Below are 114,227 nucleotides of genomic sequence, written 5' to 3' on the forward strand. Positions count from 1 at the left end.
CGCGGGGCGGCATCCCCGTTGCCGGCCAGGGCGCGCGGCCGCGGATCGCCGTGTGAAAGCCCTGCATCGCGCCATTCAGCCCGGCGACCGAACATACCGCCAGCATGTCCGGCGTGTCGTAGCGCTCGCCCGGTGCGAGCCGGCATTCCCCCGGTGCCGGCGCCTCGCCCATCTGGAGCAGCCATACGCCATCGTCGTCGCGCTCGATCGACAGCCGGTGGTTGCCCGACCAGGCCAGTTGGGCCGCATGCACGCGGCCGCCGTGCCATCCCGCATCCGGTCCCATGACGAACAGGCCCGGTGGCCCGGCGTGCCCGGTCAGCCCGCGCCGGTTCTCGCGCAACCAGCCGTGCGACGGCATCGGTTCGACCTGCGGGACGAACTCGGCGTTGTGACGGCCCTGGAAGCTGCGGATACCGGTGCAGTCGGCCGGCAGCGGCAGGGTTCCCGCGGCGAGCCATTCGACGTCGAGCACACCGTCGCCATCGTTGATCACGCTCGCCGAAAGCGTGATGCCGTCACCGCGGACGGAAATCCGCTGAACCACGGTGACACGCGCGGTCTCATCGACCAGCGTGACGACGATCCCGTCGTCCGTCGCCACGATCGACCGGGTCTCGAACCAGTGCGCGAAGGCCCGTCCCGCCCGATGCGCGCGCAGCGCCGGCGATCCGAACCAGCCGGAGCCGAACGCCGGCGTCACGGTCAGCGGCTGATCCACGTCGAGCGAGAAGGACGTCAGCGGACGGACGTCGGCAAGCGGCGGCAAGGCCGCGGCATCGACCTTTGGTCCCCACCACCGCCATACCGGAGGCCGATCGCCACGCGCTTCCAGCACCAGACTGGTGGTGGGTCCGTTGTGTACGATCATCGGGCGCTGGCTCCGACGGGGAGTCCCTGAGCATTGCGCTCGCGCACGCTCCAGACCGCTGCGGCTGCCGCGAACATGAGCACACCGCACAAGGTCAGGACGTTCCGCGGGTCACTGCCGAGCAATCGGTCGTAGAACAGCCACATCGTACCCGAGAAGATCAGCATCGGGATCACGATCATCATGTTGAAGATGCCCATATAGACGCCGGTTCGTTCCGTCGGGATCGCCCCGGCCAGGATGACGTACGGATTGCCCATGATGCTTGCCCAGCCGATGCCGATGCCGATCGCGGGCAGAAACAGCATGGCTTTGTCCGTGACGTGCGGCAGCCACAACATGCCGGCCCCCGCCAGGATCAGGCAGGCGGCATGCAGGCTCGCCGCGCCCACTCGCTTCGCCAGCGGCACCATCGCGAATGCCGCGACGAAGGCGACGCCGTTATACCACGCCGCCATCTCACCGTTGGTCAGCACCGCGGAATGGAAGCCGGAGGATGTCGGTACGTCGGTGCGGTACACCGATCGCCCGACCGAATAGATGACATAGGCCCAGTATGCGGCCATCGCGTACCATTGGAACAAGCTCATCAGCGCCAGCTTGCGCATGGCAACGGGCATGTCGTGGATCGCCGATGCGATCTCTCCCAGCATAGCGCCGAACCCCTTGGGCTCGGCGGCGATCCGAAGCTTCTCCTCCGCCGACAACGGCAGTTCGGGAACCCGTCGGATCGACCAAAGGATCGTCGTGAAGCTCAACGCCGCGCCGACCATGAAGGCGATCCGCGCCGTATAGGGGATGTTGTGCGCATCGACCCAGTCCTGGTTCATCCCCGCCCAGACCAGCACCGACGGGGTAAGGAACGCCAGCATCTGCGCGAGGCCGGTGAAGGCGCTCTGCGTCAGGAACCCGATCTGGTGCTGGTCCTCGTTCAGCCGGTCGGAAACATAGGCACGATACGGCTCCATCGTGATGTTGTTGCCGGCATCGAGGATCCACAGCATCGACACCGCCATCAGCAGCGACGAACTCAGCGGCATGAAGAACAACCCTGCTGCGCAGAGCAGCGCTCCCATCAGGAAATACGGCGTTCGTCGCCCCCAGCGGCTGTCGGTCCGGTCGCTCATCGCACCGATCAGGGGCTGAACAAGCAGACCGGTCATCGGTCCCGCCAGTTGCAATAGCGGCAGCGACGCCTCCGAAGCTCCTAGATAGCTGTAGATCGGCGCCATATTCCCCTGCTGCAGCCCGAACGAGAACTGGAGACCGAGGAAGCCGAGGTTCATCTCGAGGATTCGCGGTAGCGATAGGTGTGGCTTCGAACCGGGCAGGGGCATCGACATCCTCAATGGCTGATGCCCATCTTCGCAGGCGTCAGCGGGGCATATCAGCAATAAGCCAGGGGGCACAACAATCGATTGCGAAAAGTTTTAGCCGGCATGCCCGGATCGTTTGGCGCACATGAAAAGAGGGTCTGGCGGGACTGCCAAGGCAGGATCGGTCTTCCCGATGCCGCCGGGGGCGGCCGTTTTCCGTAACCTGTTCCCGACTTCGTCGTCCTGAAGCGCGTGTTGGAGAGGGATCGGGAGGCAATGTGCAGGAAAGGTCCGCCTACGTCAGCAATCCTCACGAAGACGCGCGATAGCTGCCTGATTGCACTGCCCCCAAACCAAGCCGTTCCGCGTGGCCAATTGCGCTCCCGGGGGCTCCGCTCGCATAAATGGGCGGCAGGACTCGAGCAGCAAAAAATGTGCTCGAATGGCCGGGATTGGGTGATGTTGACCGGAGACTGCGACGTACCTCATCTGTCGCGGCAGAGGCGCATCCAGGTTATCCCAGCGGTAGCGGCGCACACCGATGCGAAGATCCAGCGAGCATGCCATCGCCGTTCTCCGTCCGTGGCTCGTCAGGTGTCTGACCGACGGCGCTACTAACGCTGCATCCGTGTCGATGGTACTCTCGGCCATGACCTTCTTCGAGAGCCTGCTGGCACTGTTATTGGTTGCCATACTCCTGCTGCAGATTGCTCGCCGCATCGGGCTACCGTACCCGGCGATGCTTGCCATTGCGGGCATGGCAGTGGCGTTTGTACCAGGGGTCGCGGCGATCCGACTCGATCCGGGCACCGCGCTGGCACTGTTTATCGCTCCGGTGCTGCTTGACGCGGCGTTCGACTTCCCGCTCGTGACGGCCGGGCGGCTGTGGCGCCCGCTGGTGATCCTGATCGTCGGCGCGGTACTCGCGACGACCGCGATAGTCGCATGGATCGGATGGGCGGTGGCCGGGCTTCCCATTGCAGCGGCTATCGTGCTCGGTGCGATCGTGGCGCCGCCCGATGCCGCGGCCGCGACCGCGGTGATCGGCGCGTTGGCGCTGCCGCGAACGACGGTGTCCGTCCTGAAAGGCGAAAGCCTGCTCAACGACGCCACCGCACTATTATTGTTCTCGGGCGCGCTCGCATTTCAAATGGCGGAGGGATCGCCGGGGGCAATCGGACTGCACGTGGCGATTGCGGTACCCGGTGGGATCTTGCTCGGCGTGGTGCTCTCGTGGCCGGTACGGTGGATCCAGCGCTTCGCGGGCAAGACGCTCGGCGCAAACCTCCTCCAGTTTGTCACCGCCTGGGTGATCTGGCTGATCGCGGACCATCTCGATCTGTCGGCTGTGCTGGCAGTCGTCGCGTTCGCAGTGACGGCGGCCCATTCGCCAAACGCCGGCTCGTCGCCGCGGATGCGCGTTCACTCCTTCGCGGTCTGGGCAGCAGTGGTCTTCCTGCTCAACGTCACCGCGTTCCTGGTGATGGGGATGCAGGCGCGCTCGATCCTGGAGCGGCTGCCGGGCGACGGGATCTGGCCTGCACTACGGTTCTCAGGACTGGTCGTGCTGGCGGTGATCGCGACGCGCTTCGTCGTGGTGATGGCGTGGGGGCAGGTCGCTCGTCGATCGCGAAGCGCACGCGGCGCGCTGTCGCCCCCGACGATCGGGCAAAGCGTCCTTGTCGGCTGGTGCGGGATGCGCGGGCTTGTCACGCTGGCGACGGCCTTCGCCCTTCCCGCGACGTTTCCGCAGCGCGACCTCGTGGTGCTGACGGCGTTCTCGGTCGTGCTGGCGACCTTGGTAGGGCAGGGGCTGACGCTCGCACCGCTGATCCGCTGGCTGGGCTTGGACCGGATGGAGAATCCCGCGGACGAGATGTGGGCCGCCCGTACCCGGCTGGTCAATGTCGCGCTCGACGAGTTGCGGAGCCATCCCCAGGCGGAAGATCTCGCTCGGTTGTTCGAAGCCAAGCGAGATAAGCACGACCGTCCAGAGTTGCTGGACTGGATCAAGGGGCAGCACAGCGCCGGGCTTGCCGTGGTGTCGGCACAACGGGCCGAGCTGGCCCGGCTACTGAATGGCGAAGAAGTCGGGATAGACAGTTTCTACGTTCTGCAAGAAGAACTCGACTGGAGGGAGCTAACCTTATTGCCCGAGGAGGAGCGGCGGATCGCCGAGACATGAACGTCTCCCGTCATCGGGATGTATTGCATGCGGCCCACACGGGTCCACGCTTGAACGAATGGCCAGTTTCAAGGCTCATTGCGACGTCGTGAATGTCGTTTCTTGGGTCGACAGCGTCGAGCTGCTGAATGCGTCTACCGTATGGCAGCCAAGACGTCGTCGAGTTGCTCGATTTGTGGAAAGTGGCCGGCCGCTGCGATGGACTGCATCCGCGCGTGCGGGATCAAAGTTGCAAACTGCTGTCCATAAGCCGGGGTCACGATCCGGTCACTTTCCCCCCAGAGCACCAGTGTCGGAATGTTGACGCTGGAAAGGCGGCCTCGCAGCGATGGATCGTGCATGAACGGCTCGCCGGCATAGACGCGCAACGCACGTTGATTGTTCGCCATGGTCGTTGCCGCCGCGGCATCCCTCGGCACCAATGCGCGTGATGGGTCATGGAATGAGTGTGCAAGCAGCAAGGCGGGCGGCAGTGTGGCGGGATCGACGATTCCACCGCCTTCGGGCGTCGGGTCGAGCCCCACAGCATCGATGATGACCTGCTCGGCGATGCGCGGACTGCGGCGAAGCCCTGTCTCGATCGCCAGCCATCCGCCAACCGAGTTACCGATCAAGCTGACATCGCCGATCTCGAGCCACTCGATCAGCGCGAGTGCCATGATCGCCAGATCGTCAATGCGGTGAAACCAACTAGGCCGAGGTTCACCGTCGAAACCTGGATAGACCGGGATGATAGCGCGCCTGCCCCGTGCGGCCAGGCCCGTGGCAAGGCCCATCATCGATCCTGGGCCGGCACCACCATGCAGGAGCAGCGTAGGACGCCCGCTTCCCATCTCGTACCAGGCGATCGGGAGCGCATCCGCAAACAGCGTAGTACGGGAGATCTCAATCATCGTTCGTCACCCTCGCACTTTGACGTGATAGCTGTCGCGCGACACTGCTCTTGTCCAAAGCCGGCAGGGCAGGGGCCGCTTGGATGCCGGCGTCGTACACTGCTCATCCGCAATTGTTCGTTGCGCAGCCATCAACCAATTTTGCCGCTCACGATTGTCCTACCCTATTGGCGAACACCGTAACGTCGCAGCAGGAGTTGAGCGCTCCGCACTTTCGCCGCTGCGCTCAATCGCTCCGTCAGCGGTAACGCGACAACCAGGTTATGCGCCGCCTGGTTTGCCTCGCCAGGCATCCGGGATGGTTCAATCTCTCGATCGTGCCCGCTCCGGGGGAGTTGTCGAGCGGGCAGGCCCGATCACGCTGTGCGATCCACGCGCGCTGCGACGCGCGCAATGCCGCCTGACGGGATGCGGGTAGTCGTTTCATGGTCTTCGCATAGGTAACGTTGAGCGTCGCATCGGCACGCTCGAAATCCGCGACGAAGCATGCCGCCATGTCCGTCGTCACGCCGCGTGCCGCTTCGCCGGTGTTGAGGCAACGGTCGAGTTCACCGGATGCGACAAGCGCGAAGGCGAGTAAGAGCATCGCAAATTCCTTCTATTGGTTGGCGGCGCCGAACATCGTGCGCCACTGCGGAACATACTGGCGGAGCTGCACGGTCGAGACGTGATAAGGATTGCCGTCATCCGGTGACTTGCCGGGTGGAAGTCCACCGTCGAACAGCAGGATGTGGTCTCTTGGTATACGCAGAGCGTCATAGGCGTTCGCGATCAGTCGCGTCGTATTCTCGCGAATGTGTCGCTCTGCCCACCAGCGTGCGGGCGGCGTTGCCGAGGCAGCGAAGAGCCACGGCGCGGGACGCTGATCCGGTCGGGTGACGTCCCAGGGACTCGAGAACAGCACGACCCGGCTGACGGGATATCGCTGCGCCATGAAGGCGGCCATGCCGGCGCCCTGCGACAGCCCTGACAGGATAATCCGCGGCCAGGCCGGACGGCCCTCCGCGTCTAAATATTCACTCCATCCCGCGTCGGGATGGGTCCTTTGCAAATAGCGGAGCAGATCGCCCAGACGATTCGCGATGGCCTCCGGTGCGGGTGTCGCGACCGGCGGTCCGTCGCCCCCAAATGCACGACTTCCCCGGAAACGGGCCGAGCAGGCCGGGGGTCGTGAAGGGCACACCTGGGCAACGGCGGGCATGTCGTTGTAGGTCAGGAACACGACGCGATAACCTTGGCTCGCGATCGTATCGAGGAGCAGGCGCGGCGCTGTTTCCGAACGGCCGCTGGTGCCGGGCATGAACACGACGAGCGGCGCGTTGCGCGATGGCGCGCCCGCGTAGACGAGGTTGGGATCGTCATATTGTCGCACCTGCGGGTTGGCCGCCGACGGACGGACCAGTTCCTGCGCCGAGACGCCGGACAGTGATAAGGCGGCGGCGGCTAACGCGGCGCCGAACTGCTTACAAGCCGTCTTCAGCATTCGCATCTACTCCATCATCCACGGCTCGACCGGTCGATCACAGCGCGATCTCGTTCGCCGCGATCTTGCGGTCCCGCTCGGCAAGTTCGTGGGCACTGGCGGGAAAGATGACTGCCATGCCCTCGGTCGCTGCCCGGGTTTGGACCTCTTCAACGAACGGACGCAGTCCGTCTTCGTACGCACGGAAGGCTGCGGCATGGTCGTCTGCGTGTTGCGCCAGCGCATCTGCGAGCCTGGCGGCACCGATGATCGCCATTGATCCGCCCATGCCCGCTATAGGGGACACGCAATAGCCCGCGTCGCCGACCAGCGCGGCGCGACCCTTCGACCAGTTCGGCATCCTGATCTGCGTCGCGCGGTCGAAATAGAAGTCTTCCTCGTCATCGACATGCGAGAGCATCTGCGGCACCTTCCATCCGAGCCCGTCGAAATGCTCGTGCACCAGACGTCGCAGCCGTGCCCGGTCGCGATAGTCGTACGCGATCTCGCTGTCGGCTCGGAACGCCAAGCAGATGTCGGTCCGATCGTCGTAGCCGTTCAGCATGGCAGTGCGACCAGGCACACTGAACACCTCCGACGTGTCGGGGGGTAGCAGCCCGGTTTCCCGCACCACCTTGAGGTAGAAATAGCCGCCCATGAAGTAGGATGCGGCATCACCGTCATCGAATACGAGATTCCGGGTGTTCGAGCGGTTGCCATCGCAACCGAAGACCAGCGTTGCATCGTGCCGACTACCGTCGTTCAGGGTCGCGGACATTTGATCTGCATGTTCCTGCAGTCGAACGATCGAACGATCGTAGATTATGTCGACGGAACCATCCACTGCGTCCAGCAACAGATCGAGGAGGTCGTCGCGATGGATCTCGAAGTCGTGCGTCCTGTCTTTCGGCGCCGTGTGATCGATGGCACCCAGCGTCTCGTTATCGGCGCCCCGGAAGGTGAAGGCGCGGGGCGGCAGCCTCTTGGCCCAAGCCCGATCAAGCAGGCCCATCCGCTCAAGGATTCCGACCGTTTCGCCTTTTATGTCGACCGGAGTGCCGCCGCGACGAACTCCTGCCGCCGTCTCAACGATCGTAACGCGATAGCCCAGTCCCTTCAGCCAGAATGCGGTGGCAAGACCGGCAAAGTTAGCGCCGCTGACAAGCGCTGTCCGAAGTTCCGTCTGCGTCATCGTAGTTGACTGAACGTCCATTGGTCCCTCTACCATCACCAACTATCCAATCGATATGCAGTCCATTTGTGTACCGAGTATAGAATGCGGGATTGAGACGATCGTTCCAATGGTGGACAGACGGACACGCAAGCGACTGGCAACACGGCGGGCAATCTCCGACGCCGCGACGCGATTGATATTCGACAAGGGCTTCGACAACGTCACGATCGACGAGATCGCCCATGCCGCCGACGTGGGTCGCATGACGGTGTTCAACCACTTTTCGCGCAAGGAGGACCTGTTCCTCGATCGCGAGCAGGAAATCCACGACCTCGCCTTCGATGCTGTACGCACCCGGAGCGGCGGCACGTCTCCGATCGAGGCGCTGCGGCTCCTGGCGCATCGTCTTATCGAACAGCCGGACCCGCCGTTTCCGTTATTCGATGGGACCGAGCGATTTGTCGAAACGGTGCTTAACAGCGAGGCTTTGAAGGCACGAGCCCGGCAGATGCGCGATGATTTCGTCCGTGCCTTGGCGGTGATCCTGGCGGAAGTCGCTGGCCGCCCCGAACAGGAGTCCGATGCGGCGTTCGCCGCGGCGCTTCTGGCAGCTGCCTGGGCCAGCGCATTCCTCCAAGCGCATGCGCTGCTACTCAGGAGCCACGACGTCGCGGCCGCCAAGCGCCTGTTCCTCGATCTTGTCGATCGCGGTACGATCGGAACGAAGGCAGCGCTCTCCGGCACGGCCTATTGCTGAAGATAGCCAGCTACGAGGAAAACAGGGGGCGAGCGTCAAGCCGGTGCCGCTCCCTCCTGACTTGGGCAGCGTCGGGTCAGACGAAGTGCTGGTCGCCGGTCCGCGATCGGTGGGGTGCCGAACATCTCCTTATACTCCCGGCTGAACTGGGAACTGCTCGCGTAGCCTGAGGCAAAAGCCGTGCCGGTCACATCGGCCTCTCCGGAGACGATCATGCGTCTGGCCTCGAGCAGGCGGATGTAGCGTTGGTAGGCGAGCGGACTGCTCCCGGTCGCCGCCTTGAAGTGACGGTGGAACGAGGTGCCGCTCATTCCGGCCGCGTCCGCGAGATCGGCGACCCGCATCGGCTCGCGGGCATTCTGTCGGATCCAGGCGATCGCTTGTCTGATCCGGGCTGCACGAGTGCCCTTCTGGACGGTCTGACGAAGCGTGTCGCCCATCGGCCCCTGAAGCAGACGATAGCAGAGCTCGCGTTCGGCTTGGCCAGCCAGCGTCGGGATGTCATCGGGACGTTGTAGCAGGCGGACGAGGCGATCGACGGCGTCCATCACATCTTCGTTCAGCGGCGCGGTCACGAACGTCGGCGCGGTGGGCGTCTCTTCGACCGATGCATCGCCCATCAGCGTGGCGACCACATCCGCATCGAGGCTGAGCTCCAGCCCTATGTACGGCGCCTCGTGCGTCGCCTCGATCACCTGGGTCGAGAAAGGCAGTCCGACCGCGGATATCGCGCAATCGCCGGCTCCGAACTCGAGATCCCTGCCACCGATCAGCAACCGTTTTCGGCCTTGTAGAAGAAGGTAGAACTTCGGTTCGAACAGCGCCAGTCTCGCGTCCGTCGGCATCCGGCTCGACCAGATCATCACGTGCGGGATCGCCGTTCTGATCGGCACGCCTGGCAGCGAACGATCCGCAAGGCGCATCAGCGCGGCCACGGTCTCCTGGCGTATCATGGCCTGCCGGTCGGCGGCGGAGCGGACGTGAAGCTGGCAGGATCGGGCACGTCATTGGCAGGATTGCACATGGCTCGGCTCCGGTTTCGACTATCTTTCTCGCGTGTAATTGGGAGAATGTCGATGCCGAACTCAGACCGCCTGATCGCCCGCCTCGTGGACGAGGCCGCCATCCGCGACGCTACTGCCCGCTTTGCGGATGCTGGAACGTTTGGCGACTATGATGCCTTTCGCGACCTGTGGGCAGAGGATGGGGTCTGGGCCATCGGCAAGCCCTTCGAGGCACGCGCCGAAGGACCGGACGACATCGTCGCGATGTTCAAGAAGCTGAAGGAGCCGAAAGAGTTCTTCGTCCAGTTCGCGTTCCAGGGACCGATCGTGATCGACGGTGACATTGCGCGGGCTCGAACCCTGGTCCACGAGGAAGGACGAGGCCCCGGAGACACCGGCTTCCGCTGTCACAGCGTAACGAACGATCTGCTGCGCCGGACTGGCGATCGTTGGCTGTTCGTGCGCCGTGACTTCCAATATATCTGGCTCGACACCGCGAATTTCGCCGGCGACGTCTTCGAGGTCTCGCCAGCAGTATAGATGTGAGCGAACACTCGCTTCGAAGGAGCTTTCGGCGTGAGGGAAGATGATCCGGTCTGGCTCGATCGACGGCTGTTTCCCTATGACAGTCGTTTCGTCGACGTTGGCGGCCATCGTCTTCACTACATCGACGAAGGGTCGGGCCCGGTGTGCTGTTCCTGCACGGCAATCCGACTTGGTCGTTCCTATACCGGCACATCGTTCGGCGACTGTCGCCGCATTTTCGGTGTATCGCGGTCGATTATCCCGGCTTCGGCCTCAGTGTCGCGAGGCGTGGCTACGGCTTCACGCCTCGCGAACATTCGATGGCGATCGAGGGGTTCGTCGACGCGCTCGATCTTTCCCTGATGTCGATCATGGTTCAGGACTGGGGCGGCCCGATCGGATTGGGTTTTGCGGCGCGCCAGCCCGACCGCGTGCAATCGCTGATCATCGGCAATTCGTTCGCCTGGCCCGCGACGCCGGGGATGAAGGGGTTCTCCTACATCTTCGGCAACCCGTTCGCGCGTTACCTGATCCGGCGGACCAACGTCCTCGCACGCTGGCTGATCCCCGCAGGGATCAGCAGGACGTTGTCGGCGGCGGAACTCGCGGCGTGTCTCGGACCTTTCCCAACCCCTGCGTCGCGTCTGCCGACATGGATCTTCGCCCGCCACATTCGGGCGAGCGCGCCCTATCTGGCCGAGGTCGAAAGGGGCCTGAATAGGCTAAGCGACAAACCGGCGCTGATCCTTTGGGGCAGCGCCGACGGCGCGTTCCAGGCGGCGGATCGCGACCGCTTCGCGAGCCTGTTTGCCGACCGTCGCATCGTCGATCTCTTCGACGCCAAGCACTTCATCCAGGAGGACGCCGCGCCGGAAATCGCCGCGGCGATCCTCGATTGGCGTTCGCGCCTCATCGTGTCCGAGGAGGCGGTCCGGTGAACATTCCGCTCACCCTGGCGCTTCACCTCGGCATCGTGCTCATCGGCGTGATCGTCCTGCGGCTCGCGGGGGTACGGACGCGCCGCGAGCCATTACTCGCCGGGTTCGGCGTCGTGATCCTGTACTGGATCGTTTCTCCCCTCGGGCTCCGGCTTCAGGAGGCCGTCCCGATCTCTGCCGGGTTGCACTGGAACTGGCTCGGCAAGGTCTTTGCTTTGGCCGTCGCCCTATTCGTCTGGCGGCGATCGGGGCTGTCGCGCGACGACATCGGGCTGACGATGCGGCAGCAGGCGGGATCGCTGCTGCCGGCAGGTATCGTCGTCGTGCTGATCTGCGCCTTCGCGTGGACCTACGGGGCAATCAGGTCCGACGGGAGCAGTCTCTCGCCGGAACGACTGCTGTTCCAAGCCATCATGCCGGGGCTCGACGAGGAATTGGTCTTTCGCGGCCTGCTGTTCGCGTTCTTGATTCGCGCGTTCGGAAACGGCGGAGAGATGACACGGGCGTCGCTTTGGTGGGCAGGAACGGCGGTCACCTTCCTCTTCGCAGCCGGGCACGGACTGTTCGTTGTGGAAGGGGCGATCCAGGTGGACTGGCACGCACTCGTCGAAAGCGGCACGATCGGCGCGGGGCTGCTGTGGCTGCGTGTGAGGACCGGCTCACTGGTGATGCCGGTCCTCGCCCACAACCTCTCCAATTTCGGAGACTCGTTTTTCTAGCGGCTGTCTGCTGGACACGCGATCTGTCCGCGTGTCGGTCCAATGCCGGTTAGGCGACGCAAATGCCGGGCACTTCTATCTTGCGGAACAGGTGCGGGCTGACCGCGGCTTCGTCCGGGTAATCTGCCAGGCGCGCCTGAAATGCGGGACTGGCGAACGCCGCGCGAAAGTGGCCGACCGACTGCCAGACGGCGTAGTTCAGGAAAACGCCGCTTCCAGCAATGCCGCGGTGAAGCTGGGTCGAGATGAAACCCGGCTGTGCCTTCATGTGTCCGGCATCGCTCGACCACGCCGCCAGCAAAGCGTCGGCGAGACTCGGCGGAACCACGAAGGTGTTGATGAGGACCACGGCCTCGTCCTCGGACTTCAGTTGATCGGTCAGCGTGACGGCCTGATCCATCTCTACTAGTTTGGGCATTAGTTTACTCCACGAAGGTATTGCACGGTGGTTTCAGGGACCGATAGCGGTCCAGGACATTGAGAATGCTGCGCCACATCATGTCGCCCTGCTCCCAAGGCGTGGCATGTGAGCCGGAACACCGCCAGCCTTCAACAACATCGAACACAGTCGCATCGATGATATGACGCGCGAGCTTCTCACGTTGATTCATCGGCACCAGCTGATCGTCCGGACTCTGCTCGAGCAGGATTGTGGCAAGGCCGCCTAAACGACGCAGGCGGCTAGCTGTCGTACCCAACTCGAACCGAGCGGGACTGCCGGCCGCCCACACTTGTTCATCGGCCCCGAACGCAATGGTCAACAGGTCTCGGTACTCGGCCTCGAGATGCGCATGCGACGGGTCGAGGTGATGCACCAGGCCGGGCAGGTCGTATAGGCCGTTGACGCCGACTACGGCGGCCGGCGTCGGCGGTGCACATACGTCCAACAGCCCGAACTCGGCAGGCTCCGTCAGCACCGCTTGGAAAGCCAGGCAGGCGCCGCAACTATGGCCCGACAGGACGTATGATCCGTCGGACAGACCGAGAGATCGCAGCATCTCGAAGGCGCGAAGCACGTCGTCGAGATGCTGGGGGTGGACCGCTTCGCGGGCTGGATCCGAGTGACCGTCCACGCGCGGATCGTAGGAATCGCTCGGCGCGCTTGGGAACGGGGAGATGGTATAGTCGATCGAGGCGACCACCTTGAGCGGTGTATCGTCAGGCGTGGCGAACGCGCAGGCAACCGTCGGTTCGATCGACGCGGCCGTCACGTCGGGACTGCGCCAGGCGCCGCCGTGGATGTGCACGAGAGCGACCGGACAGCCCGAGTTCGTACCGAGGCAAGGTAGTTCACACACCGGCATACTAACCAGCGCCTCGGTTTCGTCCGTCTGGGGCAGGTATAGGCTGAGTGTCTGCAGTCGATTGCCATCGGCCCGGTAGGAAAGGTCGGTGGCGCAAATGACCGGGACGGGGTCGGGAAGCGCAGGGCTGATGACACACTTGCGTCGCCACTTCCCCGGCTGCTGATGACCATGATCCATGATATGCAGTTGGTTATCGCTGGCATTGATCACATCCATGATCCTGCCAATGACTTGCCTGATCCTGCCGTTGATGCCGCGATCGCTACGCTCGTTCGCCAGTGCTTCGACAACGGATCACCGCCTTGCTGGTGACGCCGGCAAGGTCGCGCGTCCGCGGGTGCAGCGTTACCGTTAGTCGCCACGGTCCGGCCCCGACCGTCCGCCGTCATGCCCGCAGGTCGAGGAAGCTCACGCTTGTTCTCCGGTTGCAGGAATGACTCGAACTGTCGAAATCGTACCGCCATCGACGGCGACGATCTCGACGGCGAAGTTGTCGAAGGCGACGTGTTCTCCTGCCCGGGGCAGTCGCCGCGTCCGTTCGATGACCAGCCCCGCGATCGTCTTGAATCCGCGATCGGGCGCGATGGCGAGGCCGAACTCCTCGATGAGGTCGTCGACCGGCTGGGCGCCGGGCATGACGATGCTGCCGTCGGATTCGTGACGGAAGCCCTGTATCTCGCAGTTGGCGGCTGCGGGATCGGCCGACGGGATGTCCCCGGCGATCGCTTCCAGCACGTCGGCGAAGGTGACGATCCCCAGCATCGAGCCGAACTCGTCGGCGACCACCGCAACGCCGGCAGCATCCGCCTTCAGCGACGCGAGGGCGCCGAGGACGCTGGCGCGTTCGGCGACATAGTGGACCGGGGAGGCGAGCGCGAGCAGGTCGACGATTTAGTACCACAGAAGGCGCAGCAGCTTTACGGAGGCGTGCGCACCGACCTTGACCGCTTCGACGCCGATCTCAGCGTGCTACTCGCCGGCTGGGGCGAGCAGGCTGCGCGTAAGGCTCTCTCCGACCATTCGGGTATATTTGCAAACTATCCCGAGGGCAGCAGTGCCGTCGCGCCTGATGCTACGCAATCCGCGGTACTCGGAGCCGCTGGCAAGCGTGACCTCCGCACGGTTATGTCGGCGCAAGGGGACGCCGGCTGGGCGTGGGCGTTACGCGGGACTGTGTTGTCGCTGCTGTTCCTCTGCGTCGTCGTGCCGATCGGTTTGGCTGTCGCAACGGTCACGACGCTGGTGCAGAACGCAAGCGCTGCAGAGCGAAAGGCGGCAGCCGTCGAGGCGGACGTAAAGCGCGACGGTCTCATCGAAAGCTATAACAATGTCTACGGTGAGATTGCCAACGCCGTCGTGGATAACGACCTTTCCCGCATCAGGCGCATCCTTGCCCGAGAGCGTGCCGGCCTGTTCGCCAAGAAAGTCGCGGTGCAGGAGCGCGTCGCAGTTCTCGATGAGGCATCCGACACCCCGTCTACCACTGCCGTCACTAGCCCGGTTGCCGCGGAAAGGGTCACCTTTCCGCAACGGGTCTTCATCCAGTTCGCGGGCACCTATACACGCGCGCAGATGACAGCTCTTAACGCCAGTCTGCGCGCTGCTGGCTGGGACATGCAGAGCACGAGCGGCGAACGAACTACAAAGGCCATAGGCGTGAACCAGGTCCGTTACGGCGACGGAGGCGCGGCGGCCGCTGATGCTTTGGTCAAGGCGCTCGCTGCAAGCACCGACACGCCGATCCGCGGTGTGGAGCCCAAATCCATGCGGTTCGTCGGCAACCGCAACTTGGAAATATGGATCAGCAACTAAGGCGCGAGCAAGCCACTGCCAGACGCACGTGGCTCGCGGCTGAGGTTCCTTGACGTTAACGAGTGACCGGAGTCGGGGAGTCGCTACACCCACCGGAGCGTCCAATTCTTGGTCAATTTGAAGCAGCAGCGTCTGCCGCGACGCACCGGATGGTTCTTTCGCTGGGATCGGTCGGGTCGAGCAGGAAGATGCCTAGATCACGATTAGCGGTAAGCCAGGCGACGTGCTCGATCCCGATCCGCTGCCCAGGGACGAGGCGAGGCACTCCCGGAGGGGCGGGTGCGATGATCTCCGCGGCAATCCGGCCAGCCGCATCCTCCAGCGCGATACGCTCGGCCGGTCCGAAGAACGCATCCGCGGGTGCCGCCGCCATTTCCGTCGTGAGCGTCGCGATGCCAGGCACAGCGGTCGCGGCCGTCAGCGCGAGATCGCCCGCACGTAGCCGCGTGACGCAGTCCGCAATCCCCTTCGCCAACGCCCGCACGTCGCCGGCGGTCGTGCCTACCGAAACGACCGCGAGCAGATGGCGAGCATCAGAAAGACCGACACACAGCCGGTGATGCTCGTTCAGCCAGTCGTCGATCGCATATCCGGAGACGCCAAGGCCCGACACGTCGATCAACACCTTCGTGGGGTCGAGTTGCGATCCCGGCGGGATGTCCGGCTCATCCAGGACGCGGATACCATCAATGACGGTCAGCCGCGCACGTAGATCTGCGGCCCTCGCGACCATCTTGTCCCACGTCGCCTCGCCATCCACGGCATGATCGCGGCGCGCGGCGTCGAGGCTCGCAAGAATCGGCACCGAGGGGCTGGTCGTCTCGTAGAGCTCATAGGCCATCCACAGCCGCTGCCGGTCGACCAGATCGCCGCGCGCGAGCAGCGCCGACCCTTGCGTCAGCGCGCCCATTGTCTTGTGCATGCTGTAAACGGCGACGTCCGCACCTTTCGTGAGGGCGTCGTGCGGCAATGCCTCGCAGAATGCGAAGGCACCGCCCCACGCGGCATCGCAGATCAGGAGCAGGCCGCGCTCATGGCGTCTGCGCTGTCCGGGCCGTCACGAGCAGCTTATTGATGCTCTCACCAGCACCTAGGCAGACAGGCGAGGTTTAGCCGCCGGTTCGATATGAACGGATGACCGGGCTCGGAGGGCAAATTAAGTTCATCAAATAGCATTATTGGGTCGCCGTGCCCGCTAGCTTGAGCGGTGGCCTGCACCTTCGTTGCCGCCGCCCAACGACACTACAAGCTCGAAGATTGCTGCTTTAACGCGCTTCCTTATCTCCATCCCTGAACGTGGATATGCGGACCGAGTCACGAACGAGGCCGCTTAAAACCGGTTGTCGGTTACCTTCCGCGCGCTCTCCGGTTAAGCGACCCTATGGAACAACAGGCTCTCGTTATTGCGCTGATCGGCGCCTTGGGGATCGGGGCGCAGTGGGTGGCTTGGCGGACGGGGTGGCCAGCCATCGCGCTGATGCTGGCCGCGGGTGTGGTCGCTGGTCCCGTCGCCGGGCTGATCATACCTAAAACTACCTTCGGCGCCTTGCTCGAACCGATGATCTCCGTCGCCGTGGCGTTGATCCTCTTCGAAGGCGGGCTGAGCCTCAATTTCCGTGAGTTGCGCAAGACCGAAGGAGCTGTGATCCGCTTGATGGCGATCGGCATACCGGTCGGCTGGTGCCTTGGCGCACTGGCCTGTTACTACGTCGCCGGGCTCGTCTGGCCGGTCGCGATCCTGTTCGCCGGCATCCTCGTGGTAACGGGCCCGACGGTGGTTATTCCCTTGCTACGTCAGAGCAATATCGCACCGCGGCCGCGCGCCATCCTGAAGTGGGAGGCGATCGTCAACGATCCGTTCGGCGCGCTCTGTGCCGTCATCACCTACGAGTATCTAAGACGGGTCGATGAAGGTGGCACCTTGCTGTCGGTGGTCGCTTCTCTGCTTGCCGCGGCGGTGGTTTCGGGCTTGATCGGTTACGGCATGGCGCGCGCCATCGCGTGGGCATTTCCGCGCGGCCATGTGCCCGAGTATCTCAAGGCGCCGGTCCTGCTCGTTGCCGTGATCGGCACCTTCACCTTGTCAAACGTCATTCAACAGGAGACCGGACTGCTCGCGGTGACCGTGATGGGCGTGGCAGTCGCCAACATGCGTCTCGACTCGTTGCGCGATATCCACCCCTTCAAGGAGAACGTGACCGTTCTGCTGATCTCCGGTGTCTTCGTCCTGCTCTCGGCATCGCTCGATTTCAGCGCCCTGCGCTCGTTCGAGTGGCGCTTTGCGGCATTCCTCCTTGTACTGCTGCTCTTCGTCCGCCCCGCCACCGTCTTGCTTGCCCTGGCCTTCAGCAAGATCCCATGGAACGAGCGGCTGCTGATCGCCTGGATCGCTCCACGGGGCGTCGTCGCAGTCGCCGTCTCGGGGCTTTTCGCGCTGCGCCTCGACGAGCTCGGCTATGGCAACGGCAACATTCTGGTCACGCTCTCCTTCGCCGTCGTGGTTGCGACGATCATCGCGCATGGCTTCAGTATCCGGCATGTCGCGCGCTGGCTGAAGGTCACCGGTGCAACCCAAAAGGGGCTCCTGATCGTCGGCAGCACACCGTGGAGCGTCTCGCTGGCTCGGCAAATCCAGTCCTTGGGCTTGCCGGTAATGATCGCCGATACGAGCTGGCAACGCTTGGGCGGTGCACGTCAGGCGGCGATCGACACCTATCATGGGGAGATCCTGGCGGAAGCGACCGACGAGCGGCTCGACCTCACGCAATTTCAGGTCTTGGCCGCCACGACGGATAATGAAGCGTACAATGCGCTCGTGTGCAGTGAGTTCGCGCACGAAATTGGGCGGGATTCCGTTTACCAATTGGGGGCGAGCGGTGACGACGAGGATCGTCGTAGTCTACCGGAAGCCCTGCGGGGACGGGCGATGTTCACCGCTGGCCATGGGGTGGACGACATCCTGCAACGCGAGACGGCCGGATGGACCTTCCGCAAGACTCGGATCAGCGAGCAATTCAAGTTTGACGACGCCCGCTCGATCTTGCCGGATGAGGCGGACATGCTGTTCGTCCTTCGCAAGGACGGTCGCATCCGCTTCTTCACCCATGCCGCCCGCCCCACGCCACAAAGCGGTGACGTCGTGGTGTCCTATGGACCCTCGCGACATGGCGACCCAAACGCTAGTCCGTCCATCCAAGCTGGAGTGAGTGTCGCATGAGGGTACCTCAGTGGAACAACCGGGCGCGGCGTGTCGGTGCGACGACCTTGCTCTGCCTTGGCATCGCCGCCTGTCAGCCCGGAGGCATGCCGACGAACGACACTGCGCAAGTGCCGGCAAATGCCCAAGTCCTCGGGGAAGAGGTGGCCCCGGATAGGGATCAGGTCGACCGGAATACGGGGGAAACGACCAAGTCGATCATTCGTCCGGATATCGTACCGACACCGACGCCAACCCCGCCTGCGAAGCCCGTCGAGCTGACTATTCCGTTTCCCGCCAAGGGGTTCGAAGCAGATCCGGCTAACATGGCCCTTCTCGACGACTTGATGGCCAATCCCGTTCTGCGCCTGGGTGGCCCGATAACCCTCTGGGGTCACAGCGACTCCAGCGGTTCGGATGCGGCCAATTTGATCGCGTCGCGGCGACGTGCTGAGGCCATACGTGCTTATTTGCTGAAGAGAGGCATTGCCGCCGAGCGGATATCGGTCGTCGCGCTGGGCGAAGCCCGTCCGGTCGCGCCGAACCGCAATCTTGATGGATCCGACGATCCAGAGGGGCGTGCCAAGAACAGGCGTGTCGAGATCGAGGTCGGTCTACCGAACGCCGGCGCATCAACGGATCAACCACGTGACGCAACGCCATCACGGTAGCCGATGCTCGTGTTGCATGACTGGGGCATCATACCCAGCCTGATCTTTTCGTCGGTAGATCCGGGACAAGGGAGGCAACCTTGACGTGGTCGATGCGCTCCTTGGCCATCCGTTGGAGGGAGCCACCCGGCGGTCAGCCTGAGCATCGAAGCCGGCTGCTCGTCGGATCGACACGCCCCTGTAGATGCCCGAACAATGGCGTTACGATCAGATGCGGTACAGCGAGAGCCGCAATCCCTGCGAATAGGGGGCGGACCCCGGAAGGGTCAAAGCGCAACAAGACCGTGCCTGTTACGGCGGCGAGCAGTATCGCGGCGACGAGTATCGGAGCAGTGGCTCGAAGATAGCTGCCCGTCGTTGCACAACCGATCCGCGTACGCCGTTCGACCGTCTGGGGTTCGGCATGCAGAACGAGAAATCCAACGGAAAATCCCACTAGTGGCGGCAAAACGATAAGGGCCGCCGTCCCGATCAGAAGGCGCAGGTCGTGGCGCTGAGATGCTATTACAATCAGATATGCTGCCGCTATCGCGCCGAACAGCGCCATTGCCGACACCATTGCGGGCAGTACGTTTGTCGAGATGCCGCCAAGACTAAGGAGATCCGCAAGATTCGTCGCATGGAAAGTGGCGGGGGTGGCGACAAGGCTCGTCCCTCGCGCAATTCTTTCCAGCGGCCGATCTGCTGGTGCATCTTCAACGCCGAAATGAATTGCCGACGCGATGAGAAAAGCGGGAAGTGCGACCGCCGGATCGACGATCCACCACCAGAGGCAAGCCGCGCCCACAAGGACGTATAGGGCGACGAACATAGTGCGTTGCCGCGGCTCGACGATTGCCAGGTCGCTGGCGCCATGTGCCATGCCGATGACGCCAATCGCCACGACCGCAAACGTCAATTGTACGGCCAACGAACCGAAGGAGGCGGCAGCCGCCGCCCCCAGAAGCAGGCCCCAGCCCCAGGCTGGAGCGCGGGCGATCATGACTGGTGACCGCGTTCGGTGTTGTGCTGCTCCAGCGCCTTGTCCAGGTTGCTTGCCGCATAGAAGGCGTAAACGATCTTGGCGACGACATCCATGATCAGGATCGCCCACACCGATGCCGGATCCGTGATGATCTTCATCCCTTCGGGACCGATTAGGAAGACGACCGGATAGAGGAACCAGATAACCGTCAGGAAGGCGACGTTCTTGTTGTATGCCGTGCCCAAAGCCATGCCCCGGCTTTGCGCCAGCGTCCGTAGCGGCCCCCACAAGAGGTACAGAACGCCGAGAAAGGCGACGCATGACCAGGCATACCAGACCCACTTTGCGAAAGAGGGACCGGCCAGCGACGACACCAGGCCTGTCACTATCATCAGCACGTCGAGGACGATGATGGCGGTGAGGTGGCCACCGACCTCGCCAGTCTTGCCATGCTCATGGAAAGCCAGAAGAACGAGGCTCGATAGCAGGATCGGCGTTGTCACCGACCAATCAAGGTATCTCGCGAGATAGGTGACCGAGCCGTCGAGCTTGAACAGCGTGCCGATGCCGAAGGCCATTGCCAGATAGGCCGTAGCTGCAATGAACGGCACGCTGGCATGCAGCAGCGTATGGTGGCCGGACGGGTGACTTTTCTTCCCCGTCGCATAGATCGCTAGCGAACCCAGCGACATGATTGTGAACCCAAGCAGGAAGGCAGTCTGATCCATGCGGGATCCCCAGCACAAGGGGGCGACCCGATGCCGACCCAAAATGCATAACATGGATTGTATCGTTTTGTGTCCATGCCGGAGCGAAGTCCATCGGCTTGTCACAAAGCGCGATTGATAGGAGAGGAGCGGACACCAGCTTGGTAAACGGGGAACAGCCGTCGTTCTCCACGGCTCCGGCGAACTGAGCTGCACAGCTTTTGCAGCATGATACTGGAGCCTAGCTGATTGTGGAACGCGCCGTCGCCTGAATCGCTGAGACGGACCGCCTGTCGCCCACCAACAAACTGAAAGTTCCGCATGTTCAACGGACTCGGCCTGCCGGTTTTGCTCGCGATCTTTGCCGCCTGCGCGGGTGTAATCTGGGTCGCTGGCGTGAAGCTAGCTGATACGACGGACATTCTGTCCTCGCGACTTCATCTGGGCAAGGCGCTCGGCGGTATCATCGTACTCGCCATAGCCACCAACCTGCCCGAGGTCGCGATCACCGTCAGTGCGGCGCTGGCAGGCAATCTAGGGGTGGCGGTCGGCAATATCCTGGGCGGCATCGCCATCCAGACGGTCGTTCTCGTAGCGATGGACATCGCCATGAAGGAGAAGGTGCCTCTGACCTACCGCGCCGCCAGCCTCACGCTGGTCGTGGAGGCGGTGCTGGTCATAGTGGTCTTGATCGTGTCGATCATGGCGACGCAGTTGCCCGGCACGCTCATCGCGGCCCGCCTGACTCCTGGGGCGGTGTTGATCGGCGTTTTGTGGGTGATCGGCGTGTGGCTTTCCAGCAAAGCCAGCAAGGGGCTGCCTTGGCAAGATGCGAGCGGCACCGCTCCCGACGGTCAGGAAGAACCCAAGGGGCACTCAAAGGTAAAGAAGGATGACGACTCCGGAAAGCGGGGAGAGAGCACGGTTAACGTCGCATTGGTCTTCGGCGCTGCGGCGCTCGCGACCTTGGCAGCCGGCGTACTCCTGGAGCGAAGCGGCGACGCCATTGCCGATCATATCGGCCTCAGCGGGGTCCTCTTCGGGGCAACGGTACTTGCGGCCGCCACGTCGCTGCCCGAGCTCTCGACCGGCATCACCTCGGTGCGCATGAAGGACTATCAGCTGGCCGTCAGCGACATCTTCGGCGGAAACGCCTTTTTGCCCGTGCTCTTCCTCCTAGCCGTCGTCATCTCAGGCAAGGCGGTGCTGCCTGATGCTCAGGCGAGCGACATCTACCTTGCGGGCCTTGGAGTGTTGCTGACCTGCATCTACGCCGCAGGCCTGATTTTCCGACCCAAGCGTCGAGTTTGGCGCATGGGCATCGATTCCGTCGCCGTACTTATCCTTTATGCCGTCGGCGTGGGTGGCCTGTTCGCAATATCTAGCGGTCACGGCGGCTGAGCCGCTTACTTCAAAACGCGACCTTTCAGGTGGAAGCGGGATGGAAAACTAGCCGCGTTGAACATAAACAGGCGACCGAAGTTGAGAAAAAATAAGGTGCGTGCAAATGGCAGATTATAGGTCGTCGTTGCCGTTAAACGATTGCAGCGGAATTTAGGACGACAGTAATTTAGCGATCCACCGACTGCGATCGAATTGGCCGCAAATGATCACGATTGCGGCGGTAAGTGGCACCGCGATAAGTGCGCCAGCGATGCCCCATACCCAGCTCCAAAACGTCATCGCGACGATGATCGCCAGCGGCGAAAGCGACAGTTGCTTCCCTTGCAGCAGAGGATAGACGACGTTGCTGATCGTCATTTGCAGGACGACGAAGCCGACGAACACTAACGCGGGCATCTGCCACCCACCGAATTGGATCAGGGCAAACAATACGGGTGGCACGATCCCGACGATGTTGCCAATCACGGGTACGAAGTTGAGCAGGAAGTTTAGGATACCCCAGACGAGCGCCAGTTCCAGCCCGGTCATCCATGACCAGAGGGCGGAGGCGACGCCGGTCAGGATGCTGGTCGCGAGCGTCGTACCAAGATAGCGTCGGACCTGACTCGATATCTCCTCGCCAACATCCAGCATGTCACGACGCGCGCCGCCGTCGAACATCTCGTACAAGCGACGCCTGAGGCGCGGTACCTCGGGCAGGCCGAGCATCACGACGATCCCGATGAACCCCACGTACGTGACAAAGGCGTAAGCGCCGCTCGCGAGCATCTGCAACAACGCCATGATTCGTTGCCGGTTGATCGTTCCGGCGATCGGCACGCCGCGATTGGCAGCCCAACTGGCAAGCCGCGTATATGCCTTCTCAAGCCCCGCCCATTGCGAGGACATTGCGCCGATCACCTGCCCGATCGACAGATACACCGCAGCGGCAAAGGCGGCGAGGATCCCAACAAGCGACAGCAAGGTCAGCGTGTAGGCAAGCCACGAGGGCATATACCGGCCGAGCAAACGCTTGAGCGGCCACAGGGCGGCGACGATGATCGCTGCGAAGGCGATCGGCATAATCACCGCGAACGCGCTGCGCAGTGCGGCAATCAACATGATCGCGGCAATGATCGTCAGCATGCGGTTGTGGTAGCGGCCCTGAACCTGACTCTGGGTCATTCTTGTCGCTCCTCAATCTTAATGCCCGCATCAGCCATGACCTCAGCATTGAGGCGCGCGCCGAGCAGTAGCGCCCAGGCGGACACCATCAGCCACAGCATCAGCACAACCACTGCTGCAAGCGAGCCATAGGTGTCGTCGAACCGCGCGACGTGCGCGACGTAAGTACGAAATAGGATCGTCGCGATGAGCCACATCGTCACGCCTCCGACTGTTCCCGGCAAGGCGTCGCGCCACCCGATCGCCCGTTCTGAGGCGGGGGCGTAGCGGTAGATCAGGATCAGGCCGGCGCCGGCGCCGAGCGTCAGCGACCCGAACAAGGTGAGGGTGGAGGCAAGTCGCGCGCCAGGCAAGCCGTCAGGAACATAGCTCTGGAGAAACGCCAGGATCGATAGCGACGCCAAGGCCGTCAATACGAGCGCGGCACAGCCGAGCACCAGCGCGGTCGAGACGAATTGCCGGCGCAGCCCACGACGCTCCCGCTCGATCCGGTAGGCGAGATTGATGCCGTGAAGCAGCGATCGACCGGCACGCCGCGCGCTGAACAGCGCGATCGCAACCGATACGAGGAGCGTTGCAACGGAGGCCCGATCGGTTGCCAGCGTATTGTGCAATCCTCTGGAGACAATCGGCCTCGCGTCGACCGGCATGATCGCAGTCAATGTTTCGAGGTTTCGCGTAACTGTATGGGCTGGCACGAAGAAGCCGTACGCACCGGCGATCAGGCCAATGAGCGGGATGATCGCGAGAAAGGCGGCAAAAGCAATCGAGCTTGCCGCGATGCCGAAATCGTCGCGCATACCGCTGCGGATCGTTCGCCACGACAGCACAAACAAGCGCCGGGTCATCGTCAACCACGTCGGACTTCGCGTAATTGTAGTCTCGCCCATCGCCCGCAGAATCGCCCCTTACCCCAATCGGCCATATTGCCCATGCATGGGGTGATGAGGTCGTAACGTTCATCTTCGACTTAGGTGACAGCGGCTGCGAAAAGGATGAAAAGCCCAAATGATCTCCAAGGATCGCATCGGCTGGCTCGTCCGGCGTATCACTCGAAAAATCTGGTTTCGCGCAGCGCTTATCAGCACCGCCAGCGTGGTGCTTGCCGCCTTTGCCGGCATCGTCGCTCGGGCCGTACCGTATCATTTCACCGGCGACATCGGGCAGGACGCCGTCGGCACGGTGTTGGAGATCATCGCCTCGTCAATGCTGGCCGTCACTACCTTCTCTTTGACGGCAATGGTCAGCGCCTATTCGTCAGCCACGCAACTGGCGACGCCTCGTGCAACGCAATTGCTGATATCAGACCGGATGTCGCAGAACGCACTTTCGACGTTCTTGGGCGCGTTCATCTTTGCAATCGTCGGCATCATCGGTTTGCAGACCCGGCTGTACGGCGGGCAAGGACGCGTGCTGCTCTTGATCGCCACAATCCTCCTCGTAGCGCTGGTTGTTATCACGCTGCTGCGCTGGATCGCGCATCTCGCAGCCTTCGGGCGTATGTCGGACGTGATCGACCGGGTGGAGGATGCCGCGAGATCCGCCATGCAGGACTTTGCTAAAGACCCTTATGGCGGGGGGAGGGCGCCAATAGCACTACCCGCCGACGCACGACCGATCGTGTCCGACACGATCGGCTATGTCACCCACATCGACTTCGATCGCCTATTGGCTCAAGCGCGACGCCACGGCATCGCTGTGCATGTGGCGGCCATTCCGGGAACGCTGGTGCACAAAGGCCGTCCGTTGCTCCACGTGATCGGGAGCGACGAGCCAAATGATGGCGTACTGGCTCAGGCGTTCACAATCGAGCGGCACCGAGACTTCGATCATGATCCACGCTTAGGCCTGATCGCGCTTGGCGAGATCGCAGGGCGAGCACTCGCGCCCGCCACCAATGACCCGGGCACCGCAGTCGAGGTACTGAACGCGTTGCTTCGTACTTTGAGTGAGTTGCCGGCGCAGGACTCTCTCGCACATGCCGACCTACCGTCTGTCTATGTGCCGCGCCCCTCCACCGATGAGTTGATCCGAGCCGGCTTTGCTCCGATCGTCCGCGAAGGGGCAGGTGAGGAAGAGGTTGCGATACGGGCCTTCAAGGTGCTGGCTGCTCTGGGGGAAGCGATGCCCCATGCTCGTGAGGTCGCACAGGCGCTGGCTGGCGAGCTTAAGGACAACGTTGAGCGGGTGATGCTCGACAAGGCTTCCGCCGCCCGAACGCTAACCATCTATAGCAGCTGACGTCGACAAGGCAGGGAGCCCGGGTGGTTTGCCCGTTACGAATGTGAACGAGCGGCAGAAACCGAGAAGCCCATTCTATGCCGCGAATGACCGAATGTGGGTCTGTTGAGCCAGGTTTTCCGGTGGGTTATCCATCAGCGATCGTCTACCGATCCAGTGTTGGCCGGGATCCGCGAGAAGCGTCTTCCTAGTCGCAAGTCGCGTCCGGCTGATCCACCTTGCGGCGCCAGCAGGCGATGATCGCGCCTCGCGCGGCGAGGTTGGGCGCTTTAACGAGTTGCCGGAGGTGCTGTAGGGCAACCTGCTTGTCGCAGCTGCCGTTAGCAGCATAGAGGATAGGGCGATCGGCGGTTCCCAGGTTGCAGGTCTCGGCCGCCTTGGGCGTTGTAAGCGCGGTTGCCGGCATGCCTCCACCAAGGTTGGTGAGATAGAGCGCGGTTAACACCATTATCCGCGGTCCTGGCGAGACGAACGTCGTCAGCCATACGACCCCAAGAACCGTTCCCCCCAGTACCCAGCCGCGTGGCAGCAAGAAGCATAGGATCATCTGCCCTGCCGAGACCGCCAGCGCGATCGCAAATGGCGTAGCGCCGCCGAGCTGCAGGCGAAGTACCGAGTCGAGATTGATGGCGAAGACAAGAAACAGAAGGCTGGCAGTGCTAACCCACAACAGCAGCAAGCCAGCGGGTTTGGCGTAGCCCTCACTCAGGAAGGGCTCCTGACGCATGTGGAAAAACAGGAGGCCTGCAGCGACGCCCACCGGCAGGGCAATGCCGATGGCGAGCGGGATGCTCCCGCCAAGGCCGCCGATCACGAACAGGATAACGAGCGCCATCACCGCTCCGGCGAAGAAGCCGGCGCGGGTAGCGAAAGGTGCCGGCTGGCCACTATGAAGCGAAGCCATGATCGGGGCACCACCGGTGAACATCGCGCCCAGCGCCGCCAATGCAAGCACGAGCAGGGCGCCGAAGAGGACGAGCACGGCCCATGTTCCGGCGAAGTCGAGCGGAACCCCGGTCTGGCCGGTCGCGCCCAGATAATCGTTAAGCAGCAGCCAGGAAAGGAAGCTCATTACCAGCCAAGCTAGCCCACCGAGCTTGAGGCCGGTGTCGAGCAAAGGCTGCCATCGCGTGTTGAACGCGAGCAACCGTGCGGCCCGATCGTGCGACCGCCGTCGAGCAATGGCGCGTTCCCGAGCCTGTTCCACGTACCGCATGAGCCTTCCTCCACCCAAATTTGGACTGCTGACCAAAGCGCGGTAACGCTGTCACGCCCTGTTACATGTCGATGCGAATAGCGTGGTGGCCAAGCCGTCGTCGAGTAAGTGAACGAATGGCCGAAGTTCGGGAGATAAAAAAGGCGTCGCGCGCGACCGCAGCTGGGTTACCTCGCGGCTTGGATGATGCGATACCTTTGTTGCAGACTTGCAATGCGGTGGATACGTTCGGCGTTCACCGTCGCCATATGCCAGAGCCCGCCCACGTCTTGGATCTCGAAACCGCCATTCTCGTCGTGGACGATGATCCGGACATTCGCGAACTGCTCGCGACCTTCCTGATCGGCCATGGCTATATCGCGGACAGGGCGGAGGATGCGGCCGCGATGCGCATGGCGCTGTCCCGCCGGTCCTATGCGCTGATCGTGCTGGATGTCATGATGCCGGGGGAGGACGGTCTGGCCGTCCTGCGCTCGCTCGACCGGGCCGGTGCGCCGGCGGTGATCATGCTGTCGACGATCGCCGGCGACGTCGATCGCATCGTCGGTCTCGAGATGGGCGCAGACGATTACATCGCCAAACCGGCCAATCCGCGCGAGTTGCTGGCGCGGATCCGCTCGGTGCTGCGCCGCAAGGAGACGGCCATGCCGGCTCCGCGGCGGACGGCGCACAGGGCGTTCCAGCGTTTCGCGGGGTGGCGCTTCGATCCGATCGGCCGGGAATTGTACGACCCCGACGACGTCCTCATCCATCTGTCCGACGGCGAGTTCCGCCTGCTGATCACGCTGACCGAGCGCCCGCGCCGGGTGCTGTCGCGGGACATGCTGCTCGATCTGTCCCGCGGTCCCGCCGCGGAGAATTTCGATCGGGCGATCGACGTCCAGATCAGCCGCCTGCGCCGGAAGATGAGCCGGCTGGACGGGCAGGGCGGTGACGATCTGATCCGTACCGTCCGCAACGAAGGCTATATGTTCTCGGCAGATGTCGAGGTCCGCTAACGCCCCCTCGATCGTCTGGCCGATCTTCGCGCTGGTCATCGTCTCGGTCATCGTCGCCGCGATGGTGCTGTTCGCCGTCACCTTCAGCGGTCCGCCGCCGCGCGAGATGGCCGGAGGCGTCGCGAAGGCCGCGCAGATGCTACGGAGCGGGGTGCCGCCGGCACGGGACGGGCCGAGCCCGACGTTCCGGACGATGCCGACCGCCCCGACCGCCCCCGCAGGCTTTCACGTCGATGGCGCAGCGGCCGCGCAACTCGCCGCCGCGCTCGCCGTGCCGCGCCGCGACGTCCTGGTCCTTACGATGCGGCCGCAGGACGAGCCGGGCGGCGGCCTTGGCCGCGACTTCGTGCTCGGCTGGCGCACCGCGGCCGGATGGCGGGTGTTGGAGAGCCCGCGGCCCTTGCTCGGCGCCTGGCATGTGCGGACGCTGGCCGCGATGCTGCTCGCGATCGTCGCGCTGGCGGTGCCGGCCTGGGCGCTGGCGCGGGCGATCTCGCGGCCCCTGGCGGCGGTCGCGCGGGCGGCGGAACAGGCGCATGCCGGCGCGAGCCTCCCGCCCCTGCCGCAGGGCGGCGCGCGCGAGGTCCGGGCCCTGTCGCGCTCGGTGGCCGGCATGCATGCGCGCCTCGCCGCTCATGCCGAGGGGCGCACGACGATGCTGGCCGCGATCGCGCACGATATGGGCACCCCGCTGTCGCGGCTCGCCTTCCGGATTGAAGCACTGCCCGAGGCCGCGCGGGAGCGGGCGCTCGGCGATATCGCCGAGATGCGCGGCATGATCGCTGCGGCGCTGTCGTTCGCCCGCGACGAGCGCAGCGACGTCACCGGCCGGCTCGACCTCCGCAGCCTGATCGAAAGCCTCGTCGACGATCTGGCGGATGTCGGCACACCGATCGCCGCGGCGCCGGGGCCGCGCGCCGTCATCCGCGGCGATGCCGCCAGCCTGCGCCGGCTGTTCGCCAATCTCATCGAGAATGGCGTGCGCTACGGTGGCGGTGGCGAGATCGGCTGGCAGCTCGTCGATGACGCGGTCGTCGTCCGGATCGACGATCGTGGCCCGGGCATCGCGCCGGACATGCTCGAACGGGTGTTCGAACCCTTCGTCCGCGGCGATCCCTCGCGCAATCGCGCAACGGGCGGGACCGGTCTCGGCCTCGCCATCGCCCGCTCGATCGCCACCCGTCACGGCGGACAGGTGCGGCTGGAAAACCGCGCGGTCGGCGCGCGCGCGACGGTGATCCTGCCGATCGCCTGATGTGACAGCGACCGTCATATTGTTGCAGCCGGCTGACATACGCCGGTGACGCCGGGGCTCGATGCAAGGCCATCAATCCTTGCGGAGCCTATATGACCCAGCATCACGACGATCACGGCCACAGCCTGGCAGAGGACATGCCGCTGATGGAGGCGATGATCGGGCGTCGTCGCGCGCTGCGCTGGTTCGCCGGCGCCGGCACCGCCGCCCTCGTCGCCGGCTGCGGCGGGAACGGCAGCGATGCCTCGTCGGCGAGCGTCGCGGTGGTGACCGGCACGACCCCGACGCCTACGCCGACGGCGACGACGGCCACACCCACGCCGAGCGCCACGACCGGTACCTGCGTCAAGGATGCCAGCGAAACGAACGGGCCCTATCCGGCCGACGGCACCAATACGTCGAGCGGCTCGACGTCCAACGCGCTGACGGCGAGCGGCATCGTACGCAGCGATATCCGGTCCAGCTTCCTCGGCACCAGCACGACGACCGCCACCGGTGTGCAGTTGAAGCTGACGCTGACCGTCGTCGACGTGAACAGCAGCTGTGCCGCGCTGGCCGGCTATGCCGTCTACATCTGGTGCTGCGATCGCAACGGGCTCTATTCGCTCTATACCGCCGCGGCGGAAAGCTATCTGCGCGGCATTCAGGTGACCGACGCCAACGGGCAGGTGACGTTCACGCTGATCTTCCCCGGATGCTATTCGGGACGATGGCCGCACATCCACGTCGAGGTGTTCTCCTCGCTCGCCACCGCGACCAGCGGCCGCTACGCCTCCCTGGTCGGGCAGCTGGCGATGCCCGCCGCCGCTTGCTCGACCGTCTATGCCGATACCGCGACCTATCCGTCGAGCGCCCGCAATTTCGCGCAGATCTCGCTGTCGAGCGACAACGTCTTCGGTGACAACAGCACGGCCCAAATCGCACAGCAGACGCCGACGCTCACCGGAAACATCGCGGCGGGGTACATCGGTACTGCCACGATCGGTTTGGCACGCTGACTTGCTCGCCACGGCGTGCGCCCTATGTTTGTCACGCCTTGCTGGCGCAGAGCCGGCGCCCCCCAATGATGTATATGTTTGAGATGATCGGCAACCGTTTGGCGGCAGACATCCTGAACCAACCTTCGTTTGCTCCAAAGCGGCCGGACCGTGCAAGACCAGATCGCGACGTTCAGTGTGGATTAGGGGGCGGCAAGCTGATCATTTGTAAGGATGAACAAGCGTCCAAAGTTGGAAAGCGGATCGATTGCTCTGAATGTCCACTTGTGGTCGTTCGCCCCACAGGGCTGTGCCACTCATTCGTCATTGGGCCGTGTCCGATACTCGCGTAAAGCGCATGGGCGGCATGCCGACGTGCCGGGTGAAGGCTGTGCTGAACGTGCTGGCCGATCCATAGCCGACTTGGGCAGCGATCTGACCGATCGCGAGATCGCGTGTCCGTAACAGGCGCTTCGCCAACGCCATCCGCCAGGTAAGCAGATACTCGATCGGCGGTATGCCGATCGTGCTGGTGAAGCGTGCGAAAAAGGCGGAGCGGGACATGGCCGCTTCGGCCGCCAAGTCCGAGACCGTCCACGGATGCGCGGGGCGTGCATGCATGACTCGCAACGCCGCAACCAGTCGTTCGTCGGACATGCCCCGGGCGAGGCTTGGCATGGCGGCGGGACCGGAGCCGCAGCGCAACGCCTCGATCAGGAGGACCTCGAGCAGGCGTTCCAGCACCAATTCGCGTCCAGGCCTTGCCTTACGGGTCTCGTCCCCGACCAGATCCATCAACGTGGCCAGCCGCGGCTCGCCGCGTGCCACCACCATTGCGGGCAGCAGCGACAGGAGCAGAGCGGCGTCGGGTGATGCGAAACTGCAGATGCCGACCTGCATGCGCAGATTGACGGGCTGATCCACCTGTCCGATGCGGAACCGGCCCTCACCGATGTCTGTCGGGGTCATCACGGCGCCGTCCGGCGGTGGGTCCATGCTCTCGATGCCGTCTATGGCCCGATCGCCAGTAGCCGGCAGCAGCACGAAGTCGCCGGCCCGCACAACGATCGAGGCTTGGCCGGCGTTCACCACCCGGCATTCGCCTTCCAGCACGGCGAAATAGACGGGCTTGCCCTCGACGTCGCGGCGGATGCGCCAACGACCGGCATATTCGACCAGTTTCGAGAAGCTCGCGGAGGGCCGCAGCAGGGTCACGATCTCGGCAAGCGGATCAATGGTCATATCAGGACGATCGCCAATGAAGTCGGGATTGTCGACCATAGCCAGTCTTGATCCTGGAAACCATCTTCGGCGCTCCCCCCACTCGTCAACGGAGCAAGACATGCCCAGCGTCCTCATTACCGGCTGTTCCTCGGGCTTTGGTCTCGAAACCGCAAATCTGTTTCTCGACCGCGGCTGGAGCGTCATCGCGACGATGCGCACGCCTGACCCCGGCCTGCTGCCGTCGTCGGACTGGCTCACCATCCTGTCGCTCGACGTCACCGACCGCGACAGCATCGCCAGCGCGGTTGCGCAGGCGGGGCCGGTAGACGTGCTGGTCAACAATGCCGGTTTCGGCGCCGCGGTCCCGATCGAACTCATCGAGTTTGAGACGGCGCGCCAACTCTTCGAGACTAATACGCTTGGCACGCTTGCGATGATGCAGGCGGTCCTTCCGGCTTTCCGCGAGCGCCGATCGGGCGTGATCATCAACGTGACCTCGACCGCTACGCTGAAGCCGCTGCCGCTGGTCAGCACCTATCGCGCCAGCAAGGCCGCAGTGAATGCGCTCACCGAAAGCCTGGCGGTTGAGATGCAGCCGTTCGGCGTACGCGTCCATATCGTGCTGCCCGGCCGCTCCCCGACGACGCAGTTCGGCGCGAATGCGAGACCGCACCTGCGCGGTTTCGACGATCCCGATTACAAGCCGATGATCGAGGGCATGATCAAACAGTTCCAGGAGGACACAGGGCCGGTCACCTATGCCGAAGACGTTGCAGCTGCCGTGTTCGAGGCCGCGACCAACCCGTCCGCACCGCTTAAGATACCCGCCGGCGCCGATGCGATTGCCTGGATGGCGGACGCCGCCTGACGTGTGAAACCCGGCGGCCGGCGGGTACCGACCCGCCGGACACCGGGCCACAGCCCGAACATTAGGCGGAAGCCAGCCGCACTGCCGTCTCGCGATAGCCATGCAGGGCCCGACCAAGCAGGCTAGCCATGCGCTCGCGGTCGCCGGCCTCCGGGATCATCCCGTCGCTGACGTAGCGCTCGGCCATCAGCCGCATCTCATAGGCCATCCAGCGTGGCATAAACGTCGCCATATTCTGTTCGAAGCCGCTGGGATCGTCGCCGCCATAACGAACGGGGCGGCCGAGGACTTCGGACCATATCGCTGCCACGTCCTCGCCGGTCAGCGTCTCCGGACCGACCACATTGATCGTGTCGATCGGAAGCCTGCCGGTTGCGCGATCGCGCCGGATCAGCTCGATCGCGGCGACCTCGGCGATGTCGCGCGCATCGACCATGGCCACGCCCTTGCCGCCGATCGGCATCGGATAGACGCCGTGCTGAAGGATGACGTCCTTCACCATCGCCTCGTTGTCGATGAAATAGGTCGGACGCAAAATAGTGGCGCCGAAGTTCATCGCCTCGAGCATCCGCTCGGCACCCGATTTCACCGCGAAGTGGGGTACGTTGACGGCGCAGTCAGCATCGAACACCGACAGATAGACGACGCGATCGACACCGGCCTCTCGCGCGACGTTTAGCGTGACGATCGCTTGGGTAAATTCGTCACCGGTCACCGCGTTGAGTAGGAACAGCGTCCTTACGCCGACAAAGGCCCCGCGCAGGGAGTCGATGTCGAGCAGATCGCCCTTGGCAACATCGACGCCAGCCGGAAACGCCGCCTTGGTAGGGTCACGGGTGAGGACGCGGACAGAAGCGTCGCGAGCGACGAGCTGTTCGACGACATGGCGGCCGACGCGTCCGGTGGCGCCGATTACGAGGATGGTCATGTGGCTTCTCCTTGGGTCTTGCTGACCGGAGCAAGATGCGTGATCCATCTTCAGGCAAATAGACGCGCGATCTGGACACGCCGTCTCATGGGTGAAACGATATGGACCTGCTCGCGCTTGCCGATTTTACGCTCGTCGCCCGCCATGGTGGCTTCGGCAAGGCCGCGCGCGCCGCGCGCAGGCCTAAGGCGACGCTGTCGCGCCGCGTGTCGGAGCTGGAGGCCGCGCTCGACCTGCGCCTGTTTGAGCGCGGCAAGCGCGACCTCAAGCTGACCGAGGAGGGGCGGGCGCTGGCCGAAAGGGCAGGCGCTCTGCTCGCCGAGCTTGAGGAGACGACGGTCGAGATCGCATCGGGCAGCACAGCGGTCTGTGGACGCCTAAGGATCAGCGCACCGCTTCTCTTCTCCCAGACCGCGATGGGGCGGCTGGCGGCCGGGTTCGCGCAGCGCCATCCCGATGTTCGGCTGGAGGTCACGACCGACGATCGCGCGGTCGACATGATCGAGGAGGGCTATGATCTCGTCATCCGGGTGAACCCGGCAGCGGAAGATGCGCTGGTGGGCCGGCCCTTCCTCCACGACCGACTGGTCGTCGTTGCTGCACCTGACCTATCGCCGCTGACAGGCGGCATCTTTCCTGCCGTAGTGCGCGACCGCGACTTCGAGAGCAGCTGGATGATCGCCACCGCGGATGGGCAACGCACAATGGCGATCGATCCGTTGCTCCGATTGTCCTCGCTGGTGATGATCCGGGATGCAGTGCGTCTTGGTGCTGGCGTGGCACGCTTGCCCCTCTCGCTGGTCAGCCGGGACATCGCAGGAGGGCGTCTGATTGCGTGGGGTGATGTCCCGGCCTCGCGCGTCGCGCTATGGGCACTCTACCCCTCGCGACGCCTGCTCAACGCCAGGGTGTCGGCATTCTTGGAGTTCCTGCGGCAATCCTTTCCGAATGGGACGGCCGAGGAACTCGCCGCCTATCTGGATGATCGCTGCTGACCTTCAGCAGCTAGCCTGTCACGAGGCGTGACTTGAACGAACGCGACGGCTTTCGGGCAGCGCCTGCCTGGCTACGAATGGCAGGATGTGGGTTTCATCGCCCAACATCATCTACCCGTTGCCGATCGAACTCCGGCTTGATGGGCGCCAATACCGGCAAGAACTCCAGCGGCTGACGCAAGGGTAGCATTGTGCATGGGAGCAGCAGAGTCACCGGCGGCCCATATGCCGGGCACCGAGGTCGCACCCCATGGGTCGACCCTGACGTAGGGTCCGGTCGGACCCTCTTCGTGTTCACAGCCTAAAAGCTTAGCTATCGGCGTTGCCGGTTTTGTCCGGGGGGCAGTGAACAACGCCGCTACCTTTACGATCCGCCCGTCAGCCAGACGGACACCGTCCAGCGCCGGTGCGTCACCTAGCAACTCGACGACCGGTGTCCGCTCTACCGTTACGCCGCGCACCTCGAAAGCGAGCATGTCGGCGGGGTCAGGATCGTACTCGCCTTGTGTGAAGTACGTCGTCGGCCCCCAGTCAGGAATAAGCAGCGCCTGATGCGGTGACATCGGATGCGCTGCGAGTACCCCGAGAGGCTCGTTGCGAACCTCATAGCCATGGCAATAAGGACAGTGAAGCACGGTCGAACCCCAGCGCTCTTGGATCCCCGGAAGGGCCGGTAGTTCGTCCGCCACCCCGGTAGCCAGAACAAGCCGCCGGGCAAGACGCTCTCCGCCCGATGCAAGCCTAAGGCTGTAGCCACCAGTGACGGATCGGGCATCCACGACCTGGCCAGACTGGATTTCGGCAGTCGAGTAGCGACAAAGCTGATGGCGAGCGTCGCGCATGATTGCTGCAGGCGCGCGTCCGTCCTGCCCTAAAAAGCCGTGCGCTTCGTCCGTAAAACGATTTCGCGGCAGCCCGGCGTCAATCACCAGCACGTTCTGCCTTGCACGTGCCAGCTGTAGGGCAGCCGACAGGCCCGCGAAGCTGCCACCAATTATGATCACATCGTACACGCCATTACCTTTCACGACACTACTCGTGTTACATGAATTGGCAGCGAGAATTTTGCAACAGTGAAAGTGGCGTGATAGGCTACAAAGGATGGTATGGAGGTCGATATCCTTGGACGCGCGCTTATCTAGAATGCTGCACCTGCTGATCCACATGGCACGAGCCGAGGGACCGCTGACGTCAGAAGCAGCTGCGGTCATGCTGAATACCAATCCGGTGGTAGTCCGCAGGACAATGGCTGGCTTGCGTGAGGCCGGGTATGTCAGCTCAGTCAAAGGCCACGGAGGGGGGTGGTCTCTAACGCACAGGCTCGAGAGCATCACGATGCTGGATGTTCACCGGGCGCTTGGAGAAAATCGGATTTTCGCGCTCGGCCCGGCCAATCCCACGCCTGATTGCCTTGTAGAACAAGCGGTCAACGGATCGCTGGAGGACGCGCTGCAGCAAGCGGAGGCTGTGCTGCTGCGGCAATTAAGCGAAGTAACGCTAGCTGACATTGCGATGGATTTCGATCGTCGGATGGCGGGATTATGCCCCGAGGGCGTCGCGGAATAACGACGTTCTCATCCGCAAGGCCCTGAACCAATGTCCGGTGTTGGGATGCTGAGAGGGACGGCTAAATGACCGCATGTGGGTCAACGCTGGGGCGGATGGTGTCGTCGAAAGCAGGAAGTTGCGGATTGGAATGGCAGTCATCTGACTGTAAGTGCGTAAAGCCGCCCTCCGGTTCTCCGAGATGGCCGGTTATGATCATGCGCTAGGCGGACTTTTCTTTTTCCTGTTTTGGCCGCAAGTAACGGCTAGATGGCTCTATCACCCGACTATTACTCTGTTTTAGGGGTGCCCTCGACGGCAAGTCGCGACACTATCCATGCCGCGTGGAAAGCGCTGCTCCGTCAATATCACCCCGATGCCCATCATGGTGTGGATGTTTCTGCTCGTGCGAAAGAGATCAACGAGGCGTATTCCGTTTTGGGAAAGAAGGAAGCACGCGCCGCTTATGATCGGTCGCAGATCAGGCCGTTTGCCCACCGAGCGACGGCGGACCGCCCGTTTCACCCCAGGAAAGCCGGCAGACGCCCGATGCGACCTAGCCCGTCAATGCAGCCCAGCGGTAGCTTCTCGCAGCCGCTAGAGACCAACGAATGGCTGATGGGCCTTTTCCTGCTGATCCTTACCGCCGCACCGATCGCTACAATCCTGGTTCTATGGAACGAGGAATCCGGATTGGCACCTACGGTTCGACGTAGCGTCACCGCTCATCCCGTGCCTGAGCCTCCTACAAAAGCCGTCCGCAACTCATCGGGCACAAAACTCGGACTTGGACAGCCTGCTTCCTAAACTATCGCCAGACCGCGACATTCGAGTTTGCAGGGTTAGGCACCAAAAGCGGTCGTGACGCGGAGATGAACGAGCGACCGAAGTTGGGAAGCTCGGAAGGGGGCGAGGACGTCTGAATATGGGTAATGCCGCTTTATCGAAAGCCTAGGCTCCTACGGGTGATGCGGGGATCTTCGTAAAGGTCGCGGCAGGCACGTGGCCGGAACCTGTTCCACCATCGCTGCCATCGATGTTCCGCGGCATCGTGGAGCAGGTGGCAGCGCTGGCACAGCGCTTTAAGATTGCCGGGCGCGCTGTTGCTGGGGTCATAATCAAGGTGTGCGCAAGCCAGCACGACCTTCGTGACCCGGACGGTAGTTAGCGCGACGTAACCCTTAAGCGTCACTGGCCTGCCACGACCGGTGCGCCATTGGCCTCCCTCGACGTCCCACCAGCGCCCATCGCCGAGATGCGCCACCTTCCGCAAGTGCGGCCGCCCGCAATGCTCACAGCGGGCGCCTGCACGCCGGAAGCGGATGTTGGCCGAAAGCTGGTCCCAGTCGATCGGGTAGAGCTAGCGGTTTTCTGGGCGGATCGGCATGACCTTTCTATGATTCAGCAGGGTCTAGAACAAAAGGGAAATCTAGCCTGGTAGGCGCGGCCCGAAGGCAGCGGCGAACCCGGATGAACGAATGACCACTTCCGGACCGCGGCGAAGCGCACCCGAACGGCGTCTTGTGGGCGAAAGCGGAAGGGCCGCTTCGGGCCTGCGAAAGACGTTAGCGGATCTTGGCGTAGGCCGCTCCAGCGGCTTACTGCAGGACATGTCAAAACGTTTCGCTTCGGACTCTATATGCTCGCCGGGTTGGGCGGCATCGCTGGTGCGGCTTACGGCTTGAGCAAAGGTGTTACCCTCCTGCTAATTGCTCTCGTTGTAATCCCGATCGAGATATTCGTGCGACGTTATTTAAGATGGGCATACGACCGTTGTCGGACAACAGCGGAGCGGGCGCTTTTGCGGATGGCTTTTCAACCTACGAATGTCGCGGCGTGGCGAATTGTGGCCCGATCCGATAATGATAGCACATTATTGATTAGCGCTTGTCTCCTTTGGCAAACTTAATATCCAAATCTCATCACCGCCAAGGGAGCACAACATGGCTGACCAAGATGATTTCGACACGGGGCTGAGCACCGTCGAACTTGCAACGGAACTGACCGTCGCGTGGTTGAGCAATTCAAACAATCGGGTCAACGCTGATGACGCACCTTCGTTCTTGCAGCGTATGCACGATACCGTCCTAGGCCTGTCCTCTAACAAAGCCGCAGGCCCGACGCAAGAATACACCCCAGCAATGTCGGTGCGAAAGTCACTGGCTTCACGTAATCACATTATTTCGATGATCGATGGTAAGCCTTACAAGACGCTGCGTCGCCATCTTGCCACCAACGGCATGACACCAGACGAATACCGGACACGCTACGGCCTTAAGGCTGACTAACCTATGGTCGCGCCGGCCTACAGTGAGAGCCGCAGCGCCATGGCAAAGACGATCGGGCTGGGACGTAAGCCTGGCCAGACGATTGCAGCGAAGGGCGATGCCAAGCCTACACGCAAGGGCAAGGCAGCAGAGACGAACGACTGAATCTTCTCGGCTGGCGTCATACGCCATCAGCGGGACCGCCGCGCGCGCGCCTGCGATCGATCCCGACCCGCCGGAAGATCGGGCCGCTGCGGATCTCGCTCGCCTCGAGCCACGCGCCGAACCGGTGCATGGTGTCGGGCGACAGCCACGCCCAGGCGCCTTGCCCCTCCTGATCGGTCTTCGACGAGGCGATGAAGAGCAGCGCCGAGCCGTCGTCATGCGGATCGATCCGCTCCTCCTCGACCACGACCAACTCGCTGACCCGCAAGCCCGCATCATAGCCGAGCGACAGCAGCGCGGCATCGCGCAGCCCCTATAGATGTATCAGCTTGCAATGATGATCGCCCGGAACTGCAATAAAGGGTGGTTTCCGGCTCGCATTGGGTAAGACGGATGGGTGCGGCAGGCGCACATTCGTTGAGACACAGCGTACAATCAGTGCGACGGACGCACAATATTGATCCATCCGCACGCGATACCTAAAAATCGTGAGGAAACACCCAACCGCGCGCTGATTTCCGGCTTGACTTTTCTGGAGTCAACACGGCGTCCGCCGAGGTGGTTCGCGGATCACAAGACAACCGGCGTTTTCCTTGCGGCGACCGTTGGCATGGCCTATGTTACATGTAACGGATTGGATTGGAGTAACCCCGGTGCCGGCACCAGTGACACAACGAGTCCAGAAGCGTCGCGACGCCCTGCGCGCGGCCGGTCTGCGCCCCATCCAGATATGGGTTCCCGATACCCGACGACCGGGGTTCGCGGAGGAATGCCGGCGACAGGCGCTCGTGGTCGCGGCGGCCGACGTGGCGGACCATGATCTGGACGCCTTCATGGATGCAGCCCTGATCGATCTCGACCCCGAGGGCGAGGCGTGAACCGGGGGGACCTGGTGACGATCGCGCTGCCCGGTGATTTCGGCAAGCCGCGACCAGCCCTCATCATCCAGTCGGACCAGTTCGAACAGACCGGCACCGTCACGGTGCTGCTGGTGTCGGGTACGCTGGTGGACGCGCCCCTCATCCGCACGACGATCGACCCGACACCGGCCAACGGCTTGCGCAAGCGGTCGCAGGTCATGGTGGACAAGGCCATGTCGGTGAAGCGCGACAAGATCGGGGCGACGATCGGCCACCTCGATGCCGAAACCATGCTGGCGGTCACGCGAGCGCTTGCCGTCTTCTTCGCCATCGCCTGATCCGACGATGGCAAAAAATGCGGCTGCCCCGCAGAATGGCCTCTTTCCTTCTGAGGACAGGATGGGCTTCGCGGTTCCGGTTTCACCCGCCCATTCGCTGCTGCTCCTGAACAGCTACATGCGGACGGACCTGCTGCTCGGTATCCACCGGCACGTTCATCGAATGAGGGACCAGAACGTGGCGGGATCGCCGATCCACCATCTGGCGGACAGCTTCGCCCATGTCGTTAACGCCTATGACGGTATCAACCTGTTCGAGTGCGTTGCCCACAACACCCTGCACCAATCCCTATGTCGAGTTCTGCCCCGAACCAGAATATGCTCATGACATCAAACTCATGAAGCATCGTCTCCGTTGTCTGCGACGGACAATCAGGAATTTGGCGCGCTTCGACTGAGACGTGGCCAAACGGCCAAACCTGTCGTTTCCGGTATCGCGCGCGGACGGACTATTATTTGGCGTCCGTCGCATCGATCGTGCGCCTGCCGCACCCAAGGCGATCTTGAGCGGGTGGTGGCCGAGGCCAAGCGTCTGCATGGTCGCATTGACGCGCTGATGCTGAACGCCGGATTGTCGGAACCGGCAACGATAGTCGAAGAGACCGGCGAGCATTTTGACCGGCACTTTGCCGTCAACGTGCGCGGCGCACTGTTTGGAATTCAGGCGGCGCTGCCCGTGATGAGTGACGGAGCATCGGTGGTGTTAATCGGCTCGATTGCCGACGTAATGGGCGTGACGCCGTTCAGTACCTATGGAGCGACCAAGGCGGCACTGCGATCCTATGCGCGAAGCTAGGCGGCCGAGTTCGTGCCGCGTGGCATCCGCGTTAACGTTGTCGCGCCGGGCCCGACAGATACGGACATGATGGCTGCGGTATCCGAGGAAATGCGGCAGATGCTCATCAAGCCTATTCCGCTTGGGCGCATGGCACGCGCCGACGAGGTTGCCGCCGCTGCCGTCTTCCTCCTCAGCGGCGATGCCAGCTTTACCGGCGCCGAACTCTGCGTGGATGGAGGCATGCGACAGGTGTAGCCAGATAAACGAGCGGCGCCTGATGCGTGGGTCGGCTAGACCGCGCGATCAGCATCGCCCGACTGCAGTGGCAGCGAAATCGGCCGATCCCCCCGAAAACGCTGAAGGAAGTACGTCTCGCGCGGCTGAAAGAATGATCAAAGTTGGGCGGCGAAGAACAAGCTGTGAATGTCTGAATGTGGGCTAGGTCAGACCTCAGTGCGTTCGGCCAGTTCCAAAGCGTCCTCCACATCAACGCCCAAGTATCGGACCGTGCTGTCGATTTTGGCATGGCCGAGAAGGATCTGAACGGCGCGGAGATTGCCAGTTGCCTTGTAGATAATCGATGCTTTCGTGCGCCGAAGCGAGTGCGTCCCGTAATCTTGAGTCGGAAGGCCGATGCCGACCACCCACTCGTGCACGAGGCGGGCATATTGGCGCGTGCTCATGTGAACCATGTAGTCGTTTCGGCTTGGAAAGACGAAGTTGTTCAGTGTCCCGCCGCGTCGCTCCAACCAAGCCCGCATCGTCTTTCTCGCGGTGTCCATCAGCTCGAACTGAACCGGTCTTTTGGTTTTCTGCTGAACCACGACGGCGCGGTCACGGACGCGCCCGCCGGAAACTACGTCGCCGATCCGCACCCTGACCACATCACAGCCGCGCAGCTTGCTGTCGATGGCGAAGTCGAACAATGCTCGGTCGCGCAGTCGTCTATGCTGGTCGAGCCAGAAGCGAATGGCCCAGACCTGTTGCTGTTTCAGCGCCCGCTTCGCACCGATAAGCCGGCCCTCATTCCAGGGTCGAAGTTCGTCAAAGGCGGGGTCCATCGGCGAGTGCCCCATCGATCATCTCCATTGGGTCGGATCGGCCAATCGAGCGTACGCAGCCGCGGTAAATCGACGGTTCGGAAATGTGGTTGATCGGCCATCGGTGATGCTGAACGAGCGGCCGGTTTCGCGCGGCGCTTCGTAGTCTCCGAGCGGCCGAAAGTGGGGAACCGAAAGCGACCTGCCGATGACCGCATGTGGGCCAAAGAGCGGCGGTGTTGGGTCGGTGTTTGGCACTGAGACCGCTTCTTGTTCCCACGCGGCGCCGTAGCAGATGAAGGCATCACACTCCTCGGCAACGGTATTGACGAGAACCAACACGTGAGCACGTGACAGTGCCTACATCGCTGCCTAGGCTGCCAGCCACGGCCCCAAACGCGGCCGGGTGAGGAGAGGCTGCCATGGCCCGTCGTATCACAGTTCTTGCCTGTGCAGCTGCCGCTCTGCTCGGGGCCAAGGCGCCGCCGGGTCCGCGTCCAGGCATCACCGGCATCTCGCACCTGGCTGTTTATGCTCGGGACATGGCAAAGTCCGAGCACTTTTACACGCATGTGCTGGGCGCCCGGAAGGGCACGGACCCAGAGAACCCGGCCGGCGTCCGCTACTATCTGAGCTCGCGCCAGTTCGTGGAGGTGCTACCCGCCCCCGCCGGACAGGGGCCCAGCATGCTGGCGCACGTCGCCTACGCGACAACGGACGCGGCGACGCTGCGCGCCTGGCTGGCCGCGTCAGGCGTCTCTGGCCTCGGCGCGATGCAGCGCTCTCCCGAAGGGGATCGTTGGTTCGCCCTGCGCGATCCGGAAGGCAACGGGATCCAGTTCGTGCAATCTGCGAGCGCTGACGCCAACGCCGTTCCCGGCGCGATTAGCGGGCGCATCATCCACGTCGGCTACGCCGTCCACGACCGGGCCAAGCAGGACGGGATGTACCGCCGCCTGCTCGGCTTCCGGCCGTATTGGTATGGCGCATTCGAGCCCGACAAGGTCGACTGGGTGTCGCAGCAGACGCCCGACGGTCGGGACTGGCTGGAATACATGATGATCGGTCCGGGTTCGGACGTGCCGCTGACCAAGGTCGACGCCCGCCAGCTGGGCGTACTTAACCACCTATCCTTGGGCGTTCCCAATATGCAGGCCGCCGTCACGACGCTGCACCGGGAAGATCGCCTGAGCCCGCGTCACGACGGTCCACAAATGGGCCTGGACGGCAAGTGGCAGGCCAACCTCTACGACCCCGACGGCACGCGGATCGAGCTGATGGAGTTCCAGCCTGTAACCAAGCCGTGCTGCTCATCCTTCACGGCCGAGAGTCCGATCGGGTAGGTGCTGGCGACGTTGAACGAACGGCAGAAAGGCGGAGCGAGGAAACGGGGTTCGAGTGACCGCATCGGGGCCTCAACGCCGCGTTGAGTCTTGCTCTGGTCTGCCGGCATTTAAGCGATTGCGATCTCACTTCCGGCAGCAGGCGTACGCGGTGACAGTTTCCACTTCGGCCGGACGAAGTGACACGTGTATCCGTTAGGTTTCCGCTCGAGATAATCCTGATGTTCCGGCTCGGCCTTCCAGAAATCGCCTGCTGGGGATAGCTCGGTGACGACCTTACCCGGCCAGAGCCCCGACGCCTCGACGTCCGCGATTGTATTTTCCGCAACACCCTTCTGGACGTCGTCGGTGTAGAAGATCGCCGAGCGGTAGCTTGCGCCTCGATCGTTGCCCTGCCGGTTCACCGTCGTCGGATCGTGAATCTGAAAGAAGAATTCGAGCAGCGCACGGAAGTTTGTGCGGGCGGGGTCAAAGACAATCTCGATCGCCTCGGCGTGATTGCCGTGGTTGCGGTATGTCGCGTTTGGCAACTCGCCGCCCGCATAACCGACGCGCGTGGAGACGACGCCTGGCAGCTTGCGGATCAGGTCCTGCATGCCCCAAAAACAGCCGCCGGCCAACACTGCACGCTCTGTGGTCACAGGTGGTTCCTCAATCTGATCCAGATAGCCGCCATAACCCTGCGAGGCCATGTCGGCACGTGCCACGAAGCGGAGCGCGGCCGAGTTGATGCAGTAGCGCAAGCCACCACGGTCTCGCGGTCCATCCTTGAAGACGTGGCCCAAATGGCTGTCGGCCCGCGCGGAGCGCACTTCCGTCCGCGGGATGAGCATCGACCAGTCGCGCTTTGCCGTTACGCTGGCGGCATTGATGGGCTTGGTAAAGCTCGGCCATCCGCAGCCGGACTCATACTTGTCAGTGCTGGCGAACAGCGGCTCGCCTGAGACGATGTCGACATAGATGCCCGCCTGCTTGTTCTTCAGCAGCGGGCCGGTGCCAGGTCGCTCAGTTCCATTCTGCTGAGTGACACGGAACTGCTCGGGCGTAAGGGCGGCGATGGCCTTATCGGTCTTGGCATAGCTGGTCATGGTCTAACGGATGTGGTGTGCCGTTCCTACGGTGTCGAGGTGCCGTACGGCCGTAGCCCCGCGTCAATGCCAAGCAAGAAGCTGCGGGAACGTGCGCTCAGGCGACGGCTCATTCCCGAAAACATGCCCGTCCTGTCGGGATGCTCGGCCGACACCGTCTTTTGAACATGAACGGTTGTCTTTTGTCCTTAGGTGGGCAGCGTGCGAAGGCGCGTCTGCGTCCGAAACTGGGTCCGCGAAGCCGCGGAGCAGCTGACCGCCGCAGGGCCCATCTTGGCCGTTCCCAGCCCCGTCGCTTTCCCGAAGTTTGCTGCTTTGGAAATTTCTCCGCCGCCAACTAGCCGTTTCCGGGAGGTGCATTCAGGAACAGATTTCGGAAAAGCGTGCGCCCCGGGCGCCTGTGGGTACGATGGGGGCGGTCTGTTTCCCACGTCACGTTCCTTTTTGGGAATGCTGCGGCGCTACGGTAAGCCGCCTCACGCGTCAGGAGATTGTTTCGGCGGATGCAGGCAGCAGCGCGTTACAGGATGTAGGTAGCTCTGCGTCACAGACAGCCTCTTCTGCCGGACATCGACGCCGGCGCGACGGCTTTCAACAGCAATCGCCGGCGATGCCTCGTCCAGTTGGCTGCGTCACCCCAGCGTCCGATGAATGCGCGGTATCGACGATACCGCGGCAAACCGTTATCCGGCGATGGTGAAGACCGAACCGGAATCGACTCTGATGCCGGCGCCATTGATGAAACTCGCCCGCTCGGAGCACAGGAAAGCGACCGCTGCGGCAACCTCTTCGGCCCGCCCGCGCCGCTTGAGCACCATGCCCGGCCGCTCCTCTTCGAGAAAGCTCGCGATCGCCTCATCGAAGCTCTCGCCGCGTTCCTCCGCCCGTTTGCGCATCATCGTGTCCGTCATTGGTGTCGCGATGAACGCGGGCGAAACGGTGTTAACCAGTACGTTGTCGCCGCCATAGGCCTTGGACAGCCCCTTCGCGAGGGCGAGAATACCTGCCTTGGATGCGCAATAGGCCAATTCGTCGATGTAGGGCTGTACCGCATCTTCGGAGGCGAACAAGACGATCCGGCCCCAGCCATTCTCGCGCATTGCCGGAATGGCTTCCCGGCACATCCGAACCGCGCCCATCAAATTGATGTCGAGCGTATCCTGCCAGCCGGCATCGTCGACCTCAAGGAAGTCGCCCGTCGCTCCCGTCACGCCTGCGGCGTTGACGTAGATGTCAGGGTTGCCGAGCCTGTCGCGCACCTGCGCCCAGATCGATCGCACGTCATCGGGATTGGTCACGTCGCCCGCGACGGCGATGACCTCGCCGAGTGAGTCGAGGTCCGCGATCGCCTCGTCCAGCGTACCATCGGGCCGATCGGTGATCGCAACGCGGACCCCCGCCTCGAGCAGCAGGCGTGCCGTCTCCCGGCCCATGCCTGAATCCGCGCCACTGATAAGCGCGATACGGTTCTTGATACCCAAATCCATGATGAACTCCTCAATGCCTGGATGCGAGAAAACGGTCGGCGGTACGCAGCGACAACGCCATGATGGTCAGCGCGGGATTGGCCGCCAGCGCGCTGGGAAAGACGGAATTGTCGCAGATCAGCAGATTTGGCAGATCGAAGCTGCGACCGTCGGGGTCGACCACAGCGGCGTCGCCATCCGTCCCCATGCGACACGTGCCGATCGTATGGGCGGAGCGGTCGACCGCGACGATGTCCCTCGCACCGGCCGCCTCCCAGATCCGAGTGAGCGTGCGCCGGGCATGACGGTCGATCGCTTGCTCGTTGGCGTGATAGCTGAAGTCGATCCGCGCCTTGCGGTGGCCGTAGGCGTCGACCTCGTCGGCGAGCATCAGACGGTTGTCGGCATGGGGCAGGCATTCGCCGTTGATCCCGATCCCCGCCATCCGATTGTACCCGCGAAGAAGGGCCTGGAGCCGCTCACCCCACATGCCGGCCCCACGCGCAAGGCCGGTGGCGAGGTTGACGGGCAGCACGCCGAGGCTCTGGATGAGATAGCCGCCCGCGCAGTCCGCATCGCCGGGCCGCATCATGTCCTCGCTGATCAGCGAGGAAGGATAGCCGCGGTTCATCCGCATGTCGGCGTCGAACCGGCCCCAGATCTGTGTCGCGACATGCGCCATGAAGTTGCGGCCGACCTGACCGCTTGAGTTGGCGATGCCGAGATTGAGCAACAGCCGCGGTGTCTCGACCCCGCCGGCGCACAGGAAGACCGTCGAACAACGCTGGCGATGCTCCTCGCCGTCCTGTTGATACACGACTGCGCCGATCCGTCCGCTGCAGTCGAACTCGAACGACACCACGCGCGCCCCGGCACGAATCTCGGTCCCATGCGCGAGGGCAAGCGGCAGGTAGGTCGTATCCATGCTGGTCTTCGCCGCGGTCCGACAGCCCTGGTGGCAGGTGCCGCAATTGACGCAGGCCTGACGCTGCCCCCAGTGCGGCTGGTCCCGATCGCGCGAAACCAGGGCGGCAGGCGCATCGGTGGCGGTCATTCCGACCGCCGCACAGCCGCGGGCCATTGCGTCAGCCGCGGCGTTGCGCGCGACCGGCGGATAGGCATAGCGACGGGTGGCGTCCCATGGGTAGTCGTCCGGTCCGGATACGCCGGTAAACTGCTCCACCTCCGCAATGTAGCGGATCAATTCGGCGTGATTGATGGGCCAGTCGGCACCCTGGCCGGTCATCGTCTTCAGTTGCAGGTCGCGGGGATCGGGGCGGGGGCAAAAGGCGCCCCAGTGCAGGGTCGACCCGCCGACCCCCATCCCCGAATTGTTCGAACCGAACGCCGTCGGGGTCGCCCCGCCGCTCAGCCGCTCCTCCATCCAGTAGATGTCGGCGGCGACCTCGTCGGCGACGTGGTCGTCGGGGCGGAACGGTCGGCCCGCCTCCAGCGCCACCACCGACAGGCCTGCCTGCGCCAGCCGCGCGGTAAGCGGTGCGCCACCTGCGCCCGTGCCGATCACCACGGCATCGACGACCTCATGCGCGCCGTAACGTTTCGACGTCACGAGGCGCGCTCCACCGACGGTTGCCAGGCTTCCAGGTCGTCGGCGCCGGTGCGCGTGTATCCCTGCTTGCGGCGACCATCGCCACCGACCGCGAAGCCGTCATAGCCGATGGCTGCCATCGTCGTAGGCAGCGACATCCAGATGCGCACCGTTTCGGCGCACACGTCCTCGAACCACAACGCCATCTGTTCGGGAGAGAGCTGTGTTTCATTCTCACGGTTGCCGACCTCGCCGTCGGCCACACGTTCGAGCAAGCGGGTCTGCGCGCCGAGGTCGAGGGAGGTGAAACCATAGGCCGCCATCGTCGCAAACCCGCGCTGCCATGCCTCACGGTCGGGCGGCAGTATTGCGAAGCGCCAGCCATCCCCGGTCCCGTCCGCGATGCCGCTCAGGATACGATCCGCCAGAATAGCCGCGCCGTCAGCATCGGGCAGGATCTGCGCGACCAGAGCCGTTGCCGTGGTACGGTTTTCCGCCGTCCAGATCGCAGCGGGGGCAGGAGGACGCAGGCGGTCCAACAGGGCAGCGCGGGTCCTGCGGCTGACGCGATCGGAACCGAGCAGCGTCGCGAAATCGGTGGGCAATTCGGCTTGCGTGACGTTCGCGACATGGCCTTCGATCAATGCGGCGAGCACCTGCGGCTGTTCGTAGGGGATAAGATGTGCCGCCCCCTGCACGACCTGAACATCGGCCGTCACGTAATGCGGCAGGTTGAGCCGACGCTGGGCATCCTCACCCAGATCGCCATCGTCCGCGCCGGCGAGGATCAGGGCAGGTATCGCGATAATACCCGCCTCGGCGCTCCAATCCTCCCGACTCCCGCGCTCCAGCCATCCGAGCCACGCCTCGCGGCTCGAACGCCGTACGTCGTCGATCGCCGTGTCGCGCAAGGGGGGCGGCAATCGTGCCGTGGTGTTGGCGTCGACGAACGTTGCGGCTTCGGCGTATGACGCCTGCTTTTCCGCGAACCAGCCGATCATCTCGGCGCGACGATCCTCGTCCATCGGTTCGGGCGAGGGGGGCGATGCGGCAACCAGCACGACGCCTAGGATTGCGGACAATCCGATCTCCCCCCGCGCGGCTCGTGCAGCGACAAGCGTTGCGATCTTGCCTCCCATGCTGTGGCCGACGAGCACGCACGAAGACAAAGCGCGAGACCGTATCTCGTCCGCCAGCCAATCCGCCATCGCAGCAACGTCCAGATAGCCATATGGTGCGGCCGCCCCGAAGCCTGGCAGGTCGAGCGCGACGCAATCACGCCCTGGTAGATAATGGAGAACAGGCTTCCACTCTTTCGCGCTTGCACCAAGTGCGTGAAGAAACACCAACGTCGGTCCGGTCATCAGGCCTCGCAAAGTCAACTGCATGCCCGACGTTGCAAAGGATGGTCAGTTCCGAAGGCATGCACCCGTTGCCAAAAGAACGGTGGTAACCGTTCCAATGCGCCTGCCGAGCCCGCCCTCCAGCGACTGGCTTTCAAAGGACCGCAGCCCCCTGATAAGGACCCTTCGGGCCGGTCCCTTGTTGTGGGGACGCACGATCCTCATGCAATATCGGAGCTGAACCCCATGGCCAAAAAGCCGCCCAAAGCGAGCAACGCGTCCACGGACGAAGCGCAGCCGCGCTACGCCGTCAATTATCGCGAAATCCAGCCGTACGGTACGTTGAAAGACCTGCCGATCGCGCTCGAAGACAATGCGCGTGCCCAGAGCGTGGAAATCCTGAACCAGATTCTGGTCGATACCATCACTCTGCGCGACATGTACAAGAAGCACCATTGGCAAATGTCTGGCGCGACCTTCTACCAACTGCATCTACTGCTCGATAAGCATTTCGAGGAGCAGTCCGACCTGGTCGACATGATTGCGGAGCGGATCATGGCTTTGGGCGGCATCAGCATCGCCATGGCGCCCGACGTGGCCGAGATGACCCGCATCCCTCGCCCTCCCAAGGGACGCGAAGATGTTCCCTCACAGCTCGCGCGTCTACTCGAAGCGCACGAGATCATCCTGCGTCAGGCCCATGAAGGCGCGGAAGCCGCGGACGAGTCCGGCGATGACGGCACGAACGATTTGCTGGTCAGCAACATCATTCGCACCGGCGAGCCGCAAGTCTGGTTCTTAGCCGAACATCTTGCGGCAACCGAACTAGTGCGTCCCAACGCATAAGCCTCAGCGGGTGGCGCACACGTAACCTCCGTGTGCGCCACGTCCCATACGAGGCGAATTAGAGATGAACAGATGTCCAAAGTTGGGAGCGACGAAGGAGCGCAAAAATGGCCGAAAGTGGATCGTGACGACACAGGGCATTGAAACTGCGCCGCAAGCGCCGGGTGCTTTGCTTAGGGAACAAATATCCGCCTTCAGGAGCGTGCTCCCGACACAGTCGCGATAAAGGCGCTTAGGTCGGCCCGCATCAATTCCGGCTCTTCTAACGCGGCGAAATGCCCGCCCCGCGGCATGTCGGTCCAATGTACGATGTTAAAGGTCTTCTCTGCGAACGAGCGCGGCGGCGGGAAGAACACCGGGTCGGGAAAGGCCGCAAAGCCGGTGGGCACCTGGATGAAGGTGCCGGCCGGAAGCATTCGCGACTGCTCAAGCCGGCTGCCGTAGTAGATCCAGGTTGCCGTCACGAACGATGCCGGCGCGATATAGAGCATGATGTTGGTAAGGAGTTCCTCCTCGGAGAATTTGCTCCAGATGTCGGGGTCGCCATCGGCGGTTGTCGGAAGATCGGCCCACTTGCCGAACTTCTCGAGTATCCAGCCCGCCGCTCCGACCGGGCTGTCGGCCATCGCCATCCCGAGCGTCTGCGGACGAGTTTCCTGCTCGTGAAAGTAGGCGCTCTCCTGATCGGCAATCGCGGCCCGCTTGGCGGCGAAGGACTTTTCCTCGTCGGTCGTCGGATTGGCGTCCTCCGCGCGTATGGTCATCATATTGATATGGATGCCGAGTAGAGCGTTCGGTCGATCGTGCGCGGCCCAGGCCGCAACACTGTGGCCCCAATCCCCTCCTTGAATGAAATACTGCGCATCGCCGAACAGTTGGGTCATCAGCCCATGCACAAGCGCAGCCGTCCGCCGTGGGCCGATCGGGCGCGTGATCGGGTTGGAGAACGCGAACCCAGGAAGCGAGGGGACGACGACATCGTGCCCGTCCGCTGCGAGCGGCTCCAACAGCCGTTCGAACTCGAGATACGAGCCCGGCCAGCCGTGAAGAAGCAGGAGGGGCGGCTTGGAGCCGTCGCCTTTCACGTGAACGAAATGGAGGTGCTCGCCTTCTACATCGGCCGTGAAGTTGGGGAGCGCGTTGAGGCGCCGTTCGACCGCACGCCAGTCGTAGCTGTCCAGCCAATACGCGGCGAGCCGCTTGAGGTCGTCAACCCCGACCCCCGCTGACCAGCCCCCCGCATCCGGCAGTTGGCTCCAGTCATAAGCCTCGACCTTGGCTCTGATCGTGGCGAGCTGTTCGTCGGGGATGTTGATCGTGTAGGGTGAAATCATGGTGGTTCTCCGCCTAAGCTGGGATGCGGTTCGATTGAGAGGGCGTCCAGCAATTTGCTACTCATATTATCGGTGGATGTTCTGAGATCCGACGGCCGCTCGGCATACTGCTTTGTACGTACGTCCCCCCATTCGGTGCCATCCATTCGTCCCGACAATACCGCGGTTTGCGTGTCGCGTCCGAGATGAACGGGTGGCAGAAGTTGGGAGGCGAACGTCGGGCGTCTAGCGACTGCTTCTGGGTCGTCGGCGAGATTTTGATTCAAGGGGATGGAGTTTTTATCGGCTTAGCTGCTGCCGGGTGAGGCGAGGGTTCTCGTAGAGGTCGCGGCAGGCACGCAGCCGGAAGCGATCCACCAGCGCTGCCAGCGATGTTCGGCGGCATCGTGGAGGATATGGCATCGCTGGGATAGCGCCTTGAGATTACCCGGCGCGCTACTGCCCGGATCATGGTCGAGATGCGCGCAGGCGAGTACCACCTTGGTGATCCGCACCGCGCCGAGCGCGACCCCGGTCCTGACGCGATGCGCCGGCCGCGGTCGCTCCGCCAGCAGCGTGCCTCGCCATCCCACCAGCGCCCATCGCCAAAATGGGCGACGTGTCGCAAATGCGGCCGCCGGCATTGTTCGCAGCGTGCACCGGCGCGGCGGAAGCGCACGGTCGCCGACAGCTGCTGCCAGTCTATCGGATAGAGCCCGCGGTTCTCGGGGCGGATCGGCATGCTGATTCTTTAAGTCAGCCGCAGGCAGAACAAAAGGGAAATCTGCCGGCAAGGTGATCCTTCGGTGGTTGAGCTACTCAGATGAGATGGGTCGGTGTAGCCTCTATCTTACGCTTGGATGGGACGCAGGCCCTTAAGAATGTTGCCCTCGGTCGACAGGTAATTGTCGAAATAGTCAAAGCGAGGCGTATTGGCGAACAACAGATAGTAGTATTTCATCTGCTCGGACCACCAGTAACCGGGGCAGTGATCGGCCTGACGCTTGGGCGTTGCTGTCACGTCGGCAAGGTCCGTGTAGCCAAAGGGAGCCTTGTTCCACCGCTTCATCGCCTCAAAGTGAAGGCGACCAATCTCGCGCCAGCGTGGGCTTCGATCGATCAGCCAGAGTGTGAAGGCCGCGTCGGCGAGTTCGGGGCGCAGCGCGTTGGTGACCTGCGTCGGCCGCGATGTCGCATAGTCATAGCCTTCTGGCAGGACACCATAGCTCGCCTGCACCTTGGCCCAGCTCTCGGTGTAGGCGGCACCCTGTTTGAGTGCGCCACCTTGGCCGAGCAGGCCGCCATAGAAGGAGGCGAGCTCGTCCTGCTCGGTCGAAATCACGGCGCCGGTCTCGAAGTCAACGTCGGCGAACCACAGCTGATGATCCTTCCAGACCTGCTGATGCTTGAGGATAGCGACAGTGCACACATCGTACATGCGCTTACAGTCGGCATCGCTGAACAGCTGCCAGCTATCCCACAGATACTCGAAGAAGCTGTCGCAATAGGAGCCGATCGTCGCGGTGCGGGAGCGCCAGGCGCCGCTCAGCACGTCGATCTTGGTCGCCACCAGATCGAGAGGCGAGCGCCGCTCGAAAACCGCGATCATCGCCTTGCGTGCGGCTTTTGCATAACGAGGATCACCGGTCAGCTGGCTGAGCGTGCCCCATTCGGGCAGATACGCTTATGGCGGTGGCGCCTGGTCAGGGCATCCTGGCGCACCGCAACGCCGACGGGAGCATCCATACCTATGTCGCGGTAAACCGGCCGGAGGCTTGGCTGACGAACGACGTGGGTTCCGCGACCAAGCGGGTAGCGGCCTTATTTGATGGATGGGCACCGCCGCTCCGAGCGCTGATCGCCGGCAGCGACGCGCTGCCGGTCGTGCGTCCCATTCACGCGCTGCCTCCTTTGCTCACTTGGCCGCGAGCGCCGGGCGTCACGCTGTTGGGTGACGCGGCGCATCTGATGTCACCTTTTGCAGGTGAAGGTGCAAACCTTGCTATGCTTGACGGCGCGGAGCTGGGGCATGCACTGGTCCACAGCTCAGGTGACCGCGAAGGTGCGTTGGCTGCTTTTGAAAGTGACATGTTCGCGCGCAGCGGTCCGGTCGCACAGCGCAGCGCCGCCAACCTCTCGCGCTTCTTCGGACCGGACGCGCCTACGGATGTCGTTGAGCTCTTCGCCAGCCGATGAACAAACGTCCGTTTTGAGGAAGCGCGGATTGTGCCGTGGATGACCACATCTGGGTCAACTGGACAGGCTCGCCGCCAGCGACGAACAAACCTCGGTCGCGCGAATTTGTCATTAACCTTCATAGCTTATGCCCGGCGGGCAAAAGCCGGGGGCAGCGATGATACGGGTGGGCGGGGAAGGGGAAACCGGCCGGCGGAACCAGGCAATCGACAGTCTGCGTGGGTTGCTCGTCCTGGCCGTCATCGTCGGCCATTATTACGAGCTGAGCGACCGGCATGGTTTCCTAGCATGGCTCGGCGCCGGCGTCCGGATGCCGCTGTTCATCGGTCTTGCCGGCTATCTGTTCAATCTCGAGAGTGCCCGCACCCGGCCGCTGACGAGCACGTTGCGCAAATACGGGCAGCGGCTGATCATCCCCTGGGCAGTCGCGTGCGCGGTGTATCTGACGAGCGCAACGCAGCTCACGCCGCTGTCGCTGCTGACCGTGCCGTTGCGGCCGCCCTTCCACTTCTGGTTCGTGCCGGTGATGATGACCTTCATCCTCATCGCCGCGCTGAGCCGGCGCTCGCCGCTCGCCATGCTCGGCGTCGCGATCCCGATCAGTATCGCCGCCATGTACATGCTCGGTGTCCAGCACGTCATCCAGCAGGGCTATGCAGCCTGGCTGCCCGATCGCCGATTCTTCATCTATCCCATCTATTTCTTCTACGGCCTGTGGGTCGCCCAGCGTCGGCAGGATCGCACGAAGCTGTATGCGGCGCTGGCGTTGGCGCCGATCGGCCTGCTGTGGTGGTGCACGCTGTACGTCCACCCCTCGATCCCCGGCGAAGTGGCGGCAAGCCTCATAACCTCTTTGTCGCTGATCTGCCTGCTGCCCGGCATCCGCAGTGCGTCGCTGGTCCTTCCCCTGATCGGCGGCATCGGGCGGCAGAGCCTGTTCTTCTACCTATGGCATCCCATGGTCTTTGCGCTCTGGTCGAGTTCGGGCGTGATCGGCATGTCGATGCTGCTGCTCTCGATCGCCACCTTGTTCGCGGGCTGCGCCTTGCTCGCGCGCAGCGACGCCGCATCCCGCGTCTTCGGCATTACTCGCCGCAGGCACCGGCCTCCGGTCGAGGCCATGGCTTTTGAGCCGATTCCGTTGCGGGAGCGCAACGCATGACATCGGCAAAGCTACTAGCACGCACCGGAATGTTGACCTTGGCCTGGCTCGCGGTGCTGCCGATCCTCGCCATGCTGCTCGGCGCGATGGTGCCGATCGTGCCGTGGCTACGCATCTTCGCGAGCGATCTCGTGCCCAATTGGGTGTCCTGGTTTCTGTTGGGGGCGCTGATCATCGGCGCGCTGGGCGTGCTGGCGCATCGGGCGCGAGCGACGCGGGTCACACTCGCGCTGATCGCAGCCGCGGCCGGAACGGCTCTGGCGGCCGCGATCGTCATGCTCCATTTGCTGCAAGTGGCCTGGGCGAATGGCGCGAGGGTAGACCTGCTCAGCACCCTGTCGGTGCGTCAATTCAGCGAGGCCGCCAGCCCGGATCGTAGCCTCGTCTATGCGCGACGGCCGCGCGAGGCGCTGTGGCTCGACGTCTATCAGCCGGCCGACGTGCAGGCCGGCCCGCGTCGCCCCGTCCTGGTCGTCGTTCATGGCGGTGGTTTCATCGAGGGCAGCCGCCGGGTCGGCGCCGCCAACATGCGCCGCTACGCCGATAGCGGCTGGATCGTGGTGAGCATCGACTATCGACTGGCAAGGCCGGACCGACCGACCTGGAACCTCGCCACGCGCGACGTCCGGTGCGCCCTGCGTTGGGTCGCGGCGCATGCGCGCGGGCTCCATGCCGATGCGGACCGGGTTACGCTGTTCGGCGTCTCGGCCGGCGGCAATCTGGCGATGGCGGCCGCTTATACCAACGACGATGGTGCGGACGACGCGCGCTGCGGGTCGCGCACGCCATCGATCGCCGCGGTCATCGTCAAGGCGCCGCTGATCTCGCCGCTCGCCTCCTGGCAACGCGAGGGCGAATTGCAGGGGCAGCAGCGCTTGTACATGAGCCGCTACATCGGTGGTCCACCCGAGCGCTATCCCGAACGTTACGCCGCGCTGGACCTGCGGCGGCTGAGCACACGCGGCAATCCGCCGACGTTGATCCTGGCGGGGAAGAACGATCCGCTGCTGCCGGCAGCCAGCGTTGAGGATTTTGCACGCCGGTCGATGGCGGCAGGCAATGCCGTGGATCTGCTCATGCTCCCTTATTCGGGGCACAATTTCAACACGACCTTCAACAGCATTACCAACCAACTGTCGATCGCGACGATCACGCGATTCATGAACCGCTATTCAAGAGAACTTCCGGATCCTCAATCGAAGGTCAAGACGCAATGATCATAAAGCGCGAATGACGCTGGCAGCGGGGGCGACGGCGGAGTAGTAGATTGTAAGGAATCCGTTGAAGCAGGGAGCAACCCGTGCCAGTGCCTTAGGTTCGCAGGCATGATCTTGAGTCGGCCTCGACGCAGATAGCGCGACATGGCCGGAACACGATCTGCAGTTTGTTATTTAGGCTAATTCTCATTAAAAGCCAGGACGTTCTAAGGAAGTTTGTATCATGGGCCGCGGTAACCGAACAAGCCCTGCTACTTAGCAAATTGTTGTAAATGGCTACTGGCGCTTATAAATCCGCTGACATGCGCTACGATTATTAACGAATGGCAATAGTTGGGAAGGGGGGAAGTGGGTCCGAATGGCTGCGCTTGGCTCGTGGAAGCCACGGCGCGTTTCGGAGATGTGATACTCGAAAGCACGAACTTTGTTCAGCTTGTCGTCTGTTTTTGCCCATAATCGGATGTTCAGCGTAGGCCTTGCGGCTATCGGCTTTTGCCATTTGCTTATGGCATTAAACGCCGAACTCGTTGAGCTGATCAAATCGCATAAATTCGTAAATTAGCTATTGTTTTTGACTTGAACCAATGGACTTCGCGACCAGCGGGCGAGGGTATTAAGTAGGAGGCGACGGGCGGGCCGTGGGTGTGGACGCGTGGATGGCCCATTCTCAATCTGAACATCGGCGCATTCTAAAGTCTCGCCCAAATTGTTGATCTACATTCGATTATTTGGCAGTCTCTTGGTGGGGGACTGTCATGGCTCAATCGACAACGGCGGACGCGGCGCAATTGGGAGATGCGGGGCTCGATCGGGTCTCAGAGTGGCAGGACGCTACAACGCCGTTAACAAGAAGACGACCTTCCGTGAAGATTGGCAGGCGCTTCTCGGCGCGGTCAATCCACGCTTGGCGCCATATGGCCACGCCGCTGCGATAATCTGGCCTCTAGGCGTGCTGGCGCTTGGGGTCGGGCTGATCACAGCATTTTCGTCAGGCATCAACTGGCACACGCTGCCCATGAAATCGGCAGCGCTCGCACTCACGATTGCATTCGCCTCCCTTTACTGGCCGCACCGCATAGTGAGATACTTCAATCTCGACGGACAATATCCCCGGCCTTTCAGAACGATGACCGTCAAGGAGCGGAGACTCCGCCTCCTCTACAAAGTCTGGATCGGACTGCTGGTCGTCGCATGGCTTTTAATAGCCTTTGTCTTCGCTACCGCGCCTGTGACGCCCGATGCGCCGGCGGAGGGGCGAGGGACCACGGTCCTGGTGATGCTAGTTTTCCTTGCGGCATTGGGCTTCTTGCCGTGGTTAATACACCTCAAAAACAAGACTGAAGCCGCGAAGGAGGCAAAGAGACTAAGGGCGGCAGAGTCTGCTCCCAAAGCCATATCCTAGGCTGAAGCGAGACTCGATTCAGAAGCTGTCGAGGGTGACATCTATCCTTGGTTAGTGCGCTTTGTTTGTTTTCGATACCGGGTCTATGGGCTTTTTGTTCCCAAAGAAGAATCTTCGAAACGCTATCTTATCAGAGCTTGGGGTAAGGGAAATGGACATCGGCGGTTTATCGGGCCTTTTGCACGAGCTTATGACTGGGTGATGGAGTGGGTCTTGCTCGGTATCGGCTGGCTGATCTTTAGGTCGCTTGGTTGGGCGGTGATGAAGGGCTGGAATAAGATCAAGTCTTCCGTCAAACGCCACGTTTGGCATTGGATTACATCGCACCTGTAGATACCGATTTGGTCCGACCAAGGGTGCATTACGTTCGGCTAGGTCTCTCGCGAACTGGCGAGACGTTTCCAAACGTCCGATCGATCAGTCCGTCTCCAGCCTGAATTGAGTAATGACGTTCCGCAATTCGACCCAAGGATCACGGAAGAACAACGGCCGCGATAGCCGTCCAGCCTTTTCGCTGGCAGAGGAGGTTAGCTCCACGGCACGTTGTGGAACCGTGTCCAACGTGGCGTAGCTGGCTTAGGCGTGTCCGCTGGTGTGTGCCCCGCGTCGGAAGCGGTCAGACTGCGAACCTCCGGATCACGACATCCGTCGGTGAATGGCCGGGGTAGCAAGCTGGTCGTTCGCGACGACGAACAATCGTCCGAAGTTGTGGGAGCGGGAAGGGTGGGCTGAATGTCCACTTGTGGGCATAGGTGACATGGCTCAAACCATGGGCGGCCGAAAGCCACGTGTAGACCGTGTGGTTGATCTTCCTGTCGAACAGCCGGCGCAATCGTGCACAGGCGCTATCATCCGATGCAGGCGGTCCCGCTCGGATCGACGCCCACCCGAACACATATGCAACCGTCGTTAACTCGTTATTTAATGAACATTGACAATCTAAGCTTCGCGATGCCATCCTGCTCATGACGCGTCACAGAACGCGACATGCAGAGAGGATGATTGATGCGCACGTTCCTGTTGTCGGCGTCTGTGATCGCCGTGATGAGCTCGACCATTGCGAACGCCCAGGTTGGTCCGGCCGAGGCCCCTGCCGCCACGATTCAGAAAACGCCGCAGTCATCGCAGAACCCAGTTGATGCGACGGACCCGAACGCCATGCCGGGTGATACCGGCGACGACATCGTCATCACCGCCGAGCGCCGCTCGACCAGCCTGCAGCGCACCGGCGTCGCGGCGTCAGTGCTGACCGGCGAGGACCTCGTCCGCAAGAGCGTCAACACCGTCGAACAGCTGCAATTCTCGACCCCGTCGCTGACCGTCAACACCTCCGGTCAGGCGAACAGCTTCAATATCCGCGGTATCGGCAAGTCGGAAATCTCCAGCTCGGTCGGCGTCGGGGTCGTCACCTATCGCGACGGAGTGCCGACCTTCCCCGGCTATTTCCAAAGCGAGCCTTATTACGACATCCAGTCGGTCGAGGTGCTGCGCGGACCGCAGGGGACGTTCGCGGGTGGCAATGCGACAGGCGGCGCGGTGTTCATCACCGAGACCAACCCGACGCTCGACAGGGTCAAGGGCTTCGCCACCGCGCAATACGGCAATTACGATCAGGTGAGAGCACAGGGCGCGATCAACCTGCCGCTGAGCGACACGCTCGCGATCCGCCTTGCCGCCAATCTCGAGAAGCGCGACAGCTTCTTCACCGTGACGGGGCCATGGACGGGCAATCCCGGCGATCTCAACGCGATCAGCGGTCGCGCCAGCCTGTTGTGGCAACCCGACAGTCATCTGCGCCTGCTGGTCAAGGGCGACTACAACCGGATCAACACCGGCGGCTTTCCCAACAGCCCGGCCTATTTCGGCAGCGCCGCCGCGCCGGTCCTCAATACCAGCGACCCCTTTACGGTCTCCAGCAATAGCTATCTGTCGGGTCAGGACGAGTTCGGCCGCATCTCCGCCAATCTCAGCTACACGTACGACAGCGGTCTGATGATCCGGTCGATCAGCGGCTTCCAGAAGGGCACGCTGCAGGAGACGATCGATGCCGACGGCACCGCCGCGCAGAACAACACGTTCCAGGATTTCGTCAACGAACACGTCTGGTCGCAGGAGCTGAACATCGTCTCCCCTGATACCGGGCGCTTCACCTGGCTGATCGGCGGCTTCTACCAATTCGACAAATACGAATTTCCGGTCGACAACGGCTATGTCGCGCTCGCCCCGGCTGGTGTCGTGCGCTCACTGCGGATCGAGGGGACCAACCCGCACACCGCCATCGCCGCATTCGGCCAGGTCGGCTACCAGCTGACCGACGGCCTTCAGGTCACGCTGGGCGGCCGCTGGTCGCGGACGACGTCGCGCAACGACGTCAATTATCCGATCGAGCTGTTTCTCGGCGCCTTGCCAACGTTCAAGACGGTGCTGGTGCAGCACGATTTCAACGCCAACAAGAATGTCGACGGCAAGCTGGCACTCAACTGGACGGTCGATGCCAACAATTTCCTCTACGCGTTCGTCGCGACGGGGACGAAGGCGGGCGGCCTCAACGGCGCCAACCTGTTCGGTACGACGCCGCGCGGCTTCGTGCCGGAGAAGGTCACCGATTATGAACTCGGCTGGAAGGGGACGCTGCTCAACGGGCATCTGCGCACGCAGATCGGGGGCTATTATAACAGCTACCGCAAGTTCCAGGTGCTGATCGTCGATCCGGCCACCCCCAATTTCACGTCGATCTTCAACGTGCCGAACGCCACCAAATTGTACGGCTTCGAGGCGTCGGCGCAGGGATCGTTCGGTAACCTTCTGTTCGACGCTTCGACGTCGATCTCCAAATCGGAACTCGGCGAGTTCTTCGCGCGCGACCCGCGCAAGGGAACGACGGGAACCTGCGATCCCGTGACGGGGCCAGCCTCGGCGTCGGGCTGCATCAATCTCGGCGGGCGGCGGCAGCCCTATGCGCCGACGTTCACGCTCAGCGCCGGTGCGCAATATGCGATCACGGTGGCCGACGGCGTCTCGCTGACGCCGCGGGTCGATTACGCGCATATCGGCGCGGTATGGGGAACGCTGTTCCAGACGGCGCAACTGGGGGACTATCTGAAGGCGCGCAATATCGTGAACGCTCAGCTGACGCTCGACAACGGCACGTGGTCGATCGCCGGGTTCAGCACCAACCTCACCGACCAGCATTACATCGGTTCGCTCAACGGTATCCGCCGACTGGCGGCGGCGCCGCGCCAATATGGCGTGCGCGTCAGCACCAAATTCTGATTTCCCGCGATGCGCTTGTGCAAGAATCCTGGCGTCCGGCGACGATCGGATTTTCCGACGCCGCGGCGCGCCAGCCGCTCCTCTTTGCCAGCCGCTCCTCTTTGAAGGCCTCGTCATGACCCCCGGATCGATGCAGCCTTATGCGCTGACGCTCGACAAATTTCTCGACCATGCGGCCAAATGGCATGCGTCGACCGAGGTGGTGACCGGCGGCGACGGCGGCAGCGAGCGCATCGGCTATGCCGCGCTGCGCACGCGTGCCAGCCTGCTGTCGGGCGCGTTCGCCGCCTTGGGCCTGAAGGCCGGCGACAATCTGGCAACGCTGGCGTGGAACAGCCAGGCGCATGTCGAATGCTGGTACGCGGCGATGGGGACGGGGATCGTCTGCCACACGCTCAACCCCCGCCTCGCGCCCGCACATCTTGCCGCGATGATCGATCAGGCGTCGGACCGCGTCCTGGCGGTGAGTCCGGGGCTCGCGCCGTTGGTCGAGGACCTGCTGCAACGCTGTCCGGGGATCGCCCATGTCATCCTGTTCGACGAGCCCGGTTCGACCATGGCCGCACCGGCCTCGGACCGTGCGCGCATCTGGCGGATGGATGAGCTGCTCGCCGAACATGGCGCGGCCATGCCGTGGGGCGGCTTCGACGAGCATGCGCCGGCCGGCCTTTGCTTCACCTCCGGTACCACGGGTGCGCCCAAGGGCGTCACCTATACCCACCGATCGAATTATCTTCATACCATGCATCTGCTCGCCGCCGACGTCGTCGGCATCACCGCGCGCGATGCCGTGCTGGTCGCGGTGCCGATGTTCCATGCCAACGGATGGGGTTTCGCCTTCGCCGGACCCGCCGCGGGCGCGAAACTGGTGCTGCCCGGCCGCAACCAGGACGGCGCGAGCCTCGCCCGGCTGATCAACGACGAGCGGGTGACCGTCGCCGCGGGGGTCGCCACGGTTTGGCTCGGACTGGTCGATCATCTCGAGAAGACCGGCGGCGAGGTGCCGTCGCTCCGGCGTATCCTGCTCGGCGGCTCCTCGGTGCCGCAGGCGCTGATGGATCGACTCGAAGCGCGGCTGGACGTCACCATCCAGACCAGTTGGGGGATGACCGAACTGTCACCGGTCGGGACTGTGACGCCATCCAACGCCACCATCCGCGCATCGGCCAAGTCAGGCCGTCCGCCGATGGGCGTCGACCTGCGTCTCACGGACGAGGCCGGCGTGCCGCTGCCCGACCAGCGCGACGGGGAAGGGCGCCTGTGGGTCAGGGGGGCGAGCGTCGTGGAACGCTATTTCGGCAGGGAGGAGGCTGCGACCGACGCCGATGGCTGGTTCGATACCGGCGATCTCGCGCAAATCGATGCGGCCGGCAACCTCAGCATCACCGGACGCGCCAAGGACCTGATCAAATCGGGGGGCGAATGGATCAACCCCGGCGAAATCGAAGCGATCGTCGGTGCCTTGCCCGGTGTCGCGCTGGTCGCCGTCGTCGGTCGCGCGCATCCGCGCTGGGGTGAGCGCCCTGTGCTGGTCGTCGAGGAGCGGAAGGGCGCGATGCTGAGTGACGATGCCCTGCTCGACGCGCTGCGCGGGCGGATCGCGAGCTGGTGGCTGCCCGATGCGATCGTACGCGTCGCCGCCATGCCACTGGCATTGACCGGCAAGATCGACAAGATGCGCTTGCGGGAAGAGCATGGCTGAGGCCATGGGTGTGGGCATCATGACCGATCCAGCCACTGGCCCCAAACGCCGCCCGACGAAAAAGGCCGACCAGCGCGCGGCGACGATGGAGCAGATCTTCGATGCCGCCGAGGCCCTATTCGCCCAGCGTGGCCTGTACGGCGTCACGCTGAAGGAGGTGGCGCTACAAGTCGGCGTCCACCAGTCGCTGTTGCATTATTATTTCAAGGACAAGAAGGACCTTTTCGATGCGGTCATCGCCCGGCGTGCGGCGGTGACGATCGAGCGCCGGCTGGCGACGCTGGACGCCTATGAACGCGACGCCGCGGGCAAGCCGACCGTCGAGGGCGCGCTCCACGCCTATCTCGATGCCGACCTCGACCTCTACGGCAATGGCGACATCGGGTGGCGAAATTTTGGCATGCTCGGGGCGCAGATGAGCAACACCGCCGAATGGGGCGCGGACCTTATGGACACACATTTCGACGCGGTCGTGCTGCGCCTGATCGAGATCCTCAAACAGGCCCTGCCCGGCTGTGCCGAGGAGGATCTGTTCTGGGGCTATCATTTCGTCACCGGGGCGCTGATGCTGTCGCTGGGCCGGACCGGGCGGATCGACAAACTGTCGGGCGGCCTATGCCGGTCGGAGGATTTCGCGGCGATCAAGGCGCGGATGGCACGGTTCATGGCGGCGGGCTTCCTCGCGACGTGCGAGGCGCGGGGGCGTTAGGACCGATCGCCATCGGTCGGGTCGCCGTTCGGGTTGTCGCGTGTCCGGGCGACGATGCGCCGACGCCGTCGCCCGGTGCCTTACCAACTCGTCACCCCGGACTCGGCCCGGAGTTCACCGGGCGGCAAGGGAAGGGTGTCGGCTCAAGCCTTTCTCCTCGCCGCAGGCTTAGACCCCGGAACGAGTCCGGGGTGACGGGGTGGAACGGAACACGGCGGACGCATACGAATCCTCAGCGGGCGTGGTCTACTTGCCGTGCGATCATTCGCACGCCGCCACCGCCGGCGGCATCACCGGTGCGGCGAGCCCGACGTTCCAGTTCCAGCCGATCGTCCCGGTCGCCCGGCGTCGGCACATCACCTGCTCGTTGAGTGCGAACATGCCCGGCAACAGATCGCGGCCCGCTTCGGGCACCGCGGCGAAATGCATGTAGCTCCGCTTCGTTTCATAGGCCGGCCAGGCTGCGGAACCGGTCGCGACCGGCCGGCCGTCGCGGACGAAGCTCGTCCAATAGTCCAGCATCGCAGCGGATAGCGTACGCTCCGCCGCCGTATCGGGGATCTTCGGCCAGCGCGGCGGCGTCGCCGCCAACGTACCGAATACGTAAGGCAGTTCGCTGGCATGGAAGGCGTGCAAATCGGCCTCATCCATCGCCGGATAGCCATGATCGAACATATAGAGATAGGCGGGCTTGCCCAGTTCGACCTGCTTGCGGACAAGCCGCTCGGCCGTCCAGCCGTAGAGCGCGTCGCGCGTCGTGGCGAGGATGCTCTCCCGATAGGTCGCGGCCGGATATTGCTGCAGGAACGGATCGGCGAGATCGCGGTACCGGGCGCGGATCTCCGTCGCATAGGTCGCGGCATCCGCCGGCGGCTTGGGCGAGAGCATGCGCAACGACCGGATCTCGCCCTGGTTGAAGCCGGCGAGCACCGGCACCGGCGCCTGCCGCCGCTGATCGAACGCATCGACCATCTGCTGCGGCAGCACTGCGCCATCGACCACGCCAAACGGCGCAAAGCCCAATTTCGCCGCGGTGTCGGTCAGCGTCTGCGCGTCCATCGCGCGCAGGCCGGCGAGGTCCGGCGTCTTCAGCGCCGTGGTCAGCAAGGCGCCGCCGCTCTCCCACGCCGGCATGCCGAACGCGGCCTTCCGCAACTCGGGCATCGAGATCATATAGGCGCTCTGGGCGATGACCCGGGCGAACAGGCCATGCGCCGCGGGCGTGGTCATCAGGTACAGCGTGCTCAGCCCGCCCGCCGACTCGCCGGCGATCGTGACGTTGCCGGCATTTCCCCCGAATGCCGCGATATTGTCGCGCACCCACCGAAGGGCGGCGATCTGATCGAGCAGCCCGTAATTGCCCGACACGCGCCGCGGCGTCTCGCCGCTGAGCCACGGATGGGCGAGCCAGCCCAGCACGCCCAGCCGATAGTTGATCGACACGACGACGATGCCGCGCGCGGCAAGCTTGCGTCCGTCGTACATCGGCTCGCGGCTCGATCCGGTGACCAGCGCGCCACCGTGTATCCACACCATGACCGGCGCGTTCTTCGCCTTGGCCGGAGTCCAGATGTTGAGCGTCAGACAATCCTCGCTGACCGGCATCGGCACGCCCGAATAGACCGTCGCATTGGGCGCCTGCGGCTGGACGCAGGCCGGGCCGAAGTCCGTCGCCCTATGCGTGCCGGTCCAGCGCGGCTGCGCCACCGGTGCCGTCCAGCGCTTCGCGCCGACCGGCGGCATGGCATAGGGAATGCCCTTAAAGACCCGCAGCCCGGCGTCGCTTGTGCCACTGACCTTGCCGGCGGGCGCATCGACGATCGGGTCTGCGGCGAGTGCCGGGACGGCCGAGGCGAACGCCAGAGCGGCGATGACGATCTTCATATCCTGGACTCCTGACGATCGAGCGTGCGCGCGAGCCGGAGGAACAGGCCGATCGCGACGACGTAGAAGGGGGCAAGCGTGTAGAGCGCCAGTTGCAGCGGATTGGTCGCGCCGCGCGCGGCGAAATGATCGCTGGCGGCGCCGACCCAGGTCGGGCCGAGGCCGAGGCCGATGAAGTTCATCACCAGCAGCAGAAGCGCGCCGGCCAGCACGCGCTGGTTGGGAGCCGCTTCTTCCTGCACCAGCGTCACCGAGCAGGACAGATAAAAGTAGTTGAAAAACATCACGACGGTCAGCAGCGCCAAGGCAAGCGGCCAGGTCGGCGCCCAGACGAAGCCGAGGTAGAAGGGCAAAGCGACGGCCAGCGACACCGCCGGCGCGATGGCGAAGACCCGCCGCGAGCCCCGGCTGAAGCGATCGATGATCCGGCCCGACGCGACCATCCCGCCGCCCATGCCGAAGACGATCGCCAGCGCGTAGAACAGCGCGATCTCCGGCAGCATCATGCCCTTCTCGCGGATCAGGAACAGCACCGCGAAATTGCCGAGGCCATAAGTGACGAATTGTGTCGCGCCGCTGCCGAATGCCGCCAGCGTCATCACCGGATTGGCGAAGAAGGCGCGCAGCGTCGCCCAGAACGGCGCCTTGTCGAGGATGCCGGTCGCGCCGGGATCGGCGGCACCGCGCGCGGGTTCCGGCACGACGAACGGCAGCGCGGCGGCGGCTACGAGGCCTACCAGACCGATCGCCACGAACGCATCGCGCCAGTCGAACAGCGTCGCGATCGTCGCCCCCAGTGCGATCCCCAGCGCCGCACCTATCGGCGGCCCGAGATTGTAAATGCCGAAGGCCACGCCGCGCCGCCCCGGTGCGAACGTGTCGGTGATCAGGGCATAGGACGGCGGCACGCCGCCGGCTTCGCCGAAGCCGACCACCATCCGCGCCGCGACGAGTTGCGGATAGGTCCGCGCCATGCCGCAGGCGATGGTCGCGGCACTCCACACCGCGCAGGCGAGCGTCAGCACGCCGACCCGGCTGGTCCGGTCGGCCAGCCAGCTGACCGGGATCGCGATGAAGCAATAGAACATCGCGAAATACAGGCCGCCGATCAGCCCAAGCTGGCCGTCGGTGATGTGCAGCGTGTCCTGGATCGGCTTGGCGAGGATGCCGAGCAATTGGCGGTCGAGGAAGTTGAGGACGTAGACGAAGGTCAGCATCGCCAACACGATTCCGGGGTGCCGTGCGGCGCGCCCTCGATGACGGCCGTCGATAAGCGGATCGGGCGCGAGCGCGCTGATCGGAACAGTCATCACCTCTCCCACTGTATCGTGGCTTGTGCCCAGACGATGCGGCACCCGGCGCAGTGTGTCAATGGACACTCACGTATGAATGAACGTAGGTATTTTGCGGAAAAGAGGGGGCGCCATTGCGCCCTACATTTCATTCACTATTACGTGAACGAACTAAAGGAGAGATGGAATGGCTTTGGCAGGCAGGACAGCGATCATCACCGGCGCCGGCGGCGGGCTCGGACGTGCGCATGCGCTTCATCTGGCGGGCAGGGGCGTCAAGGTCGTGGTCAACGATGTCTCGGTCGATGCCGCCGAACGGGTCGCGCACGAGATCCGCACGGCGGGCGGCACCGCCATGCCGATCGCGGCGTCTGTGACCGACGAGACCGCGGTCGCCGCGATGGTCGATGCAGCGTGCTCCGCATGGGGCCGGATCGACATCCTCGTCAACAATGCGGGCATCCTCCGCGACAAGAGCTTCGCGAAGATGACGATCGCCGATTTCCGCACGGTCGTCGACGTTCACCTGATCGGCGCGGCGATCTGCAGCAAGGCGGTTTGGGAGCCGATGCGCGCCCAGACATTCGGCCGGATCGTCATGACGACCTCGTCGTCCGGATTGTACGGCAATTTCGGGCAGGCGAATTACGGCGCAGCCAAGATGGCGCTGGTCGGGCTGATGCAGACGCTCGCGATCGAAGGAGAGAAATACGGCATCCGCGTCAACTGCCTCGCCCCGACCGCCGCGACCCAGATGACCGAGGGCGTCCTCGATGCGGAGAGCCTGACGATGCTGGCACCTGACCGCGTATCGCCCGCGCTGCTCCCGCTGGTCGGGGATGACGCACCGACGAGGACGATCGTCTGCGCAGGTGCGGGCCATGTCGCTACGGCGAACGTGACGTTGACGCAGGGGCATTACGTCGGTCATGCCGAGGACGCGGGCGAGCAAATCCTGGCGCATTGGCCGGAGATCACCGATCGTGCCGGAGAGGTCGTTCCTGCCTATGGCTTCACCCAAGCCGAGCGCGAGGTCGCGGCAGCACGATCCGCAAGTCTGATGACCGCGGAATAGTGCAGGGGGTGAGGGTGGTAAGACGGAGCAAGGAAACGAGGAAACGAGGTTCGAGTGACCGCATCTGATTCAGAGCGTTATCTCGACTCCAACTCGCACTTGCCGGGGTTCCGCGGCTCGGCTGTGAATGCCCTCGACACCGTCTAGCGGTTCGCCAGGAAGTCGCGAGGCGTAAAAGTAGTCGGCGTCGGCGCGTTGCGTATCGAACAAGTTGAGAAAATCGGCCGCGATCTCGACGTGGCCGATCGTCTTGGCGAGCCTCAGGTTGACGATCGTCGTCGCAGGCCCGCGTACGCTGTCATCCTCGATCAGCGGACGAACGCCGATGTAGCGGAGGCGCAACGCGCCGAGCCAGCCGTGCGCATCAGCGGTTACGCCCAGCGATCCCGCGGCCTCCAACGAGTTCGGAATGCGGTCGGCGTCCGTTACCCCGATGAACCGGGCGTGGTTGGTCGCGTAGACCGCGTCGAGCGACAGCCATCGGAACGGCCGCACGAACAGCGTCGTCTCCCAGCCGCGGCGGCGGCTCGCACCTGACGGCTCTACCGTGCCGTCGTCGCCCGAGTAGACCAGTTCGCCCGCCGAGCGGGTCCACCAGCGATCGACGGTGAGCACCACCGGCCCGCGCTCGATACGGGTGCCGATCTCATACCCCGTGCCGCGCACCAGACCCGGCACCGGATCGGTCGCGGCGAGCACCCCGCGCGCGTCGTTCGAGTGAAAGCCTTGTCCGTAATTGGCATAGATTGCGACGCCTTGTGCCAGCGTCAGCGCCGCGCTGGTCTTGGGCGTGACGACCGTTTCACTCCGTGCGCCGGTGGTCGCCGCTCCGGCAAGCGCACGCGAGCGGAAGCGGTAGCGATCGATCCGACCCCCGCCGGACAGCGTCAGCCGCTCGATCGGCCGCCACCGCAAATCTGCATAGCCGGCGAACGCAGTTTCGCTGACGTCGGCAAGGCTGGTGGTGCCGATCCGGTGGCCACGTTCGGTATGGTAGAGACCCAGGTCATCGATCCGGTCGGCGCGAGCATCGGCGCCGACGGTGATCTGCCACGCCGTACCGAGCAATATGCGGTGCTGCACCCGACCACCAAAGGTCCAGCGGCGCTCCGCCTGCTCGAGTTCGTCGCCGCGAACTGGGTCGGCAAGGAAGAAGGTGAAGTTAGAGACGAGGTCGAAGAGGTAGCGCTGCGCGTAGAGCGTCACATCGGTCCGCTCGCTCGTGAGGCCGATCGTCGCGATCTGCCGCTGCGTCTCGCCGCGCAGGTATGGATCGAGCGTGCCGAACCGGTCGGGCACCAGCGTGCCGATCGCGCGCACCGGGATCTGCTCGGTCGGCTGCCAGGTCGCGTTGTAGTCGGATAGGCTTGCGCGGACGGTGCCGAGCGCGGTGTCGATCGTGTATTTGGCGAAGGCTGACGTGTGGCGCAGCCGCTCGGGCAAGGCCCACACGCCATTGTTGATCGTCAGCTCGCCCGCGAGCAGCAGGTCGCCGCCCCCCAACTGCTCTGAGCCGACCGCAACCAAGCGACCATAACCGTAGCTGCCGCCCTGTATCGCCACCATCGGCCGTTCGACGCGATCGAGAGTGCGCATCGACGCCGCCGCGACGAGCGAGAAGTCGCCATCCTGCGCGTAATAGGGTCCCTTGCGGTATTCGACCCTGTCGATCGTCTCGGGGATAAGACCGTTGAGATCGAGGTAGCCCTGGCCGTGCGCGTGGCTCGGCAGGTTCATCGGCACGCCGTCGAGTGAGATGCTGAAATCGGTGCCGTGGTCGAGATTGTAGCCGCGGATGTAATATTGCGCCGCCTTGCCCCCGCCTGAGTGCTGGACGGCGAGCAGTCCCGGCACCGCCTCGGCCAGTTCGTTGGCGCGCAGCAGCGGACGGGTGCGGATGTCCTCACCCGATATTGCGCCGGCGCTGGCGGCGCGGTCGCTCCCGACCCGCCGCTCGCCGCGACCGATCACCACGATGTCTTTTGACGGATCGTCGGTAGACTGCGTTGCTGCCCTAAGCATGGCGGGATCGGATGAGCGGCCATCATCGATCGGCGGCGTGTTCGCCCCGAGGAGGAGCAACGAACAGACGACTGCGCATGACATGATGTCACCCCCTAAACAGCTATGCCTATCTGTCTTAGCCAAGGCTAATATGTCAAGCCGGCTGGTCAACGAGCGTTTCGGCTGGCAGAAGCGCAAACAGGAGCAGGAGGTGCGCCAATGGCCGATGATACCGCCGTCCGTCGTGCCGCGGCATTTCGCGCGACCCGCGAGGCCCATGCCAGCGAGATGGCGGAGGATTATGTCGAGCTGATCGGCGATCTGATCGAGGAGCGCGGCGAAGCTCGCGTGATCGATCTAGCGCAGCACATGGGGGTGACCCAGCCGACGGTCGCGAAGATCATCCAGCGGCTGAAGAGCCTCGGGCTGGTGCAGAACCGCCGCTACCGCGCGTTGTTTCTCACGGACGCCGGCAAGGCCCTCGCCACCCGCTCGCGGGAGCGGCATCAGGTGGTGGTCGACTTCCTAGTCGCGCTGGGGATCGATCCGGAAATCGCCGCGATCGACTCTGAGGGAATGGAGCATCACGTCAGCGACGCTACGCTGCAAGCGATGCGGGGCGTCGTCATGGGCTCTTCAGCGCAGGACAAGGCGTAGCGACCGGGGCTGCACGCCTTCGCATTGATGAGCGTCCGCTTCTGGAGCAAGGTCAGCAGGCTTCAATTACCAACATTGGGCCCTCACGTCGGCGGCTGCCCAGAGGCTTAGCCAAGTCGCAAGCATTTGTTAGTTGTGCGCTGCTTACCGGAGCAGGTTGCCGTTCGATATTGTAACGTTTGCTAGCACTCGTTGCGTTCACGTGCTGCAAACGAGCGATCTCAGTAGGGTGTCGCAAATTGTCACTTCTATTCAGAAAGCGTCCGTGTGGCGACCACAGTGGTATTGGTTAGCGCCGGCTTGCGCTATCGACCCCGGCGATCCCGCAATGTCATGGGTGTTAAGCCATCTTGGAGATGTCGCTCGAAATACGGCGTCTATTTGTCTGTATCTCGATGAAGCTCGAGAAACAGGTCATCAAACGAACGATCTGCACCCCAGGCCTCGGTCCCCGTGAATGCCATCATCCTCACCTGATCGCTATTCGTCGGCGGTGGCGACCGTGGGCAGCCAGACCCCCTTCGTCCGGACTGTAGGCCACCACGCCCGGCCCGAGGGTGCCGAGTTTGCATTGGGGCAATACGTCGGCGGACAGGTAGTGCGTCACGGCGAGATCCTTCGAGACTTAGCCCTCGATCTTGGCGACCAGCCGCTCAACCGTTTCCGGTTCAGCGGCGATCATGGCGAGTAGAACGCGCGCGGGGGCATCCGGTGTGCGCCTCTTTTGCTCCCAATCCCGAACCGTGCCGAGGGGGAGATGATAGGTCTTGGCGAACTCCGCCTGGGATTTCTTGGTGCAAGCGCGGACAGCCTTTGCGTCGACGGGCGCGATGACCCGTGCTCGCGTCGTGTCGCATTTCGCGTGGGCGATGGCATCGCCGATGCCTTCCATCATCATGTTAAACGCCGTGCGGGCCATTATCATCCTCCAAGTCCATCGCTCAGCTGTTTGCAGGCGGCGGCGAACGCATTCTGTTCCGCCTTGGTCAGGTTGGTCTTCACGTTCTTTGGGAAGACGGTGAGCAGGAACACCGGGAACGCCTCGCCAGCGTAGTAGGTGACGACCCGGTATCCGCCCGACTTGCCGCCACCGGGGCGGGCAACGCGCAGCTTCCGCGCACCGCCACATCCAGGCATGATTTCGCCCGCTTCCGGGGTTGGCCGCGATCAGCGCGACGATCGCGGCTTGTTCGTCGGCATCGATCCCGGCCAGCTTCACGGCGCGGAGGTAGGCATTGGTTTCAATGACCGCCTGCATTTCGCATCTATACGGCAATGCCGTACCTGCCGGTTGCTGTCCGTTCGTCAGTTTCCGCCCGGCCGGATGAAAACGCCGACCGTCGTTACGACACGCTCGACCTGCGTCATGATCCGGCCCCACCAATAGCCGACGATAATGCGACCCGCCTGGAAACGGAAGATGCGCGAGGCCCGGTGCGCGCCGTGCTTCGCCACCCACACCGGATAGTAATGCTTGAGATTGGCGGCGGCGTCTTTTGCCTCGTCCGGCTTTAAGAATAGATCGAGCAGGAACGTCGACGGCGGCTTGTCACGCTGGGCACTTGCAATCGCCATGCGCATCGAAGGAAATCGAGGACATACGGCAGTCCGGTGCGAGACGTAAGCGGGAGCGTCCGCTATTGCCACAGGAGGGGAAAATCCGCTTTCGCCTAGTTCATGACCGTCACCGGTACATAGATCACTTTTCCGTGGCTATTGCCGCCACCGTCGATCCGGTCTGCTTCGGCTTGACGTAGCGGTCCAGCCAGTCGGTCATCTGCCACAGCGTTTCCTCGGTCGATTCCAGCGCTCGATAGCCGTGTGGCTCGTTCGGCAAGACGACATAGCGTACCGTCGCCCCGTTGCCCTTTAGCGCCGCGTACATGCGCTCGGATTGGATCGGGAAGGTGCCGCTATTGTCGTCCGCGCCGCCATGGATCAGCAGGATCGGCGCCTTGATGCGGTCTGCGTAGGTGAACGGGCTCATCTCGGTATAGGTCGGTGTCGCCTGCCAGTAGGTGCGCTGTTCGGCCTGAAAGCCGAACGGGGTCAGCGTGCGGTTATAGGCGCCCGACCGCGCGATGCCGGCGCGGAACAGATCAGTATGCGCAAGCAGGTTGGCGGTCATGAACGCGCCGTAGCTGTGCCCGCCGACGGCCATGCGGGTACGGTCGCCGACGCCAGATTTGACCACCGCATCGACCGCGGCCTGCGCGTCCTGCTGCAGCTGCTTGACGTAGGTGTCGTTGGCCTCGGCGCCGCCTTCGCCGATGATCGGCATCGATGGATTGTCGAGGATTGCATAGCCCTGCGTCAGCAGGAACAGGTGGCTGATGCCGCGCGGGCGGACGAACCGGTTGCCCTGATCGACCGTCTGGCCTGCGACCTTCGCGTCGGTGAACTCCGCCGGATACGCCCAGAGCAACGTCGGCAGCGGCCCGTCGCGTTTTGAGTCGTAACCGGCGGGCAGATACAGCGATCCTGACAGCTGGAGTCCGTCGGCACGCGGATAGGTGATCGTGCGGTGTGTGACACCGGCAAAGACCGGGGCGGGATCGGCGAACGCGGTAATGGCCTTCGCGCTGCCGCCCTTCACGCCGCGGATCATGTAGTTGGGCGCAAGCTTCGCGCTCTCGCGCCGCGTCAGGATGCGCTGGCCACGCTCGTCGAGCAGTGCGACCACCGTTTCGTAATAGGGCGCTTTGGCGGTCCACAGCCGCGTCTGTTCACCCCCGGTCAGCGGCATCGTGGCGAGGAAGGGGAACGCCCCCGCTTTCGTTGCGCCGTCGCCGGTGACGTACACGCCGTCATGCGAAGTCGTGAAGTGCATTACCGGCTTCCCGGCGGCATTCTCCTCCACCATCGGCTCGCCGGGATCACCATATTGATCTTGATAGTTGAGCGTCGCTATCGTCCGCGTCAGGCCCGGTCGCGATGGTGAAACGGCTTGGCGATGCTCGGTCCGCGTACGCCATTCGCGGTCGATGACCATCGCGAAGCCATCGTCCCCCCATATCGTGGTGGCATAGCGGGCTTGGGTCTGTGCCAGTTCCACCGGTCCCGCAGCGAACGGTGCAGCCTGCATCATCACCTTGTCGTGGAACGCGATCTTGGCGCGCGGATTGCCGCCGTCCAGCGCTTCGGCCCAGACCAGCGTCGCAGGCGCATCAGACCGCCAGACAGCCTCACGCGGGCCCTTCACGGTGGCGTCGAAATCGACCGGGAGATCGTCGGCGAGCGGTCGATCGACCAATGTCTTCACTGGTTGGCCATCAATCGTCGAGACGGCGATCTCGGTCGGGAAGTATCTGGCGGGCAGCAGATAAGAATATGGCCGCTTGAGCCGCTCGGTCAGCAGGTAGCGACCGTCCGGGGAGACGTTGAACTCGGTGATCAGGCTCGGCGTTCCGATCGGCTGCGCGGTGCCAGCAAGGTCGATCCGGACCAATTGACCGGTGAAATAATGGTCGAAGAGCGCCTCGTCATGTGCATCGCCGAGCAGATCCTCATAGGTCCGCGCTGCCGAGGTGCGACCGGCGCTTTCCTGGACCACCGGGCCGGTGGGCGTGCTGCTCGAAACGGGTGCTGCGCCCCGACCGGCGGGCACGGTAAGGGCGACGAGCGCCTTGCTGTCCGGCATCCAGGCGAAGGGCGTGCCGAACGTGCCGTTCAGCCCCCGGGCGACAATGCGAGCGCTGCCATTGCGCTCGGCGATCCATAGCGACAGTCGGTCAGCCTCTTGCGCATAGAAGGCGAGGCGGGTGCCGTCGGGCGACCAATCGGGGGCGGCGAAGCGCAAGCCCGCGGGCAGTTTGACCGGGACGGTCCGCCCCGAGCCGATGTCCTTGAAGCTCAGCGCGTTCAGCCATTGCACGCGGACCTCGGCCTGGCCGTTAGTGGCGGGGTCGATGCGGTAGCCGCCCAGCCGCAAAATCGGTTTCGACAGATTGGCGATCGACGGCAAATTCTCCCGCCCAAAAATCGCCAGCGTGCGGTGATCGGGGCTGACGGCGACGCCGGGGGTAGGCGGCGTCTCCAATACCTTCGCGATCGCATCGGGTGCGCGGTGATAGGTACTGCCGCTGAGCGTCTGAGCGTAGGCCGTGGTGGTCAGAAGCAGGGTAATCAGGCAGGCACCGGCGCGCATTCGATTTCCTTTGTCTCTATCGTCAAGCCGTTCGGCATACGGCCTATGAGCGGCAACGGTAACGCGAGAGGCCGGAGCTTACGTCAGTTTGGTCGTAGAGCAAGATACTGAACACGGTCGGAAATGGGTCTTACCTTTGTCCAACAATCGACCCTGAACTCCAGCCAAGGTTCAGTTCGGTTGCCAACGAAGCGCATCGACCAGCGCTCGCATCGCCGGACTGACCCGACGATCCGGGTAGTAGAGCCTGCAGCCGGGATAGGCCGGACACCATGGGCCGAGGACCTGGATCAGACGCCCGTCCCGGATCTCGTCCGCCACGTCCTCCTCCATCATATAGCCCAATCCCGCTCCCGCCCGCACCGCTGCCGCAGAAAGCGCCTCGTCGTTGACGATCAATTGCCCGGCAACGCGGACCTTGATGTCGCGTCCGTCCTCCTCGAACTCCCACGGGAGAAGCCCGCCGCCGCCGAGCTGCCTGTAGTTGACGCAGATGTGGCGCTCGAGAGCGGCGGGGGTCGCGGGCGGATCGTGCCGCGCGAAATAGCCTGGCGTGCCGACCACGACCGTGCGCAGGTCGGGGCCGACGGGCACGGCGATCATGTCGCCCTCCACGGCCTGCGCGAGGCGGATCCCGGCGTCGAAGCCGCCCGCGACGAGGTCGATCAGGCGATCCTCGACGATCACCTCGACAGAGATATCGGGATGGTCGAGCAGGAAGGCGGGCAGGCGCGGCGCCAGGATCGTGCGCGCGGCCCATCCGAACGTCGCCAGCCGGACCGCGCCCGCCGGCGTGTCGCGCCAGTCGGCCAGCCGTGAAAGCCCGCGGGCAACCTCGGTCAGCGCGGGATCAAGCGAGCGGAGCAGTTGCTCGCCGGCTGACGTCGGCGCGACCGAGCGTGTCGTCCGCGCCAGCAGGCGCACGCCGAGCCGCAACTCCAATGCCTTCATCGCATGGCTCAGCGCTGACGGCGAGAGCCCGAGCTCGGCGCCGGCGCGCGTGAAGCTGCGCGTGCGCGCGACGGTCGCGAACGCTGCCAGATCATCGAGGTCGCCGCGTCGCATTGCTGCATCATGCTCACAAGCCCTTGCCGGCGGCAACGCCTAATCCGGGTGGCATCGAGGTGCCATTTGCGGTGCTCAAGCAAGGAGCATCATCATGAGCCTGACCCATTATCGTACGCTTGGCCGCTCCGGTCTCGTCGTCAGTCCGCTGGCCCTCGGCACGATGACCTTCGGCCCTGGCGCGTGGAACGCGGACGACGCCACCGCGCGTGCCGTCTTCGACGCCTATCGCGACGCCGGCGGCAATTTTATCGACACCGCCGATATCTACTCGGGCGGGGGGAGCGAAGCGCTGGTCGGCCGCTTCATTAAGGAGACCGGCGCACGCGACGAACTGGTGTTGGCGACGAAGTTCGGCTTCAACGGCGCGGCCAGCCCTTTGACGGCGACGCAGGCCGGCGGCGGCAATCCCAATGCGGGCGGCGCGGGTGCCAAGAACATCCACCGTGCGCTCGACGCGTCGCTGCGGCGGCTCGGTACCGACTATATCGATCTTTACTGGATGCACATCTGGGACGGCGTGACGCCGGCCGAGGAACTGGTCGAGACGCTCGGCGCGCTCGTGCGTGCCGGCAAGATCCGCTACTACGCCTTTTCGGACATGCCGGCCTGGCTGGCGATGAAGGCGGCGACGATCGCCGCGGCGCGCGGCATCCCCGGTCCGATCGCGATGCAGGTCGAATATTCGCTGGTCGCACGCGATGTCGAGGCCGAGCACGTTCCGGCAGCGCGGGATGCAGGCATGGGCGTGCAGCCGTGGAGCCCGCTCGCCGGCGGTTTCCTGTCGGGCAAGTACCGCCGCGGCGACACCGCCGGCACGGGCAGGCTCAGCGGTGCCAATCCGTTCGGCGACAGCAAGTTCGCCGATCGCAACTGGGACGTGCTCGACGTGGTGAAGACGATCGCGGCGGAGGTCGGCTGCACCCCCGCGCAGGTGGCGCTTGCCTGGACAATGGCGAAGCCGGGCGTCACCGCGCCACTGATCGGCGCGCGGAACGTCGAGCAGCTGACCGGCAACTTGGCCGCTGCCTCGCTGACGCTCGACCACGAACAGATGGCCCGCTTGGATGAGGTAAGCGCTCCTCCGCCCGGCTTCAGCGCCGGGCTGGCGTCGCTCACCATCCGGCGCATGGTATTTGGAAATCGCGATGTTCGCGGCTGGGGCGAGTAGGGGGCGTGAATGTCTGGTTGTGGGTCAATTCGTGTGAGTTGCGCCTTCGATCTGCCGCACGATGCCGTTGAGCGCCGCCGTACACCCTTGTGCTCTGCCGATATCGTGATCCGTTCCAGCGGAGTTCCAGAACATATCTAGTGGCCAGCGTTCGGGGCAATGCGTGACGAGGCAGCGCAGCGCGAGCCGGACCTCGATCGTGTCGACTTTCCCCTTGTCCGACCGCGCGGCAGCGGCGCGAAGGATATGGAGCGACAGGTCGATGATGATCCGCTGATGGCGCGACACCGATCAGTGGAAGTCGCGCGACTTCACCCGCACCACGTCCTCCGGATCCATGCCCGTGCTATGCGGCGGCCAGTAGCTGTCGCGAGGGCCGGGCTTCCAGCCGGCATCGCCGCGGTCGGGCGAGCCCGCATGCCGCGCGCCGTCGCCGCGCCCGGTCGCATGCGGGAAATCCATCTGTCCGACCTGCGCGAGCAGCGGTCCATGGTCGATGATCCGGTCACAGATGACGTGGATCACCTGTCCCTCCTTCTGCACGCGCCCCTTCATCCCGATCATCGCCGCCGACATCACGGTGCGACGCTGCGCCTCGAAGCGGTCGGGCCACAGGATGCCGTTGGCGATTCCCGTCTCATCCTCGATCGTGATGAACAGCACGCCCTTGGCCGATCCCGGCTTCTGACGGACGAGGATGATCCCGGCCACCTCGACGTGACGGCCATCCTTGATGTTCGCAAGGTCGGCGCAGCGCGTAATGCCACGCCGGGTCAGATCCCGCCGCAGGAAAGCCAGCGGGTGCGCGCGCAGCGACAGTTGCAAGGCGCGGTAATCCTCGACGACCTCGCGGCCATCGGACAGGGGCCGCAGGCTGACGTCAGGCTCAAGCCCTTCCGGGCTGAACAGCGACTCCCGCGCGTCGGCGGCGGCGAACAGGGGCAAGGGCGCGTCGCCGAGTCCCTTCACCTTCCATAGGCCCTGCCGCCGGTCCTCGCCCAGCGCATGAAAGGCGTCCGCCTCGGCCAGCCGTTCGATCGCCGCGCGCGGCACGCCGGCGCGGCGCCAGACCTCCTCGACCGAGCCGAACGGCATCTGCCCACGTGCGGTGACGATCGCCGCGCCATGCGCGTTGGCGAGGCCACGGACCTGCCGCAACCCGAGGCGCACGGCGAGATAGCGGCCACGGCCCGGCTCCAGCGTGCAATCCCAGCGGCTGGCGTTGATGCAGGCGGGACGTATCTCGACGCCGTGGTCGCGGGCGTCGCGGACGACCTGTGCCGGCGCATAGAACCCCATCGGCTGCGCATTGAGCAGCGCGGCGCAGAAGACGTCGGGATGATGGTGCTTCATCCAGCAGCTCGCATAGGCGATCTTGGCGAAGCTGGCGGCGTGGCTCTCGGGGAAGCCATAGCTGCCGAACCCCTCGATCTGCTTGAACGTGCGTTCGGCGAAGTCGCGGGGGTAACCGCGCTCGACCATCCCGCCGACCAGCTTGTCGAAGAAGTGGCTGACCCCGCCGGTGAACTTGAACGTCGCCATCGCGCGACGCAACTGGTCCGCCTCGGCCGGCGTGAAGCCCGCCCCGACGATCGCGACCTTCATCGCCTGTTCCTGGAAGAGAGGTACGCCGAGCGTCTTCTCGAGCACCGCGCGCAGCTCGGGCCGCGGATAGTCCGGCTTCTCGCGCCCTTCGCGGCGACGCAAATAGGGGTGGACCATGTCGCCCTGAATCGGCCCCGGCCGGACGATCGCCACCTCGATGACGAGATCGTAGAAGCGCGCCGGCTTCATCCGCGGCAACATGCTCATCTGCGCGCGGGACTCGATCTGGAAGGTGCCGAGCGTGTCGGCCTTCTGGATCATCGCATAGACGTCGGGATCGTCGTCCTGCAGGTCGGCCATGCCGACGCGGATGCCCTTGGCCTCCTCCAGCATATTGAAGGCGCGGTTCATGCAGCCGAGCATGCCGAGGCCGAGCACGTCGACCTTCATGAACTTCAGCGCGTCGATGTCGTCCTTGTCCCATTCGATTACCTGCCGGTCGACCATCGCGGCGGGTTCGATCGGCACGAGATCGTCGAGCCGGTCGTGCGTCAGCACGAAGCCGCCGGGATGCTGCGACAGGTGGCGCGGCGTGCCGATCAGCCGCCTCGCGAGATCGAGCGCCAGCCTGAGCCGGCGATCCTCCATGTTGAGGTTGAGCTGCTGGACCTGTTTCTCGCCGACGCCTTCCTGACTCCAGCCCCACACCAGCCCGGCGAGCGCCTTGGTGAGATCCTCGGGCAGGCCCAGCGCCTTGCCGACCTCGCGCACCGCGCCGCGCGCGCGATAGCGGGTGACGACCGCGGTCAGTGCGGCATGGGTGCGGCCATAGGTCTCATAGATCCACTGGATGATCTCCTCGCGGCGCTCATGCTCGAAGTCGACGTCGATGTCGGGCGGCTCACGGCGCTCGCCCGAGATGAAGCGCTCGAACAACAGCTCGTGCTTGATCGGATCGATCGAGGTGATGCCGAGCATGAAGCAGACGCAGCTGTTCGCCGCGGAGCCGCGCCCCTGGCACAGGATGCCGCGGCGCCGGCTCTCGGCGACGATACTGTTCACGGTCAGGAAGTAGGGCGCATAGGTGAGTTCGGCGATCAGCCGCAGTTCGTGATCGATCTGCGTCCGGTATTGGGCGGGCACGCCGTCCGGGAACCGGCGCTCGACGGCGGCCTCGGTGAGCTGTTCGAGCGCCTGCTGCGCGGTCAGCCCGTCGACGACGCGCTCGTCGGGATATTGGTAGCTCAGCTCGCCGAGGTCGAAGGTGCAGCGGCGCGCGATCTCGGCGGTGGCGCGGATGGCGTCGGGGAAGGCGGCGAAGCGACGCTTCATCTCTTCCGGGGATTTGAGGTGCCGGTCGGCGTGGCGTTCGCGGCGGTAACCCAGCGTGTCGACGGTGCATTTCTCGCGGATCGCGGTGACGACGTCCTGCAGCAGCCGCGCGTCGGGCGCGTGGTAGAGGATGTCGCCGACCGCGACGGTTGCGACCCCTGCGTCGGACGCCTGCCGGGCGAGGTCGTGGAGGCGCATCGCATCGTCGGGCCGTCGCCGGAAGGTGAGCGCACAATAGCCGCGGTCCCCGAACACCTCGTGCAGATCGCCGAGATCGCTGCGGGTGGCGTCACCGGGCAGATCGGGAAGCAGGATGGCGATCAGCCCCGCGTTCCAGGTGACGACGTCCTCCCACGCCAGCGCGCAGCCGCCCTTGCCGGCGCGCGACTTGCCGAGCGTAAGCAGACGGGTGAGGCGCGACCAGGCGGGCTTGTCGGTCGGGTAGAGCAGCAACATGCGCCCGTCGTCGAGCCGCACCCGCGCGCCGGCGATCATCCGCACGCCGGTCGCTTTCTGTGCCTCCCAGCCGCGGACCAGCCCGGCGACGCTGCCGAGATCGGTCAGTCCGAGCGCGGCATGACCGAGCAGCGCGGCTGCCGCGAACAGTTCGTCCGGGCTGGAGGCACCACGCAGGAACGAGAAATGGCTGGTGACCTGGAGTTCGACGTAGGTCATCAGCCGAACAGTCCATGCAGATACCAGCTCAGGTCGCCGGTCGCGCCATCGACACCGTCGCCGCGGCGGAACAGCCAGAAGCGTGCGCCGGTATCGTCCTCGACGCGGAAATAGTCGCGCACCGCCCATAGCTCGCCGTCGCGCCGCCACCATTCGCCGTGGATGCGCTCGGGGCCGTCGCCGGCGACGACGGCATGGACTTGGCCACGCCAGGTGAAGCGGCGGGGCGGCGCGTCCGGCAGCAAGGCCAGCACGCCGACCAGCGGCTCCGGCCGACAGAGCAGGCGCACCGGGCGGCGCCACGCCGGCCAACCAGTCGGGGCAGCGAGCGGCGCGCTGCGACGGACTGCACGCTCAGGCACGTCGCTCTCGACCGGTGCGGCCGTGAAGAGCGCCTCGTCGCCGACCCGTCCGGCGATCTGATCGACGAGTGTCGCGACGTCCGGGGCGGCATCGTCGCCGGCGAGACTGCCAGCGAGCGGCGTTGCGCCGAGCGGATCGGTACGGGTGGCGGCGAGCCGCATCGTCTCGATCCCGTCGCCCGGATCGATCGTCTCGATCCTGAGGTGGAAGAGACGGGCGAGATGGCTCGCGTCGCGCGTCGGTCGCGACGTGCCGATGGCGAGCCGCTGCTCGCTGCCGTCGATCCGCTCGATGACGAGCAGCAACGTGCGGGCGCCGGCGCCGCGCTCCTGGAGCAGCCCGATCATATCGGCGAGAAGATCGCGGATGACGTGTCCGATCGCCTCGGCGGTGCCGATCGGCTCGAGCAGGCGGCGGCGGGCCAGCGGCGTCTCCTCCGGGACGACCGGCACGATCGGTTCCGCCACCCGGCCGAGCGCCTCGTCGAGACGGCGCACGCTGGCGAGCCCCAGCCGGCGCGCGAGGGGGCCGCGCGGCAGCGGCAGCAGATCGGCGATCCGGTCGAGTCCGAAACGCGCCGCGGCGGTCATCGCCTCGGGCGTCAGCCGCAGCGCGGCGGGCGGCAGGCCGGCGAGCGCCTGCGCCTCGCCGCCGTTCGGAATGGCGCTGATCGCGTCACGCCCGAACCGTGCGAGCGCGTGCGCGGCGCCCGGCGTTCCCGCCACCGCAACGCGTGCAGTATAGCCGAAGCGCCGGCAGAAGCGGACCAGCCGCCGGCAGAAGCGCGCCTCGCCGCCATGAAGGTGCGCCGTACCGGTCAGTTCGATCCACAGCCCGTCCGCGCCACTTGCCGCGGCAGTGGGCGTCCAATGCCGCACCGCATGCAGCGAGAGGCTGTCGAGCACCGCGCGATCGGCGGCGGGATCGGCGGCACGCACGTCGAGCTCTGCCACCAGCGCGCGCGCCTGCGTCACCGCCATGCCGGGTATCAGGCCGAGCGAAAGCGCGGCTGGGCACGCGGCGGTGATGACGTGACGTTGACCGGCCTGCTCGGCGAGGACCAGCGGCACCGCATGCGCGACCGGCACGGCCACTGGCGGGGCCGTGGGCGTGCCGCCTGATGTTACCGGTCGCTTGAACGGATGATCCGCCGCCTCGGAACGCCGGCCGAGCTCGCGCATCGTCGGCTGCTGGTGGCGCGGCAGCGCCGCGGCCTGCTCTTCGATCGCTGCACGTGCGCCATCGTCGCGCGCCCAGCGTGCGCCCGGGCGCCAGCCGCCGCCCCGCGGCACCGAACAGGCACCGGGGTCGTCGTCGATCGGCAGCGATGGCGCAGGCTGCGGTTCAGGCAGCGCGCGCGGTCGCTCGAGCCGGCGCAGTCGCTCGATGGCGAGGTGCGGCAGGTAGAGCGAGGCGACCCGTGTCATCGCATGCCTCCAGTTGCAGGGTGAAGGGAGGACCGCCGCGCTGGCGCGCGAGGTCGACGGTCCAGCGTGCCCGGCCGACGCCGGGGGCCGGCAGCCGCTCGGACGGCGCGCAGGCGATCCGCCAGCGCGTCATCGCCGCCGAGAGGTCGGACAGGGGCTCGACGCCCGCCTTCCGCCAGCGGCGCGCGAGCAGCGCCGGGGCATGGCCGCTCATCGCAGCAAGCTGCAGCCGCCGTGTCGCGACCATGTCGGCCCGCTTGACCTCGCCGACGACTGCGGCGAGCCCGCCGTGGCGCAGGCCGTCTTCCATGACGGCGAGCACGTGTTTGTCGTCGCGTGCCTCGACGAACAGCAGCGTCGCCGGGTCGAGCCCGGCCTGCTCCAGACCGGGGGCATAGAGGTCGAAGCGGGTCAGCGCCCAGAGCACGCGTTTGCCGGATCGCGCCGCAGCGCGTGCGGCGATGCCGACCGAAAACAGCGTCGCTGCGGCATCGTCCGTGAGCGTCGGCGTCGCCGGCGACACCTCGTGCAGGCCGCCCAGCACGAGTCCGCCCTCGGCGAGTCGCCTGTCGATCGCATCGATGCCGAAGGGCAGAACCGCCAGCTTCGGCCCGCGCACGGCACCCAGCTCCTCGCGTAAGCGGGCCAGGGCCTCATCGGGTTGGGGGTTAGCGGACATGGCTGTTGCGACTCATCTGTTCGCTATATGTTCCCGAATTGTTGACGAAGGGTCAAGGCGTTACGGGAGAGATCCGGTGGACCGAAACGGGATCGACGCTGCCGGGTCCGCAGATAGGACGGCGGCAGCGCGGGCGGACTACGACCATGTCGGGCGTCGCCTGCGCACGCTCGAGCAATGCGCGCTGTACAAGCGAACGTTGCGCCTGACCTGCCCGCGCTGCGGTCATGTCCGGGTGCTGGATGCGGTATGCCTGTGGTGGATGTTCAACCGCCGTGGCTGGGACGATGGCCTGCCCGCCGTGGCAGCCCGCCTGTGCTGCGCCGGCTGCCGTGAGCAGAAAGCAACGGCGCGACCGTGCGTCACGGTCGGTCGCGAACCTCCGACCGGCGCGGCTCTGCCATATCCCGATGAGGCGACGTGGAAGAAGCTTGTCTCGCGCCATCGCTCGTGATCGAAGACGAAGATGTGCAATCTCTATAACTTGAAGGTCGATCCGCGCGGCTATTTCGATGCGCTCGCCGCGGTCGACGACGCGGCCAACGTGCTGGGGATAGAGAAGGATTATGCCGCCCCCGGCAAGCCCGGCTACGTCGTGCGCTACGAAGATGGCCGGCGCGTGCTGAGCACGATGCGCTGGGGCTTCCCGACCCGAAAACCGCGCAAGCGCCTGGCGCGCGAGGGAGAACTGCCGTTCCTCTACGACTGGTGGACCAACGCCCGCAATCTGCACAGTAACCTTTGGAAGCCCTGGCTGCTACGCACCGAGCATCGCTGCCTCGTACCCTTCACCCGCTTCGCCGAACCCAAGGCTGTGTCCGACCGGCAGGGGCCGGGCGACACCAACTGGTGGTTCACCGTCGAGGACCAGCCGGTGCCGTGCTTCGCCGGCCTGTGGAAGGTCGATGCCGACCACGACCGCGTCTATGCCTTCTGCACCACCGAGCCCAATCCGCTTGTCGCGCCGAAACACCCCAAGGCGATGCCGGTGATCCTGCTCGCCGAGGACCAGGAACGCTGGCTGACCGCGCCGGTCGAAGAGGCCGTGACGCTGCTCACCGCCTATCCTTCGCAATTGATGCAAGTCGCCTGACCGATGGCCCGCAATCGCTATTACGACGGCCCGCCGAGCGATCATTTCGATGGCATCCGCTTCTTCAATCCCGGTCAGGGAAGCACCGATCGCGGCCTCTCCGATATGCTGCGCTGGAAGCTCGGCGGCCGTGCGGCAAAATGGCCAGCCTCGGTGCCGATTGTCCCGGCCAAACCCGAGGCACGCGTCGCCGGGCTCCGGATCACGATGGTCGGCCATGCCTCGCTGTTGATCCAGGCGGCAGGCCGCAACATCCTCGCCGATCCGGTCTGGTCGGAGCGGGCGAGTCCGTTCCGCCGGGTCGGACCGAAGCGGGTGACGGCGCCGGGCATTGCGTTCGATGACCTGCCACCGATCGACGTCGTGCTGCTCAGCCACGGTCATTACGATCATCTCGATATCGCGACCTTGCAGCGGCTGCACGTGGTCCACGACCCGCTGATGGTGATGCCGCTCGGCAACGATGCGATCGTGCGGACGGCTGTGCCGGCAGCCCGTTGCATCACCGGCGACTGGTGGGACCGGCTGGCGCTCGGCGAAGGCATCGCGACGACAATTACTCCCGCCTATCACTGGTCGAACCGCTGGCCGAGCGACACGCGGATGATGCTGTGGGGCGGCCATTACCTCGAGACACCCGCCGGCGCGATCTGGTTCGTCGGCGACACGGGCTATGGCGATGGTCGCATCTTCGGCGAGGTTCAAATACGCCTCGGGGCACCCGATGTCGCGCTGATCCCGATCGGTGCCTATGCGCCGCGCTGGTTCATGGCGGCCCAGCACGTCAATCCGGCCGAGGCGGTGCGGATCTTCTCGGATGTCGGCGCAGATCGCGCGCTCGGTATCCATTGGGGGACGTTCCACCTTACCGACGAGGCGCGTGAGGCGCCAGTGGAGGAATTGGCCGCGGCGTTAAACGACGCAGGCGTCGCGCCCGAACGGTTTGTCGCGGCCGAAGCAGGCGGGGTCTTCCACTTTCGCTGAACCACGTAACCGACTGTCAGGGGGCAGGAGCGCCTATCTCCTTATCCCGGCTCATCCATTGCTCACTTACTCGGGATAAGAGCTCCGACCGGCAGACGCCAAGCATCCGGCTGCCCCCTCAGGGAAATGATCACAGCGTTTGGAAACGCCTTCATTCGTGGTATATACATGGCATATACTTCGGAGCTTTTGAGATGGCTGAGCCCGCCCGGCATCGCGACATTCGCGTAGCGCAGCTATTTCGCAACAACCGGAGCCAAGCTGTCCGCATTCCGGCGGAGTTCGAGTTTTCCGGCAGTCGCGTCCTGATCCACAAGGAAGGTGATCGCCTCATCATTGAGCCGGAACCTCAACCCAATCTGCTCGACAAGCTTCGATCGTTATCCTCCCTCGATCCTGCCGATGGCCTTCCTGACGATCTCGACAACGCGCTGCTGCCGCTTAAGGATACCGATCTGTGAGCCGTACCCGCTTCATGCTCGACACTGATCGCGAACTGCCCGTTGGCGGAACCTCGACCAGCTGAACTGAACGGCGCTGAGCGGCAACCCATAGGGCGGCAGCGGCGATATGCTTTGAATAGGGAAAGCATTTCAGGTCCGCTGGCGGCTCCCAGAATGATCATAGGCGACGTCTGAAATGATTACGCCCAATTATCCAAGTAAGTATTCGTTAGCTCTTCGATCGTTACCTTGATTGCGCCGCTAACAAGCAAGATGGTAGCCAAGTGGACGCTGTTTCTGGCGCGAAGTTTTGTGCGGGAGTTTTGGATATGCGCTTCTACCGTCCTTGGCGCGACGGACGCAAACCTGGCTATTTCCTTCGCTGTGTAGCCAAGTATCTTCAGTCGGCAGATGGAAAGTTCTGATTGCGTCAGAATATCTGCTGGATCTTTGGTCACTTCATTTCCTTGATCTAATTTTAGACTCAAGGGTTTTCAAATCATTTTGCGCTGCCGACTGGCAGCGCATAGGTATTTTTACTTAGTAAGGAGCGCGAATTTTCAGACGCGCTGCGGGCGCTATGATCGCAACGCAATAAAGCGGAGCTTCCATGACCCACGCCGAACCCGATCGTCCCGTCGTCAGCCCCGAGATGCTGGAGCGTCTCCGTGATACCGCTGCGGGCTATACTGACTGTTTTGACATTATACTTGATACGCAGGGCATTGGCGGCCGATACGGCGGCGTCGATGGACGCGAGATGCTCATCAACATGCTGAGCAGCCTGATCGTCTTGACCGGATCGGAAGAGGACGCGGTCAGCTGGCTCTTTTATTCGCGCGGCTACAAGGCCGTGGTAGGCGACGACATCTGCTCGAACGTCGTTGAAGGCAACTTTTGGACGTTGGCGGCGATTCAGGAATGGCTTCAGGTGACCGAGGCCCATCGCGACAAATGCCCCGAATTAATCGACACGCTATTCCGAAGCCGGGATTGCGAGGCAGGGCATTGGCGATCATGATGGCCGATGCCGCCGTCGCGCTGCTCTTTTCTGGTGCGGGCACGCTCACCCTCGGCGAGGTTTGCAAGGTTCGAAATGCGCGAACGGTCGGTATGATGATGCTCCTCGTAGGGTGCGCTATGACAATGGCGGAATTGGCGCTGTCATGAGCCGACCGATCGACAAGGGGTAAGACTTTGCCAAGCCAAGCCGACACCGCGTCCTTTGGGACCCTGCCAACGGCGCATGACATCACGGAAGTCGAGCGCCTGCTTCGCTCACGACGATATGGCGACATTCTTCGTTCGCAGCCTGAATTGGTTCACGCGGCAAGCCAACATCTCGCGCCCGTGATCGCGTCGGGTGAGGCCAACCTTGGCCAGCGTGTGTGGCATGCCCTGCTCAGCGAGCCGGTCGATATGATCATCCGCTGCATGACGGCGGACGATGCCGATGGACGCCTGCTGCGATCGAACAACCCTTTCTCGATCATCATCGGGCAGAGCATGATCGACAAACGACGCGAGCTATGGCGGGAAGCGAAGGCTGTGCTCGGCCAATCAAACGCGTCTGATTGAACCGTCAGTACGAAAGCATCAGCGTCCTCGATCTGGCCGTCGAAAAGGCGCGGGCGTCTGAATCTGATTCGGTCCCTTCAACTCCGCACCGGCAATGCCCGGTTGCTGAGCGTGTACCTCCGCCTGCTCAAAAAGCTTGCTCCGCCGAATTTTCGAGATCGGTTCGTCAGCGACCAAGCCTGCCCTGTTGGCGGAAAGATCGGCGACACGCGGATCGTGGTTGCCGACGCTTGTGGCCCGAAAATGAAGATCGGGCGCGCCGCGAAGTGATGGTGCACGGCTAAGCGCGGGCCCCCTGCCAAGGCCGGGTGCCGTTCCGTGCCCCTGCGCATTTCTTCCGCCACTAATAGCGACTGCCGCGCAGCGCCACGTTCGAAAAGCCCATTCCGCCACCCCAAGGGGTACAGTCGTCCCTGATCGCCGTCGTTAAGACGCGAAATAAAAGGCTTGTAGGCGGATGGTCGGGGAGACAGGATTCGAACCTGCGACATCCTGCTCCCAAAGCAGGCGCGCTACCGGACTGCGCCACTCCCCGACGCGTGGCTCCCTTAGGCGCGGGGCGAGGCGGGACGCAAGCGGCAATCCGATCTTCCGACGACGATCCCGTATCGCAGCGACATCCCTGTTCGCCGATGGCTCTCCACCGAGCCGCAGTCGAGCGCGCCATCGAAGCATATGCAACCATTTTGGTTGATTGAGTAGAAGTTAATGGCGCGTTTTACAGACGATGATCCGTCTGCAAATGGTACGCCTATAGTTCGCATACCGATGACGGCCGACTTGACGGCGTGCTGCAGCCATCCTCTAATTTGTTGATCGACTGGGGAAAGTCGAATCGAGGGGAGTGATCATGAAGATGTCGATGTGCGCGCTGTCGGGCGCGCTCCTTGTTTGCGCGCCTGCGACGGCGCAGACGGCGATGCCGATCATCGCCGGCGCACCGGACGCGGCGGTTCTGCGCGCGGGAACCAGCGTGCCGCTGAAGATGGCGGAAGCGTTGACCACCAACGGCAAGAAGCTCAAGGTAGGGCAGCGCTTTCAATTGCAGACCGCCGAGCCGATCGCGGTCAACGGCATGACCGTCATCCCGGCGGGCAGCCCGGTGACCGGCGAGGTCACCGAGGTGCGCAACAAGGGCATGTGGGGCAAGTCCGGCCGGATCAACGCCCGCGTGCTGTTCGTGCGGGCGAACGGTCGCCAGATCCGCATGTCGGGCCAGTTGGACGACAAGGGCACGACCGGGACGGTGGGCGTGGTCGGCGCGATCGCCGTCATTCCGGTCGCAGGCTTTTTCGTCACCGGTACGAGCGCCAACATTCCGCTCGGCGCGCCGGTGACCGGGTTCATCGATGAGGACGTGCCGGTCGCCTTTGCCGGTGGCGCGCCAGCGGCGATGGTCGTAGCGCCAGCGGCTCCGGCCGCGGTGGTGGCGCCGATCAAGGTCTCGCCGGCGGCACCGGCGCCCGCGGGGAAATAGCGTCGGGATGGCGATCCCGCGCCTCGGGATCGCCGCATCGGCGCGCGACGCGACGTACCGGGTCGCATCGGACGGCAGATCCTGCGGGGATGACGATGGTGCCGGTTGCAGGAATCGAACCCGCGACCTTCGGTTTACAAAACCGCTGCTCTACCAGCTGAGCTAAACCGGCAATCGGCGCACTCCATGGATCAAGCGATGCGGCTAGTCCAGAGGGGTTTGCCGCTTGCGGCGCAGCGCGTCCCAATGCGCCAGCCGTTCCTGCAGCCGCGCCTCGAAGCCGCGGCCGCTCGGTTCGTAATAGGTCTGCGGCGGCAGCTCGTCGGGCCAATAATTGGCGCCCGAAAAGGCGTCGTCGGTGTCGTGGTCATAGGCGTAATCGGCGCCATAGCCGATCTGCTTCATCAACTTGGTCGGCGCGTTGAGGATGTTGGCGGGCGGCATCAGCGAGCCCGTCTCCTTGGCGCTGCGCCACGCCTTCTTCTGCGCCATATAGGCGGCGTTCGATTTGGGCGCGCTGGCGAGATAGAGGCAGGCCTGCGCGATCGCCAATTCGCCCTCGGGCGAGCCGAGGAAGTCGTAGGTGTCCTTGGCGGCGATACACTGAACCAAAGCCTGCGGATCGGCGAGGCCGATGTCCTCGACCGCGGCGCGGGTCAGACGGCGGAGCAGGTAGAGCGGCTCTTCCCCGGCGGTGAGCATCCGCGCGAGATAATAGAGCGCCGCCTGCGGGTCGGAGCCGCGGATGCTTTTGTGGAGCGCGCTGATGAGGTTGTAATGGCCCTCGCGATCCTTGTCGTAGACCGCGACGCGGCGCTGGAGGAAGCTCGACAGGCCGGCGGGGTCGAGCGGCGCGTCGATCGCGACCGAGAACAAGGTCTCGGCTTGGTTGAGCAGGAAGCGGCCGTCGCCGTCGGCGCTGGCGAGGAGGGCGTCGCGCGCCGGCGGGGTGAGGGGCAGCGGGCGACCCTCGGCGGCCTCGGCACGGTCGAGCAGCTTGGCGAGCGCGGTAGCGCCGAGGCGGTGGAGGATGAGCACCTGCGCGCGGCTGAGCACCGCGGCATTGAGCTCGAACGACGGGTTTTCGGTGGTCGCGCCGACGAGGATGACGGTGCCGTCCTCGACGAAGGGCAGGAAGCCGTCCTGCTGGGCGCGGTTGAAGCGGTGGATCTCGTCCACGAACAGTAAGGTGCGCTTGCCGATGCGGGCGTGCTCGCGGGCCTCGGCGAACGCCTTCTTGAGGTCGGCGACGCCCGAGAAGACCGCGGAGATGGCGACGAAGCGCAGGTCGACCGCGGCGGCGAGCAGCCGCGCGATCGTCGTCTTGCCGGTGCCGGGCGGCCCCCACAGGATCATCGAGGACAGGCGCCCCGCCGCGACCATCCGGCCGATCGCGCCGTCGGGGCCGGTGAGATGCTCCTGCCCGACGACGTCGGCGAGCGTCCGCGGGCGCAGCCGGTCGGCGAGGGGGGCGTCGGCGCCCGGGAGGTGGGGGGTCGGCTCCGGTTCGAGGCCGGTGAGCAGGTCTGCCATCGCGCCGAGATAGGCGGGCGGGGCGGGCGCGTCACCCCCCTGCTAACTTCGCTAACCTGACACTAAGGCGCTATCCTGCTGCAACCGAAAATATATCTTGGAAGGCTCTTGCGCTCGTTTCCTGAAGATATATCTTCGGTGCATCGTGATAGCAGAAGGAATGACGATGTTTGGACATATGCATGGCCGCGGTGGACGCGGCTGCGGGCCGCGCGGCGGCTGGGATCGGTGGGCGGCGCAGGCCGAGGGACGGTTCGAGGGCTTTCGCCACGAAGGACGTGGCGGCGGCGGTGGCCGGCGACGGATGTTCGACGGTGGCGAGCTGCGGCTGGTGCTGCTGCGGATGATCGCCGACGAGCCGCGCCACGGCTATGAATTGATCAAGGCGGTCGAGGAACTGACCGGCGGCGCCTATGCGCCCTCGCCGGGGATGGTCTATCCGGCGCTGACGATGCTCGCCGAGATGGAGCTGATCGCCGAACAGCCGTCGGAGACGGCGCGCAAGCGCTTCGTCGTCACCGCGGCGGGCGAGGCGCATCTCGCCGAGCATGAAGAGCAGGTGGCGATGCTGATGGCGCGGCTGGCCGAGATCGGCGCGCATCGTGCGCGTCATGATCGGGCGCCGATCCGGCGGGCGATGCGCAACCTGCGCGACGTGGTGATGGAGCGGGTCGAGGCGGGCGATCTGTCCGACGATGCGGTGCACGAGGTCGCGGCGCTGATCGACGGCGTCGTCCAGAAGATCGAGCGGCTCAAGTGAGCGTCTCGGTCGCGCGTGTGCCGACGGGGTCGGCGAGCCGCTATCTCCAGCAACTGGCGAAGCATTGGAGCCACAAGATGGCGGTCAGCTTCACCGCCGAGGAGGGCAGCATCGCCTTTCCCAACGGATCGCTGCTGGCGATGAAGGCGGACAGCGACAGCCTCGATCTGGTGCTGACCGTGCCGGAGGGCGAGGACGAGGGCCGGATGCGCGAGGTGGTGGCGAGCCATCTCGACCGCTTCGCCTTCCGCGAGGCGCCGCTGACCTTCGATTGGCGGGCGGGGTAGCCCCTCATTCCTCCCCCGCAAGGGGGAGGGGGACCGCCCGGCGGCGCCGGGTGGTGGAGGGGGAGGATGGGGTGGGAGCATCGTAACGAAGCTTCCACCCTGTCCTCCCCCTCCGTCAGCGCCCTGCGCTGCCACCTCCCCCTGGCGGGGGAGGATTTATTAGCGGTCGACCAGTTCCAGATAGGTGTCGAGCACGGTCTGGTTGGCGGTGTCCCAACGGTAGGTCGCGGCCCGCGCCAGACCGGCCGCGCCCATTCGCGCCTTGAGCCCCGGTTCGGTGACGATGCGCTCGATCGCATCCGCATAGCCGGTGATATCGGTCGGCTCGACCAGAAATCCGGTCACGCCATGCTCGACGAGATCGACCGCACCCGTCGCCCGCGCCGCCACCACCGGCACGCCGGCGGCCATCGCCTCGGTGGTGACGTTGCCGAACGTTTCGGTCACCGAGGGATTGAAGAACACGTCCATCGACGCGACCGCGCGGCCGAGGTCGTCGCCCGACTGGAAGCCTGCGAAGATCGCGCCCGGCGCCTGTTGCGCGAACCAGTCCTGCGCCGGCCCCTTGCCGATCACCAGCACCTTGTGCGGCACGCCGCGCCGGGTGAGGTCCTTGATCACCTCCGCGAAGACGTCGAGCCCCTTTTCCTTGACCAGCCGGCCGAGGAAGCCGACCGCGATCTCGTCGTCGCCGATGCCGAGCGCGCGCCGCCAGGCGAGGCTGCGCCGTTCGGGCACGAAGCGATCGTGGTCGATGCCGCGCGACCAGATCGTGATCGGCGTCGTCACCCCCCATTCGCGCAGCAGCGCGCCCATGCTGGGGCTCGGCGGCATCACCCGGTCAACGCGATTGTAGAAGCGCCGCATCAGCGCCTTGATCCACGGTTCGACGAAGCCGATCCGGTAATAGCGGAAATAGGTCTCGAACCGGGTGTGGAAGGAGGCGAGGCTGGGGATGCCGTTGCGCCGCGCCCAGCTCACCGCGCCATGGTTGAGCAGGTCGGGCGCCGAGACGTGGACGAGATTGGGGGCGAAGGCTTCGAGGTCGGCGCGGGTCCTGGCGGGCAGATAGCGGCCGAGCAGATATTCGGCGCGGCCGCCCGGCATCGGGATCGCCGGCACCGAGACGAGGTCGCCGGTCGGCGGGAAGGCGGGCGGATCGATCGTCGGCGAATAGATGCGGACCGTGACGCCCTGCGCCAGCAGATGGGCGACGAGCAGGTTCAGCGCCTGATTGGCACCATCGCGCGTGTAATTGTAATTGCCGCTGAACAGCGCGACACGAAGATCGGAGGGTTGCATGCTGCCGCCGGCCATAGCGGCGCGATTGCGGCGTGACTATGTCGGCGGTTCAACAGCCAAGGGTGTCGCCGATGACCGATCTGTCCGCCTTTCCGATCACGCAGCGCTGGCCGGCGCAGCATCCCGAGCGCATCCAGCTCTATTCGCTGCCGACGCCCAACGGCGTCAAAGTGTCGATCATGCTGGAGGAGACGGGGCTGCCATACGAGGCGCACCGGATCGACTTCGGCCACGACGAGCAAAAGTCGGCAGCGTTCGTCTCGCTCAATCCCAATGGCAAGATTCCGGCGATCATCGATCCCGACGGACCGGACGGAGCGCCGTTCGGCCTGTTCGAGAGCGGTGCGATCCTGCTCTATCTGGCGGAGAAGAGCGGACGGTTCCTGCCGGCCGACCCGGCCGGGCGGTGGCAGGCGATCCAGTGGCTGATGTTCCAGATGGGCGGCGTCGGCCCGATGTTCGGGCAGCTCGGCTTCTTCCACAAATTCGCGGGCCGCGACTTCGAGGACAAGCGGCCGCGCGACCGCTACGTCGCCGAGGTGGTGCGGTTGCTGGGGGTGCTCGACGCGGCGCTGGGCAGGGACTGGCTGCTGGGGGCGGACTATTCGGTGGCGGACATCGCGCATCTCGGCTGGGTGAATGCTTTGGTCGGTTTCTACGACGCGGGCGAACTGGTCGGGTTCGAGCGGTTCGCGAACGTGGCGGCTTGGCTCGCGCGCGGGCTGGCGCGGCCGGCGGTACAGCGGGGGTTGGCGATTCCGGGGTGATCTCGAGTGCGCCGCATGACCGCTCCCAAATCCTCCCCCTTGCGGGGAGGGTTATCGCATATGATTGCGGTGATGAGGTTCGATCCGTTTCTTCATCAGATGCGTCACCCCGGACTGGTTCCGGGGTCCACCGAGCCGCAGGGGAACGGTTTCGAATCAAGCCTTTCTCCTCGCCGCAGGGTGGACCCCGGAACAAGTCCGGGGTGACGGAATAAGCATGGAAGACGACCGGCCCGCACGAGCGTCCATATAACATAGCCTTCCCCTGGCGGGTGAGGACTTGGGCTCGTTCCTCCCAACCGGTGTCCGCGCGGCCCGACCCGAAATCTGTTCCCTTCCCGTTCTCCTTTGCCTATATCGCGCGGCATGGCGAAACCGCAGAAACGATATGTGTGCCAGGCGTGCGGATCGGTGTCGCATCGCTGGGCGGGACAATGTGCCGATTGCTCCGAGTGGAACACGCTGGTCGAAGAGGCGAGCGCGGTGGTCACGCCGTTCCAGGCGAAGCACGACCTGCGCACCGGCGGGCGATCGTTCGAGCTGGTCGGGCTCGACGCCGATATCGTCCTGCCTGAGCGGATGGCGACGGGCATCGCCGAACTCGATCGCGCGCTCGGCGGCGGTTTCGTCGAGGGGTCGGCGACGCTGATCGGCGGCGATCCCGGCATCGGTAAGTCGACGCTGCTGCTGCAGGCCGCCGCCAAGCTGGCGCTCGCCGGCAAGAGCGTCGCCTATGTCTCGGGCGAGGAGGCGACCGATCAGGTGCGGCTGCGTGCGCGGCGGCTGGGCATCGGCCATGCGCCGGTGCAGCTCGCCGCGGCGACCTCGACGCGCGATATCCTGACGACGCTGTCGATGGGGCCGCCGCCGGCCTTGCTGGTGATCGATTCGATCCAGACGATGCATTCCGACCTGATCGAGGGTGCGCCCGGCACGGTGAGCCAGGTGCGTGCGTCGTCGCAGGAGCTGATCCGCTTCGCCAAGGAACGCGGCACCGCGCTGGTGCTGGTCGGCCACGTCACCAAGGACGGGTCGATCGCCGGCCCGCGCGTGCTCGAACATATGGTCGACACCGTGCTCGCCTTCGAGGGCGAACGCAGCCACCAATATCGCATCCTGCGCGCGATCAAGAACCGCTTCGGCGGGACCGACGAGATCGGCGTGTTCGCGATGCAGAGCGAGGGGCTGGCGGAGGTCTCCAATCCCTCCGCGCTGTTCCTGACGCAGCGCGACGAGGGGGTGACGGGGACGACGGTGTTCCCCGCGCTGGAGGGGACGCGGCCGGTGCTGGTCGAGATCCAGGCGCTGGTGGTGCGGCTGGCGAGCGGGGCGACGCCGCGCCGCGCGGTGGTCGGCTGGGACAGCGGGCGGCTGGCGATGATCCTCGCGGTGCTCGAGGCGCGCTGCGGGCTGAGCTTCTCCAATGCCGAGGTCTATCTGAATATCGCCGGCGGCTATCGCGTGCAGGACCCGGCGGCGGACATGGCGGTGGCGGCGGCGCTGGTGTCTGCGCTGTCCGAGCGGCCGGTGGCGATCGACGCGGTCGCGTTCGGCGAGGTCGCGCTGTCGGGCGAGATCCGGCCGGTGGCGCATGGCGCGCTGCGGCTGAAGGAGGCGGGCAAGCTGGGGTTCGAGCGCGCGCTGGTGCCGGCGGCGGTGGCGAAGGAGGAGAGCACGCTGCGGATGACGGGGTTCCGGACGCTGGGCGAGTTCGTGGATCATATGCTGGGGCGGTGATCGGGGGGGCTGCCGCTTCGTCGGTCCGCTCCGTCCGGCGCTTTCCCCATTCGTCATCCCGGCGAAAGCCGGGACCCATGGTGGCGGGCGGTGGATGGTGCGTGCCATCGCTGGCGGCGCGGTGTCCATGGGTCCCGGCCTTCGCCGGGATGACGAAGAAGGGGCCGGACGAAGTGGGGGACCTCGACCGCACCGAGCCACGAGGACCGCCCCCACGACCACCAAGGACTAGCGCCCCCGCCCGCGCATCCCTATTCCCTTGGGCATGGCGCTGACCGCTCTCGACATCATCGTACTCGTCGCCGTGCTGGGCGCGGCGCTGCTCGGGCTCAAGCATGGCTTCGTTACCGAAGTGCTGTCGCTGTTCGCCTGGGTGGCGATCGTCGCGATGCTCAAGCTGTTCCACGTCGCGCTCGCCGCGAAGCTGGCGGGCACGATCGGCACCGCGTCGGGCGCGGCGGTGGCAGCGTTCGTGGTGATCGCCGGCGGTACCTATATCGGCGGCAAGCTCGTCGCCAATGCGATCGGCAAGCGGACGCGGCAGTCGATCCTCGGCCCCGTCGATCGCGCGCTCGGCTTCGGCTTCGGCGCGCTCAAGGGGCTGATCATCGCCAGCCTCGGCTTTCTCGTCGCGGCGCTGCTGGTCGATACCGCGCGCGGCGGCCCGGCGCAGCGGCCCGACTGGATGACGCAGTCGCGCTGCTACAACCTGCTCAACGCGACCAGCGCGGGGATCGCCGATTTCGTCGACCGGCGGCGGCGCGGCCTGCCGGTGTTCGGCGCGCGCCAGAGCCTCCGGTCCGATGCCTCCGACAATGCGAGCAGTCCACGATGAATGCGCCCCTCTACAATGCCGAGATCCTGCGGCTCGCGGCGTCGATCCCGCATCATGCGCGGCTCGACCACGCGCAGGCCACCGCGGAGAAACGTTCGCCGATCTGCGGCAGCCGCGTGACGGTGGACGTCGGCGTCGGCGACGACGGCCGGGTGAGCGAGGTCGGGCTGCTGGTGCGCGCCTGCGCGCTGGGGCAGGCGTCCGCGTCGCTGCTCGCGCGCGACATCCTCGGCAAGACGCCGGAGGAGCTGGCGGCGGCGCGCGATGCGCTGACCGCCTGGCTGGCGCGCGAGGGCGACATGCCGGACTGGCCGGGGCTCGACGTGTTCGCGCCGGCGCTCGATTATACCGCGCGGCATCCGTCGATCCGGCTGGCGTTCGAGGCGGCGGCCGAGGCGGCGTTCGCGGCGCGCGAGGCGCATGCCGATGCATGAGGCGGCCGGCGGCGCGTCGATGCTGCGCGACGGGGTGATCCTGCTGGGGTTCGGGCTGGGCTTCGTGTTGCTGTTCCGGCGACTCGGGCTGGGTGCGACGCTGGGCTTCCTCGTCGCCGGCGCGGTGGTCGGGCCGCATCTGCTCGGCCTCGTCGGCGATGCCGAGGCGAAGATCGGGGTCGCCGAGCTCGGCATCACGCTGCTGCTGTTCATCGTCGGGCTCGAGCTCAACCCGACGCGGCTGTGGCGGATGAAGCAGGAGATCTTCGGGCTCGGGCTGATCCAGGTGGTGGTGTGCGGGCTGGCGATCACCGCGGTCGTCTGGGGCGCCGCACATTTCTCGCCGACCGCGGCGCTGGCGCTGGGGCTGCCGCTGGCGCTGTCGTCGACCGCGCAGGTGCTGCCGCTGCTGCAATCGTCGGGGCGGTTGCGTACGCCGTTCGGCGAGCGGGCATTCTCGATCCTGCTGTTCCAGGATTTGTCGATCGTGCCGCTGATCACGATCGTCGCGGCGATGAGCCGCAACCCCGCCGATGCGGGCGGACCGCCGGGCTGGCTGCTCGCGCTCTATACCGTGGGCGCGGTGGCCGGGCTGATCCTGGTCGGCCGGTTCGTGCTGCGGCCGCTGTTCCGGCTGATCGGCAATCTCGGCGAGCGCGAGATGTTCGTCTTCGCCGCGCTGTTCACCGTCATCGCCAGCGCGGCGGTGATGGAGGCGCTGGGGCTGTCGACCGCATTGGGCGCGTTCATCGCCGGCGTGATGCTCGCCGACAGCCCCTATCGGCACGAGCTGGAGGCGGATGTCGAGCCGTTCCGCTCGATCCTGCTCGGCCTGTTCTTCCTCGCGGTCGGCATGATGCTCGACCTGCATGCGATTTCCGAACGGCCACTGTTCGTGGCGAGCATGGCGCTGGCGCTGATCGCGACCAAGACCGCGGTCATCATGGGGATCGGCCTCGCCTTCAGGATGACGTGGCGCAGCGCGCTGGCGCTCGGCGTGCTGCTCAGCCAGGGCGGCGAGTTCGGCTTCGTGCTGTTCGCGCAGGCGCAGCAGGGCCTGCTCGTCGCGCCCGAGGCGGCGAGCCTGTTCGGCGCGATCATCACCGTGTCGATGGCGACGACGCCGTTCCTGATGGGCGCCACCCGCCGCTTCCGCGAGGAGCCGGTCGCCAAGGACCAGGCGCGCGACGGACCCAAGGCCGACGGCGCCAATGCGATCATCGTCGGCTATGGCCGATTCGGCCAGACGGTGGGGCAGATGCTGCTCGCGCAGAAGATCCCGGTGACGCTGATCGACCGCGATATCGAGATGATCGACATCGCCGGCGAATTCGGCGCCAAGGTCTATTATGGCGACGGCACGCGGCTCGACCTGCTGCGTCAGGCCGGCGCGGCGGAGGCGGAGCTGATCCTGTTCTGCATCGACGGCGACCAGATCGAGCCCGATACGCTGGAGGGGGTGCACGAGGCGTTCCCCGATGCCGCCATCTACGTCCGCGCGTTCGACCGGCGCGCGCTGGTCAAGCTCAAGAAGTCCTCGGGGGTGTTCGTCGTGCGCGAGGTGCTCGAATCGGCGGTGAAGATGGCGCGCGTCGCGATGCGCGACCTCGGCATCGCCGGCGCCGAGATCGATCGTGCCGAAGAGGCCTATCGTGCGCGCGACAAGGAGCGGCTGCGCATCCAGATCGAGGCGGGGGATATCCGCGCGGCGCGGTCGATGGTCGCCGAGCAACAGCCATGGGGGAATGATCCGCGATGATCGTGGCGATACTGGCGGCGCTGTCGGGCGCCATCGCGGTGGCGGCTGGCGCATTCGGTGCGCACGGCGCGAGCGGCCCGGCGGTCGATTGGCTCAAGACCGGCAGCCATTACCAATTGATCCATGCGGTGGCGGCGCTGGTCGCGCTGCGCTTCGAGGCGCGCGGGCCGGCGTGGCTGTTCGTCGTCGGCGGCGCGATCTTCGCGGGGACGCTGTATCTGATGGCGCTCGGCGCGCCGCACTGGTTTGGTGCGATCACGCCGGTCGGCGGCGCGCTGCTGATCGGCGGCTGGCTGTGGCTGGCCTGGTCGCTGCGCGGCGCCTGACCCGTCAGAGCAGCGGCCGGCCGCGCGCCGGGTCGTAGCGGACGATCTCGCGCAGCGTGACCAACGTCTCGAACTGCAGCACGGCCTCGTCCGCCGCCAGCATCGTATCGGCGAAATGCTGATAGGCCGCGATCGTCGGCACCGCGACGATCAGCAGGAAGTCGGTGCGGCCGGTGACGTTCCAGGCGCCGATCACCTCGGATCGCGCCTGCATCCGCTGCGCGAAGGCGGTTTCGGTGCGCAGGTTGCTCTGGTGGAGCTGGACGAGGACGTGGATCGTGATCGACGGGGTGAGCCGGGCGGGATCGATCACCGCGACATCGGCGACGATCACCCCGGTGCTGCGCAGCCGTCGCAGCCGCCGCAGGACGGCGCTTTCGGATAGCCCGACGCGGTCGGCGAGCACCCGCGCCGGCAGCAGATTGTTGCGCCGGACGAGGTCGAGCAGCCGATGGTCGAAGGGATCGAGGGCGACGGTTTCGGTCATGATCGGTCAGATTATGCCGCGATCCGCCGCGCGATGCCAGATTAGGGCGACCGCCGTCGCCCGACCGCCGCTAGAAGGTCGCTATGGAGACCCGATATCCTCCCGGCGCGGGGCACCGCCTGCTGCCCTATGCGGCGCTCATCACGTCGATCATGACCTTCTGCGTCGGCACGTCCTTCGCCAAGCGGCTGTTCCCGCTGGTCGGCGCCGAGGGGACGAGTGCGTATCGCGTCGGCTTTTCGGCGATCGTCCTGCTCGTGGTGGTGCGGCCGTGGCGGTTCGGGCTCGCGCGGGCGGATGCGGCGCGGATCGTCCGCTACGGCGTCGCGCTCGGATCGATGAACCTGTGCTTCTACATGGCTTTGCGCACGCTGCCGCTCGGCCCGACGATCGCGATCGAGTTTCTCGGGCCGCTGGCGGTATCGCTGTTTCACGCGCGGCGGGCGGTGCACGTCGCGATGGCGGCGCTGGCGGTCGCGGGGCTGGCGCTGCTGCTGCCGCTGCGCGTCGGCACGCAGGCGCTCGATCCGGTCGGCATCCTGTTCGCGCTCGGCGCGGCGACCGGCTGGGGCTGCTATCTGGTGTTCGGCAAGCGGACCGGTCATCTGCCCGCGGGGCAGGCGGTGGCGTTCGGTATGGCGACCGCGGCGCTGCTGGTGGTGCCGATCGGCATCTATCACGCGGGGGCGCTGCTGCTGACCCCGGCGTGGCTCGGGCTGGGGCTGATCGCTGCGTTGCTGTCGAGCGCGATCCCGTTCTCGCTGGAGATCGTCGCGCTTAAGCATATTCCGGCACACACGCACGGTGTGTTGCTCAGCCTCGAACCCGCGGTCGGCGCGTTGGCAGGCGTCCTGCTGCTCGGCGAGACGCTGACGCCGGCGCAATGGGCGGCGATCGCGATGGTGATGGCCGCGTCGATCGGCATGATCGCAACCACCGATCATGTCCGCACAGATATGGAAGGACCGGAGACATGATGGACCCAATGGCGGCACCAACCGAGGACGCGCGCCTCGCCGCGTTGCTGGCGGCGGAGGACCGGGCGCTGGCGCTGCTCGAGATGATCGAGGCGCGCGGGCTGATCCGGCCGGGACGCAGCGAGCGCGAGATCGAGCAGGACATCCGCGGCATCGCGCGCGACGCGTTCGGTGTCGAGCGCGACTGGCACAAGCGCATCGTCCGCGCCGGACCGAACACGCTGGCGATCGCCGCGGACAATCCGCCGATCGTGACGGTGCAGCCGGACGATATCGTCTTCCTCGATCTCGGCCCGGTGTTCGGCACCTGGGAGGCGGATGTCGGGCAGAGCTATGCGGTCGGCGACGATCCCGCCAAGCGAGCGCTCGTCGCCGAATTGCCGCGCCAGTTCGCCGCGATCGCGCAGCGGCTGGCGGCGGAGCCGGACATCACCGGCGCGGCGCTCTACGCATATGCCTGCGCCGGCGCGGCGGCGGCGGGCTATCGCTTCAGCGGGCGGATCGCCGGGCATATCGTCGCCGAATTCCCGCACGCGCGGCTGCCCGGCGAGCGGCAGGCGCATCATATCAGCCCGGCCAATCCGTTGCCGCTGAGCGATCCCGACGCCTTCGGACGGCGGCGCCACTGGATCATCGAGGTGCATCTGGTCACCACCGACGGCGCGTTCGGCGGCTTCTACGAGCGTCTGGCGCGCGGGTGAGCGGTGGGGGGCTGAGATGCGGACGCGGGTGAAGATCTGCTGCCTTGCCTTGCCTCGCCCGCCGGATCGCTGTCGATCGTTCGAAGAAGGAATGTTTCGCGCAGAGGCGCGGAGGCGCGGAGGGGGCAGCGCGTGAGGCAATCTCACCCGCGGTCTCGACGGCTCGCGGGAAGCAACGTCACGACGACGAACGCAACACCTCCGCGTCTCTGCGCCTCTGCGCGAAACCCGATCACGTCGTGGCCGCGCTGACGGAAATCGCCTTCGCACTCGGGAGAAATCGTCATCCCGGCGAACGCCGGGACCCATTGCCACGCCGCGTCGGCGGCGATGTGAACCGCATCAGGGCAGTACCCCGGCGGAGGCCGGGGCCCAGTTGGGTGACGTTCGTCGTCACTTACGGCGGCTTTCCCAACTGGGCCCCGGCCTTCGCCGGGGTGCATGTGGCGCGTTGCCGAACGGCGGCAGGCGGCGAACGTCGGCGCGAGACATCGCATCCCCCACGCCGGCCTCACCCATCGCAAAGTTTTTCTTCGCCCGTCGTCATGGGCTTATTCGGCTATGCTGCGCTGCACGCGCAACAGCGCACCGAATACGGACCAGTATAGGGGGTCGATCGTGACGATTATCAGCGAACTTCTGCTCGCGGCGAGTTCCGCCGCGCTCGCGGCGCAAGCCGCTCCCGCGCCCGCCCAGCAGGACCAGCCCCCCGCGGTCGCCGAACCGGCGCAAGCTGCGCCCGTCGCCGACGCCGCGGCGCAGGCCAACGAGGGCGACGACATCATCGTCACCGGCACCCGCAGCGCCGGGCGCAGCCGCCTCGACAGCGTCGCGCCGGTCGACGTGCTGAGCGGCGCCAGCCTGCAACGGCAGGGGACGACCGAACTGGCGAGCGCGCTCGCCGCGATCGCACCGTCAATCGACTTCCCGCGGCCGTCGGCGACCGACGGCACCGACGCGATCCGCCCGGCGACGCTGCGCGGCCTGTCGCCCGACCAGACGCTGGTGCTGATCAACGGCATCCGCGCGCATGCCTCGTCGCTGGTCAACACCAACGGCAGCGTCGGTCGCGGTTCGGCGGCGGTCGATCTCAACACCGTGCCGACCGTCGCGCTCGACCGGATCGAGGTGCTGCGCGACGGCGCCTCGGCGCAATATGGCTCGGATGCGATCGCCGGCGTCATCAACCTGCGCCTGCGCGAGGCGCGCAGCGGCGGTGGCGGCTCGGTCACCTACGGCTTCTACGACACGCAGGTCGACACCGCCAACAACCGCCGCGAGGTGAAGGGCGAGCACGCGGTCACCGCCACGGCGTGGCAGGGGATCGGCTTCGGCGACGACGGCTTCATCACCGTGTCGGGCGAATATACCAAGCGCCAGCCGACCAATCGCGCCGACATCGACACCCGCGTCTCGCCGCGCCGCGTCACCGGTCGCTACGGCGATCCCGAGGTCGAGCAATATACCGGCTTCGTCAACGCCGGCACCTCGCTGACCGACAGTCTCAAACTCTACGCCTTCGGCGGCTATCAGGATCGCGACAGTCGCAGCGCGGCCTTCCCGCGCCTGACCAGCGCCGCGACGACGCTGGCCGGCTATTCGAATCAGGGGGGCTTCGCCTTCCTGCCGATCATCAACACCAAGTCCCGCGACATCAACTCGGCGGTCGGGCTGCGCGGCACCGTGTCGGATTTCGATATCGACCTGTCGCTCAGCTACGGCCGCAACAAGATCGACTATCGCACGCTGAACTCGGCCAATTATGCGTACGGCAGCACGACGCCGCGCAATTTCTACGACGGCGCGACGATCTACGACCAATATGTCGCCGGCCTCGACGTCACCCGAAAGTTCGACGTCTTCCAGTCGCTCAACGTCGCCTTCGGCATCGAAGGGCGACGCGAGGGCTATAAGATCACGCCGGGCGAACAGGCCTCTTATGGCTATCCGGCCACCGGGACGGTCACCGGCGCCGCGGCGAACGCGACGCCGGGCGCGCAGGGCTTCGGCGGCTTCTCGCCGCTCAACCGGACCGAGCGCAGCCGCCGCAACGGTAGCGCCTATCTCGACCTCGAGGCGCAGGTCACCGACCAGTTCCTCGTCGGTCTCGCCGGCCGGTTCGAGGATTATTCCGACTTCGGCTCGACCGCGACGGGCAAGGCCTCGGCCCGCTACGACATCACGCCGTGGTTCGCGCTGCGCGGCACCGCCTCGACCGGCTTCCGCGCGCCGTCGCTCCAGCAGCAATATTTCACCCAGATCGCCTCGGTCGTCACCAACGGCGTGCCGGTGCTGACCGGCACCTATCCGTCGACCAGCCCCGTCGGCACCGCGCTCGGCGGCCTGCCGCTCGAACCCGAAAAGTCGACCAACTTCTCGGCCGGCACGGTGATCCGCGCGGGCGGCTTCGACCTGACGATCGATGCCTATCGCATCCATATCCGCAACCAGATCGGCCTGTCGGAGAACATCACGACGTCCTCCAGCCCGTCGCCTGCCGTCAACGCCGAGATCGCCCGCCTGCTCGCGGCGACGAATACCGGCGCCGCGGCGGCGCGGTTCTTCATCAACGGCCTCGCTTCGACCACCAAGGGGATCGACGCGGTCGCGCATTACCGGCTGGCGACGGACACCGTCGGTGCGTTCGACCTGACGCTGGCGGGCAACGTCAACAAGGTCGACGTGACGCGCGTGCCGACCTCGACCGCGACGCTCAACCCGGCGCCGACGCTGTTCGCGCGCAGCCGCATCCTGACGCTGGAACAGGGCACGCCGGGCGAGAAGGTGACGGGGCAGATCGACTGGTCGCTCGACCGGCTCGGCGCGCTCGCCCGCGTGACCTATTACGGCGACGTCAACCAGCCGGGGACGCTGGTCAGCGGCGACGTCCACACCGGCAAGCACGCGATCACCGATTTCGAATTGCGCTACGCCACGCCCAAGGGCGCGCAGATCGGCCTCGGCGTCAGCAACCTGTTCGACGTCTACCCCGACCGGACGATCGCGGCGAACAATTCGACCGGCGTGCTGGGCTTCCCGTCCTATTCGCCGTTCGGCTTCAACGGCCGCTATCTCTACGCGCGCGCCGGCCTCAACTGGTAGAGGGCGGGGGGCGGGGGCTACAGGCCCTCGCCGCCCACCCATTGCGCATTGGCCAGCCGCCGCGCGAGCGTCCAGTTCTGCTGGCGGATGTCGGGCACCGCGACCACCTCCCACAGGCCGCCGCGCGTCATCGGGCCGATGCAGAACAGGCGCGGATCGGCGATCCCGTCGCGGCCGATCACCTGCGACTGCGCATCGACGTCGAGCCCGATCCGCAGCGGGTCGGGCCGGATCAGCCCCTGGTCGAGCAGGTCGCGCAGCAGCGGCTCGTCGGAGCGCATCAGATCGCCCTGCGGCCCGGTGCAATTGACGATCCGCGCCACCCGCGTCTCGACCCGATCGTCGGACCCGCGCGGCCGCCAGCACAAGCGCGCGCCGCTGCCGTCGGCGCTCGCCCCGACCAGCTTGCCGGCGGTGAAGCCGAGCCGTCCGGCCGTACACAAAGCGTCGACCCGCGCCGCCACCGCCGGCGCGAGCCGATGGCGATGCACGTCCCAATAGGGCCGCAGGTGGCGGAGGAACCGCGCCCGCGTCGCGGCGTCCGCCGCTCCCCACATCATCTGCGTGATCGGCCGCAGCTCGTCGACCGCGGCGCGCCAGCCGACGGTCGCGGCGCGGTCGCGGACATGGCGCACCAGCCGCGACAGCGTCCCTGCCGGCCGCTCGCGCAGCCCCGGCTGCGGCGGCGTATCGGCATGCGGCCGCGGCACCAGCCCGCGCCGCGAGATCGCGACCACCCGGCCGCCGAACCCCGCCGCCTCCAGCAGCAGCGCCGCGTCGATCGCGGTCAGCCCGGTGCCGATCAGCACCACCGTGTCGTCCGGCCCCAACCCCTCGGTGATGTCGCCCGCCCACGGATCGGCGCGATAGCAGCCCGCCGGCAGCACCGCCGGATCGAGGCCGGGCGGGGTATGCGGCGGCAGGTTGCCGATCGCCAGCACCGCCACGTCGGCGGCGATCGCAGCGCCGGCGTCGAGCGTCAGCGTCACCCCCTCCGCCCCGCGCGCCAGCGCCACCACCGCGCCCTCGACCAGGGCCAGCCGGCCGGGGTTCGCCGCCACCGCCGCGTCGAGCATCTCGCGCAGATAGGCGCCATAGATCCGCCGCGACACGAAGGTCTTGGCATCGCCCAGCGCCTTGCCCTCCAGCCAGCGGACGAAATGGCCGGGATCGTCGGGCAGCGCGCTCATATTGCCGGCGCGGACGTTGAGCAGATGCTCCTCGTGCGCCGCGCTATAGGCGACGCCGCGCGCCATCTGTGCCGGGCGGCGTTCGATCAGCGTCGCGCGCGGCCCGTCGTGGCGCATCAGGTTAATCGCGAGCAGCGTCCCCGAAAAGCCGCCGCCGATGATCGCGACGTGATCGCCGGCTCTGGTCGCGTCGGTCGTCGCTGTCACTGGCCTGTCTCCTGCAAGCCCGCCCCCTAATCCTTGTGTGCCATCGCGGCAACGGGCGGGCGGTGGACATCGCCGGGGACGGTGGCCATGGTGGCGGCGGTAGGGACGTAGGAAACGGAGCAGGACTCGCGCGGATGACGGTGACGACGGATGACGGGGTGCGGGCGGGCGCAGGCGGCGCCGTGCAGCGTCGCGCCGGCCGGCCGAGCCGCAAGGAGGCGCAGGCGATCGAGGCGCTGATCCTCGACGGTACGATCGCGGCGATGCGCGACGCCCGCTATGCGACGCTGTCGATCGATGCGCTGGCGCAGGACATCGGCGTCACCAAGCAGACGATCTACCGCCGCTTTCCCAGCAAGGATGCGCTGATCGACGCCGCGATCCGCCACAAGATGGACCAGATCCACGCCTTCGCCCGCGACACCGCCGACAGCGTCGCCGAACCGATCGCCAGCCTGCGCACCTTCGCCCGCCACATGTTCGACATGATGCTCAAGCCCGAAAACGTCGGGCTGGCGATCTTCATCGACCACGCCTCGCTGACCGACGCCGCCTTCGCCCGCCGCCGCCAGCAATGGCACGTCATGCTGATGGCACCGATGAAGAGCGCGATCGCCACCGCGCAGGCACAGGGCCTGCTCGACGCGGGCGATGTCGAGGGGAAGGTCAATATGCTGTTCGACCTGCTCGCCGGCCCGGTCAACCGCATGCGCTACAGCGTCGCGCCCGACGTCGCGCTGGAGGGATTGTGCGAGGATCAGGCATTCGCCGCGCGCTTCGACGTCTTCCTGCGTCTCTATGCGCCGGTGTTGCCGGCATGCTGCACCGCAAAATAAAAAGGAACCGGTCAGTATTGTAATCGTTCGATACCTGCCTCTATGGGCTCGCGACGCCCGCGCCGACACCGTTCGTCGCCGCGCCCGTCCAGTCTGTCTCGTGTCGAGTGATGAACCGCATGACCACCGCCGCTCTGCCGTCCGACGTGCTCACCGAACGCGGGTTCGTCGCCGCGATCGACGCGGTGCTGCCGTCGCTCCGGCGGTACGCCCGCCATCTCAGCCGCGATCAGGGTGACGGCGACGACCTCGTCCAGGAGACGATGGCGCGTGCCTGGGCGGCGCGGACCCGCTTCCAGCCGGGCACCAATTTCCGCGCTTGGCTGTTCCGCATCCTGCGCAACCTGTTCCTCAGCGACCGCCGCCGCGGCGGCCGCAGCGTGTCGTGGAACCCGGACATCGACGACGACCGGCTGGTGACCCCGGCCGATCAGGAATCGGGCGTCATGCTCGCCGACCTCGACGCCGCGCTCGACAGCATAACCCCGGGTCAGGCCGAGGCGCTGGTGCTCGTCGCACAGGAGGGCCTGTCCTACGAGGAGGCCGCGATCCGCCTCGGCGTACCGATGGGCACGGTACGCAGCCGCGTCTTCCGCGCCCGCGCCGCGGTCATCGACCGTCTCGCCGGCACCGCGCCGACCCCGGCGACGCTCCCGCCGCCGGCGGCGATGGGCGAGGGCTACCGCCGCTGGAAGCACGCCGGCACCGGCATGATCGGCTAGGACCGGACAATAGGGAATTCCGCCCTCGCCAAGGTAGGGCGATCGGATAGGTCCGACCGGGTGATGCACCCACTTCTTCCGTCACTCCGGCCTTGCGCCGGGGTCCCGCTTCTTCTCCGCGCCGTCCGGAGAAGCGGGACCCCGGCTCGAGGCCGGGGTGACGGGCGGATCTGGAAACAGGTTCGCTTCGCACATCGAACCCTTGCCTCATCAACCCGCCGCGGTATCGCCGAGCTGCGGCGGCACCGTCACCCATTCCACCCGCTGCGGCACCGTCCCGAGTTCGATCCCCTCGTCGCGCATCCGCCGTAGCAGCGTCAGCAGCACGTTGCTGCGCGCCTCGCCGGTGCTGCGCGGGCTGGCGACGTGCGCGAGGCAGTTGAACAGGATGCGGCCGTCGCCGATCCCGTCGATCAGCACCGCCGGCGCCGGCGCGTCGAGCACCATCGGCTCGGCGACGAACGTCTCCAGCACGATCGCCCGCACCCGGTCGGCATCGCTGGCGATCGGCACCGAGAAATGGATCTGGATCCGCCCCATCGGCCCGGCGAGCGTCTTGTTGAGCACCGATTTGGTGATCAGCTCCGAATTGGGCACGATCAGCGTCGAATGATCCGCCAGCTCGATCTCGGTCGAGCGCACGCTGATCCGCTTGACGTCGCCCTCGTCGGTGCCGACCCGGATCAGGTCGCCGATCTTGATCGGCCGCTCGGCGAGCAGGATCAATCCGGAGACGAAATTGGAGGTGATCGCCTGCAGGCCGAAGCCGATGCCGACCGACAAAGCCGACAGCAGCAGCGCGATCCGCTCCATGCCGATGCCGAGCGAGGCGAGCGCCCATACCACCGCCAGCGCGATCGCCAGATAGCGCGCGACCAGCCGGATCGAGTTGCGCACGCTGCTGTCGAGATCGGTGCTCGGCAGATAGCGATGGTCGAGCCAGCCGGTGAACTGCCGCACCAGGAACAGCCCCAGGGCGAGCACCGCGACGAAGCGGATGATCGTCCCCGGCGAGATCGCGATGCCGCCGACCTCGACGCCGCGCGCCAGCCCGCCGACCCGGTCGAGGAACGAGCCAAAGCCGGCGCCGAACGGATAGAGCAGCAGCCCGAGCGCGACGACGATCACCGCCAGCCGCAGCACCGCCGACAGCAGCACGCCGAACTGGTCGACCGCGCTGCCGCTGATCCCCATGCCGTGGCGCAGCGTCAGCCCGACGCGGCCGTCGCGCTGGAACAGGCTGGTCGCGACATCGTCGATCACCACCATCAGCAGATAGGTGCTCACCCCCAGCAACGTCGCCCAGATCACCGCCTGGGTGATCGTGATCGCCAGCCCGACATAGCCGATCAGCAGCGCCAGCCCGGCGCCGGCGACGATCAGCCACACCGCCAGCGTGATCGCGCCCACGCCGGCACTCGCCGCCGCCTCCGCCTCGCTCTCGCCGTCCGCCGCCTCCGCGGCGCGCAGCCGGCCGATGATGACCAGCGTCCCCGCGATCAGGATCAGGTGGACGATCACCTCGATCACCTGCGTACCGAGCAAGGCGGTCGGGCTGACGCCGGCGGTGGTGTTGAACGCATTGGCGAGGATGACGACGAAGGTCAGCGTCGCGAACGCCCACGCCACCGGTCGCAGTGCGGTGGCGGTGGCATCGGTCAGCGTCGTCACCCGCCACGACGGCTGCCGCGCCATCAGGAAGGCGGCGCCGACCGCCGCGGTCAGCCCGCTGAACGCCGCCGCGATCACCAGCGCGTCGGCGAGCGCGTTCCACGCCGGCGCGAGCAGCGCCGACCAGCGCAGCCCCTGCACGAACAGGAAGGCGGCGGCCATCGGCATCGTCGTGCCGACGAACACCCGCCACAGGGCATTCGCAGACCGCCGCACGCGATGCCCCGGCGCATCGGCGATCAGATAGCGCTGGCCGATCCGGCGCAGGAACTGCCGCACCGGGATCAGCATCACGAGCGCCAGCAACGCGCCGAGCAGCGCGCCGATCGGAAATCCGCGGCGCAGGCCGGTATCGATCTGCGCCCATTCGCGGCTGAGGAAGGTCGACACGCGCCGGCTGTCGCGCGGCAGCGCCGCGAACATGTCGCTCCAGAAATGCGGCGACAGTGGGGAGGGGGTCCGCACGGCGATCCGCTGGTTGATCTCCTCGGCCTGCGTCTCGTCGATCTCGGTGACGAGCTGCCCCGCCTCGACCGCGACGAGCTGGCCGCGCTTCACCTTCGAATCGAGCGCGCTGCGCGCCTGCGCCAGGGCGCGACGCTCGGCGCGGATGTCGGGCGCCTCGACCACGCCGGCGACCGGCGGCCCGAGCCCGGCGATACGCGCGTCGACCAGCGCGAGCTGGCTGCGCAACTGCTCGGCGGCCTCGCGCGCGTCGCTCTGTGCGCCGAGCGCCCGATCGCGCAATGTGCCGCGCGTCTCGCGATCGACCTTGCCGTCGAGCGCCTTGTCGACGGCATCGAGCGCCGTCTCGGCGCCGGCGAGCTGCCGGCTGGCGGTCTCGACCGGCGTGGTCTGCGCCGCGGCCGGCACCGCGATCGCGAGTGCGACCAGCATCACCAGCAACACCAACCGCCGCACCGCTGCCATCATCGCGTCACGCTCCCGTCCATACCGCCCGGCTGGTTAGGAGGAGTCGCGCGACAAAGCGAGCGGTGACGGTTTTGGGGGGAAAACGGCCGCCTACGCGTCCGGCTCGCGCGCCCCTTTTCGTCATCCCGGCGAAAGCCGGGACCCACGGTGACGGGCGGTCGGCGGTACGTGCCACGACCGGCGGCACCGGGCCCATGGGTCCCGGCTTCCGCCGGGATGACGAGAGGGCAGAAATTCCTCGCTCGCGTGTGCGGGGCGGCAGGGTCAATATTCCCCCGGCATGGGCTGTAAACGGCTGGGGGCGTTCAATCCGGCGCTCGCTGGCGGGGAAGGATCGCCGTGGGCTGCGGTGATGAGGCTCGATCGGTTTCCTCATCCCATCCGTCACCCCGGACTTGTTCCGGGGTCCACCGGGCCGCGAGAGCAGGGTGGCGAACCAAGCCCTTCTCCTCGCCGCAGGGTGGACCCCGGAACAAGTCCGGGGTGACGGGGTGGGCTTGGAGCGCGGCGGGCTTAGGTGAAGGTTCGTTTGCGATTGCCCTGCGCTGGCGGGGAGGAGTTCGTGTGTTGCCATCACCTACCCAATCCCCCCGCAGCCCCCATCACCGCCAGCCGGCATCCATCCAGTAATTGTGCGCGGTACACATACGCGCATCCTCCGACGCGAGGAACAGCACCAGCGCGGCGATGTCCTCCGGCTCGATCCGCCCGTCGAGGCATTGCGCCGCGACGATCTCGGCTTCGCCCTCGGGCGTGTACCATTTCTCCTGGCGCGGCGTCTTGACGTTGCCCGGCACCACCGTGTTGACCCGGATGTTGTCGCGGCCGAGGTCGCGGGCGAGGCTGCGCGTCAGCCCCTCGATCGCCGCCTTGGCGGTCTGGTAGAGGACGAGGTCCTCCAGCCCGAGGTGCCAGCTGATCGAGCCGAAGTTGATGATCGATCCGCCGCCCGCCGCCTTCATCGCCGGGATCACCGCCTGCGCCGCGAAGAATTGATGACGCAGATTGACGTTCATCCTTTGGTCCCAATAGGCCGGCGTCACCTCGGCGACCGTATGGCGATCGTCGTTGGCGGCATTGTTGACCAGCACGTCGACGCCGCCCAGCTCGGCCTGCAGTTCGGCGAACACCGCCGCCAGCGCATCGAGATCGGTGAGGTCGAGCCGGCGGAACACCGGCACATGCGCGGCATCGCCCAATCGCTCGACCAGCGCGCGGCTGTCCGCCTCGGCGACGTCGACGAAGGCGACCTTGGCGCCCTGTCGCGCGAACGCCTCGACCAGCCCCGCGCCGATCCCCGATCCGCCGCCGCTGATGATGACCCGCTTGCCGCTGAGCGAGGGGTAGAGCGCGCGCCGGCCGTTGCCGTCCATTGCCGTCCCGGTCATGCGAGCAACCCGCGGCCGGCGAGGTTGCGGATCAGCGCGGTCAGGCCGAAGCGCCACGGCGGCGCCGCCTTCGAGGTGCTGACCGTGTTGACCAGCCGGCCGAGCCGCGGCGTCTCGATCGCCACCGTGTCGCCGACCTTGTGGGTGAAGCCCTGGCCGGGCACGTCGCGGTCCTGCGTCGGCGCGAACAGCGTACCGAGGAACAGCACCAGGCCGTCGGGATATTGATGCTCGCTCAGCGCCTGGCGCAGCAGCTCCTCGGGATCGCGGCTGATCTGGTTCATCGAGCTGGCGCCGTCTAGCGCATAGCCGTCGATGCCCTCGATGCGCAGCGTGATCTCCGCCTGCCGGACGTCGTCCATCGTGAAGTCGGCGTCGAACAGCCTCACGAACGCGCCCAGCGAGCAGGAGGCGTTATTGTCCTTCGCCTTGCCGAGCAGCAGCGCCGAGCGCCCCTCGAAGTCGCGCAGATTGACGTCGTTGCCCAGCGTCGCGCCGACCGCGCGCCCGTCGGGCCCGGCGAGCAGCACCACCTCGGGCTCGGGGTTGTTCCACGTCGAATCGGACCGGATGCCGACGTCCGCGCCCCAGCCGACCGTCGCCAGCACCGGCGCCTTGGTGAAGATCTCGGCATCGGGGCCGATCGCCACCTCGAGATATTGCGACCACAATTGCTCGTCGATCAGCGCCTGCTTGAGCGCCGCCGCCTCGGGCGAGCCGGGCACCACCGCGCGCATACTGCCGCCGATCCGCCCTTCCAGCCGGCTGCGCACCTCGGCCGCCGCGCCGGCATCGCCGCGTGCGCGCTCCTCGATGACGCGCTCCATCGCCGACACCGCGAAAGTGACGCCCGCCGCCTTGACGCATTGCAGGTCGATCGGGCTGAGCAGCCGCGGCAGGCCGTCGACCGACAGGCCAATCGCATCGAGCGCACCGATCTCCTCGCCCTGCGCGTGGTCGAAGCTGCCGCCGGCGACCAGTTCGGCGACGGTCGGGGCGACGCGCGCCATGTCATAGGCGATGCCGTCGACGACCAGCACCGGGCTCGGGCCGGCGCCCAGATCGATGCGGCCGAGCCAGCGCGCGCTGCGCCAGTCGCTACCGAGCGCGTCGGCGGGGTCGAAGGATATCGGCATTGGGCTCTTCTCCGGATCGGACGCACCGGCCGATCGGACTTCGGTCGGCGGGCGCGGCGGTGGCGCTGGCCCTGACGGTACGGCGACCGGCTCGGCGGGTGGAGCATCGCCGATGCCCTCGTTCCCGCCGCGGCGTTCGCCGTCTTCCATCTCTCCCAGCTGGTTATCGCTACCATTAGCTTGCACAATCCGCGCCGCAAGCCGAAAGACGGGGCGCCGATCATCCCCGCGCGTGTCGCGCGGCGGGCAGGCGCGGGCGCGCGGGTTGCGCATCGGGCCGCTCGCTGCTACGGGCACCGTTCGCACGGCGCGGACCTTTCGTCTGCAGCCGCCATAGCTATTGACCGGAGTGTTTCAGTTCCATGCAGATCGTCGTCCGCGACAACAATGTCGACCAGGCCCTTCGCGTGCTCAAGAAGAAGCTGCAGCGCGAGGGCGTGTACCGGGAGATGAAGCTGCGCCGTCACTTCGAAAAGCCGTCGGAGCGCCGCGCGCGCGAGCGTGCCGCCGCCGTCCGCCGTTCGCGCAAGCTCGACCGCAAGCGCGCCGAGCGCGACGGTGCGCGCTAAGTCATTGTGATCGTTACGAAGATGCTTTCCTCCGGAGGCGTCTTCGTGCGAAGTTAGAGATGTTAACCGGTGACGGCCGGCCCGGCACCACAACTTCAGGTGCCCCAGATGTCGACCGTCACCGCCGTTCCGCTGCGTCCCATCAAGCGGACCTATCTCGTCTATCTGTGGGTGGGCATCGTCGTCGCCTGTCTCGCGGCCTTCCTCCTGGCGCGGCAGGGCGACGACTTCCTCACCCGCAACGCGCGTGCGAGCGGCGTGATGACGACCCCGTCGGGGCTGCAATACAAAGTGGTGCAGCCCGGCGCGCCGGGCGCCCCCAAGCCGACCGACAGCGACGTCGCGCTGATCAATTATGAAGGCAAGCTGCTCAACGGCACCACCTTCGACAAGTCGCAGCAGCCGACGCCGATGCCCGTCGCCGGCGTCGTCCCCGGCTTCTCCGAGGCGCTCAAGCTGATGCCGAAGGGCGCCAAGTATCGCGTCTGGATCAAGCCCGCGCTCGGTTACGGCGCCGAGGCGAAGGGGCCGATCCCGGCCAATTCGACGCTCGTCTTCGACATCGAGCTGATCGACTTCCTGCCCGAGGCCGTCGTCCGCCAGATGCAGGCGCAGGCCCAGGCACAGGGTGCCGGCGGCCCCGGCGGGATGCCGCGCGGCGCGATGCCCCCGGGCATGCCCGGCGGTCGCTGATCCGCCACGACGACGAAAAGCCGGCGCCGGACCATCCGGCGCCGGCTTTTTCGTGCCCGCTATCGCCCTGCGCCGGACAAAAAAATAGCGGCCCGAAGGCCGCTACTTTCTCTAGCCGAGGCTAACGGTCAGCTTAGTTGCTGTCCGCATTGTCATCGCTGTCGGCGACGACGACGATGCCCGCGACGACGGCAGCGGCCGCGATCAGGGCGATGACGATCCCGCCACCGGCGAGCTCGTTCTTCTTGGCCGAGGTCGAACCGGTGCGAACCGACTTCGACACCGACAGGCTGGCTGCGGGGTTCGCCGGAGCGGCAACCGCCGGAGCAACGGCCATGGTGGCGGCCGCAGCGGCCATGACAATCTTACCGAAACGCATGATATAACTCCCTCTTGTGCTCGTCACCGGTTTGCATGGCAGAAGTATATAGGCGCGACAACAGTTTAACCGCCCGGTTTCGGAATGGCCGGCGACCGTTGCCGCGACGCCACACGTTCCCGCCGCCGGTCAGCCCGCGCGGGTCGCCTGCACCGTCCAGCGCGCCGTACCTTCCAAACCCAAAGCGGTCAGCACGCCGGTCTCATAAGCCCCGGTATCGACACCGATCCGATGGACCTGCTCGTCGAGCCCGGCGCTGATCGTATGGCCGTGGACGACCATCTTATCGAGCGCGCGATCGTGATCGAGGAAGGGGTTGCGGATCCAGCGCAGGTCGGCGCCGCGCTGCGCGGCGAGATCGGTGCCCGGCCGCACGCCGGCATGGACGAAGGCATAGTCGCCGATCGTCACCATATCCTCGAACGATTCGAGGAACGCCTGATGCTCGGCGGGCACGCGGACGCGCATCGCGGCATGCAGTTCCTCATAATCCATCCGGTCATAATCGGCGGCGTCGAGCCCGTAGCTCATGATCGTCTCGCGCCCGCCGATCCGGCAGAACATGCGCAGCGCCTTGGGCTCGCCCTTGAGCGATTCGAGGAACACCTCCTCGTGATTGCCGAGCAGGAAGCGCGTATCCGGCCGCTCCGCCGCGAGCAGCCGCAGCCGCTCGATCACCGCGGCCGACGCCGGGCCGCGGTCGACGAGGTCGCCGAGGAAGACGATCGTGGTGCGCGCAGGATCGCGCGCCCGGTCGTCCGCATCGATCCGGGCAAGCAGTTGATCGAGCAGATCGGCGCAACCGTGGACGTCGCCGATCGCATAGACGCGTTCGCCTTCCGGAATGGCGGTCAGCGGCGTTGCCGTGGAACGGCGCGCGTTGAGCAGCTTCTTGAGCATGGATTCCCGTCGATCGTGCCGAATGGCAGGTATACCCGCGCAGGTCTGGCCGCAACAGCCTGAACCCCGCGTGAAAGTGGCTAGCCGACCAGCCGTAGCACATCCTGTACCGGCGAGGCGACCGCAGGTTGATCCGGCCAGATCCCGCGCGTGTCGAGCACCGCCTTGTCGCGCCGTTCCTCGATCGGCACCGAGCGGAACACGTCGTGATCGACCAGCACGACCATGATCGGACAGCATTCGATCGCGCCGTCGATGTCGATCAGCGTCGCGCCGGTGCCGTCGAACGCCTTGGGCAGCGTCCCCGCATAGGGTTCGACGATCCGCACCCGGTCGCCGAACCGCTCGGCCAGCGCGACCGCGACCTTGAGCGCCGGGCTCTCGCGGAAGTCGTCGATGTTCGCCTTGAACGCGAGGCCGAGGCAGGCGACCGGTGCGCCGGGCCGCGCCTCGATCAGCGCGCTCGCCTGCGCGACGACATGGTCGGTCTTGCCGTCGTTGACCAGTCGCGCGGTGCGGATCAGCGGCGTGTTGGCGGGATCTGCATGGACGAGGAACCACGGATCGACCGCGATGCAATGGCCGCCGACGCCCGGCCCCGGTTGCAGGATGTTGACGCGCGGATGGCGGTTGGCGAGGCGGATCACCTCCCACACGTCGACCCCCATCGTATCGGCGATCAGGCTGAGTTCGTTGGCGAAGGCGATGTTGACGTCGCGAAAGGCATTCTCGGTCAGCTTGGTCATCTCCGCCGCGCGCGCGGTGGTGGTGACGCAGGCGCCGCGCACGAAGCGGCGGTAGAAGGTCAGCGCCTTGCGCGCGCAGCGCGGCGTGATACCGCCGATGACGCGATCGTTGTCGATCAGCTCGACGAGGATGCGCCCGGGCAGCACGCGCTCCGGGCAATAAGCGATCGCGATATCGGCCGCCTCGCCGGCGCGGCCGGGTACGCGCAAATCGGGACGCAGCTCGGCGAGCAGGTCGCGCACCCGTTCGGTGGTGCCGACCGGCGAGGTCGATTCGAGGATGATCGCGTCGCCCGGCTTGAGCACCGACGCGATCGTCGTTGCCGCCTGCAGCACATAGGCGATATCGGGCGCATGATCCTCGCCGAACGGGGTCGGCACCGCGATCACGAAGACGTCGGCCGGCTCGATCCGCGTCGACGCACGCAGCGATCCGCGCGCGACCACGCCGGAGACGAGGCCGTCGAGATCGACCTCCTCGATATGCACGCGCCCAGAATTGACCGTCTCGACCACCGATTCGGTGACGTCGACGCCGAGCACCTTCGCCCCCGTCCGCGCGATCACCGCCGCGGTCGGCAGGCCGATATAGCCGAGGCCGAGAACGACGACCTTGAGTTCAGAGTCCGAAATCATCGGCGATGATCCTTGCGATCCGGGTGCTGGCCTGGCCGTCGCCGAACGGATTGTGGGCGCGTGCCATGGCGGAATAGGCAGCCTTGTCATCGAGAAGCGTGAACACTTCGGAAACGATGCGGTCTTCGTCGGTGCCGATCAAGCGCGCGGTGCCCGCCGCGACGCCCTCGGGCCGCTCGGTGGTGTCGCGCATCACCAGCACCGGCTTGCCGAGCGCGGGCGCCTCCTCCTGCACACCGCCCGAATCGGTCAGCGCAAGGTCGCACAGTTCGAGCGCCCGGATGAAATGCGGATAGTCTAGCGGCGCGATCCGCGCGACATTGTCCGGCGTGCCCAGCCATTCGTCCATCACCGCGCCGACATTGGGATTGGGGTGCATCGGGAAGATCACCGCGACATCGTCGCGCGCCGCGATCCGCGCGATCCCCCGCGCGATCGCCGCCATGCCGTCACCGAAATTCTCGCGGCGATGCGTCGTGACGAGGACGATGCGCTTGCCCGCGAAGCGCGCCGCGAGCGGATCGAGATCGCCGGCCAGCGCCGGCGTCTCGGCGATGCGACCGCGCGTCCAGAGCAACGCGTCGATCACCGTATTGCCGGTGACATGGACGCCCGCGGCGACGCTCTCGCGCGCCAGCGCCGCCGCGGCGGTGGCGGTGGGTGCGAAATGTAGATCGGCGATCGGCGCGACGATGCGCCGGTTCACCTCTTCGGGCCAGGGCTGGTAGATGTCGCCCGAGCGCAGCCCCGCCTCGACGTGTGCGACCGGGATCTTGCGATAATAGGCGGCGAGCGCACCGACCATCGCGGTCGCGGTGTCGCCCTGGACGACGACGCGGTCGGGCCGCACCCGGTCGATCACCTCGCCGAGCCCGGTGAGCAGCCGCGCGGTCAGCCGATCGAGCGACTGGCCCGGCTCCATCAGGTCGAGGTCGATGTCGGGCGTCAAT

The 114,227-nt window shown here is 65.3% G+C and carries 108 protein-coding genes, 2 tRNA genes and 3 pseudogenes (2 of these 113 running past the window's edge); 58 read left to right on the top strand and 55 right to left on the bottom strand.

The annotated features are described in order from the left end of the window. Together MC45_RS01250 and MC45_RS01255 are read right to left on the bottom strand one after the other, a co-directional pair. Positions 1-871, bottom strand: partial view of an alpha-galactosidase gene (locus MC45_RS01250; RefSeq protein WP_038658568.1) — the 5' portion only. 1,235 nt of this gene lie to the left of the window's left edge; the window shows 871 of its 2,106 coding nt (coding positions 1-871); it begins with the start codon at positions 869-871; the stop codon falls past the left edge of the window. Further along, entirely contained in the window at positions 868-2,157 is a 1,290-nt protein-coding gene (locus tag MC45_RS01255) for an MFS transporter (protein ID WP_245640804.1), read from the bottom strand. Before MC45_RS01255 ends, MC45_RS01250 begins: the two co-directional genes overlap by 4 nt. A 679-nt stretch (positions 2,158-2,836) precedes the next feature. Between MC45_RS01255 and MC45_RS01260 the strand changes: the two genes are divergently transcribed. Next, on the top strand, positions 2,837-4,372 hold the full coding sequence (locus tag MC45_RS01260; RefSeq protein WP_038658570.1) for a cation:proton antiporter: 1,536 nt from the start codon (positions 2,837-2,839) through the stop codon (positions 4,370-4,372). A 134-nt stretch (positions 4,373-4,506) separates the two neighbouring features. Here the strand turns inward: MC45_RS01260 and MC45_RS01265 are convergent, their stop codons facing one another. From MC45_RS01265 to MC45_RS01280, 4 genes are all read right to left on the bottom strand, one after another. After that, complete coding sequence (locus MC45_RS01265; protein WP_038658573.1) at positions 4,507-5,265, bottom strand: alpha/beta fold hydrolase; 759 nt, start codon at positions 5,263-5,265, stop codon at positions 4,507-4,509. Positions 5,266-5,503: 238 nt separating this feature from the next. After that, positions 5,504-5,851 (bottom strand): lysozyme inhibitor LprI family protein, encoded by a 348-nt coding sequence (locus MC45_RS01270; RefSeq protein WP_052075456.1) that lies wholly within the window; start codon positions 5,849-5,851, stop codon positions 5,504-5,506. Positions 5,852-5,863: 12 nt separating this feature from the next. Next, on the bottom strand, positions 5,864-6,748 hold the full coding sequence (locus tag MC45_RS01275) for a BPSS1187 family protein (RefSeq protein WP_052075457.1): 885 nt from the start codon (positions 6,746-6,748) through the stop codon (positions 5,864-5,866). Positions 6,749-6,785: 37 nt separating this feature from the next. Continuing rightward, positions 6,786-7,919 (bottom strand): FAD-dependent monooxygenase, encoded by a 1,134-nt coding sequence (locus MC45_RS01280; RefSeq protein ID WP_038666170.1) that lies wholly within the window; start codon positions 7,917-7,919, stop codon positions 6,786-6,788. A gap of 109 nt (positions 7,920-8,028) precedes the next feature. On the opposite strand from MC45_RS01280, the gene MC45_RS01285 reads away from it, so the two are divergent. Continuing rightward, positions 8,029-8,658 (top strand): TetR/AcrR family transcriptional regulator, encoded by a 630-nt coding sequence (locus MC45_RS01285; RefSeq protein WP_038658576.1) that lies wholly within the window; start codon positions 8,029-8,031, stop codon positions 8,656-8,658. Between the two features lie 35 nt (positions 8,659-8,693). On the opposite strand, the gene MC45_RS01290 is transcribed toward MC45_RS01285, so the two are convergent. Continuing rightward, the gene (locus MC45_RS01290) at positions 8,694-9,593 is read right to left on the bottom strand and encodes an AraC family transcriptional regulator (RefSeq protein WP_169742507.1); all 900 of its coding nucleotides are present in this window, start codon (positions 9,591-9,593) and stop codon (positions 8,694-8,696) included. 141 nt (positions 9,594-9,734) lie between these two features. Here MC45_RS01290 and MC45_RS18530 point away from each other — a divergent pair, with 141 nt between their 5' ends. From MC45_RS18530 to MC45_RS01305, 3 genes are all read left to right on the top strand, one after another. Further along, positions 9,735-10,202 (top strand): nuclear transport factor 2 family protein, encoded by a 468-nt coding sequence (locus MC45_RS18530; protein WP_169742508.1) that lies wholly within the window; start codon positions 9,735-9,737, stop codon positions 10,200-10,202. A gap of 149 nt (positions 10,203-10,351) precedes the next feature. Continuing rightward, a complete protein-coding gene (locus MC45_RS01300; protein ID WP_052075461.1) occupies positions 10,352-11,125 on the top strand; it encodes an alpha/beta fold hydrolase in 774 nt (257 codons plus the stop codon). Then, complete coding sequence (locus MC45_RS01305; protein ID WP_038658579.1) at positions 11,122-11,844, top strand: CPBP family intramembrane glutamic endopeptidase; 723 nt, start codon at positions 11,122-11,124, stop codon at positions 11,842-11,844. Before MC45_RS01300 ends, MC45_RS01305 begins: the two co-directional genes overlap by 4 nt. A gap of 49 nt (positions 11,845-11,893) precedes the next feature. Here the strand turns inward: MC45_RS01305 and MC45_RS01310 are convergent, their stop codons facing one another. The 3 genes from MC45_RS01310 to MC45_RS01320 all read right to left on the bottom strand — a co-directional run bounded on the left by MC45_RS01310 (position 11,894) and on the right by MC45_RS01320 (position 14,042). After that, positions 11,894-12,244, bottom strand: a complete 351-nt coding sequence (locus MC45_RS01310) for an antibiotic biosynthesis monooxygenase family protein (protein WP_218916692.1) — start codon at positions 12,242-12,244, stop codon at positions 11,894-11,896. 22 nt (positions 12,245-12,266) lie between these two features. Beyond that, entirely contained in the window at positions 12,267-13,361 is a 1,095-nt protein-coding gene (locus MC45_RS01315; protein ID WP_156143743.1) for an alpha/beta hydrolase family protein, read from the bottom strand. A gap of 198 nt (positions 13,362-13,559) precedes the next feature. Next, positions 13,560-14,042, bottom strand: coding sequence for a transporter associated domain-containing protein (locus tag MC45_RS01320; RefSeq protein WP_342667024.1), 483 nt, complete (start codon positions 14,040-14,042; stop codon positions 13,560-13,562). Between MC45_RS01320 and MC45_RS01325 the strand changes: the two genes are divergently transcribed. After that, entirely contained in the window at positions 14,007-14,963 is a 957-nt protein-coding gene (locus MC45_RS01325) for a hypothetical protein (RefSeq protein WP_038658588.1), read from the top strand. The genes MC45_RS01320 and MC45_RS01325 overlap by 36 nt on opposite strands. 112 nt (positions 14,964-15,075) lie before the next feature. Here MC45_RS01325 and MC45_RS01330 read toward each other — a convergent pair whose 3' ends face one another. After that, the gene (locus tag MC45_RS01330) at positions 15,076-15,987 is read right to left on the bottom strand and encodes an Orn/Lys/Arg family decarboxylase (protein WP_081974280.1); all 912 of its coding nucleotides are present in this window, start codon (positions 15,985-15,987) and stop codon (positions 15,076-15,078) included. 357 nt (positions 15,988-16,344) lie between these two features. On the opposite strand from MC45_RS01330, the gene MC45_RS01335 reads away from it, so the two are divergent. Together MC45_RS01335 and MC45_RS18760 are read left to right on the top strand one after the other, a co-directional pair. Beyond that, positions 16,345-18,180: a cation:proton antiporter gene (locus MC45_RS01335; RefSeq protein WP_038658591.1), complete on the top strand. Its 1,836-nt coding sequence runs from the start codon at positions 16,345-16,347 to the stop codon at positions 18,178-18,180. Positions 18,181-18,266: 86 nt separating this feature from the next. Beyond that, positions 18,267-18,830, top strand: coding sequence for an OmpA family protein (locus tag MC45_RS18760; RefSeq protein WP_156143744.1), 564 nt, complete (start codon positions 18,267-18,269; stop codon positions 18,828-18,830). Positions 18,831-18,963: 133 nt separating this feature from the next. Here MC45_RS18760 and MC45_RS18765 read toward each other — a convergent pair whose 3' ends face one another. Together MC45_RS18765 and MC45_RS01340 are read right to left on the bottom strand one after the other, a co-directional pair. After that, positions 18,964-19,812, bottom strand: coding sequence for a Brp/Blh family beta-carotene 15,15'-dioxygenase (locus tag MC45_RS18765; RefSeq protein ID WP_081974282.1), 849 nt, complete (start codon positions 19,810-19,812; stop codon positions 18,964-18,966). Further along, complete coding sequence (locus MC45_RS01340; protein WP_038658594.1) at positions 19,809-20,522, bottom strand: bacteriorhodopsin; 714 nt, start codon at positions 20,520-20,522, stop codon at positions 19,809-19,811. The genes MC45_RS18765 and MC45_RS01340 overlap by 4 nt, the downstream gene beginning before the upstream one ends. A gap of 300 nt (positions 20,523-20,822) precedes the next feature. Here MC45_RS01340 and MC45_RS01345 point away from each other — a divergent pair, with 300 nt between their 5' ends. Continuing rightward, positions 20,823-21,902 carry a sodium:calcium antiporter gene (locus MC45_RS01345; RefSeq protein ID WP_038658597.1) on the top strand — a complete coding sequence of 360 codons (1,080 nt, stop codon included), beginning with the start codon at positions 20,823-20,825 and terminating at the stop codon, positions 21,900-21,902. A gap of 153 nt (positions 21,903-22,055) precedes the next feature. Here MC45_RS01345 and MC45_RS01350 read toward each other — a convergent pair whose 3' ends face one another. Next, the gene (locus MC45_RS01350) at positions 22,056-23,069 is read right to left on the bottom strand and encodes an AI-2E family transporter (RefSeq protein ID WP_038658599.1); all 1,014 of its coding nucleotides are present in this window, start codon (positions 23,067-23,069) and stop codon (positions 22,056-22,058) included. Beyond that, on the bottom strand, positions 23,066-23,917 hold the full coding sequence (locus tag MC45_RS01355; protein ID WP_169742509.1) for a YihY/virulence factor BrkB family protein: 852 nt from the start codon (positions 23,915-23,917) through the stop codon (positions 23,066-23,068). Before MC45_RS01355 ends, MC45_RS01350 begins: the two co-directional genes overlap by 4 nt. A gap of 160 nt (positions 23,918-24,077) precedes the next feature. On the opposite strand from MC45_RS01355, the gene MC45_RS01360 reads away from it, so the two are divergent. Continuing rightward, complete coding sequence (locus MC45_RS01360) at positions 24,078-25,310, top strand: DUF2254 domain-containing protein (protein ID WP_038658605.1); 1,233 nt, start codon at positions 24,078-24,080, stop codon at positions 25,308-25,310. Between the two features lie 187 nt (positions 25,311-25,497). Here MC45_RS01360 and MC45_RS01365 read toward each other — a convergent pair whose 3' ends face one another. Beyond that, positions 25,498-26,457 carry a hypothetical protein gene (locus tag MC45_RS01365; protein ID WP_038658608.1) on the bottom strand — a complete coding sequence of 320 codons (960 nt, stop codon included), beginning with the start codon at positions 26,455-26,457 and terminating at the stop codon, positions 25,498-25,500. Positions 26,458-26,774: 317 nt separating this feature from the next. Between MC45_RS01365 and MC45_RS01370 the strand changes: the two genes are divergently transcribed. The 3 genes from MC45_RS01370 (at position 26,775) to MC45_RS01380 (ending at position 29,777) form a co-directional block, all read left to right on the top strand. Beyond that, entirely contained in the window at positions 26,775-27,524 is a 750-nt protein-coding gene (locus MC45_RS01370; protein ID WP_038658611.1) for a response regulator, read from the top strand. Further along, positions 27,508-28,779 (top strand): sensor histidine kinase, encoded by a 1,272-nt coding sequence (locus MC45_RS01375; protein ID WP_038658614.1) that lies wholly within the window; start codon positions 27,508-27,510, stop codon positions 28,777-28,779. The genes MC45_RS01370 and MC45_RS01375 overlap by 17 nt, the downstream gene beginning before the upstream one ends. Before the next feature lie 92 nt (positions 28,780-28,871). Further along, positions 28,872-29,777 carry a peptidase associated/transthyretin-like domain-containing protein gene (locus tag MC45_RS01380; RefSeq protein ID WP_038658617.1) on the top strand — a complete coding sequence of 302 codons (906 nt, stop codon included), beginning with the start codon at positions 28,872-28,874 and terminating at the stop codon, positions 29,775-29,777. A gap of 303 nt (positions 29,778-30,080) precedes the next feature. Here MC45_RS01380 and MC45_RS01385 read toward each other — a convergent pair whose 3' ends face one another. Next, positions 30,081-31,037, bottom strand: coding sequence for an AraC family transcriptional regulator (locus MC45_RS01385; protein WP_245640806.1), 957 nt, complete (start codon positions 31,035-31,037; stop codon positions 30,081-30,083). On the opposite strand from MC45_RS01385, the gene MC45_RS01390 reads away from it, so the two are divergent. Beyond that, positions 31,015-31,848: an SDR family oxidoreductase gene (locus MC45_RS01390; protein ID WP_245640807.1), complete on the top strand. Its 834-nt coding sequence runs from the start codon at positions 31,015-31,017 to the stop codon at positions 31,846-31,848. The genes MC45_RS01385 and MC45_RS01390 overlap by 23 nt on opposite strands. A gap of 61 nt (positions 31,849-31,909) precedes the next feature. On the opposite strand, the gene MC45_RS01395 is transcribed toward MC45_RS01390, so the two are convergent. Next, positions 31,910-32,776, bottom strand: coding sequence for an SDR family oxidoreductase (locus tag MC45_RS01395; RefSeq protein ID WP_038658622.1), 867 nt, complete (start codon positions 32,774-32,776; stop codon positions 31,910-31,912). A gap of 101 nt (positions 32,777-32,877) precedes the next feature. Between MC45_RS01395 and MC45_RS01400 the strand changes: the two genes are divergently transcribed. Continuing rightward, the gene (locus MC45_RS01400) at positions 32,878-33,771 is read left to right on the top strand and encodes a LysR family transcriptional regulator (protein ID WP_038658624.1); all 894 of its coding nucleotides are present in this window, start codon (positions 32,878-32,880) and stop codon (positions 33,769-33,771) included. Between the two features lie 107 nt (positions 33,772-33,878). Here the strand turns inward: MC45_RS01400 and MC45_RS18770 are convergent, their stop codons facing one another. Then, the gene (locus tag MC45_RS18770) at positions 33,879-34,784 is read right to left on the bottom strand and encodes an NAD(P)/FAD-dependent oxidoreductase (protein WP_081974283.1); all 906 of its coding nucleotides are present in this window, start codon (positions 34,782-34,784) and stop codon (positions 33,879-33,881) included. Between the two features lie 103 nt (positions 34,785-34,887). Here MC45_RS18770 and MC45_RS01405 point away from each other — a divergent pair, with 103 nt between their 5' ends. From MC45_RS01405 to MC45_RS18785, 3 genes and pseudogenes are all read left to right on the top strand, one after another. After that, a complete protein-coding gene (locus tag MC45_RS01405) occupies positions 34,888-35,337 on the top strand; it encodes an Rrf2 family transcriptional regulator (RefSeq protein WP_038666180.1) in 450 nt (149 codons plus the stop codon). Positions 35,338-35,586: 249 nt separating this feature from the next. Beyond that, positions 35,587-36,123, top strand: a complete 537-nt coding sequence (locus MC45_RS18775) for a J domain-containing protein (protein WP_081974284.1) — start codon at positions 35,587-35,589, stop codon at positions 36,121-36,123. A gap of 1,136 nt (positions 36,124-37,259) precedes the next feature. Beyond that, positions 37,260-37,748, top strand: a pseudogene (locus MC45_RS18785) (Ros/MucR family transcriptional regulator). A gap of 40 nt (positions 37,749-37,788) precedes the next feature. Here MC45_RS18785 and MC45_RS01410 read toward each other — a convergent pair. Beyond that, positions 37,789-38,061 (bottom strand): annotated as a pseudogene (locus MC45_RS01410) (site-specific integrase); the annotation flags it as partial. A 340-nt stretch (positions 38,062-38,401) separates the two neighbouring features. Between MC45_RS01410 and MC45_RS01415 the strand changes: the two are divergent. The 4 genes and pseudogenes from MC45_RS01415 to MC45_RS01430 all read left to right on the top strand — a co-directional run bounded on the left by MC45_RS01415 (position 38,402) and on the right by MC45_RS01430 (position 39,979). Continuing rightward, positions 38,402-38,626 carry an antitoxin MazE family protein gene (locus MC45_RS01415; RefSeq protein ID WP_038658627.1) on the top strand — a complete coding sequence of 75 codons (225 nt, stop codon included), beginning with the start codon at positions 38,402-38,404 and terminating at the stop codon, positions 38,624-38,626. 14 nt (positions 38,627-38,640) lie between these two features. Then, positions 38,641-38,946: a type II toxin-antitoxin system PemK/MazF family toxin gene (locus MC45_RS01420; protein ID WP_245640809.1), complete on the top strand. Its 306-nt coding sequence runs from the start codon at positions 38,641-38,643 to the stop codon at positions 38,944-38,946. Positions 38,947-38,953: 7 nt separating this feature from the next. Continuing rightward, the gene (locus MC45_RS19140) at positions 38,954-39,274 is read left to right on the top strand and encodes a hypothetical protein (RefSeq protein ID WP_156143745.1); all 321 of its coding nucleotides are present in this window, start codon (positions 38,954-38,956) and stop codon (positions 39,272-39,274) included. Between the two features lie 27 nt (positions 39,275-39,301). Continuing rightward, a pseudogene (locus MC45_RS01430) lies at positions 39,302-39,979 on the top strand (SDR family NAD(P)-dependent oxidoreductase). A 188-nt stretch (positions 39,980-40,167) separates the two neighbouring features. Here the strand turns inward: MC45_RS01430 and MC45_RS01435 are convergent. Continuing rightward, entirely contained in the window at positions 40,168-40,800 is a 633-nt protein-coding gene (locus MC45_RS01435; RefSeq protein WP_038658636.1) for a tyrosine-type recombinase/integrase, read from the bottom strand. Positions 40,801-40,803: 3 nt separating this feature from the next. After that, the gene (locus MC45_RS19145; RefSeq protein ID WP_156143746.1) at positions 40,804-41,106 is read right to left on the bottom strand and encodes a hypothetical protein; all 303 of its coding nucleotides are present in this window, start codon (positions 41,104-41,106) and stop codon (positions 40,804-40,806) included. A gap of 80 nt (positions 41,107-41,186) precedes the next feature. Here MC45_RS19145 and MC45_RS01440 point away from each other — a divergent pair, with 80 nt between their 5' ends. Further along, a complete protein-coding gene (locus MC45_RS01440; protein ID WP_038658638.1) occupies positions 41,187-42,107 on the top strand; it encodes a VOC family protein in 921 nt (306 codons plus the stop codon). 110 nt (positions 42,108-42,217) lie between these two features. Here the strand turns inward: MC45_RS01440 and MC45_RS18790 are convergent, their stop codons facing one another. The 4 genes from MC45_RS18790 to MC45_RS01460 form a co-directional block, all read right to left on the bottom strand. Next, on the bottom strand, positions 42,218-43,195 hold the full coding sequence (locus MC45_RS18790) for a bifunctional methionine sulfoxide reductase B/A protein (RefSeq protein WP_081974286.1): 978 nt from the start codon (positions 43,193-43,195) through the stop codon (positions 42,218-42,220). 683 nt (positions 43,196-43,878) lie between these two features. Then, positions 43,879-44,682 carry an SDR family NAD(P)-dependent oxidoreductase gene (locus MC45_RS01450; RefSeq protein ID WP_038658641.1) on the bottom strand — a complete coding sequence of 268 codons (804 nt, stop codon included), beginning with the start codon at positions 44,680-44,682 and terminating at the stop codon, positions 43,879-43,881. A gap of 10 nt (positions 44,683-44,692) precedes the next feature. Next, entirely contained in the window at positions 44,693-46,123 is a 1,431-nt protein-coding gene (locus tag MC45_RS01455) for a GMC oxidoreductase (RefSeq protein WP_342667003.1), read from the bottom strand. Between the two features lie 104 nt (positions 46,124-46,227). Then, positions 46,228-47,598 carry an alpha/beta fold hydrolase gene (locus tag MC45_RS01460; protein WP_245640810.1) on the bottom strand — a complete coding sequence of 457 codons (1,371 nt, stop codon included), beginning with the start codon at positions 47,596-47,598 and terminating at the stop codon, positions 46,228-46,230. A 201-nt stretch (positions 47,599-47,799) separates the two neighbouring features. Between MC45_RS01460 and MC45_RS01465 the strand changes: the two genes are divergently transcribed. Then, complete coding sequence (locus MC45_RS01465) at positions 47,800-48,399, top strand: Dps family protein (RefSeq protein WP_038658646.1); 600 nt, start codon at positions 47,800-47,802, stop codon at positions 48,397-48,399. Positions 48,400-48,593: 194 nt separating this feature from the next. Here the strand turns inward: MC45_RS01465 and MC45_RS01470 are convergent, their stop codons facing one another. The 3 genes from MC45_RS01470 to MC45_RS01475 form a co-directional block, all read right to left on the bottom strand. Next, the gene (locus tag MC45_RS01470) at positions 48,594-49,733 is read right to left on the bottom strand and encodes an epoxide hydrolase family protein (protein WP_038658649.1); all 1,140 of its coding nucleotides are present in this window, start codon (positions 49,731-49,733) and stop codon (positions 48,594-48,596) included. 287 nt (positions 49,734-50,020) lie between these two features. After that, positions 50,021-50,305 carry a hypothetical protein gene (locus MC45_RS19725; RefSeq protein WP_245640811.1) on the bottom strand — a complete coding sequence of 95 codons (285 nt, stop codon included), beginning with the start codon at positions 50,303-50,305 and terminating at the stop codon, positions 50,021-50,023. 257 nt (positions 50,306-50,562) lie between these two features. Then, positions 50,563-51,390: a glycoside hydrolase family 47 protein gene (locus MC45_RS01475; protein WP_281177493.1), complete on the bottom strand. Its 828-nt coding sequence runs from the start codon at positions 51,388-51,390 to the stop codon at positions 50,563-50,565. A gap of 8 nt (positions 51,391-51,398) precedes the next feature. Here MC45_RS01475 and MC45_RS19150 point away from each other — a divergent pair, with 8 nt between their 5' ends. The 7 genes from MC45_RS19150 (at position 51,399) to MC45_RS01510 (ending at position 61,373) form a co-directional block, all read left to right on the top strand. Next, a complete protein-coding gene (locus tag MC45_RS19150) occupies positions 51,399-51,908 on the top strand; it encodes an FAD-dependent oxidoreductase (protein ID WP_156143747.1) in 510 nt (169 codons plus the stop codon). Between the two features lie 127 nt (positions 51,909-52,035). After that, positions 52,036-53,070: an acyltransferase family protein gene (locus tag MC45_RS01485; protein ID WP_081974287.1), complete on the top strand. Its 1,035-nt coding sequence runs from the start codon at positions 52,036-52,038 to the stop codon at positions 53,068-53,070. A gap of 29 nt (positions 53,071-53,099) precedes the next feature. After that, entirely contained in the window at positions 53,100-54,287 is a 1,188-nt protein-coding gene (locus MC45_RS01490; RefSeq protein ID WP_038658652.1) for an alpha/beta hydrolase, read from the top strand. Positions 54,288-55,107: 820 nt separating this feature from the next. Next, entirely contained in the window at positions 55,108-55,689 is a 582-nt protein-coding gene (locus tag MC45_RS01495) for a hypothetical protein (protein WP_156143748.1), read from the top strand. 1,158 nt (positions 55,690-56,847) lie between these two features. Continuing rightward, positions 56,848-58,962: a TonB-dependent receptor gene (locus tag MC45_RS01500; RefSeq protein WP_052075464.1), complete on the top strand. Its 2,115-nt coding sequence runs from the start codon at positions 56,848-56,850 to the stop codon at positions 58,960-58,962. Between the two features lie 115 nt (positions 58,963-59,077). Beyond that, positions 59,078-60,664: an AMP-binding protein gene (locus MC45_RS01505; protein WP_038658660.1), complete on the top strand. Its 1,587-nt coding sequence runs from the start codon at positions 59,078-59,080 to the stop codon at positions 60,662-60,664. Between the two features lie 19 nt (positions 60,665-60,683). Beyond that, complete coding sequence (locus MC45_RS01510; protein ID WP_038666192.1) at positions 60,684-61,373, top strand: TetR/AcrR family transcriptional regulator; 690 nt, start codon at positions 60,684-60,686, stop codon at positions 61,371-61,373. 261 nt (positions 61,374-61,634) lie between these two features. Here MC45_RS01510 and MC45_RS01515 read toward each other — a convergent pair whose 3' ends face one another. Both MC45_RS01515 and MC45_RS01520 read right to left on the bottom strand, forming a co-directional pair. After that, positions 61,635-63,257, bottom strand: coding sequence for a carboxylesterase/lipase family protein (locus MC45_RS01515; RefSeq protein WP_038658663.1), 1,623 nt, complete (start codon positions 63,255-63,257; stop codon positions 61,635-61,637). After that, positions 63,254-64,567: a spinster family MFS transporter gene (locus MC45_RS01520; protein ID WP_038658666.1), complete on the bottom strand. Its 1,314-nt coding sequence runs from the start codon at positions 64,565-64,567 to the stop codon at positions 63,254-63,256. Before MC45_RS01520 ends, MC45_RS01515 begins: the two co-directional genes overlap by 4 nt. Positions 64,568-64,736: 169 nt before the next feature. On the opposite strand from MC45_RS01520, the gene MC45_RS01525 reads away from it, so the two are divergent. Then, a complete protein-coding gene (locus MC45_RS01525) occupies positions 64,737-65,624 on the top strand; it encodes an SDR family NAD(P)-dependent oxidoreductase (RefSeq protein ID WP_038658670.1) in 888 nt (295 codons plus the stop codon). 69 nt (positions 65,625-65,693) lie between these two features. Here MC45_RS01525 and MC45_RS01530 read toward each other — a convergent pair whose 3' ends face one another. After that, entirely contained in the window at positions 65,694-67,772 is a 2,079-nt protein-coding gene (locus MC45_RS01530; RefSeq protein ID WP_169742510.1) for a TonB-dependent receptor, read from the bottom strand. Positions 67,773-67,847: 75 nt separating this feature from the next. On the opposite strand from MC45_RS01530, the gene mntR reads away from it, so the two are divergent. Continuing rightward, positions 67,848-68,285 carry a manganese-binding transcriptional regulator MntR gene (gene mntR, locus MC45_RS01535; protein ID WP_052075466.1) on the top strand — a complete coding sequence of 146 codons (438 nt, stop codon included), beginning with the start codon at positions 67,848-67,850 and terminating at the stop codon, positions 68,283-68,285. A gap of 625 nt (positions 68,286-68,910) precedes the next feature. Here the strand turns inward: mntR and MC45_RS01540 are convergent. From MC45_RS01540 to MC45_RS01560, 5 genes are all read right to left on the bottom strand, one after another. Then, positions 68,911-69,204, bottom strand: a complete 294-nt coding sequence (locus tag MC45_RS01540) for a helix-turn-helix domain-containing protein (RefSeq protein WP_038658673.1) — start codon at positions 69,202-69,204, stop codon at positions 68,911-68,913. A gap of 2 nt (positions 69,205-69,206) precedes the next feature. After that, positions 69,207-69,422 (bottom strand): type II toxin-antitoxin system RelE/ParE family toxin, encoded by a 216-nt coding sequence (locus MC45_RS19730; protein WP_245640812.1) that lies wholly within the window; start codon positions 69,420-69,422, stop codon positions 69,207-69,209. Between the two features lie 168 nt (positions 69,423-69,590). After that, positions 69,591-69,866: a hypothetical protein gene (locus MC45_RS01550; protein ID WP_038658677.1), complete on the bottom strand. Its 276-nt coding sequence runs from the start codon at positions 69,864-69,866 to the stop codon at positions 69,591-69,593. A 118-nt stretch (positions 69,867-69,984) separates the two neighbouring features. Then, a complete protein-coding gene (locus MC45_RS01555) occupies positions 69,985-72,432 on the bottom strand; it encodes an alpha/beta hydrolase family protein (RefSeq protein ID WP_038658679.1) in 2,448 nt (815 codons plus the stop codon). A gap of 171 nt (positions 72,433-72,603) precedes the next feature. Then, on the bottom strand, positions 72,604-73,497 hold the full coding sequence (locus tag MC45_RS01560; protein WP_038658682.1) for a LysR family transcriptional regulator: 894 nt from the start codon (positions 73,495-73,497) through the stop codon (positions 72,604-72,606). 94 nt (positions 73,498-73,591) lie between these two features. On the opposite strand from MC45_RS01560, the gene MC45_RS01565 reads away from it, so the two are divergent. Next, positions 73,592-74,668, top strand: coding sequence for an aldo/keto reductase (locus MC45_RS01565; protein WP_038658685.1), 1,077 nt, complete (start codon positions 73,592-73,594; stop codon positions 74,666-74,668). Between the two features lie 24 nt (positions 74,669-74,692). On the opposite strand, the gene MC45_RS01570 is transcribed toward MC45_RS01565, so the two are convergent. From MC45_RS01570 to MC45_RS01585, 4 genes are read right to left on the bottom strand one after another with little or no spacing between them, the layout of a single operon-like run. Further along, on the bottom strand, positions 74,693-74,956 hold the full coding sequence (locus MC45_RS01570) for a hypothetical protein (RefSeq protein WP_038658688.1): 264 nt from the start codon (positions 74,954-74,956) through the stop codon (positions 74,693-74,695). A gap of 3 nt (positions 74,957-74,959) precedes the next feature. Next, the gene (locus MC45_RS01575; RefSeq protein ID WP_156143879.1) at positions 74,960-78,223 is read right to left on the bottom strand and encodes an error-prone DNA polymerase; all 3,264 of its coding nucleotides are present in this window, start codon (positions 78,221-78,223) and stop codon (positions 74,960-74,962) included. Next, complete coding sequence (locus MC45_RS01580; protein WP_081974290.1) at positions 78,220-80,010, bottom strand: Y-family DNA polymerase; 1,791 nt, start codon at positions 80,008-80,010, stop codon at positions 78,220-78,222. The genes MC45_RS01575 and MC45_RS01580 overlap by 4 nt, the downstream gene beginning before the upstream one ends. Continuing rightward, positions 79,928-80,629: an ImuA family protein gene (locus MC45_RS01585; RefSeq protein WP_245640813.1), complete on the bottom strand. Its 702-nt coding sequence runs from the start codon at positions 80,627-80,629 to the stop codon at positions 79,928-79,930. Before MC45_RS01585 ends, MC45_RS01580 begins: the two co-directional genes overlap by 83 nt. 58 nt (positions 80,630-80,687) lie before the next feature. Between MC45_RS01585 and MC45_RS19155 the strand changes: the two genes are divergently transcribed. From MC45_RS19155 to MC45_RS01600, 4 genes are all read left to right on the top strand, one after another. After that, positions 80,688-81,143: a hypothetical protein gene (locus tag MC45_RS19155; RefSeq protein WP_156143749.1), complete on the top strand. Its 456-nt coding sequence runs from the start codon at positions 80,688-80,690 to the stop codon at positions 81,141-81,143. Positions 81,144-81,155: 12 nt separating this feature from the next. Next, positions 81,156-81,782: an SOS response-associated peptidase family protein gene (locus MC45_RS01590; protein WP_038658697.1), complete on the top strand. Its 627-nt coding sequence runs from the start codon at positions 81,156-81,158 to the stop codon at positions 81,780-81,782. A gap of 3 nt (positions 81,783-81,785) precedes the next feature. Next, positions 81,786-82,766 (top strand): MBL fold metallo-hydrolase, encoded by a 981-nt coding sequence (locus MC45_RS01595; RefSeq protein ID WP_038658699.1) that lies wholly within the window; start codon positions 81,786-81,788, stop codon positions 82,764-82,766. A 194-nt stretch (positions 82,767-82,960) separates the two neighbouring features. After that, positions 82,961-83,227, top strand: a complete 267-nt coding sequence (locus tag MC45_RS01600; protein WP_038658702.1) for an antitoxin — start codon at positions 82,961-82,963, stop codon at positions 83,225-83,227. Between the two features lie 182 nt (positions 83,228-83,409). On the opposite strand, the gene MC45_RS20040 is transcribed toward MC45_RS01600, so the two are convergent. Continuing rightward, a complete protein-coding gene (locus MC45_RS20040) occupies positions 83,410-83,667 on the bottom strand; it encodes a response regulator transcription factor (RefSeq protein ID WP_169742511.1) in 258 nt (85 codons plus the stop codon). A 152-nt stretch (positions 83,668-83,819) separates the two neighbouring features. Between MC45_RS20040 and MC45_RS19160 the strand changes: the two genes are divergently transcribed. The 4 genes from MC45_RS19160 to MC45_RS19170 all read left to right on the top strand — a co-directional run bounded on the left by MC45_RS19160 (position 83,820) and on the right by MC45_RS19170 (position 85,057). After that, complete coding sequence (locus tag MC45_RS19160) at positions 83,820-84,230, top strand: hypothetical protein (protein ID WP_156143750.1); 411 nt, start codon at positions 83,820-83,822, stop codon at positions 84,228-84,230. Beyond that, positions 84,227-84,379 carry a hypothetical protein gene (locus MC45_RS19165; protein WP_156143751.1) on the top strand — a complete coding sequence of 51 codons (153 nt, stop codon included), beginning with the start codon at positions 84,227-84,229 and terminating at the stop codon, positions 84,377-84,379. The genes MC45_RS19160 and MC45_RS19165 overlap by 4 nt, the downstream gene beginning before the upstream one ends. 27 nt (positions 84,380-84,406) lie before the next feature. Continuing rightward, positions 84,407-84,787, top strand: a complete 381-nt coding sequence (locus MC45_RS01610) for a hypothetical protein (protein ID WP_156143752.1) — start codon at positions 84,407-84,409, stop codon at positions 84,785-84,787. A 111-nt stretch (positions 84,788-84,898) separates the two neighbouring features. Further along, positions 84,899-85,057: a hypothetical protein gene (locus tag MC45_RS19170; protein WP_156143753.1), complete on the top strand. Its 159-nt coding sequence runs from the start codon at positions 84,899-84,901 to the stop codon at positions 85,055-85,057. A gap of 188 nt (positions 85,058-85,245) precedes the next feature. Here the strand turns inward: MC45_RS19170 and MC45_RS01615 are convergent. Continuing rightward, positions 85,246-85,322, bottom strand: a tRNA-Pro gene (locus tag MC45_RS01615). 315 nt (positions 85,323-85,637) lie between these two features. Here MC45_RS01615 and MC45_RS01620 point away from each other — a divergent pair. Next, positions 85,638-86,264, top strand: a complete 627-nt coding sequence (locus MC45_RS01620; protein ID WP_156143754.1) for a hypothetical protein — start codon at positions 85,638-85,640, stop codon at positions 86,262-86,264. A 96-nt stretch (positions 86,265-86,360) separates the two neighbouring features. Here MC45_RS01620 and MC45_RS01625 read toward each other — a convergent pair. Together MC45_RS01625 and MC45_RS01630 are read right to left on the bottom strand one after the other, a co-directional pair. After that, positions 86,361-86,436 (bottom strand) — tRNA-Thr (locus tag MC45_RS01625). Positions 86,437-86,468: 32 nt separating this feature from the next. Next, complete coding sequence (locus MC45_RS01630; RefSeq protein WP_038658708.1) at positions 86,469-87,797, bottom strand: replication-associated recombination protein A; 1,329 nt, start codon at positions 87,795-87,797, stop codon at positions 86,469-86,471. Between the two features lie 166 nt (positions 87,798-87,963). Here MC45_RS01630 and MC45_RS01635 point away from each other — a divergent pair, with 166 nt between their 5' ends. After that, on the top strand, positions 87,964-88,557 hold the full coding sequence (locus MC45_RS01635; RefSeq protein WP_038666204.1) for a PadR family transcriptional regulator: 594 nt from the start codon (positions 87,964-87,966) through the stop codon (positions 88,555-88,557). After that, on the top strand, positions 88,554-88,844 hold the full coding sequence (locus MC45_RS01640) for a DUF2218 domain-containing protein (protein ID WP_038658711.1): 291 nt from the start codon (positions 88,554-88,556) through the stop codon (positions 88,842-88,844). The genes MC45_RS01635 and MC45_RS01640 overlap by 4 nt, the downstream gene beginning before the upstream one ends. Before the next feature lie 159 nt (positions 88,845-89,003). On the opposite strand, the gene MC45_RS01645 is transcribed toward MC45_RS01640, so the two are convergent. Then, positions 89,004-90,146: a glycosyltransferase family 4 protein gene (locus MC45_RS01645; protein WP_038666206.1), complete on the bottom strand. Its 1,143-nt coding sequence runs from the start codon at positions 90,144-90,146 to the stop codon at positions 89,004-89,006. Between the two features lie 71 nt (positions 90,147-90,217). Between MC45_RS01645 and MC45_RS01650 the strand changes: the two genes are divergently transcribed. The 6 genes from MC45_RS01650 (at position 90,218) to MC45_RS01675 (ending at position 96,004) form a co-directional block, all read left to right on the top strand. Further along, positions 90,218-90,913, top strand: coding sequence for a glutathione S-transferase N-terminal domain-containing protein (locus MC45_RS01650; protein ID WP_038658714.1), 696 nt, complete (start codon positions 90,218-90,220; stop codon positions 90,911-90,913). Positions 90,914-91,279: 366 nt separating this feature from the next. Further along, complete coding sequence (radA, locus tag MC45_RS01655) at positions 91,280-92,650, top strand: DNA repair protein RadA (RefSeq protein ID WP_038658717.1); 1,371 nt, start codon at positions 91,280-91,282, stop codon at positions 92,648-92,650. 265 nt (positions 92,651-92,915) lie between these two features. Beyond that, positions 92,916-93,485, top strand: a complete 570-nt coding sequence (locus tag MC45_RS01660; protein ID WP_038658719.1) for a CvpA family protein — start codon at positions 92,916-92,918, stop codon at positions 93,483-93,485. Next, positions 93,482-93,919, top strand: coding sequence for an iron-sulfur cluster assembly scaffold protein (locus tag MC45_RS01665; RefSeq protein WP_038658722.1), 438 nt, complete (start codon positions 93,482-93,484; stop codon positions 93,917-93,919). The genes MC45_RS01660 and MC45_RS01665 overlap by 4 nt, the downstream gene beginning before the upstream one ends. After that, positions 93,912-95,678, top strand: coding sequence for a cation:proton antiporter domain-containing protein (locus tag MC45_RS01670; protein WP_038666208.1), 1,767 nt, complete (start codon positions 93,912-93,914; stop codon positions 95,676-95,678). Before MC45_RS01665 ends, MC45_RS01670 begins: the two co-directional genes overlap by 8 nt. Further along, the gene (locus MC45_RS01675; RefSeq protein WP_038658725.1) at positions 95,675-96,004 is read left to right on the top strand and encodes a DUF423 domain-containing protein; all 330 of its coding nucleotides are present in this window, start codon (positions 95,675-95,677) and stop codon (positions 96,002-96,004) included. Before MC45_RS01670 ends, MC45_RS01675 begins: the two co-directional genes overlap by 4 nt. Before the next feature lie 4 nt (positions 96,005-96,008). Here the strand turns inward: MC45_RS01675 and MC45_RS01680 are convergent, their stop codons facing one another. After that, positions 96,009-96,491, bottom strand: coding sequence for an Lrp/AsnC family transcriptional regulator (locus MC45_RS01680; RefSeq protein ID WP_038658730.1), 483 nt, complete (start codon positions 96,489-96,491; stop codon positions 96,009-96,011). Between the two features lie 83 nt (positions 96,492-96,574). Here MC45_RS01680 and MC45_RS01685 point away from each other — a divergent pair, with 83 nt between their 5' ends. The 3 genes from MC45_RS01685 (at position 96,575) to MC45_RS01695 (ending at position 101,271) form a co-directional block, all read left to right on the top strand. Further along, positions 96,575-97,468 (top strand): EamA family transporter, encoded by an 894-nt coding sequence (locus tag MC45_RS01685; protein WP_038658733.1) that lies wholly within the window; start codon positions 96,575-96,577, stop codon positions 97,466-97,468. After that, a complete protein-coding gene (locus MC45_RS01690; RefSeq protein WP_081974293.1) occupies positions 97,465-98,169 on the top strand; it encodes a M24 family metallopeptidase in 705 nt (234 codons plus the stop codon). Before MC45_RS01685 ends, MC45_RS01690 begins: the two co-directional genes overlap by 4 nt. A gap of 618 nt (positions 98,170-98,787) precedes the next feature. After that, on the top strand, positions 98,788-101,271 hold the full coding sequence (locus tag MC45_RS01695; protein ID WP_038666209.1) for a TonB-dependent receptor plug domain-containing protein: 2,484 nt from the start codon (positions 98,788-98,790) through the stop codon (positions 101,269-101,271). A 17-nt stretch (positions 101,272-101,288) separates the two neighbouring features. Here MC45_RS01695 and MC45_RS01700 read toward each other — a convergent pair whose 3' ends face one another. Further along, entirely contained in the window at positions 101,289-102,668 is a 1,380-nt protein-coding gene (locus MC45_RS01700; RefSeq protein ID WP_038658740.1) for an FAD/NAD(P)-binding protein, read from the bottom strand. Positions 102,669-102,802: 134 nt separating this feature from the next. Between MC45_RS01700 and MC45_RS18540 the strand changes: the two genes are divergently transcribed. Together MC45_RS18540 and MC45_RS01710 are read left to right on the top strand one after the other, a co-directional pair. Beyond that, entirely contained in the window at positions 102,803-103,504 is a 702-nt protein-coding gene (locus MC45_RS18540) for a TetR/AcrR family transcriptional regulator (protein ID WP_081974294.1), read from the top strand. Positions 103,505-103,623: 119 nt separating this feature from the next. After that, on the top strand, positions 103,624-104,226 hold the full coding sequence (locus tag MC45_RS01710; RefSeq protein WP_169742512.1) for an RNA polymerase sigma factor: 603 nt from the start codon (positions 103,624-103,626) through the stop codon (positions 104,224-104,226). A gap of 210 nt (positions 104,227-104,436) precedes the next feature. Here the strand turns inward: MC45_RS01710 and MC45_RS01715 are convergent, their stop codons facing one another. The 3 genes from MC45_RS01715 to MC45_RS01725 all read right to left on the bottom strand — a co-directional run bounded on the left by MC45_RS01715 (position 104,437) and on the right by MC45_RS01725 (position 109,354). Next, a complete protein-coding gene (locus MC45_RS01715; protein ID WP_052075470.1) occupies positions 104,437-106,830 on the bottom strand; it encodes a DUF3772 domain-containing protein in 2,394 nt (797 codons plus the stop codon). 602 nt (positions 106,831-107,432) lie between these two features. Beyond that, on the bottom strand, positions 107,433-108,218 hold the full coding sequence (xylB, locus tag MC45_RS01720; protein WP_038658743.1) for a D-xylose 1-dehydrogenase: 786 nt from the start codon (positions 108,216-108,218) through the stop codon (positions 107,433-107,435). Next, positions 108,215-109,354 carry a fumarylacetoacetate hydrolase family protein gene (locus MC45_RS01725; protein WP_038658746.1) on the bottom strand — a complete coding sequence of 380 codons (1,140 nt, stop codon included), beginning with the start codon at positions 109,352-109,354 and terminating at the stop codon, positions 108,215-108,217. The genes xylB and MC45_RS01725 overlap by 4 nt, the downstream gene beginning before the upstream one ends. Positions 109,355-109,716: 362 nt before the next feature. On the opposite strand from MC45_RS01725, the gene rpsU reads away from it, so the two are divergent. After that, positions 109,717-109,923 carry a 30S ribosomal protein S21 gene (gene rpsU, locus MC45_RS01730; RefSeq protein WP_038658749.1) on the top strand — a complete coding sequence of 69 codons (207 nt, stop codon included), beginning with the start codon at positions 109,717-109,719 and terminating at the stop codon, positions 109,921-109,923. Positions 109,924-110,031: 108 nt separating this feature from the next. Beyond that, entirely contained in the window at positions 110,032-110,616 is a 585-nt protein-coding gene (locus tag MC45_RS01735) for an FKBP-type peptidyl-prolyl cis-trans isomerase (RefSeq protein WP_038658752.1), read from the top strand. A 133-nt stretch (positions 110,617-110,749) separates the two neighbouring features. On the opposite strand, the gene MC45_RS01740 is transcribed toward MC45_RS01735, so the two are convergent. From MC45_RS01740 to wecB, 4 genes are all read right to left on the bottom strand, one after another. Beyond that, complete coding sequence (locus tag MC45_RS01740; RefSeq protein ID WP_245640815.1) at positions 110,750-110,995, bottom strand: hypothetical protein; 246 nt, start codon at positions 110,993-110,995, stop codon at positions 110,750-110,752. Positions 110,996-111,124: 129 nt separating this feature from the next. Then, entirely contained in the window at positions 111,125-111,895 is a 771-nt protein-coding gene (locus MC45_RS01745) for a metallophosphoesterase family protein (RefSeq protein WP_038658756.1), read from the bottom strand. Positions 111,896-111,975: 80 nt separating this feature from the next. Further along, positions 111,976-113,277 carry a UDP-N-acetyl-D-mannosamine dehydrogenase gene (gene wecC / locus MC45_RS01750; protein WP_038658759.1) on the bottom strand — a complete coding sequence of 434 codons (1,302 nt, stop codon included), beginning with the start codon at positions 113,275-113,277 and terminating at the stop codon, positions 111,976-111,978. Beyond that, positions 113,261-114,227, bottom strand: partial view of a non-hydrolyzing UDP-N-acetylglucosamine 2-epimerase gene (gene wecB / locus MC45_RS01755; RefSeq protein WP_038658762.1) — the 3' portion only. It continues 170 nt past the right edge of the window; 967 of the gene's 1,137 nt are visible here — the last part of the coding sequence; its start codon lies off the right edge, out of view — the gene reads right to left on this strand; its stop codon occupies positions 113,261-113,263. Before wecB ends, wecC begins: the two co-directional genes overlap by 17 nt.

The sequence above is a fragment of the Sphingomonas taxi genome, assembly GCF_000764535.1.
Taxonomy (GTDB): Bacteria; Pseudomonadota; Alphaproteobacteria; order Sphingomonadales; family Sphingomonadaceae; genus Sphingomonas; species Sphingomonas taxi.

Coding starts and splice junctions, on each gene's coding strand:
- MC45_RS01255 (WP_245640804.1), bottom strand. CDS start 2,157: ATGAACCTCGGCTTCCTCGGTCTCCAGTTCTCGTTCGGGCTGCAGCAG.
- MC45_RS01260 (WP_038658570.1), top strand. CDS start 2,837: ATGACCTTCTTCGAGAGCCTGCTGGCACTGTTATTGGTTGCCATACTC.
- MC45_RS01265 (WP_038658573.1), bottom strand. CDS start 5,265: ATGATTGAGATCTCCCGTACTACGCTGTTTGCGGATGCGCTCCCGATC.
- MC45_RS01270 (WP_052075456.1), bottom strand. CDS start 5,851: ATGCTCTTACTCGCCTTCGCGCTTGTCGCATCCGGTGAACTCGACCGT.
- MC45_RS01275 (WP_052075457.1), bottom strand. CDS start 6,748: ATGCTGAAGACGGCTTGTAAGCAGTTCGGCGCCGCGTTAGCCGCCGCC.
- MC45_RS01280 (WP_038666170.1), bottom strand. CDS start 7,919: ATGACGCAGACGGAACTTCGGACAGCGCTTGTCAGCGGCGCTAACTTT.
- MC45_RS01285 (WP_038658576.1), top strand. CDS start 8,029: ATGGTGGACAGACGGACACGCAAGCGACTGGCAACACGGCGGGCAATC.
- MC45_RS18530 (WP_169742508.1), top strand. CDS start 9,735: ATGCCGAACTCAGACCGCCTGATCGCCCGCCTCGTGGACGAGGCCGCC.
- MC45_RS01310 (WP_218916692.1), bottom strand. CDS start 12,244: ATGGATCAGGCCGTCACGCTGACCGATCAACTGAAGTCCGAGGACGAG.
- MC45_RS01335 (WP_038658591.1), top strand. CDS start 16,345: ATGGAACAACAGGCTCTCGTTATTGCGCTGATCGGCGCCTTGGGGATC.
- MC45_RS18760 (WP_156143744.1), top strand. CDS start 18,267: ATGCCGACGAACGACACTGCGCAAGTGCCGGCAAATGCCCAAGTCCTC.
- MC45_RS18765 (WP_081974282.1), bottom strand. CDS start 19,812: ATGATCGCCCGCGCTCCAGCCTGGGGCTGGGGCCTGCTTCTGGGGGCG.
- MC45_RS01340 (WP_038658594.1), bottom strand. CDS start 20,522: ATGGATCAGACTGCCTTCCTGCTTGGGTTCACAATCATGTCGCTGGGT.
- MC45_RS01345 (WP_038658597.1), top strand. CDS start 20,823: ATGTTCAACGGACTCGGCCTGCCGGTTTTGCTCGCGATCTTTGCCGCC.
- MC45_RS01350 (WP_038658599.1), bottom strand. CDS start 23,069: ATGACCCAGAGTCAGGTTCAGGGCCGCTACCACAACCGCATGCTGACG.
- MC45_RS01355 (WP_169742509.1), bottom strand. CDS start 23,917: ATGACCCGGCGCTTGTTTGTGCTGTCGTGGCGAACGATCCGCAGCGGT.
- MC45_RS01360 (WP_038658605.1), top strand. CDS start 24,078: ATGATCTCCAAGGATCGCATCGGCTGGCTCGTCCGGCGTATCACTCGA.
- MC45_RS01370 (WP_038658611.1), top strand. CDS start 26,775: ATGCCAGAGCCCGCCCACGTCTTGGATCTCGAAACCGCCATTCTCGTC.
- MC45_RS01375 (WP_038658614.1), top strand. CDS start 27,508: ATGTCGAGGTCCGCTAACGCCCCCTCGATCGTCTGGCCGATCTTCGCG.
- MC45_RS01380 (WP_038658617.1), top strand. CDS start 28,872: ATGACCCAGCATCACGACGATCACGGCCACAGCCTGGCAGAGGACATG.
- MC45_RS01390 (WP_245640807.1), top strand. CDS start 31,015: ATGAAGTCGGGATTGTCGACCATAGCCAGTCTTGATCCTGGAAACCAT.
- MC45_RS01385 (WP_245640806.1), bottom strand. CDS start 31,037: ATGGTCGACAATCCCGACTTCATTGGCGATCGTCCTGATATGACCATT.
- MC45_RS01395 (WP_038658622.1), bottom strand. CDS start 32,776: ATGACCATCCTCGTAATCGGCGCCACCGGACGCGTCGGCCGCCATGTC.
- MC45_RS01400 (WP_038658624.1), top strand. CDS start 32,878: ATGGACCTGCTCGCGCTTGCCGATTTTACGCTCGTCGCCCGCCATGGT.
- MC45_RS18775 (WP_081974284.1), top strand. CDS start 35,587: ATGGCTCTATCACCCGACTATTACTCTGTTTTAGGGGTGCCCTCGACG.
- MC45_RS19140 (WP_156143745.1), top strand. CDS start 38,954: ATGGCAAAAAATGCGGCTGCCCCGCAGAATGGCCTCTTTCCTTCTGAG.
- MC45_RS01435 (WP_038658636.1), bottom strand. CDS start 40,800: ATGGGGCACTCGCCGATGGACCCCGCCTTTGACGAACTTCGACCCTGG.
- MC45_RS01440 (WP_038658638.1), top strand. CDS start 41,187: ATGGCCCGTCGTATCACAGTTCTTGCCTGTGCAGCTGCCGCTCTGCTC.
- MC45_RS18790 (WP_081974286.1), bottom strand. CDS start 43,195: ATGACCAGCTATGCCAAGACCGATAAGGCCATCGCCGCCCTTACGCCC.
- MC45_RS01450 (WP_038658641.1), bottom strand. CDS start 44,682: ATGGATTTGGGTATCAAGAACCGTATCGCGCTTATCAGTGGCGCGGAT.
- MC45_RS01460 (WP_245640810.1), bottom strand. CDS start 47,598: ATGCAGTTGACTTTGCGAGGCCTGATGACCGGACCGACGTTGGTGTTT.
- MC45_RS01465 (WP_038658646.1), top strand. CDS start 47,800: ATGGCCAAAAAGCCGCCCAAAGCGAGCAACGCGTCCACGGACGAAGCG.
- MC45_RS01470 (WP_038658649.1), bottom strand. CDS start 49,733: ATGATTTCACCCTACACGATCAACATCCCCGACGAACAGCTCGCCACG.
- MC45_RS19150 (WP_156143747.1), top strand. CDS start 51,399: ATGGCGGTGGCGCCTGGTCAGGGCATCCTGGCGCACCGCAACGCCGAC.
- MC45_RS01485 (WP_081974287.1), top strand. CDS start 52,036: ATGCCCGGCGGGCAAAAGCCGGGGGCAGCGATGATACGGGTGGGCGGG.
- MC45_RS01490 (WP_038658652.1), top strand. CDS start 53,100: ATGTTGACCTTGGCCTGGCTCGCGGTGCTGCCGATCCTCGCCATGCTG.
- MC45_RS01500 (WP_052075464.1), top strand. CDS start 56,848: ATGCCGGGTGATACCGGCGACGACATCGTCATCACCGCCGAGCGCCGC.
- MC45_RS01505 (WP_038658660.1), top strand. CDS start 59,078: ATGACCCCCGGATCGATGCAGCCTTATGCGCTGACGCTCGACAAATTT.
- MC45_RS01510 (WP_038666192.1), top strand. CDS start 60,684: ATGACCGATCCAGCCACTGGCCCCAAACGCCGCCCGACGAAAAAGGCC.
- MC45_RS01515 (WP_038658663.1), bottom strand. CDS start 63,257: ATGAAGATCGTCATCGCCGCTCTGGCGTTCGCCTCGGCCGTCCCGGCA.
- MC45_RS01520 (WP_038658666.1), bottom strand. CDS start 64,567: ATGACTGTTCCGATCAGCGCGCTCGCGCCCGATCCGCTTATCGACGGC.
- MC45_RS01525 (WP_038658670.1), top strand. CDS start 64,737: ATGGCTTTGGCAGGCAGGACAGCGATCATCACCGGCGCCGGCGGCGGG.
- mntR (WP_052075466.1), top strand. CDS start 67,848: ATGGCCGATGATACCGCCGTCCGTCGTGCCGCGGCATTTCGCGCGACC.
- MC45_RS01540 (WP_038658673.1), bottom strand. CDS start 69,204: ATGGCCCGCACGGCGTTTAACATGATGATGGAAGGCATCGGCGATGCC.
- MC45_RS19730 (WP_245640812.1), bottom strand. CDS start 69,422: ATGCCTGGATGTGGCGGTGCGCGGAAGCTGCGCGTTGCCCGCCCCGGT.
- MC45_RS01550 (WP_038658677.1), bottom strand. CDS start 69,866: ATGCGCATGGCGATTGCAAGTGCCCAGCGTGACAAGCCGCCGTCGACG.
- MC45_RS01555 (WP_038658679.1), bottom strand. CDS start 72,432: ATGCGCGCCGGTGCCTGCCTGATTACCCTGCTTCTGACCACCACGGCC.
- MC45_RS01560 (WP_038658682.1), bottom strand. CDS start 73,497: ATGCGACGCGGCGACCTCGATGATCTGGCAGCGTTCGCGACCGTCGCG.
- MC45_RS01565 (WP_038658685.1), top strand. CDS start 73,592: ATGAGCCTGACCCATTATCGTACGCTTGGCCGCTCCGGTCTCGTCGTC.
- MC45_RS01580 (WP_081974290.1), bottom strand. CDS start 80,010: ATGACACGGGTCGCCTCGCTCTACCTGCCGCACCTCGCCATCGAGCGA.
- MC45_RS19155 (WP_156143749.1), top strand. CDS start 80,688: ATGGCTGTTGCGACTCATCTGTTCGCTATATGTTCCCGAATTGTTGAC.
- MC45_RS01590 (WP_038658697.1), top strand. CDS start 81,156: ATGTGCAATCTCTATAACTTGAAGGTCGATCCGCGCGGCTATTTCGAT.
- MC45_RS01595 (WP_038658699.1), top strand. CDS start 81,786: ATGGCCCGCAATCGCTATTACGACGGCCCGCCGAGCGATCATTTCGAT.
- MC45_RS01600 (WP_038658702.1), top strand. CDS start 82,961: ATGGCTGAGCCCGCCCGGCATCGCGACATTCGCGTAGCGCAGCTATTT.
- MC45_RS19160 (WP_156143750.1), top strand. CDS start 83,820: ATGACCCACGCCGAACCCGATCGTCCCGTCGTCAGCCCCGAGATGCTG.
- MC45_RS19165 (WP_156143751.1), top strand. CDS start 84,227: ATGATGGCCGATGCCGCCGTCGCGCTGCTCTTTTCTGGTGCGGGCACG.
- MC45_RS01620 (WP_156143754.1), top strand. CDS start 85,638: ATGAAGATGTCGATGTGCGCGCTGTCGGGCGCGCTCCTTGTTTGCGCG.
- MC45_RS01630 (WP_038658708.1), bottom strand. CDS start 87,797: ATGGCAGACCTGCTCACCGGCCTCGAACCGGAGCCGACCCCCCACCTC.
- MC45_RS01635 (WP_038666204.1), top strand. CDS start 87,964: ATGTTTGGACATATGCATGGCCGCGGTGGACGCGGCTGCGGGCCGCGC.
- MC45_RS01645 (WP_038666206.1), bottom strand. CDS start 90,146: ATGCAACCCTCCGATCTTCGTGTCGCGCTGTTCAGCGGCAATTACAAT.
- MC45_RS01650 (WP_038658714.1), top strand. CDS start 90,218: ATGACCGATCTGTCCGCCTTTCCGATCACGCAGCGCTGGCCGGCGCAG.
- radA (WP_038658717.1), top strand. CDS start 91,280: ATGGCGAAACCGCAGAAACGATATGTGTGCCAGGCGTGCGGATCGGTG.
- MC45_RS01660 (WP_038658719.1), top strand. CDS start 92,916: ATGGCGCTGACCGCTCTCGACATCATCGTACTCGTCGCCGTGCTGGGC.
- MC45_RS01665 (WP_038658722.1), top strand. CDS start 93,482: ATGAATGCGCCCCTCTACAATGCCGAGATCCTGCGGCTCGCGGCGTCG.
- MC45_RS01670 (WP_038666208.1), top strand. CDS start 93,912: ATGCATGAGGCGGCCGGCGGCGCGTCGATGCTGCGCGACGGGGTGATC.
- MC45_RS01675 (WP_038658725.1), top strand. CDS start 95,675: ATGATCGTGGCGATACTGGCGGCGCTGTCGGGCGCCATCGCGGTGGCG.
- MC45_RS01680 (WP_038658730.1), bottom strand. CDS start 96,491: ATGACCGAAACCGTCGCCCTCGATCCCTTCGACCATCGGCTGCTCGAC.
- MC45_RS01685 (WP_038658733.1), top strand. CDS start 96,575: ATGGAGACCCGATATCCTCCCGGCGCGGGGCACCGCCTGCTGCCCTAT.
- MC45_RS01690 (WP_081974293.1), top strand. CDS start 97,465: ATGATGGACCCAATGGCGGCACCAACCGAGGACGCGCGCCTCGCCGCG.
- MC45_RS18540 (WP_081974294.1), top strand. CDS start 102,803: ATGACGGTGACGACGGATGACGGGGTGCGGGCGGGCGCAGGCGGCGCC.
- MC45_RS01710 (WP_169742512.1), top strand. CDS start 103,624: ATGACCACCGCCGCTCTGCCGTCCGACGTGCTCACCGAACGCGGGTTC.
- MC45_RS01715 (WP_052075470.1), bottom strand. CDS start 106,830: ATGATGGCAGCGGTGCGGCGGTTGGTGTTGCTGGTGATGCTGGTCGCA.
- xylB (WP_038658743.1), bottom strand. CDS start 108,218: ATGACCGGGACGGCAATGGACGGCAACGGCCGGCGCGCGCTCTACCCC.
- MC45_RS01725 (WP_038658746.1), bottom strand. CDS start 109,354: ATGCCGATATCCTTCGACCCCGCCGACGCGCTCGGTAGCGACTGGCGC.
- rpsU (WP_038658749.1), top strand. CDS start 109,717: ATGCAGATCGTCGTCCGCGACAACAATGTCGACCAGGCCCTTCGCGTG.
- MC45_RS01735 (WP_038658752.1), top strand. CDS start 110,032: ATGTCGACCGTCACCGCCGTTCCGCTGCGTCCCATCAAGCGGACCTAT.
- MC45_RS01740 (WP_245640815.1), bottom strand. CDS start 110,995: ATGCGTTTCGGTAAGATTGTCATGGCCGCTGCGGCCGCCACCATGGCC.
- MC45_RS01745 (WP_038658756.1), bottom strand. CDS start 111,895: ATGCTCAAGAAGCTGCTCAACGCGCGCCGTTCCACGGCAACGCCGCTG.
- wecC (WP_038658759.1), bottom strand. CDS start 113,277: ATGATTTCGGACTCTGAACTCAAGGTCGTCGTTCTCGGCCTCGGCTAT.